General features: G+C 55.4%; 101 protein-coding genes, 1 other RNA gene and 3 pseudogenes (2 of these 105 only partly in view). 68 read left to right on the top strand and 37 right to left on the bottom strand.

Annotated features, from left to right (window positions below; all coding sequences use genetic code 11):
• Positions 1-1,448 carry the 3' end of an AsmA-like C-terminal region-containing protein gene (locus AGR1_RS02995; RefSeq protein ID WP_149146139.1) on the top strand. Its footprint begins 2,278 nt before the window's first position, so 1,448 of the gene's 3,726 nt are visible here — the last part of the coding sequence; its start codon lies beyond the left edge, outside the window; its stop codon occupies positions 1,446-1,448.
• Positions 1,449-2,054: 606 nt separating this feature from the next.
• On the opposite strand, the gene AGR1_RS03005 is transcribed toward AGR1_RS02995, so the two are convergent.
• From AGR1_RS03005 to ssrA, 4 genes are all read right to left on the bottom strand, one after another.
• Positions 2,055-2,264, bottom strand: coding sequence for a ribbon-helix-helix domain-containing protein (locus AGR1_RS03005; RefSeq protein ID WP_149146140.1), 210 nt, complete (start codon positions 2,262-2,264; stop codon positions 2,055-2,057).
• A gap of 113 nt (positions 2,265-2,377) precedes the next feature.
• Positions 2,378-2,581, bottom strand: coding sequence for a DUF4169 family protein (locus AGR1_RS03010; protein WP_080790350.1), 204 nt, complete (start codon positions 2,579-2,581; stop codon positions 2,378-2,380).
• Positions 2,582-2,625: 44 nt separating this feature from the next.
• A complete protein-coding gene (locus AGR1_RS03015) occupies positions 2,626-3,138 on the bottom strand; it encodes an SspB family protein (RefSeq protein ID WP_080790351.1) in 513 nt (170 codons plus the stop codon).
• Positions 3,139-3,367: 229 nt separating this feature from the next.
• Positions 3,368-3,742, bottom strand: a transfer-messenger RNA (tmRNA) gene (ssrA, locus tag AGR1_RS03020).
• A gap of 142 nt (positions 3,743-3,884) precedes the next feature.
• On the opposite strand from ssrA, the gene AGR1_RS03025 reads away from it, so the two are divergent.
• The 11 genes and pseudogenes from AGR1_RS03025 to AGR1_RS03075 all read left to right on the top strand — a co-directional run bounded on the left by AGR1_RS03025 (position 3,885) and on the right by AGR1_RS03075 (position 19,451).
• Positions 3,885-4,193, top strand: coding sequence for a DUF2853 family protein (locus tag AGR1_RS03025; protein WP_003522365.1), 309 nt, complete (start codon positions 3,885-3,887; stop codon positions 4,191-4,193).
• Positions 4,194-4,292: 99 nt separating this feature from the next.
• A pseudogene (locus AGR1_RS03030) lies at positions 4,293-4,820 on the top strand (thymidylate synthase); the annotation flags it as partial.
• Between the two features lie 183 nt (positions 4,821-5,003).
• A complete protein-coding gene (gene thyA / locus AGR1_RS03035; RefSeq protein WP_149146141.1) occupies positions 5,004-5,963 on the top strand; it encodes a thymidylate synthase in 960 nt (319 codons plus the stop codon).
• A gap of 236 nt (positions 5,964-6,199) precedes the next feature.
• Positions 6,200-9,553 carry a hypothetical protein gene (locus AGR1_RS03040; protein WP_149146142.1) on the top strand — a complete coding sequence of 1,118 codons (3,354 nt, stop codon included), beginning with the start codon at positions 6,200-6,202 and terminating at the stop codon, positions 9,551-9,553.
• Positions 9,553-11,583: a hypothetical protein gene (locus AGR1_RS03045; protein ID WP_149146143.1), complete on the top strand. Its 2,031-nt coding sequence runs from the start codon at positions 9,553-9,555 to the stop codon at positions 11,581-11,583. The genes AGR1_RS03040 and AGR1_RS03045 overlap by 1 nt, the downstream gene beginning before the upstream one ends.
• Positions 11,584-11,625: 42 nt before the next feature.
• Complete coding sequence (locus AGR1_RS03050) at positions 11,626-12,183, top strand: hypothetical protein (RefSeq protein WP_108081451.1); 558 nt, start codon at positions 11,626-11,628, stop codon at positions 12,181-12,183.
• 3 nt (positions 12,184-12,186) lie between these two features.
• Positions 12,187-13,935, top strand: coding sequence for a tyrosine-type recombinase/integrase (locus AGR1_RS03055; RefSeq protein WP_149146144.1), 1,749 nt, complete (start codon positions 12,187-12,189; stop codon positions 13,933-13,935).
• 225 nt (positions 13,936-14,160) lie between these two features.
• Positions 14,161-14,883 (top strand): hypothetical protein, encoded by a 723-nt coding sequence (locus AGR1_RS03060; protein WP_149146145.1) that lies wholly within the window; start codon positions 14,161-14,163, stop codon positions 14,881-14,883.
• A gap of 520 nt (positions 14,884-15,403) precedes the next feature.
• The gene (locus AGR1_RS03065) at positions 15,404-16,603 is read left to right on the top strand and encodes a metallophosphoesterase (protein WP_149146146.1); all 1,200 of its coding nucleotides are present in this window, start codon (positions 15,404-15,406) and stop codon (positions 16,601-16,603) included.
• The gene (locus tag AGR1_RS03070; RefSeq protein ID WP_149146147.1) at positions 16,600-18,447 is read left to right on the top strand and encodes a hypothetical protein; all 1,848 of its coding nucleotides are present in this window, start codon (positions 16,600-16,602) and stop codon (positions 18,445-18,447) included. The genes AGR1_RS03065 and AGR1_RS03070 overlap by 4 nt, the downstream gene beginning before the upstream one ends.
• Positions 18,444-19,451, top strand: coding sequence for a hypothetical protein (locus tag AGR1_RS03075; RefSeq protein ID WP_108081456.1), 1,008 nt, complete (start codon positions 18,444-18,446; stop codon positions 19,449-19,451). Before AGR1_RS03070 ends, AGR1_RS03075 begins: the two co-directional genes overlap by 4 nt.
• Before the next feature lie 24 nt (positions 19,452-19,475).
• On the opposite strand, the gene AGR1_RS29835 is transcribed toward AGR1_RS03075, so the two are convergent.
• From AGR1_RS29835 to AGR1_RS03100, 5 genes are all read right to left on the bottom strand, one after another.
• The gene (locus AGR1_RS29835; RefSeq protein WP_246669622.1) at positions 19,476-19,979 is read right to left on the bottom strand and encodes a hypothetical protein; all 504 of its coding nucleotides are present in this window, start codon (positions 19,977-19,979) and stop codon (positions 19,476-19,478) included.
• 497 nt (positions 19,980-20,476) lie between these two features.
• On the bottom strand, positions 20,477-20,854 hold the full coding sequence (locus tag AGR1_RS03085; RefSeq protein ID WP_108081457.1) for a hypothetical protein: 378 nt from the start codon (positions 20,852-20,854) through the stop codon (positions 20,477-20,479).
• Positions 20,855-21,116: 262 nt separating this feature from the next.
• Positions 21,117-21,806, bottom strand: a complete 690-nt coding sequence (locus AGR1_RS03090; protein WP_158273744.1) for a LuxR C-terminal-related transcriptional regulator — start codon at positions 21,804-21,806, stop codon at positions 21,117-21,119.
• 453 nt (positions 21,807-22,259) lie between these two features.
• Positions 22,260-22,511 (bottom strand): hypothetical protein, encoded by a 252-nt coding sequence (locus AGR1_RS03095; protein ID WP_146175665.1) that lies wholly within the window; start codon positions 22,509-22,511, stop codon positions 22,260-22,262.
• Positions 22,512-22,882: 371 nt separating this feature from the next.
• Complete coding sequence (locus tag AGR1_RS03100) at positions 22,883-23,455, bottom strand: TetR/AcrR family transcriptional regulator (RefSeq protein WP_210248731.1); 573 nt, start codon at positions 23,453-23,455, stop codon at positions 22,883-22,885.
• A 136-nt stretch (positions 23,456-23,591) separates the two neighbouring features.
• Between AGR1_RS03100 and AGR1_RS03105 the strand changes: the two genes are divergently transcribed.
• The 4 genes from AGR1_RS03105 (at position 23,592) to AGR1_RS03120 (ending at position 28,135) form a co-directional block, all read left to right on the top strand.
• The gene (locus AGR1_RS03105; protein ID WP_187772029.1) at positions 23,592-25,706 is read left to right on the top strand and encodes a molybdopterin cofactor-binding domain-containing protein; all 2,115 of its coding nucleotides are present in this window, start codon (positions 23,592-23,594) and stop codon (positions 25,704-25,706) included.
• Positions 25,703-27,007: an FAD binding domain-containing protein gene (locus AGR1_RS03110; protein ID WP_108082174.1), complete on the top strand. Its 1,305-nt coding sequence runs from the start codon at positions 25,703-25,705 to the stop codon at positions 27,005-27,007. The genes AGR1_RS03105 and AGR1_RS03110 overlap by 4 nt, the downstream gene beginning before the upstream one ends.
• A gap of 11 nt (positions 27,008-27,018) precedes the next feature.
• Positions 27,019-27,591 (top strand): TIGR00730 family Rossman fold protein, encoded by a 573-nt coding sequence (locus AGR1_RS03115; protein WP_108082175.1) that lies wholly within the window; start codon positions 27,019-27,021, stop codon positions 27,589-27,591.
• Between the two features lie 250 nt (positions 27,592-27,841).
• On the top strand, positions 27,842-28,135 hold the full coding sequence (locus tag AGR1_RS03120; RefSeq protein ID WP_149146150.1) for a hypothetical protein: 294 nt from the start codon (positions 27,842-27,844) through the stop codon (positions 28,133-28,135).
• 445 nt (positions 28,136-28,580) lie between these two features.
• Here the strand turns inward: AGR1_RS03120 and AGR1_RS03125 are convergent.
• Positions 28,581-29,359 (bottom strand): IS5 family transposase gene (locus tag AGR1_RS03125; RefSeq protein WP_246666603.1). Its coding sequence is split into 2 segments (ribosomal slippage): positions 28,581-29,030 and positions 29,033-29,359, totalling 777 coding nucleotides; the frame shifts between segments, so codons are not numbered across the junction.
• A gap of 193 nt (positions 29,360-29,552) precedes the next feature.
• Here AGR1_RS03125 and AGR1_RS03130 point away from each other — a divergent pair.
• The gene (locus AGR1_RS03130) at positions 29,553-29,951 is read left to right on the top strand and encodes an EF-hand domain-containing protein (protein WP_149146151.1); all 399 of its coding nucleotides are present in this window, start codon (positions 29,553-29,555) and stop codon (positions 29,949-29,951) included.
• Positions 29,952-30,111: 160 nt separating this feature from the next.
• Here AGR1_RS03130 and AGR1_RS03135 read toward each other — a convergent pair whose 3' ends face one another.
• On the bottom strand, positions 30,112-30,567 hold the full coding sequence (locus tag AGR1_RS03135) for a hypothetical protein (protein WP_146175696.1): 456 nt from the start codon (positions 30,565-30,567) through the stop codon (positions 30,112-30,114).
• Between the two features lie 345 nt (positions 30,568-30,912).
• On the bottom strand, positions 30,913-31,377 hold the full coding sequence (locus tag AGR1_RS03140; protein ID WP_108082178.1) for an Rrf2 family transcriptional regulator: 465 nt from the start codon (positions 31,375-31,377) through the stop codon (positions 30,913-30,915).
• A gap of 103 nt (positions 31,378-31,480) precedes the next feature.
• Between AGR1_RS03140 and AGR1_RS29465 the strand changes: the two genes are divergently transcribed.
• Together AGR1_RS29465 and hmpA are read left to right on the top strand one after the other, a co-directional pair.
• Positions 31,481-32,170 (top strand): DUF1971 domain-containing protein, encoded by a 690-nt coding sequence (locus AGR1_RS29465; protein WP_158273762.1) that lies wholly within the window; start codon positions 31,481-31,483, stop codon positions 32,168-32,170.
• The gene (gene hmpA / locus AGR1_RS03150; protein WP_149146152.1) at positions 32,163-33,380 is read left to right on the top strand and encodes an NO-inducible flavohemoprotein; all 1,218 of its coding nucleotides are present in this window, start codon (positions 32,163-32,165) and stop codon (positions 33,378-33,380) included. Before AGR1_RS29465 ends, hmpA begins: the two co-directional genes overlap by 8 nt.
• A 196-nt stretch (positions 33,381-33,576) precedes the next feature.
• Here the strand turns inward: hmpA and AGR1_RS03155 are convergent, their stop codons facing one another.
• Positions 33,577-34,494 (bottom strand): AraC family transcriptional regulator, encoded by a 918-nt coding sequence (locus tag AGR1_RS03155; RefSeq protein ID WP_187772030.1) that lies wholly within the window; start codon positions 34,492-34,494, stop codon positions 33,577-33,579.
• A 97-nt stretch (positions 34,495-34,591) separates the two neighbouring features.
• Here AGR1_RS03155 and AGR1_RS03160 point away from each other — a divergent pair, with 97 nt between their 5' ends.
• A complete protein-coding gene (locus AGR1_RS03160; RefSeq protein WP_108082181.1) occupies positions 34,592-35,563 on the top strand; it encodes an oxidoreductase in 972 nt (323 codons plus the stop codon).
• Positions 35,564-36,366: 803 nt separating this feature from the next.
• Here the strand turns inward: AGR1_RS03160 and AGR1_RS03170 are convergent.
• The 4 genes from AGR1_RS03170 to AGR1_RS03185 form a co-directional block, all read right to left on the bottom strand.
• Entirely contained in the window at positions 36,367-36,612 is a 246-nt protein-coding gene (locus tag AGR1_RS03170) for a hypothetical protein (protein WP_108082183.1), read from the bottom strand.
• Positions 36,613-36,903: 291 nt separating this feature from the next.
• Positions 36,904-37,104, bottom strand: a complete 201-nt coding sequence (locus AGR1_RS30085) for an SH3 domain-containing protein (protein ID WP_272939412.1) — start codon at positions 37,102-37,104, stop codon at positions 36,904-36,906.
• A 186-nt stretch (positions 37,105-37,290) separates the two neighbouring features.
• Positions 37,291-37,476, bottom strand: coding sequence for a hypothetical protein (locus AGR1_RS03180; RefSeq protein ID WP_149146154.1), 186 nt, complete (start codon positions 37,474-37,476; stop codon positions 37,291-37,293).
• A gap of 883 nt (positions 37,477-38,359) precedes the next feature.
• Complete coding sequence (locus tag AGR1_RS03185; protein ID WP_108082186.1) at positions 38,360-38,998, bottom strand: TetR/AcrR family transcriptional regulator; 639 nt, start codon at positions 38,996-38,998, stop codon at positions 38,360-38,362.
• A 90-nt stretch (positions 38,999-39,088) separates the two neighbouring features.
• On the opposite strand from AGR1_RS03185, the gene AGR1_RS03190 reads away from it, so the two are divergent.
• Together AGR1_RS03190 and AGR1_RS03195 are read left to right on the top strand one after the other, a co-directional pair.
• Positions 39,089-40,135 (top strand): HlyD family secretion protein, encoded by a 1,047-nt coding sequence (locus AGR1_RS03190; RefSeq protein ID WP_149146155.1) that lies wholly within the window; start codon positions 39,089-39,091, stop codon positions 40,133-40,135.
• Positions 40,132-41,898 (top strand): DHA2 family efflux MFS transporter permease subunit, encoded by a 1,767-nt coding sequence (locus AGR1_RS03195; protein ID WP_246669623.1) that lies wholly within the window; start codon positions 40,132-40,134, stop codon positions 41,896-41,898. The genes AGR1_RS03190 and AGR1_RS03195 overlap by 4 nt, the downstream gene beginning before the upstream one ends.
• Positions 41,899-42,324: 426 nt before the next feature.
• Here AGR1_RS03195 and AGR1_RS03200 read toward each other — a convergent pair whose 3' ends face one another.
• Positions 42,325-45,123, bottom strand: a complete 2,799-nt coding sequence (locus AGR1_RS03200) for a winged helix-turn-helix domain-containing protein (protein ID WP_187772031.1) — start codon at positions 45,121-45,123, stop codon at positions 42,325-42,327.
• Between the two features lie 230 nt (positions 45,124-45,353).
• Here AGR1_RS03200 and AGR1_RS03205 point away from each other — a divergent pair.
• The 8 genes from AGR1_RS03205 (at position 45,354) to AGR1_RS03240 (ending at position 54,844) form a co-directional block, all read left to right on the top strand.
• A protein-coding gene (locus AGR1_RS03205; RefSeq protein WP_149146157.1) for an IS3 family transposase occupies positions 45,354-46,567 on the top strand; the annotation gives its coding sequence in 2 pieces (ribosomal slippage) (positions 45,354-45,690 and positions 45,690-46,567; 1,215 coding nt in all).
• Positions 46,568-46,971: 404 nt separating this feature from the next.
• The gene (locus AGR1_RS03210; protein ID WP_149146158.1) at positions 46,972-47,415 is read left to right on the top strand and encodes a hypothetical protein; all 444 of its coding nucleotides are present in this window, start codon (positions 46,972-46,974) and stop codon (positions 47,413-47,415) included.
• Positions 47,416-48,013: 598 nt separating this feature from the next.
• Positions 48,014-48,784 (top strand): hypothetical protein, encoded by a 771-nt coding sequence (locus AGR1_RS03215; RefSeq protein WP_246669624.1) that lies wholly within the window; start codon positions 48,014-48,016, stop codon positions 48,782-48,784.
• Between the two features lie 256 nt (positions 48,785-49,040).
• Positions 49,041-49,709 (top strand): response regulator, encoded by a 669-nt coding sequence (locus tag AGR1_RS03220; protein WP_149146159.1) that lies wholly within the window; start codon positions 49,041-49,043, stop codon positions 49,707-49,709.
• 200 nt (positions 49,710-49,909) lie between these two features.
• Positions 49,910-50,689 (top strand): hypothetical protein, encoded by a 780-nt coding sequence (locus tag AGR1_RS03225; RefSeq protein WP_149146160.1) that lies wholly within the window; start codon positions 49,910-49,912, stop codon positions 50,687-50,689.
• Positions 50,690-51,310: 621 nt separating this feature from the next.
• Positions 51,311-51,790, top strand: a complete 480-nt coding sequence (locus tag AGR1_RS03230) for a carboxymuconolactone decarboxylase family protein (protein WP_149146161.1) — start codon at positions 51,311-51,313, stop codon at positions 51,788-51,790.
• A gap of 60 nt (positions 51,791-51,850) precedes the next feature.
• Positions 51,851-52,612, top strand: coding sequence for an SDR family oxidoreductase (locus AGR1_RS03235; protein ID WP_149146162.1), 762 nt, complete (start codon positions 51,851-51,853; stop codon positions 52,610-52,612).
• A gap of 912 nt (positions 52,613-53,524) precedes the next feature.
• Positions 53,525-54,844, top strand: coding sequence for a DUF4365 domain-containing protein (locus AGR1_RS03240; protein ID WP_149146163.1), 1,320 nt, complete (start codon positions 53,525-53,527; stop codon positions 54,842-54,844).
• On the opposite strand, the gene AGR1_RS03245 is transcribed toward AGR1_RS03240, so the two are convergent.
• Positions 54,841-55,619, bottom strand: a protein-coding gene (locus tag AGR1_RS03245) for an IS5 family transposase (RefSeq protein ID WP_246666603.1) whose coding sequence is annotated in 2 segments (ribosomal slippage) — positions 54,841-55,290 and positions 55,293-55,619 — 777 coding nt in all. Because the reading frame shifts where the segments join, the coding sequence is not laid out codon by codon here. The genes AGR1_RS03240 and AGR1_RS03245 overlap by 4 nt on opposite strands.
• Before the next feature lie 156 nt (positions 55,620-55,775).
• Here AGR1_RS03245 and AGR1_RS03250 point away from each other — a divergent pair.
• The gene (locus AGR1_RS03250) at positions 55,776-57,131 is read left to right on the top strand and encodes a hypothetical protein (protein WP_246669625.1); all 1,356 of its coding nucleotides are present in this window, start codon (positions 55,776-55,778) and stop codon (positions 57,129-57,131) included.
• 524 nt (positions 57,132-57,655) lie between these two features.
• Here AGR1_RS03250 and AGR1_RS03255 read toward each other — a convergent pair.
• On the bottom strand, positions 57,656-58,621 hold the full coding sequence (locus AGR1_RS03255) for an alpha/beta hydrolase (protein ID WP_149146165.1): 966 nt from the start codon (positions 58,619-58,621) through the stop codon (positions 57,656-57,658).
• A gap of 518 nt (positions 58,622-59,139) precedes the next feature.
• Between AGR1_RS03255 and AGR1_RS03260 the strand changes: the two genes are divergently transcribed.
• The 3 genes from AGR1_RS03260 to AGR1_RS03270 all read left to right on the top strand — a co-directional run bounded on the left by AGR1_RS03260 (position 59,140) and on the right by AGR1_RS03270 (position 61,604).
• Entirely contained in the window at positions 59,140-60,432 is a 1,293-nt protein-coding gene (locus tag AGR1_RS03260) for an epoxide hydrolase family protein (protein WP_149146166.1), read from the top strand.
• A gap of 236 nt (positions 60,433-60,668) precedes the next feature.
• Positions 60,669-60,917 (top strand): hypothetical protein, encoded by a 249-nt coding sequence (locus tag AGR1_RS03265; RefSeq protein WP_149146167.1) that lies wholly within the window; start codon positions 60,669-60,671, stop codon positions 60,915-60,917.
• Positions 60,918-60,941: 24 nt separating this feature from the next.
• On the top strand, positions 60,942-61,604 hold the full coding sequence (locus AGR1_RS03270; RefSeq protein WP_149146168.1) for a DUF2971 domain-containing protein: 663 nt from the start codon (positions 60,942-60,944) through the stop codon (positions 61,602-61,604).
• A 212-nt stretch (positions 61,605-61,816) separates the two neighbouring features.
• Here the strand turns inward: AGR1_RS03270 and AGR1_RS03275 are convergent, their stop codons facing one another.
• The 4 genes from AGR1_RS03275 to AGR1_RS03290 all read right to left on the bottom strand — a co-directional run bounded on the left by AGR1_RS03275 (position 61,817) and on the right by AGR1_RS03290 (position 65,629).
• Positions 61,817-62,188 (bottom strand): response regulator, encoded by a 372-nt coding sequence (locus AGR1_RS03275; protein WP_108082201.1) that lies wholly within the window; start codon positions 62,186-62,188, stop codon positions 61,817-61,819.
• A 68-nt stretch (positions 62,189-62,256) separates the two neighbouring features.
• Positions 62,257-62,910, bottom strand: coding sequence for a response regulator (locus AGR1_RS03280; RefSeq protein WP_149146169.1), 654 nt, complete (start codon positions 62,908-62,910; stop codon positions 62,257-62,259).
• A 104-nt stretch (positions 62,911-63,014) separates the two neighbouring features.
• On the bottom strand, positions 63,015-65,033 hold the full coding sequence (locus AGR1_RS03285) for an ATP-binding protein (RefSeq protein WP_149146170.1): 2,019 nt from the start codon (positions 65,031-65,033) through the stop codon (positions 63,015-63,017).
• A gap of 167 nt (positions 65,034-65,200) precedes the next feature.
• A complete protein-coding gene (locus tag AGR1_RS03290; protein WP_210248732.1) occupies positions 65,201-65,629 on the bottom strand; it encodes a hypothetical protein in 429 nt (142 codons plus the stop codon).
• A gap of 291 nt (positions 65,630-65,920) precedes the next feature.
• On the opposite strand from AGR1_RS03290, the gene AGR1_RS03295 reads away from it, so the two are divergent.
• The 3 genes from AGR1_RS03295 (at position 65,921) to AGR1_RS03310 (ending at position 71,768) form a co-directional block, all read left to right on the top strand.
• A protein-coding gene (locus AGR1_RS03295; RefSeq protein WP_246666603.1) for an IS5 family transposase occupies positions 65,921-66,699 on the top strand; the annotation gives its coding sequence in 2 pieces (ribosomal slippage) (positions 65,921-66,247 and positions 66,250-66,699; 777 coding nt in all).
• Positions 66,700-67,281: 582 nt separating this feature from the next.
• On the top strand, positions 67,282-68,475 hold the full coding sequence (locus tag AGR1_RS03305) for a mechanosensitive ion channel family protein (RefSeq protein ID WP_187772032.1): 1,194 nt from the start codon (positions 67,282-67,284) through the stop codon (positions 68,473-68,475).
• Between the two features lie 401 nt (positions 68,476-68,876).
• Positions 68,877-71,768 (top strand): PAS domain-containing protein, encoded by a 2,892-nt coding sequence (locus AGR1_RS03310; protein ID WP_149146174.1) that lies wholly within the window; start codon positions 68,877-68,879, stop codon positions 71,766-71,768.
• A 10-nt stretch (positions 71,769-71,778) separates the two neighbouring features.
• Here the strand turns inward: AGR1_RS03310 and AGR1_RS03315 are convergent, their stop codons facing one another.
• Complete coding sequence (locus AGR1_RS03315; protein WP_149146175.1) at positions 71,779-72,138, bottom strand: response regulator; 360 nt, start codon at positions 72,136-72,138, stop codon at positions 71,779-71,781.
• Positions 72,139-72,728: 590 nt separating this feature from the next.
• Here AGR1_RS03315 and AGR1_RS03320 point away from each other — a divergent pair.
• Positions 72,729-73,208, top strand: coding sequence for a carboxymuconolactone decarboxylase family protein (locus tag AGR1_RS03320; RefSeq protein WP_108081846.1), 480 nt, complete (start codon positions 72,729-72,731; stop codon positions 73,206-73,208).
• Between the two features lie 257 nt (positions 73,209-73,465).
• On the opposite strand, the pseudogene AGR1_RS03325 reads toward AGR1_RS03320, so the two are convergent.
• A pseudogene (locus tag AGR1_RS03325) lies at positions 73,466-73,699 on the bottom strand (transposase); the annotation flags it as partial.
• Between the two features lie 978 nt (positions 73,700-74,677).
• Between AGR1_RS03325 and AGR1_RS03330 the strand changes: the two are divergent.
• The 12 genes from AGR1_RS03330 (at position 74,678) to AGR1_RS03385 (ending at position 87,289) form a co-directional block, all read left to right on the top strand.
• Positions 74,678-75,646: an MBL fold metallo-hydrolase gene (locus tag AGR1_RS03330; protein ID WP_108081890.1), complete on the top strand. Its 969-nt coding sequence runs from the start codon at positions 74,678-74,680 to the stop codon at positions 75,644-75,646.
• Positions 75,647-75,947: 301 nt separating this feature from the next.
• Positions 75,948-76,652 (top strand): hypothetical protein, encoded by a 705-nt coding sequence (locus tag AGR1_RS03335; protein WP_108081848.1) that lies wholly within the window; start codon positions 75,948-75,950, stop codon positions 76,650-76,652.
• A 467-nt stretch (positions 76,653-77,119) separates the two neighbouring features.
• On the top strand, positions 77,120-77,755 hold the full coding sequence (gene wrbA, locus AGR1_RS03340) for an NAD(P)H:quinone oxidoreductase (protein WP_210248733.1): 636 nt from the start codon (positions 77,120-77,122) through the stop codon (positions 77,753-77,755).
• A 27-nt stretch (positions 77,756-77,782) separates the two neighbouring features.
• Positions 77,783-78,946 (top strand): VOC family protein, encoded by a 1,164-nt coding sequence (locus AGR1_RS03345; protein WP_149146177.1) that lies wholly within the window; start codon positions 77,783-77,785, stop codon positions 78,944-78,946.
• 38 nt (positions 78,947-78,984) lie between these two features.
• Positions 78,985-80,103, top strand: a complete 1,119-nt coding sequence (locus AGR1_RS03350; protein ID WP_149146178.1) for an iron-containing alcohol dehydrogenase — start codon at positions 78,985-78,987, stop codon at positions 80,101-80,103.
• Positions 80,100-81,482, top strand: a complete 1,383-nt coding sequence (locus AGR1_RS03355) for an amidase (RefSeq protein WP_149146179.1) — start codon at positions 80,100-80,102, stop codon at positions 81,480-81,482. The genes AGR1_RS03350 and AGR1_RS03355 overlap by 4 nt, the downstream gene beginning before the upstream one ends.
• A gap of 11 nt (positions 81,483-81,493) precedes the next feature.
• The gene (locus tag AGR1_RS03360; RefSeq protein ID WP_108081853.1) at positions 81,494-82,381 is read left to right on the top strand and encodes a tryptophan 2,3-dioxygenase family protein; all 888 of its coding nucleotides are present in this window, start codon (positions 81,494-81,496) and stop codon (positions 82,379-82,381) included.
• A 105-nt stretch (positions 82,382-82,486) separates the two neighbouring features.
• Entirely contained in the window at positions 82,487-83,098 is a 612-nt protein-coding gene (locus AGR1_RS03365) for a glutathione S-transferase family protein (RefSeq protein ID WP_149146180.1), read from the top strand.
• Between the two features lie 123 nt (positions 83,099-83,221).
• Complete coding sequence (locus AGR1_RS03370) at positions 83,222-83,938, top strand: nitroreductase (RefSeq protein WP_108081891.1); 717 nt, start codon at positions 83,222-83,224, stop codon at positions 83,936-83,938.
• Positions 83,939-84,028: 90 nt separating this feature from the next.
• On the top strand, positions 84,029-84,952 hold the full coding sequence (locus AGR1_RS03375) for a LysR substrate-binding domain-containing protein (protein ID WP_149146181.1): 924 nt from the start codon (positions 84,029-84,031) through the stop codon (positions 84,950-84,952).
• A 461-nt stretch (positions 84,953-85,413) separates the two neighbouring features.
• Complete coding sequence (locus AGR1_RS03380; RefSeq protein WP_149146182.1) at positions 85,414-86,193, top strand: alpha/beta hydrolase; 780 nt, start codon at positions 85,414-85,416, stop codon at positions 86,191-86,193.
• 184 nt (positions 86,194-86,377) lie between these two features.
• Positions 86,378-87,289, top strand: coding sequence for an alpha/beta hydrolase (locus AGR1_RS03385; protein ID WP_202048407.1), 912 nt, complete (start codon positions 86,378-86,380; stop codon positions 87,287-87,289).
• Between the two features lie 113 nt (positions 87,290-87,402).
• Here the strand turns inward: AGR1_RS03385 and AGR1_RS03390 are convergent, their stop codons facing one another.
• Together AGR1_RS03390 and AGR1_RS03395 are read right to left on the bottom strand one after the other, a co-directional pair.
• Complete coding sequence (locus tag AGR1_RS03390; RefSeq protein WP_108081858.1) at positions 87,403-87,828, bottom strand: nuclear transport factor 2 family protein; 426 nt, start codon at positions 87,826-87,828, stop codon at positions 87,403-87,405.
• Positions 87,829-87,840: 12 nt separating this feature from the next.
• Positions 87,841-88,590 carry a glucose 1-dehydrogenase gene (locus AGR1_RS03395; protein WP_149146184.1) on the bottom strand — a complete coding sequence of 250 codons (750 nt, stop codon included), beginning with the start codon at positions 88,588-88,590 and terminating at the stop codon, positions 87,841-87,843.
• A gap of 97 nt (positions 88,591-88,687) precedes the next feature.
• Between AGR1_RS03395 and AGR1_RS03400 the strand changes: the two genes are divergently transcribed.
• The 3 genes from AGR1_RS03400 (at position 88,688) to AGR1_RS03410 (ending at position 91,667) form a co-directional block, all read left to right on the top strand.
• Complete coding sequence (locus tag AGR1_RS03400) at positions 88,688-89,584, top strand: LysR family transcriptional regulator (RefSeq protein WP_149146185.1); 897 nt, start codon at positions 88,688-88,690, stop codon at positions 89,582-89,584.
• A gap of 162 nt (positions 89,585-89,746) precedes the next feature.
• Positions 89,747-90,178, top strand: coding sequence for an organic hydroperoxide resistance protein (locus tag AGR1_RS03405; RefSeq protein ID WP_149146186.1), 432 nt, complete (start codon positions 89,747-89,749; stop codon positions 90,176-90,178).
• 190 nt (positions 90,179-90,368) lie between these two features.
• A complete protein-coding gene (locus AGR1_RS03410) occupies positions 90,369-91,667 on the top strand; it encodes an MFS transporter (RefSeq protein WP_108081861.1) in 1,299 nt (432 codons plus the stop codon).
• Positions 91,668-91,741: 74 nt separating this feature from the next.
• Here the strand turns inward: AGR1_RS03410 and AGR1_RS03415 are convergent, their stop codons facing one another.
• A complete protein-coding gene (locus tag AGR1_RS03415; protein ID WP_149146187.1) occupies positions 91,742-93,208 on the bottom strand; it encodes a type I restriction-modification system subunit M in 1,467 nt (488 codons plus the stop codon).
• A gap of 655 nt (positions 93,209-93,863) precedes the next feature.
• Between AGR1_RS03415 and AGR1_RS03420 the strand changes: the two genes are divergently transcribed.
• Both AGR1_RS03420 and AGR1_RS03425 read left to right on the top strand, forming a co-directional pair.
• On the top strand, positions 93,864-94,649 hold the full coding sequence (locus AGR1_RS03420; protein ID WP_149146188.1) for a hypothetical protein: 786 nt from the start codon (positions 93,864-93,866) through the stop codon (positions 94,647-94,649).
• A gap of 133 nt (positions 94,650-94,782) precedes the next feature.
• Entirely contained in the window at positions 94,783-95,130 is a 348-nt protein-coding gene (locus tag AGR1_RS03425) for a hypothetical protein (RefSeq protein ID WP_108081863.1), read from the top strand.
• Between the two features lie 364 nt (positions 95,131-95,494).
• Here AGR1_RS03425 and AGR1_RS03430 read toward each other — a convergent pair whose 3' ends face one another.
• The 5 genes from AGR1_RS03430 to AGR1_RS03450 all read right to left on the bottom strand — a co-directional run bounded on the left by AGR1_RS03430 (position 95,495) and on the right by AGR1_RS03450 (position 101,560).
• Positions 95,495-97,339 (bottom strand): ATP-binding protein, encoded by a 1,845-nt coding sequence (locus AGR1_RS03430; protein WP_108081864.1) that lies wholly within the window; start codon positions 97,337-97,339, stop codon positions 95,495-95,497.
• A complete protein-coding gene (locus tag AGR1_RS03435) occupies positions 97,336-98,556 on the bottom strand; it encodes an SIR2 family protein (RefSeq protein WP_149146189.1) in 1,221 nt (406 codons plus the stop codon). The genes AGR1_RS03430 and AGR1_RS03435 overlap by 4 nt, the downstream gene beginning before the upstream one ends.
• Before the next feature lie 313 nt (positions 98,557-98,869).
• Complete coding sequence (locus AGR1_RS03440; RefSeq protein WP_149146190.1) at positions 98,870-99,247, bottom strand: hypothetical protein; 378 nt, start codon at positions 99,245-99,247, stop codon at positions 98,870-98,872.
• The gene (locus AGR1_RS03445; RefSeq protein ID WP_149146191.1) at positions 99,222-101,246 is read right to left on the bottom strand and encodes an AAA family ATPase; all 2,025 of its coding nucleotides are present in this window, start codon (positions 101,244-101,246) and stop codon (positions 99,222-99,224) included. Before AGR1_RS03445 ends, AGR1_RS03440 begins: the two co-directional genes overlap by 26 nt.
• Positions 101,243-101,560, bottom strand: a complete 318-nt coding sequence (locus AGR1_RS03450) for a hypothetical protein (RefSeq protein ID WP_149146192.1) — start codon at positions 101,558-101,560, stop codon at positions 101,243-101,245. The genes AGR1_RS03445 and AGR1_RS03450 overlap by 4 nt, the downstream gene beginning before the upstream one ends.
• 104 nt (positions 101,561-101,664) lie before the next feature.
• On the opposite strand from AGR1_RS03450, the gene AGR1_RS03455 reads away from it, so the two are divergent.
• From AGR1_RS03455 to AGR1_RS03465, 3 genes are all read left to right on the top strand, one after another.
• Complete coding sequence (locus tag AGR1_RS03455; protein WP_108081869.1) at positions 101,665-101,997, top strand: helix-turn-helix transcriptional regulator; 333 nt, start codon at positions 101,665-101,667, stop codon at positions 101,995-101,997.
• A gap of 100 nt (positions 101,998-102,097) precedes the next feature.
• A complete protein-coding gene (locus AGR1_RS03460) occupies positions 102,098-103,381 on the top strand; it encodes an MBL fold metallo-hydrolase (RefSeq protein WP_149146193.1) in 1,284 nt (427 codons plus the stop codon).
• Positions 103,382-103,500: 119 nt separating this feature from the next.
• Complete coding sequence (locus AGR1_RS03465) at positions 103,501-103,767, top strand: hypothetical protein (RefSeq protein ID WP_149146194.1); 267 nt, start codon at positions 103,501-103,503, stop codon at positions 103,765-103,767.
• 230 nt (positions 103,768-103,997) lie between these two features.
• Here the strand turns inward: AGR1_RS03465 and AGR1_RS03470 are convergent, their stop codons facing one another.
• Positions 103,998-104,486 (bottom strand): hypothetical protein, encoded by a 489-nt coding sequence (locus AGR1_RS03470; RefSeq protein ID WP_149146195.1) that lies wholly within the window; start codon positions 104,484-104,486, stop codon positions 103,998-104,000.
• Positions 104,487-105,372: 886 nt separating this feature from the next.
• Between AGR1_RS03470 and AGR1_RS03475 the strand changes: the two genes are divergently transcribed.
• Positions 105,373-106,131 (top strand): hypothetical protein, encoded by a 759-nt coding sequence (locus AGR1_RS03475; RefSeq protein ID WP_149146196.1) that lies wholly within the window; start codon positions 105,373-105,375, stop codon positions 106,129-106,131.
• Positions 106,132-106,296: 165 nt separating this feature from the next.
• On the opposite strand, the gene AGR1_RS03480 is transcribed toward AGR1_RS03475, so the two are convergent.
• Both AGR1_RS03480 and AGR1_RS03485 read right to left on the bottom strand, forming a co-directional pair.
• On the bottom strand, positions 106,297-106,749 hold the full coding sequence (locus tag AGR1_RS03480) for a hypothetical protein (RefSeq protein WP_149146197.1): 453 nt from the start codon (positions 106,747-106,749) through the stop codon (positions 106,297-106,299).
• Positions 106,750-107,094: 345 nt separating this feature from the next.
• Positions 107,095-107,457, bottom strand: coding sequence for a hypothetical protein (locus tag AGR1_RS03485; protein ID WP_149146198.1), 363 nt, complete (start codon positions 107,455-107,457; stop codon positions 107,095-107,097).
• 456 nt (positions 107,458-107,913) lie between these two features.
• Here AGR1_RS03485 and AGR1_RS03490 point away from each other — a divergent pair, with 456 nt between their 5' ends.
• The 9 genes and pseudogenes from AGR1_RS03490 to AGR1_RS03530 form a co-directional block, all read left to right on the top strand.
• Positions 107,914-108,207: a hypothetical protein gene (locus tag AGR1_RS03490; RefSeq protein ID WP_149146199.1), complete on the top strand. Its 294-nt coding sequence runs from the start codon at positions 107,914-107,916 to the stop codon at positions 108,205-108,207.
• Positions 108,207-108,437 carry a hypothetical protein gene (locus tag AGR1_RS29470; RefSeq protein ID WP_173989562.1) on the top strand — a complete coding sequence of 77 codons (231 nt, stop codon included), beginning with the start codon at positions 108,207-108,209 and terminating at the stop codon, positions 108,435-108,437. Before AGR1_RS03490 ends, AGR1_RS29470 begins: the two co-directional genes overlap by 1 nt.
• A gap of 787 nt (positions 108,438-109,224) precedes the next feature.
• Complete coding sequence (locus tag AGR1_RS03500; RefSeq protein ID WP_149146200.1) at positions 109,225-109,845, top strand: hypothetical protein; 621 nt, start codon at positions 109,225-109,227, stop codon at positions 109,843-109,845.
• 621 nt (positions 109,846-110,466) lie between these two features.
• Positions 110,467-110,772 (top strand): annotated as a pseudogene (thyA, locus tag AGR1_RS03505) (thymidylate synthase); the annotation flags it as partial.
• Positions 110,769-111,296: a dihydrofolate reductase gene (locus AGR1_RS03510; protein ID WP_149146201.1), complete on the top strand. Its 528-nt coding sequence runs from the start codon at positions 110,769-110,771 to the stop codon at positions 111,294-111,296. The pseudogene thyA (AGR1_RS03505) and the gene AGR1_RS03510, both read left to right, overlap by 4 nt.
• Positions 111,297-111,439: 143 nt before the next feature.
• The gene (gene hflK, locus AGR1_RS03515) at positions 111,440-112,558 is read left to right on the top strand and encodes an FtsH protease activity modulator HflK (RefSeq protein WP_149146202.1); all 1,119 of its coding nucleotides are present in this window, start codon (positions 111,440-111,442) and stop codon (positions 112,556-112,558) included.
• A 1-nt stretch (position 112,559) separates the two neighbouring features.
• On the top strand, positions 112,560-113,483 hold the full coding sequence (locus tag AGR1_RS03520; RefSeq protein ID WP_149146203.1) for a protease modulator HflC: 924 nt from the start codon (positions 112,560-112,562) through the stop codon (positions 113,481-113,483).
• Between the two features lie 132 nt (positions 113,484-113,615).
• Positions 113,616-114,503 (top strand): DMT family transporter, encoded by an 888-nt coding sequence (locus tag AGR1_RS03525; RefSeq protein ID WP_149146204.1) that lies wholly within the window; start codon positions 113,616-113,618, stop codon positions 114,501-114,503.
• 210 nt (positions 114,504-114,713) lie between these two features.
• Positions 114,714-115,343, top strand: partial view of a Do family serine endopeptidase gene (locus AGR1_RS03530; protein ID WP_149146205.1) — the beginning only. The gene runs 915 nt beyond the window's last position; 630 of the gene's 1,545 nt are visible here — the first part of the coding sequence; the start codon lies at positions 114,714-114,716; its stop codon lies beyond the right edge, outside the window.

The following is a 115,343-nucleotide window of genomic DNA, read 5'->3' on the forward strand; positions in this document are numbered from 1 at the left end:
ACATAGAGCCCTATCTCATCATGAACGCCGTCGGTCTGCCGCAGCTTGGCGGCGGCATGGCGTTGAAGGCAAATGCCAAAGTGGCGGTGGATGGGCAAAAGATCGCGCTTTCCTCTATAGGCGGGCAGGCAGGCGGAAATCCTTTCTCGGGCAATCTTACCTTCCAGCGCGCCGCACCCTATCCCGTCACCGGCGATCTTGCGGTCAGAACGGCCGATCTCGCCTGGCTGGGTGACGCGATCTATGGGCCGGTGATCGATCCGGAAACCGGGGCGCTCAACGCCAAGCCGCTGGCCATGGCCGCTTTCCCGCAGCTCAAGGCTTCGCTTGCCTTGAAAGCGGAAAGCTTCGAGGCCGGCGCCTTCGGCACGATCACAGGTGTTTCGGCCAAGGTAACGCATGATGCGGGCAGTCTCTCGCTCGATGATGTTGCCGGCACCTTCATGGGCGGCAAGCTGACGGGACGGCTCGCCATGTCGACGGGCGAGGGGGCGGGCATTTTCCGCACCAAGATCGCCGTTACCGACGCCAATCCGGAGCCGATCCTGTGGGCCAATGCCAACGGGCCGGTTGCGACAGGCCGGGTGGCCATTGACCTGACGGCCGAATCGACCGGCAAAAGCGTCGGTGAAATGCTGAAATCGGCGGGTGGCTCGGGTGAAATCAGGGCCAGCGGGCTCGTGGTGAAGGGGCTTAATCCCGGAGCCTTGCCGCCGATCCTGCAGGCAGCCGATGGTTTGCAGCAACCGATCGACGCGCCCAAAGTGCGGCCGCTGGTGGACCAGAACCTGTGGCAGGGTGAAATCGGGCTTGGCGATGTGGCCTTGCCGTTCTCGCTGAATGGCGGCGCGCTTCATTTCAAGAATTTGCGTGCGGGGATCGATCCGGTAACGCTGACGGCCGATGCTACGGTCGATCTTGCGGCTTCCACCGTGAATGGCGACCTCGATCTCCTGTTCAATCCCGGCACAGAAACGGTTGCGGGGGCCGAGCCTTCGGTGCGCTTGAATTATAACGGTCCGCTTGCGGCTCCTGCTTTGACGACCGATGTTGCGGCGCTCAGCAATTATCTTTCTCTCCGGGCTTTCGAAAAGGAGCGCCGCCGGGTGGAGGCCATGCAGGCCAGCGTTCTCGAAAAGCAGCGCCTGCGCCGCGAAGTGGCGCTTTATCGCTCTCAGGCGGCCGAGCGGCAGGCCGAGAAAGAACGGGCCGAGGCGGAGGCCAAGGCCAAGGCCGAAGAAGAGGCACGTTTGAAGGCTGCGGCCGAAGAACGTCTGCGCCAGGAAAAGGAACAGCAGGAGCGGTTGCAACAGCAGCAGCAGGAACAGGAACAGGAACAGGAGCCACAGCCGACGCCCGAGCGGCAATCCGCGCCGGTTCTGGTGGTGCCTCCGACGGAAAACGCAATCCGGCAACTGGCGCCTGAAAACGCTCCCGCCACGCCGTAAGCTTGTGGGCAGGGGAAGCGGATTTTCCTTTGAGTTAGTTGACGGACGGCGCGGAGGCTTGCATCCGTATACCCGGTCGCGGTCTGGCCTGTTTGTTGGCGTCTTCAGTTTTTCGACGCCGATCCTGGCGCTTTCACCGGAAAGGCTCGGCTTTTCTGCATTCTCGCCCGACGATGCCAGTTTTTCGGCGCTGTTTTCGAGAGCTTCCAGTTGAGCCTTGAGTGACGAGAGTGCGCTCCTCAGCTCGCCCTATGCTTTCGCTTCCGTGGCCTCGGCAATCTGGGCTTTCAGTTCGGAAACGCTTGGAGACGATGTGGATGAAGACGAAAGCGGGGAAATGGCGGTGTTAGTTCCCGAGACGGCAGAAACCATGGTCGCCTCGTGGTGGATGTGTGGAATGGACGAATCTGAAACAAAATCTTGAAGCAAGGCTACGCAATACGGGGATGCCTTGGAGCAGCAGATTATGCCGCTAATGTTTAATGAATACTTTCACGGCGTTACGAGTTTTCGGCGGAATTTCTCGTAGTGGCTGGACGGTCAAATCCGGAGGGCGACATGCCAGCTCATGGCCGGAGCGTCTTTGACAGGACCAATTGTCGAAGGTCAGTGAGTTTTCAGCCAGTTCAGCACATAAACCCGCAGTGACGATGACAGATTGCTGTCGGCGGAGCGGTTGTCGTCTATTTCGGCGAGCAGCGCCGCGAAACTGATCTTGCGTCTTTCCGCAATGGTTTTCAGCTCGTCCCAGAAGGCGTCCTCGAGTGAAATGCTGGTGCGGTGGCCGTGCAACGTCGCGGAGTGCTTGCGGATCATCAGATCGGTCTCCGGTGAAACCGGTTGGAGGTCTCAATCATGTTTCCCCCGCAAGCCCCTGTTTTGCGATTCTTGTCCGACAGTCCCGAAAATCACGGCGGTCGGCCAGTCTGTCAGTCTTTGCCGGCCTCGTCACCGTTTTTTTCGAGTCGCCCCTGATCGAGCGCCCTTTCGGCCTTTTCGTTCAGGGCCGCTGTGAGATTTTTTTCGGTCTTGGTGCGGCCGAAGGACAGGCGGTTCTGTTCCGCCTGCTTTTCTTTTTCGCTACGGGCTTTCTGTTTCCGAAACTGTCGCAGATTGACGATATCGGCCGCCATGGGGATATGTCTCCTCGGGTTTCGTAAGCTCGGCGTAAAAGCCGTTATTGCTTCTTGCGGAAGGCATCCAGCGAAACGACCGAGCCTTCCTTCTTTTCCTCGCCGGATTTGGGCGTCTCGGAAGCGGCAGCGGGCTTTGCTTCATGGGAAACGGGATAAGCGGTGATCTCCGCGTCTTCGATTTCCACCTCTTCGGCCAGAGGCACGTCGAATTCGAGTTCGAAATTGACGGAAGGATCGTAGAAACCGCGAATGGCGTTATAGGGAACGACCAGTTTTTCCGGCGTATCCGAGAAGGACAGGCCGATTTCGAAGCCGGTTTCGGTTACTTTCAGGTCCCAGAACTGATGCTGGATAACGATGGTCATCTGCTCGGCATATTTCGCCTTGAGGTGCTGGGAAATCCGCACGCCCGGCGCGCCGGTCAGGAAGGTGATGAAGAAGTGATGGTCGCCGGGCAGACGGCCGGTTGCGGCCACTTCACCCAAAACCTTACGAATAACGCCGCGAAGGGCATCCTGTGCGAGAATGTCGTAACGGATATGATCCTGCCCCATGCGGTCCTGTCTTTCCCTTATTCGAACGTCTTTTCATGTGCGGCGCGGCCTGCGCGCCAAGGACGCTGTAACACTTTGAATCTTCGCGTAATCATTGAGTCGGGACCATTTCCGATCCTGACGCTTACGCGTTGCCCAAGTATACGCAATGTCCCGAACGGCAGCAACGGAAAAGCCGACGCCGTTCGCAAGTCAGCTATCATATAACCAATTCAGGCAAAATGGAGAAGGTGGAGGTTTCTGTTGCCAGGTACCTCCGAACCCCGCCTTACGGGGCTAACCGTAAGGACTTTAGAGCGGAATTCCCGCACCGCCATTAGGCAGCGAGAGCGTATTCCTTAGCGTTGTTGTCGTTTGCAACTACACTTGTGACCCGATAACGGCGGTATCATGCCGAGCAAAAGTTCGATCTTTACGCCCTTGTCGATCCTATTTCGCCCCCATCAAAAGCCGGCCTTCATTTCATGAAAGTCCGCCGGTTTTTGGTGGAGGCGCCGGGTACCGCCCCCGGGTCCAATAGGTTTATTACACCGACCGTTTATCGCCATAGCCGGGTTGCCCCGGCAAGGCTCATATAGGCGTTTCGACCGCCTGAGAAAAGGGGGGTGATGACAATTCCATGAAAAGGTTTCGTGATTGCCGCCCGCACTTTAGACAATTCTTGACGACGAGAGATTGCTGTCCCATTCTCCATGCAACCGGTCAGCAGAAGTAACGTGGCGCCGGGGACACACGAAGGAGTGGACATGACTGACTATCTCGCAGATGTGAAGAAATACGACGCAGCAGCCGACGAAGCCGTGGTCGGCAAGATCGTCAAGCATCTCGGCATTGCCCTGCGCAACCGGGATTCCTCCCTGGTGTCCGCTTCCGATCCGGAAGAGCTTGCACGGGTGAAGGCGAGCTGGTGCGGCAAGAAGCTCGGCGTGACCGACGGTACGGCCGATCAGGCAATCGATGCTGTCGCCAAGGCCATGGCTGCGGACCGCTCCAAATCGCGCGTGACCTTTTATTATCTGGTCGCCAAGGAACTCGGGAAACTGCAATCCCTCTGATTTTTCCTGAAAGGCGGGGATAAGCGTTTCCCCGATGATTGGTTCTGCCGCCCTGTGCTATTATATTCCCTCGATATCAGGGAATCGGCGGCAGAACGCATGAAACAATATCTCGATCTTCTCCGGCACGTCATGGAAACGGGCTCCGACCGTGGAGACCGCACCGGCACGGGCACGCGCTCGGTGTTCGGTTACCAGATGCGTTTTGACCTTGCGGAAGGTTTTCCGGTTCTCACCACCAAGAAACTGCATCTGCGCTCCATCATCCATGAACTGCTGTGGTTCCTGAAGGGCGACACCAATATCGCCTATCTCAAGGAAAACGGCGTTTCCATCTGGGATGAGTGGGCCGACGAAAACGGCGATCTCGGTCCGGTCTATGGCGCGCAATGGCGCTCCTGGCCGGCGCCTGACGGCCGCCATATCGACCAGATCGCGCTTCTGATCGAGGCTCTGAAAACCAATCCGAACTCCCGTCGTCACATCGTTTCGGCCTGGAACCCGGCGCTGGTGGACGAAATGGCGCTGCCGCCCTGTCATTGCCTGTTCCAGTTCTATGTTTCCGATGGAAAGCTGTCCTGTCAGCTCTATCAGCGCTCGGCCGACATTTTCCTCGGCGTGCCATTTTTTTCCGACATCAAGTCTGTATCTTCGGGACTAACTAGTTGGTTCCGAAAGATTATCCCGTCTTCCTCTCCGGTATCGGTACTCGCTCCAATTTGATCCCGTCAAGGCGAGAATACATTTAATGACTTGCGCGCTTTTCCGGCCGTCGTCAGACTGTTTCTAACGCCATAGGAATTGCAGAACATGCCTCGCCACCCCGAGTATCAATATCTGGACCTTATTGAGCATCTCCTTGAAAAAGGTGATCGCCGGATCGACCGAACAGGCGTCGGAACGCTCTCCACTTTCGGAGCGATGATGCGGTTTGATCTGTCTGACGGGACCTTCCCGGTCTACACGACGAAGCGCGTATATTGGAAAACAGCTGTGAAGGAGATGCTCTGGTTCCTGACGGGGCAAACCAACATCCAGTCCTTGCTTCGTGAGAACGTGAATATTTGGACGGATTGGCCGCTAGACAAATATCGAAAGGCGACGGGCGAAGACATTTCGCAGAAAGACTTCGAAGCGAAGATTCTTGCTGACGATGACTTTGCCGCCAAATGGGGTGACCTGGGTCCGGTCTATGGTAAGCAATGGCGACGTTGGCTTGCGAACGGGGTCGAATATGATCAGGTCGCGACCTTGATTGAGACATTGCGGACGAACCCGGCCAGCCGCAGGATGTTGTTCCACGCCTGGAACGTCGCCGAACTCGATCAGATGGCGTTGGCACCGTGTCATATGACCTACCAGTTTTACGTCAGTGAGATGGGGGAAGGCGCAATTGGCAATACGGACCCGAGCGCGTTGACCGATGCGAACGCTGGAAAGCGAGGCAAGCTCAGCCTTCTCGTTGGGCAGAGATCTTGCGACGTTGGCTTAGGGAATCCATTCAATGTGACTCAGGAAGCGGCCCTTCTGCATATGATTGCGCAGCAGGTCGACATGGTCCCAGGCGAGCTCATTTGGGTCGGTGGCGATGTCCATCTGTATCTGAACCACCTTGACTTGGCACGGACAATCCTAAGCCGCGAACCCAGACCGTTCCCCAAGCTTCGTCTCAAGAGACGACCAGCATCGATCGACGACTACACAATCGATGACTTCGAGGTCACGGGTTATGATCCACATCCGGCAATCGAGGCACCGGTGGCCGTTTGATACAGCACCGTCTCCGACGAGGGTGCCACACGTCAAAAGGCGATTCAGGTTCTGGTGAGCTGAAACGGTGACTTCGTTAGGAGTCTGGAAAGCATACCGAAAAATTAGCAAAAGCTAATCGACCCGTCCTGGTACTGGTCGCTTGCTTGCGCGCGGAATGCAACCGGCAATTTGATACCAATTGTAAACAACTGAAATTTAGGTCTGGATGTGTGGATCCGGGACAGGGCGAACGTATGCGCAAAAAAGGTCAGGATATCAAAGGAAGAAGCCGCCCCGCGGACAACGCGCAGCTGGAGTTCTCGGACGTTGTCAACGAACAGATGTCGTCGGAAGTTCTCGTAGAAGATGCACCGATTTTTGGGAGGGAGGTTCAGTCTGTTCCCTCTGATCGGAACGACATTGGTTCAGCCGACCTCGCTCCGACGCGAACACTCACCCGGGCTTCGCTCGATCTCCAGCCTGGGCTTCCCAGCCTCGTGCCGGAGACGGGCGACATGCATGAACCCTTCGCCAGAGAAGCGTCACGATGCGACATCACTGCCTCTCTGGACAACAATGAAGAACGAGCTTCATCGGGGCACGGCGTGGAACCGTATGGCGACCTGCTCATACGTTTTCCTTCACTTGCCCCTCATCAGAACTATCGGCCAACAACGACGAAAGGTAAGTTGGTTGCTTACCTCAACGAGTGTCTGCGTGTGGGGCGGATCCCTCGCTCCAAACGTGACACGACGCAAATCAGTCGCGTCTTCTTCGCTCAGAAGGTGGGTGTAACCCACGGAATGCTCACCCAATCGAAAGACATCCTCAAAGCCTACGAGGCTGTATTGGAGCATGTCGAGCCGGTGTCGTCATTGCCGGACGCGCCAAAGTTCGGAGCGGATCCCGAGCACGGCGAGCCGATGGACGACGCGGCACGCTATGTCGTTTCACTGTACCCTGAGCTTCTGAAGCACCAGCATTACGCAGTCGACAGTACCGCGAGAGCGATTGTTCGGATCCTGAACCTGCAGATTGTGAGCGGTGGGCTGGAGCGGAGCAGGGGCGGAAAAATCAGTCGTCGGGCAATTACGAGTCAGCTTGGGCTGAGCAGCACAGCAACTGTGCCTTATTTGCCTATTCTGGTTGACTACGAAGATGCCGTTGGCGGCAAAGAGTCTGTTCACGAAGCCAATATTCCCGCCATGCGCTCTTGGCTGGAAGAGCAGTTCAATGCTGGAACACTCGAAATACGAGATGGCAAAGTCAGCCGTAAGCAATTTACCGATCACTTTGGTCTGCCGCAAAACACGACGATCTTTCTTCGATACCCGAGAATTGCGGCCGTTATGGAGGAGGTGGACGACCGCATTAAGTCCACGGGATACGTTCCCGGCCCGACACGAGAGAGGCTTGGGGCCCTCGAAGCGATACTTGCTGACGATCCTCCGGTCAGCAAAGATGGCCGTTCGATACACCGAAAAGAAGTCGCGAAACTCATTGGAATTCCCGAAGGAAACCTCAGACGCTTCCCTTTTGCAGAGCGCCTGCGTGACGCCGACCTTGGTATAGTCAAGAGCCTGGAGGAGGATCCACTAACTGCCTTTGCGGGCGGCCGGATATTCAAGTTCCGATGCCTCGTTGAGCAAGGTTGGCCGGAAACGTATGCTATCCGGGCCAAAACCTGCTTCGAACGCTTGTACCGGACTAAGAAGAAAGAGGAGGCCAAAACCTGTTTTGCGGGCTTGATCGAACTGTTTGCGTTCTTGGCTGGCAACGGCTCGCAATACTGCCGGTCTCTGTTCCACGGTCTGGGTAACGGAGTTCGTCCAAATTCCTTGCGCCGCGAGTTCACGATGGCCGCACAGGAGTATCGAGAACACCTCAGAGCAGCGAACGAAAACACGGACACATGTAATGCCAAGATTAGCGTCACGAACGGCATTATCCGTAAGCTGAGCGCCGACTCCATTCTCCCATCGCTTACGCTGTACCTGATCCAATATAGAAGCGATAAGAAAAACCACGGCAAGACTGTTGCCGAAGCAGTCGAAAGCGAAGACGGAAAGCGCTCGAAGCCTCACGTAGACGACTATCTGATGTTTGCGACGTCAATGCTCAAGCAGGCGGCCGAGCTTCGACAAATCGAATTGAGTAGCCTTGACCAAAGCGATTTTAACAAGGTTCTTCGCGAGGAGCTTGAGAGGGAGCAATTTACGGCGGCTGATAATCCGGCCACGTTGATCCTGCGTATATTGGATCGCCGTCTTACCCTTATTAGGAACGCCGCATGGGCAATGGTGCAGGAGGGCCAGCGGCTTCTGGAGCACGGGCAGGAATTGCTCGAGCGGGGGAGAGACCCTGGGGAATTGTTCGATGTCATCGTTCGAAAGGGAAAGATTAGCGAACCCGTTCGGGTGAGGCTGTTGCATGAGCATTTCCCCGACGGGCATGACTGTGACCAAGGCATTGCAAACCTCTTGAGGGTCGTGGCCGACCGGTATAACTGGATTTATCCGTCCAACAAGGATGGACGTTCCGAGGGGCAATTTTTCCAGAAGAGGGCCCTGAAGTATGGCGGAGCGAAAACGTTACAGGCCTACCTGATCCCTTCGCAGGATACGATGGCCGCGGTTCTCACACTGTACCTCCTGGAATCCGGCAGCAACGTCTCCGTCGGTCGTACGCTTTATTTCGATTGCATTGAAACGACCGAGGAGCCGCATCATTCCAAAGTGACGGGCTACAAGGCTCGTGCAGGCGGCAAACCGATTTTCGCTGTCATGGAGGATCAGTGCGAGGCGGTGAAGGCCATGAAGTGGCTCCAAGAGGCCGTGGGCCGAATCCCTGAATTGGATCCAGAGACCAGAAAGCAGCTTTTCATCTCCCGTGGCGTTGGTGAAGAGATCAAGCTCATCGAAGAGTTTACGTATCGCGCGGCGTTCAAGCGGCTGATCGAGACGATCCCGGAGCTGGCAAACCTAACGCTTACCCCGAACATGATCAGACCGTCCGTCCTGCTGAAGGCAGCCTTGGAGGCTGGCGGTCTTACGAGGCTATCGAGGGCGATGGGGCAGCAGAGCTCGCATGTGCACGAGGGCTACGTCAACAAGTATCCGATGAGGTTTTTGCGCGATACCGAGATCCACCATTTCCTGCATGCGCTTGAGACCGCCGTCGTCAGCGGTATTGAGAACGCCCACGAGATACTGGGTGTTGACGTCGAAGGCATGGCTCGCCGTATCGAATCCGTCATGAAGACGGGTCTGGGCACGCTGTGCAAGAACCAGAAAGGTCGCCCGGGCAACGATGGCGCAGTGTGCACTTCGATTGACTGCTGGAATGATTGTCCGCAGTTGATTGTCATCGCCAAGAAGGAAGAGATCGCAATTCTGCAAATCTGGCAGCATTCCCTGCGATTGGTCGAAGGAGATTGGATCCGTGATCAACCGGAGCGGTGGGAGAGTGTATGGCTTCCTTGGTTGTGCTTCGTTGACGCCGTTGAGGTGAAGATGCGCAGCACGTTTGGCCCTGTATGGAAAGCGGCTACGGCTATCTCCGAAAAAATTATTGCGAACCCGAATTTCCAACCGATGAGGCTTTTCTGATGCCGGTACAACTGATAGCGAAACCTCTTGGCAAACGTCACCAGGCAGTGGACCCGAAAGACCGCCGACGCGCCTGGCTGAGCGCTTACGAGGACACAAAGTGGGTGCTAAGCGACACACCGGGTTGTGGAAGCGACGAAAAAACAGTCGATTTCGACGTCCGGATGGCGGATGGACGGTCGCTCATCTATCACACTGAACTCTACAATAGTACGAAAGAGCTGCTCTTCTGGATTCGCGCTGGAAATTACACGCGCTTTGACGATGCTTCCCGACATAAGCAGTACGCTGAATCGATGCTGAGGCTTTGCTACGGTCTCACGTCGAGAGGTTTCTATTCCTTCGCGGCCCTGACCTCTATCGACATCGATATCATTTGTGAAGAAGCCGCATTTGGCGTCGACGGGCTTACCGGCGCATCGGCATTGGTTAGGAAAATGCTGGGGCAGTATCACAGCTGGGAAGACGTGCCTCGCGAGCTGCGAACGCAGGACGCTTTTCACGAGGCGGATGTCATTCTCAATCTCAACCTGCCCCCGAAATGGGCCCTGCCGGAGGTCCGCTCCGAAATCGAAGCAGCAACCGCGCGTATCAACGGAAAGACCATCGTTTCGCTCGCTGCGCTTAAAGACGAGCCGATCACAAACCAGAACGTTCAGCTTGTCACAATGCTGTTCGAGGGGCTCTTCGCTTTGCGCGATTTCATCGAAGCGACGTCAATTTCGTTTCGACCGTTTCCGGAAGGAGCGGCGCAGCGTGCATTCAACTTGGGCCGGGGCACTACCAGAACACCTGTTCCGCCCCCGGAACTTGCCATGCGCCTCCTGGAAAACACTACACGCTACCTGGTGGATCATGTTGACCACGTCGTTAAGTCCTATCATGACGCTCTTAGTTCGCGGGGAACTGAGGGATGGTATGCGCGAGCGTTGGAGGTCGGCACACAGGTGCGAAGCATCGTCACTGCAGCCTACATCCTGATCGCAGCCTTCACCGCTCGTCGCGCAGAAGAGATAAAAATGCTTCGACGCGATTGCATCGCTGGCAATGACAGCGACGGCTGGTGGATGAAAGTCTACATCGAAAAGACCGAACGCCAGTGGACCTGGATCCCGGTGCCAGGCCTCGTGGCTCGCGCGTTCAACGCGGTTCGTTCTCTCACTCCTGATGGTGAGGTCGATCCGGATGCTGACTTGTTTCAGTTCCACGACATCGCGCAAAACAAGGTTGTCAATCTGTATCCCGAGAACCTTTTGGATACTTTCGCGGAATCGATTGGTGCGCGCGAGTATGCTAACGACAACACGAAGAAAACCCAGACGTGGACTTGGGTCACCAGACAATTCCGCCGCTTGTTCGCTGTCATCTTCTTCTATCGCTACAGGGGCAAGATCAAGACGCTCGCCCATCATCTTCGCCATTTCGATTCTAGGATGACGAACGACTACGTCACGTTGGATCCCGACATTCACAAGCTCTGGGACCAGGAGGTCTGGCACCATCAGATCGAGATCGCCAGGGAAATTGTTGATGGCCGCGTCACCTATAAGGGTCCAATGGGCAAGCGTCTGACCACGTTGGTCAAGCGTCTGCGTGAAAAGTTCTCTTCTCAGGTCAAGGTTGTCAGCGAGGCTGCGGGGGCAGCCTTAATGCGCCATCTTCAAATATCTGAAGGGGCTGTGGTCCGGCAGATCAGGAAAAACCAGCTCGTTTTGACCCCGAAGCTCTGGGTGACTTGCTCGTGCCCGCGTAACCGTAAGGGCTGCGAAAAGGCGGCCTGTCGGAAGGCGGCTGGGTACAATGACAATGATGTCGGACCGGACTTCGCCGCGGCCGGGCCGACCGTTTGCCCAGAATGCCCGTTCGCCCTTATCGGCCCCGAGAACATTGCCTATATCGAAGAACAAGCGCAGGCGATGTCCGCCAGTGCCCAGGCATCCGCAGAGTACGGCAATTCGATCTTCGCGTCGTTGCAGGCCGCGAATGTCGTCAAAATCACGGGGTTCTTGGAGGACCTCAAGGCCGCGTGACAGGCGCGGCCTGCAAGGCGTGGAGGGTAGGGAGCAATATAGATGTCCAAGATGCCGGAATTCGAGAAGATCAAGGCTCTTTTCACGACCTGGGTCGAGACGGGTGTACCGAACGGAATCGAGTACCCGAAGACGCAGAGTGCTGCCGTTGGATGGAAGTGCGAGCAGTTCGGCATCAGTGGTGTCGGGACGAAGACGTATTTCAACACGCGAAGCCCTGAATACGGGAAAATTGTTCAGGAGATCAAAGCTCTGATCGCCCAGCTCAAACCCCAGGCGGAGGTCCGGAAGCTTTCCCGAAAGCAAGCGAATGTTCCCGCACCAGTCCCGGCCCCGGAAAACAAGCGTGTATATGTTCCTCAGGCGACCCGGACCTACAGAGCGCAAAGCCAAGCCAAGGAGTTTGAAGCTGAACTAATAGCTACCGTCACCCAGCTTCAACAAACCCGGGAAGCGCTTGTGTCCTTGGAGCTGAGTTTGAAAATAGAGCGGCAAACCACTGAAAGGCTGAGAGCCGAGAAGGCGAAGCTTGAGCAGGATAACGCGCAGCTCACCCGCTTGCTCGCGGCGAAAACCGGCGTCCTTCACGTGGTCGAATGATCGATGGATATCGAGTTGAACCCATTCGACATCGCTCGCGACGCGCCCACGCCTACCAAGGACAAAGGGTTCGACGAGAAGCTCCCTGCGTCCAATCAGGCGCGGAGTAAGACACTACTCGGCCGTCTGAATGAGCTCCTCCGCACGTGCGATCCGGCCAATGTTCCCTCCTATAAAGGCCGATTTTCACGCATTTGGTTTGCGGAAAGGATCCATTGCTCCGCATCGACGCTAACGACCAGTGTTCGGCTCCGAAAGGCCCTGAATGTCTGGGAAGAGAAGCATCGTAAGAAGATGGTTCCGACGGAACGTCGGACGTACGATGATACGAACGTCGTCCTACTCGGCCGAAAGTCGACAGGGCGTATCGTGCGCGTTCCCGTGACGATTTCCCAAGCCCTCAGCGCACAGACGAAAACTGTTCCGACGCTCGTTTGGGAAGACGGGATGGATGAGTGGGTTGCGGATTATGCACGACATCTCACCTTTCGCGTAAAGAATGGCACCTCCAGCGTCGAAGAAACCGTCAAGAAGCTCCGGCAATTCCGCCGGTTTCAACGTACTCACGGCGTTCAATACCATCAAGTCGATGATGACTTTCTGCTTGCCTTTCAGGGTGCATTGGAGAGCGACGGTCGATCCACGACGAAGCGCCGTGACGAGGTTCTCTCCGCGGTCCACGACTTTTTCAAATGGGCCGATGGCAGGGGCCTGCTGACAAATCATGTCCAGACAGCGCCCAAGGGCGAATATAGTGATCTGCCGGATGATTATGTGTTCCCTATATCCAGTGAGCAGGTATCGGTATCCGGGCGGCACGGTCAAGCGTACCTGAAGTGGGTGTCGACGCTCGCGGGCGGAGCCGAGCACAGCACCTATGGTGCTCGACATACTCCGACTTCCTCCGAAGTGCTTGAGCTGGGGGAGATTGTCGAAACCCACGGGCGTCACAAGGTTCGCAACAGGCTGATCATGGACTGGGCGCTACTCACCGGCGCTCGCGTAAGCGAAATCGTCCAGATCCGCGAGAGCGATCTGCCGCCATTCGATGATATCAGCGCTTTCTTCTCGGATGACGGCAGTCCCAAGATGTTCGAAGTCTGGGTCGAGCGTAAGAACCGTGGCCGAAGCATGTTGCGTGTTCCCGACGATCTCGCGCTCCGTACGGCGGAGTACATTGCTTGTGATCCGGAGCGGCTCGCCATCGTCAACAGTGGTCTGGGTGGGACCCGTCGCAACGACAACTTCGTGTTTCTCTCCGAACGGACAGGCGAAGCGCTAGTCACGGATAGCATTACCCGCATTTTTAGAACATTTTTCAAGAAGGCTGGCATCAAGAAGGCCAACATCCATCGCTTGCGGGCAAAATTCATCACCGAGAAGATCGAGATGCAACTGGACAGGTTGCAGGAAGGTGGAGTTTACGTCGATCCGACTTCGAATTGGGAAGAGACTGTCCTTGTGATGGCTGCGAAGGATATGGGCCACTTACATCCGGTTTCGCTCATGCCCTATCTGCACGACATTCTGCAGAAGCGCCAAACCAAGGACGGGGAACTCGAAGTCCGCTCGGCCGAGTCTCGGGCCCAATCGCTTAAAAGCTTCGTCAATCAGATGCAGTCTCGCCTTGAGACCCATGCGGGGTTGGCCGAGGTTGCCAGGTTGCTGGAAGGGGAAAAAGTCTCGGAGGCCATAGACCTATTGGGAGATGTGCAGGACCAACTGCGTGAACTCATTGGTATTCGAACGTAGTTTCTGCCGGTTCCAGTTGACGGTATCTGGCCATGTGCCTGCTGTGAATACGATGTTCCTAATACCCTGGTTCCCGCTGGCCACCGCCCTGGTATTACGGCTGGTGACGGGCCGTGGAGGGCAGGGGGCGATTCATAAATGTACTAGGCAACGTCTTTTTTTGCTTGCCGATGCCGCCTATTTACCTGAGCATTATACCCAGTGAAGTCCATATGAACGCTCCTCATGCCGCGTAAGGTTTTCGAAGCCAGCCTATTTCATCTTTCACCCTTTGCCGTCGAGTGGTTACTCCGGAGCGATAAGTTCAAAATGGACTTTGCGTGTGCTCCATTCGAAGGCGGTCTGTTAATCCAGTGCGAGACACGATCATCTTCGAAAGTGCCTGATAACGGGACGCCCGAAGTCGACCTCGTGCTTGGTCAATCGTTATCTGGAGCAACACACTTGTTTTTCCATGAGGGCGGTGCCGTGCTTCACTTACCTACGCACGACAAGCAAACCGTGCTTTCAACCTATAAGACGCCACCATTTTCTAAGAATTGCGATGACAGCGACTTCGCAAGAAGTGGGTACGAGGCCCTTTTGGACGAGTCTGAGTTCACTGCGGCGACACCAGAAGAATTCACGACAATGATCATGGATTGCGATCAGCGGCTCCGCCAGCGATCCATATACAGCGCAGACCTCGAAATCGAGGATGACATCGAGTTCGCGTACAATCTCGCGTGTGGCGTGGAGTATGTGAAGCTGGAGTCAAACCAGAACTGGGTCCGATGCGACATTGCGATGAAAGAGCTCGCCCAGGCGGTTGATGTCTACATTCGGGCGTTTGACCGGCTATACAGCCAAGAAAATAGGTACCTGGACGGTCTAATACTTGCCGCGAAGTCAAGGATTTTCCGTAGCTTGAGAGTAGAGGACGATTGGCGAAGGAGGCCTGTGATGTGACGGGCAAATCGGCCATATCGCGGGACTTGCGCGCCGCGATCTCGACGCTCCTCGTGAACTGTGATCGCCTGCGGCAGCAACTGCAAATCGCAATAGCGTACGTGAGCGGAGGCTTCACGCGTGGCTGGAGGCCAGATGGCGAACGGCAAGATTTGACGCCAGCGCAGACTGTCCGGGGAGGGGAACAGGAACCTTACCGCATACTTTTTAAAGCACTATGCCTGCGGTCGGTGGATGTCTCGCTTGGTGCGGGGTCGCAGTTTTCTGCGCATTAGACAGCTAAGGGCAGGGTTTGGGTCAGAGCTATGGTGGCGACAGTAGCGGATGCTATCGACTAGATGCGGCACGGCCCGAGGCGGTTGGGAGACCGTGAGTCTTGTAGCGGTGTACTCTTGGTGCTCGCCACGGCTGGTGCAGTTGGCACTGCTCAAAGGTGCCGGGCTCGCTGGAGCGAACGGAAATTGACCCTACCAAAACGCCCTGATAGGTTGAGCCGAAAAACGGGGCTAGGGCTGGATGTATGCCGACTTGTAGTATTTTGCAGATTGGCGATATCCATTACCCGGTCTACAAAAATGAAGCCGATGTCGACAATAAGCTCGACACTGGATCGATGGTGCTGAACGGGGTCGGTGTAAATCGCATCGCGAGCGCAATCAAATATATCGGCAACCTTTCGAAGTCAGTCCATATCGATTTTGCGGCATTTGTCGGCGACTTCACGGATGCGGGCAATCAGGAGGAATTCGTCAACTCACTTGAATATTTCTCGACGGCGTTCAAGTCGCTGGGGATACCGGCATACGGCGTGCCAGGTAATCACGACCTGGAATGGCCGCAAATCCTCAACAAGGAGCATAACAAGTTCGCTGCTTTCCAAGCGATAGCTGGCAAATACTCGGGATCGATCGAGCTCTCTTTTGACAATCATAAGGCTTATGAATGCGCCGCGGGGGCCGGAGCGGTCGCTCTCTATGCTTTCAATTCATGTCTTGGCTGCTCTGATATTTGGAAGATGAGCCGCATGTACGAGGTGGATCTCGAAAGCCACCTCAACTCGCTGAACGGGCCTGACCTCTTTTCGCGGTTTGACGCCCCATACATCGATCAAGACTCTATTTCGTCGGTGTGTCACGACATCAGATCCAATCCGCATGTGACACCGATTATTCTTGCCCATCACAACATATTTCCGCAGCGGACACCCCGGATAGCCATCTTCCCGGAAATGCTCAACGCCGGATACGTCAGGAACGAGTTGAAGCAGCTCGGGCGGCCGATCGTCTACCTTCATGGACATATCCACGACTCTCTCGTGGAATCGCTTCTCGCGGACGACAGCGACGATGGACAGATCAGCATTGTTGCTATTTCTGCCCCGCTTCTCCGCGACGGTTTCAACCACGTCCAGCTGTTCACGTCCGATGATAATGTCCCGCTGGGAGTCCAGATTGACGAATACCGGTTCGAAACCGTGGGAATTACCGGGCCGAAGCGTCGGAAGATTCGCTTTTACGGTCCGGAAAAGCGCGACCGCCTCATCGATGAGACTGGGAAAGACATTATCTCTCTGGTCAAATCTCAGAGCAGTAGTCGGTTCTCAGAACTTTCAGATAAATTTTCCGCTCACAAGATCTTGGAGCTGGAATTCGCCGGGCATCTGATGATCGATCGGACGCTGGAGTTCAACGACAAAACCTGGCGGGTAAGTTGCCGATGATTTCCAATTTCCTAAATCCGTTTCGACCCGTCAAATTCGAGGATGAGGGCTCCCCCCTCATATACGTCTCTGATCAGGCGATGCAGCAATTTACTGCGGGTAATTACTTTTTCACGGGCAAAAGGGGCTGCGGGAAAACCTCAATCCTAAAAATCTCGGATACGCTCTTTCAAAACGAGAATAAACATCTTCGTCAGTCATCGAATATTGATAAATATCAAACAACATTCGGCGTCTATATAAATCTGAATAATCGTTCAAAGCCCAATTTTTTTACGATGAGGGATAATAAGGCAAACAGAAAATACCTTGTAACTAAAGAATCCAAACAGGAGCTTACGACCTATTACCTTGAGCTGATCATTCTCCATAAGGTTGTCGAACACTGCGTGGCATTACGAGACGCAGTGGTTTTCGAAGTCGATGACGACTGTGAGCGGGGGATCGCTAGTAGCGTGTGCCGGGAATACGGGGTAGGGCAGGCCAAAAACCTCGATCATCTTGTGTACGAGATAGAGCACGTTCTGGTCGAGATGCTGGAATTCGCAAGGTGCATCCGCGACGACTTGCCGTCGTTCAAGACGCGGCATGAGAACAAATTCCATTCGGTCATGGGTCAAGTTCTCCGCGCGCTGAGGGGCCACAATGAGCACTTGAACCAGATCCGCATTTTGATTGATGACTGCGAAACCTTCTCGCCGGAGTTCCAAGCCGCTCTTAACACCCTGATCCGCACGCCACGCGGAGAGCCCGTGGCCTGGTCAATCGCATATGTCGATGGCCGTTACCGGGCAGCGGAAACGACCATTGACGGCCAGGCGCTAGCCCGAGAGGAGCGGACGATTGTGTATCTCGACGGCCTTGATGCCGCGGATTACGAGAAGTTTTGCACTGAGGTCACGCGACTACGCGTCAAGCGCGCTTTTCCGGATGTCGCCGATTTCAGCATCAAAGACAAGCTTTCGGCTTTTGAGATCGATGAACTCTGTACCGAGAGCTTTTCTGATACCACCAACAAGCGCGCTGTCACCTTCCTCAAGGACTTTCAAAACCGTCAGAACCCGTCGCGTAAGATGTGGGAATTTTTTCTTGAACGGTCCGGCATTGATGACGTTCGCTCCAACGACGCGCTCCGCAAGAAGGCCTTGGCCTCCTACATTTGCATCTGCGCGAAGTACCGAGTTCCCATGTATTACGCGGGTTTCAAAACCGTCGTCGGTCTAAGTGACGGATGCATTCGAGATTTCCTGGAGGTATTGGGATCGCTGTACGAGCAGGTGACGCACAGCTATTCCGATCCGCAACGTTTTCTGCAGCGTGATGTCTACGACATCCGCGAGCAAGATCGCGGTTGCCGGGAAGCTGCGACAAGGAAGCTTCAATCCATCAGCGATTATGCCGAAAAGAACGGGTACTACCTGGCTAAGCTAATTCCGTTTCTAGGTCACTTAGTCAAAGAGTTTCAGCACGATTACAAATACCTGTCGGCCCTCAAGAGCCCGGATCGTGCAGTTTTCAGCATCGAGATGGGACGAAACGACCGGTACATTGAACTCATCAGGGATGCTGAGGTTGACGGATATGTGCGAAGAGTTGATCTCGGGGCGAAACAGGGGGTCTACTGTTTTCGTCTGCACAGGCAGTTTGCCCCAAACTTCGATATCGCTTATCGCGAGCCGTCAGACGGCTTGATCCCGATCCCTACCTTTTTCCTTCATCAGATTAATGATCGTGAGGTGGACAATCCCTCAGCGTGGGCCAGGCACGTCTTCGAAAGCTGGCTTCGAAAGCGCCAAAACCCTGCGCAGGCAGATCTGCTGGAAGACGAGGAGGACGAGCGTTGAAATACCGTTTCGAGACCTTCAGCGATAAGTCCCCGTCGGAGTTGGCACAACTCGTCACGGCGGATGTTGCGATCGTAGCAGCCAGTTGGGAGAACCGCAGTAAGACGGCACTGTCTGTGCTCGAAAACGTCGATCTGAAGCGTCTCATCGTCGTGCGATTCAGCAATGCCGGAAAGACAGGCGTTTCTGGCAATATCCGGCACCAGTACAAAGCGTTCTGCAAAGAGCGGAAAATCGAACATAGAGAAATTGTCTTCAACTCGGTCACGGATGACTATGGCTCTCTAGTCGAGGTGTCGAAAGAGATCGATGCTGCCATAGGAAATGCCAAACGCCTGATTCTTGACATTACATCAGCGCCCCGTCTCCTGTGGTGCTCCCTGGTCGCCCTGTGGGATAAAAAGAACTTCGTCAGGACAATAACATTTCTGTACGCGAGGCCGAACTATGCCTTCAAGGAGACACCCGACCGCAAGCTCGTTTTTGATTACACAGACGGCGACTGGCAGCTAACGGAGCCCGCTTTCCTTCCGCCCGTGTTCAAGGGCGGATTGGCGAAGACGAACTTCATATCGATCGGGTATGAATACGATCAGATCAAAAAGTTCCTGTACAGGTTCGAAGCCGACAACAACGTGTTTGTCTACTCAAGTCCAGGTTTTCGCGAAAAATACACCGAACTCGCGTTGGAGACGGTCGGCAAGATCAAGAACGTATTTGAGGTCCCAGAATCCAAGTTCATGCCTTATCCGGTGCAAGACTTTATTGGTTTGCAGCGCGCACTCAGTTCGCGGATCTCCGCAGTAAGCGATCTGCCCGGGGCGAGCGTGCTGCTGGTATGCGCGGGCAGCAAAATTCATAGTCTCGCGTTCCTGTTCTGCGCCTTGGAGAACCCCGCAGTTGGCCTGAGAGTCCGTGTACCTCAGCGCTACAACGAAGTATCCACTGAATGGACAGCAGGGATCGAGGCTATCACCGCCGAGAACATTTTCTCTCCCCTTTGACGGTGGGCGTCACGTTCTGTTTGGCTAGATATTGACGACAAAACCCACCTGGAAACCATTTTTCTCTCGCTCGTATGGATATCCGCGCGGGTTGCAGACGATCCGGGTACAGCCCTCGTAATAGTCGACGAAGCGATGGATATGGCCATGGACCCATAGGTCGGGCTTTCCATTCTGGATCGTCGGCGTGAGGTCCGACGCGAATGCCGCGTTGGTCTCTTGCGCATGAAACTTCGGATCCAGTGACCTTGGCGATGGCGCATGGTGCGTGAGCACGACTGTCGTGCCGTGAAATGGCTTCGCGAGTTGCGCCTCTATGAATGCTCGGCAGGTAACGGGGCGAGTGATCAGCTCTCGGGGCATCAGCAATCCCGGCATACCGGTTTCGTGCCAGTCGGCACGGAATATCTCGCGGAAGTCCACCATGTATCGTTTGCAGACATCAATCGCCATCTCTCGACGATCCAACAACGAAACTTCTTTGATGCCCCATTCGATCTCGATCTGTCCATAGCGTTGCACCGACAACGCGCACGTCTCCGAAGACTTTCGTTTCGCTTTCCAGGACCGAAATCCGTGTTCCTTCGGTAAGGTTCCTAGCAGTAGCAAGGGCGTTGTCGATAGTGTTACCGTAGCAATCATGATTGCCCAATACCATGACCAAGGGCATGATCGGCTCGACCCGCGTCACGAGGAAGTCGAGTTACATCTGGATGAAACCAGCGACGTCGCCAGCACATAGGCAAATATCGGCATCTGGGATTTCAATCGAGTTCGCAGGCAAACGCTCCGCGTGGGCGACGTGCAGGTCACTGACGATCCAAGCTTTAAAAAAAAGCACCTATTGTCATGGGATAGGAATCAGAGAGAGTCGGGAACGAAACACGGCATGGCGACTGCGTCACGCCGTGCTCCCCATCGTCGGAGACGCCGCAGACGGACGTCATCGGAATAGACCTGGCCAATGCTAAATGTAGCACAGTGCGATGTCGCCGGTGAGAACTTCAGCGAGGATGGTCCGGCGGTCAAGCAGCCACGGTCTCTTCAACTGGCTCGAAAGCCCACAGCGTGGACTCGTAGAAAATGAAATCGTTTGGATACCGGATCGATTTGTGCCCCTTACGCCGGATCTCGATGTTGACGACTTCACCATCCGGTCTGATCTCGACGCTGACCTGATCTTCCTCCTCAACTTGATTTTCTCTAACGAACTCGTGGATCCGTCCGAAAAACTGCAGCGCGCTCCCCTGGTCACTATCGAAATGCTTCTCCAGCGTTGCGGCTATCCATGCGAGACCCCATCCTTCTTCGACACGACCATCAGCGTAGGTGCAGTAGTGATGCACGTCCTCGAACAGACGTGCCGATTGAATGTTCACCGTCGACCGAACTAACTCGCTCATTCTTTCTGTTCCTCAATTCCGGCATGTAAGTGTTTGATAGATATTCAAAAAAGCACTGCGTGGTCGGCTCGCCGTAGGAGCACCGAGCCGTCGGGCCCAGGCCAACTTAGTGAGCGGCGTCTGACGCTTCAAGTCGGGCCCCGATCATAGCCTGAGATGTCAGGGCCCGCAAAGAACGGCTCAACGTGATATCGTTTTTTCCGTATTCGATAGGCCGCGATCGGGCGAATGTACGCCACGATCGAGCCAAGCATACTGTCGTTCAATGAACGATTCTGAACGACTGCCGCTCCTGTGCGCGACCTCCATCGCGTGTGATTTCGTGCATTCGAACGAGTTCGGCGACGGAGCGGGCTTTCATCTTCCGGACCATTTTGCCGCGGTGCACCTTCACCATAATTTCGCTGACTCCGAGATTGTAGGCAATCTGCTTATTCATCAGCCCGCTGGTCACGGCTTCAAAAACCTCCGTTTCCCTTGGTGTGAGGGTCGCGAGCCTCGAAAGAATTGCTCGGCGCGCCGACACGGCCGCAAACCGCTCCGCGTCTTTCTTAAGCGCGTAATTCACTGCGTTGAGAATTTCGCCGCGATCGAGTGGCTGGAGGAGGAAGTCAACTGCGCCAGCCTTCATGGCCCTGACGCTTTTCTGAACATCGTTGTCCTGGCTGATGAAGATCACTGGCAGATTGATGTCCAGCTGGCAGAGCCGATCATGGAAGTCGAGGCCACACCCGGTAGGAAGGCTGCTTCCAAGGACGATGCACCCGCGAGCGTCCTCGGCGACCGATGCCAGAAAATCACGCGGATCGTCAAAAGCCTGTGCCTCCAGTCCGTAGTCGGTAAAGAGACGCAAAAGTGAGAGCCGGGTTTGGGGGGTGCCGTCGATGATGAACGCGGTCGCCTCGCCGAAGATGTCGAACCCTTCGGTTGTCGTCGCGATTTGCAGTTCCATGGCGTTATTCTCCGAGTTGTGAATGTGTTTCGGTAGCCTCTGAACTTTGGTAGACATCGGCGCGCCGAGCGAGTTCAGATGTGTTCTGATTTGCGAAGTAATGTTGGTGTTCGGTCGTGCTGGAAGTGCCGATGGTTGACCTGTGGCTCGCTAAAAGTTGCCGATTGTTGGTGGTGCGGGACGAGGAGGGCGGGGGTGACAGAGCGCTACTGACACGATGGCGTCCCCGACACCGGGATCGCGCGGCTGATACGAAAAGGCGGTAACGGCGCGTCTTTGTATGTTTCCGAGCCAACGTCCCGTAGGTTGTAACCGCATCGACCTTGATTTTACCCGGAAACGCCAAGCGGCGAGCAGGTGGATATCTCTGCTCGCCGCTCAGGTACTCACGAGAGTGGTTAAGCCCTACGCTTACATCATCGTAGGCTTACAATCACTTGCGGATGACTATTCTCACAGAGCCTTGCGCAATATGATCAACTGGTCGATCTGCTCGTTGTGAAGGGTAACGTAGAACAGCAGGACGAGTGGCTCGGGAAGGCCGTATCCTTCGAAACTTCCCTTAACCTCGGCTGTGAGAATTACACCAGTGGGCCGTTGCCGGACATCCGACACCGAGATGTTCATGTTCATTCCGATGACGTCTCGCCTGCTCCAGTCCTCGATGGAACATTTTCCTTCAAACTCTTCGAATTGGTCGTTCACGACCGCGCTTTCCGCGAATTGCTCCAACATTAAGACGACGTCGCTGTTGTTCACAGCCTGAAGGAATACTACGACCGCCGGGGGCAGTGAGCAAGAAGTGGCTGGTTCACACCGCACTTCGGAAAGTTGCGAATTCATTGATCGTGGCTCCTCGGAAACAATTTGCCTGGATCATACCCGGGGAAGGGGCGGCTGGCATGTTAAGAACCGTTGGTTTCCGTTAAGAGCTGAATGAACCGGATGCCATGATCACGTCTGTGCACCCTTTCTGTCTTCCGTCGGTGTCAGAAGATAGCGATGGCATAGGCACAAGCTGCCGCCATACGGGCATTTATGGAGACCGAAAACACTGAAAGGTCCGCTGAACCCGTTTATTTCTCTGGGATTTCGTTCGGAAAAACATGACTCACAATGGCTTTGATCCATTCTGCGTCGATCGGAGCATAGGGTATCAACATCCTGTAGTAGAATGCGCCGAACAGCAAATCGAGGATGACTTCCCCCCTTTCGCGGCCCAGACCCGCCGCCATCATTGCTTTCAAACCCTCTTCCCGACGGGGGCGTATCCAGCTCTCCCAGAAAGCTTGACGTAGCTCGGTATTGGACTGAGCCGCTCCTATCAGATGGCACAGGAGCTCCCTACGCTTGCTATCGAGAGCAGAGGCGAGATCTATCAGCGCGTAGACCAGGGTCTGGCGCAGCGTTTCGCCGTGCCGATAGGCGATCAGAGGATGGAGGTCCGCAAGAAAAGCGTCCATGACAAGATGTGGGGCGCTGGGCCAGCGCCGATACAGGGTTGTCTTTGCGACCCCTGACTGTAAAGCGACGCCTTCCATCGTGACTTTTTCCGCGCCTAGTTCCCGCGCCAGGCGTAATGCCGCGTCGCGTGCTTTTTCGCTGATTTCCTCCCTGCGCGGTCGGCCTGCTTGTTTAGTCTCTCCCACAGCTACCCTCGTCAGATACATCTGAACCCACTTTATAGGTATTCAACGGTTTCGCAACGGGGCGTATCGATTTCATATTGCACCGCTACGTATCGTATCGTATTATATCAACATATCATGCATGGAGACCATGAGTATGATCGGACAATCCGTCGTCAAATGGGATGCCTATGACAAAGCGCGTGGCGCATTTCGCTATCCCTCAGATTTATCTCTGCCGGGCATGCTTCACGTCAAGGTTCTACGAAGTCCTCGGCCGCACGCGCGGTTGGCTGCAATCGAAGTGAAGGATGCGCTTTCTTCGACAGGAGTGGCTTGTGTCCTTACCGGACGCGACATTCCGGGCATCAACAGGTTTGGTCTCGTGACGCCTGATCAGCCGGTGCTGTGTGAAGAAATTGTTCGTTTCTGTGGAGACGCAATTGCGATCGTTGCGGCCGAGACTGAAGCACAGGCGCGGTCAGCACTTTCTAAGATCGAGGTGAAATATGTCGATCTCCCACCACTATTCGATCCTCGCAGGGCGCTCGATGATGATGCGCCTCATATTCATGAAGGCGGAAATCTCTGTTCGGAGCTGCGCCTTGGATTCGGGGATGCTCCAACAATACTGGCCGCTTCGGCGAATGTGGTGAAAATTGCCTACGCTACTGGCCGCCAGGAACATGCCTATCTGGAAACAGAGGCAGGCATCGCATTCTACGACGAACAGGGCCGGGTCTGTATCATATGCGGGGGACAGAACCCTTTTGCGGACAGGTCACAGTTGGCAATGATCCTAGATCTGCCGGAGGATCGGATTTGGGTGAAGCACCCGCCCATGGGCGGTGCGTTCGGAGGAAAGGAGGATCTCAATGTCCAAGCAGTTCTCGCGCTTGTCTTGACGCACACAGGTCGTCCGGCTCGCATGGCCTACGATAGGAGCGAAAGTATCGCGTTTTCGGTGAAGCGCCATCGATTCGAAGTTGAAGTGGAGGTTGGGGCCGACGCTGCTGGCAATCTCACCGCTTTCCGGGCTGATATCCTGGTGGACACCGGAGCATACCGTACTCTCGGACCCAGCGTTCTGACACTTGCTGCTGAACATGCGTCGGGCCCCTATAGGTTCGCCGCCTCGGAGATAAGCGGACGGGTCGTGCATACGAATAATGGGAACGCATCCGCTTTTCGCGGATTCGGTAATCCGCAGGTCATCCTCGGCATAGAGCAGGCGATGGACGAGTTGGCCGGAAAACTTGAGTGGGACCCGCTCGAGTTTCGTTGCCACAATCTCTTGAAGAAGGGTGACCGTGCAGGCGCAGGCCATATCGTCACCGCGGACGTGAGCCTACATGCGTTGGCCAAACGAGCACGCGAAAGCGTTCTTCGTACCCCGCCAAAGACCAACGGAAGTGTCTGGCGCGCAACCGGATTTGCATTTGTATGGCAGGGTTTTGGTCTTGGGCCGGGTGTCGAGCTAGGTTCAACGGTTTCCATCCGGCGGGACAAGAACGGCGGCTTTACTCTCGACTGCTCCGCCCCCGATCTGGGTGAAGGCAATTTAACGGCGTTCATGCAGATCGCCGCCGACACGCTCGGATGCTCGTTGAAGGCGGTGCGGTTGAAAAATGGTTCGACCGACGAGATGAACGCTTGGTCTACCAACGCCTCGAGATCCGTTGCGGTGACTGGAAGTGCGGTGTTGCTGGCTGCACGTGCCGTGCGGAAACGGATCGACGCGGGCGAGAACGGGGAGATCGAAGAAACGGCCCATTACTCGCCTGACTTGCGTCAGCGTCTTGTTATCGGAGCGCCGCACATCGACTACGCCTATGGCGTCCAGTTGGTGCGCATTGCACTCGATACGGTCACAGGAGCAGTAACGGTTGAGGAGGCGGAGACATATCTCGATCCCGGCCGGGTGGTCAATCCCGATGGTGTCAGCGGGCAGGTCGAGGGTGGCTTCGCACAAGGTCTGGGCTTCGCGCTATTCGAAGAACTTACGCTTCAGGACGGAATGGTGCTGAACGACCGGCTTTCAAGTTACATCATTCCAACGATCCGAGACGTGTCCCCGAAATTGCGCACGTTTCTACACAGTACGCCGAGCCACTCTAATCCGCTTGGAGTACGTGGTATCGCCGAGGTTGGTTTGACACCCGTAGCTGCGGCCATTGCGAACGCTTTGGCCTCTCTAACCGGTCGGCGTTTCGATGTGTTTCCCATCCGTGCCGAAACTCTCCTTCCTTTCGCGAAAGGAGAGCGGCCATGACAATGTTTACTGTTAATGGCGTCGTTCATGAAACGCGCGAAGGCAATCAAACTTTATTGGAGGTGCTACGAAACGAGCTTGGTCTTAGCGGTGCCAAACTTGGCTGCGGCGAAGGAGAGTGCGGGGCTTGCACGGTACTGCTCGATGGAAAGCCTATATGCGCCTGTCTTCAGTTGGCATCGTCGACCAAAGGACGCGATGTCCGAACAGTGGAGTTTGTGGCTGAAACCGAAATTGGCCGAGAGGTGGTACGTGCGATGGTCACAGCTGGCGCGGTCCAGTGCGGATTTTGCACGCCCGGAATCGTTGTCGCCGCGTCAGGGCAGGTGGCACTCGGTTTGCCTGACAGTTTGGATGCCGCTCTTGAAGGTAATCTCTGTCGCTGCACCGGCTATGCCAAGATTCGCCAAGCGCTTGAGACGGTCGCGATCGAACGGAAGACGCCCCCCCAGGTGGTTACCGCCAGGCGCGACTTGCAGCTTAGTTACGCACTTTCCCGATTAGCCGCCGATTCCGGCATTATACCTATTGCCGGTGGAACCGACCTCTTGGTTCGGCACGAGCATGATCTTGTTGATAAAAGGTTTCTCGACCTTACTAGACTTGATGACCCCGGTCTGGCCGTCATTCGGTGTTCCGATCAGGGATTGGATATCGGTCCGCTCGTCACGTGGACCGATATCCTTTGCAACGAAGACGTGATGCGGGAAGCGCCGTTGCTCGTCGAAGTCGCGCGCACTGTCGCCAGCGCCCAAGTTCGCAACGTGGGTACACTAGCTGGGAATATCGCGACGGCCTCTCCCGCAGGTGATGGTCTGGTCGCGCTGAGTGCGCTGGGCGCAGAATTGGAAATTTCCCATCAAGCGTATCAGCGCCGCGAGTCCCTTGCTGACTTTGTCACCGGGCCCGGCCGCACGTCGCTTCGCCGAGGGGAGTTGATCACGGGAATCATGATTTCGCGTCAGCCTCGTGGTGCGGACGTTCGCCAGTTCTTCCGGAAGGTTGGACCCAGACGTGCTCAGGCCATCTCCAAAGTCTCTTTGGGAATGGTGATAAAAATACAAAATGGCGTCATCCAGTACCTGCGACTGTCCTTCGGTGCTGTTGGACCGACACCGAGGATGTGTCCGACAACCACGAGCTTTCTTTTGGGCAAGGCCATTAACCAAGCCAACCTCGAACGCGCGAGCGAATTTCTCGTCAAAGAGATTTCTCCGATCAACGATCACCGCTCGACTGAAATCTATAGACGCGAAGTGGCAGTCCGGCTGCTTTCAGACGCTTTGCTGCAATTTGCGTGAAGGAACTTCTCATGCGTATCTGTGTGTTCACCGGGTCAAGTTTTGGTCGGTCGGAAACCTACCTGAACGCTGCCGTGAGCTTGGGCCGGACAATTGCTCAAAAAGGTCTCGGGTTAGTTTACGGCGGTGCTTCTGTCGGCTTGATGGGAGCCGTCGCCGATGCTGCGCTCAACGAAGGCGGTGAAGTCATCGGCGTCTTGCCCCGAAAGCTTGCAAGTCAAGAAGTGGCACATCGCGGTTTGACCCGGCTGCATCTGGTTGACTCAATGCACGAGAGGAAGGCCATGATGGCTGAGCTGTCTGATGCTTTTGCAGTATTGCCCGGCGGAATAGGGACGCTGGAGGAAGCCTTTGAAGTTTGGACATGGTCACAACTAGGGTTCCACAGCAAATCGGTCGGGCTGCTAAATGTAGACGGATTTTTCGACCAACTAAACGGTTTCTTGGACGGTCTGGTGACAGAGCAATTCGTGAAACCGGTTCATCGTGGTATCCTGCTTTGCGAGGCTTCTGCCGAGATGCTGATTGACAGGCTGATGACAACAGATGTGCCAGTCACTCCGAAATGGATTGGTAGGCCGTAACCTAATCCGGGCAACAGCGAAGCAAGCCCTGTTGTGAGAGTGCGATTGCACGCGACCCGACCTTGGTCGATAACGGACTCGGACGTGCGATGTCGTATCAGATCGACAGGCGTGCTTGACAGTTGAGTTTCTGCCCCACGTTTCGCGCTTGCCGAGCCTCTCACATAGTCGACAGCGAACGTACCTATTTTGTGGCTTGCGGCCGACAGGCTCACAGTTAACGCTATAAGCAACACTGTGGAAGCTCGAAATGTGGGTTAGACTCGAAAGCAATGAAATCAAGCGGATCCTGGAAATACTGCCTGAGGGACGCCTAGCCGATAAGCTGCGAGAGCCAGCGGATCCTGATGCCGATGCCTTTCTCAATGCGGTCGAAACTGCCGACGAACTTGAGGTGGATCCGGACGCTGTGGTTTCGCGCGGCGAAGATGGCGCATTTGTGATGAGCTGGGTTTGGGTCTCCAATGAGAAGGCGGGTTTGGAGCAGGACCCGGATGACGACGGTTCAGACGAACTGTATAACGGAACTCGGGTCGCAATCTAATGGCATACTGGGATACACTTGCCCAGTTAGATGGGTGGTTTACGTCGCGACACATTCTTGACGCGCATTGAAACGTTGGACCTCGATGTAGCGTCTTTGAAGGAATGGAGAGCTTTCCACCGGCTCGCAAATCATGCGAACGGAGCCTAGGAGAACGCTGGCCGGGGTTCATCTGGGTGAATTCCACCATTCGGCGCACGAAACGGCCTGACGCAGCGGCTCGACAAATTCTTTGATCGTGGGAACGGCAAGCTTTGTGCCGGATCGAACGAATACACCCCGGGGCATGCCTGGGTACGCGATCTGGCGGTCATCCAGCCGAAACGGCTTTTCCACCGGCCCGATGGCTCAATTAGAAATCGCCTTCGAACGGGACCGCACTCGTCGGTGTTGGGGGAGAGCGAAGCGGGTGCTTGAGCGAGCCGCAGGGAAGGGGGCCGGGCTATTAGGGCGCGGACTCGTTAAATGATGCAATCCATATCCTTATTGCTGCGAGCTTGAGTGCTGCCAGATAGTTGTCGGCCCGGCGGTCATATCTTGTGGCAAGTCCGCGCATCTGTTTGATACGATTGAAAAAACGCTCGACGTGGTTGCGCTGACGATAGACCCAGCGGCTGAAGCTGAAGGTCTGTTTGCGGTTGGCCTTGGCGGGAATGTTTGCCCAGCATTTCCGTTGCTTGGCAAAGCGACGGATCGCGTCGGTGTCATAAGCCTTGTCCGCAAGAAGCGTCGCACCGGGCCGCAATCCGCTCAGCAACTTTTCCGCCATGGGAGCGTCGGCAGCCTGACCTGCGGTCAGCTCCATACGAACAGGCCGCCCATCGGCATCCACGAGCGCATGGATTTTGGTGGTCAGGCCGCCACGGGAACGTCCCATGCAAGGATCGGCAGAGCCCCCTTTTTAGCGTTGGCACCGTGCTGGTGAACGCGAACGCACGAGCTGTCGATCATCACGATGTCACCCGCATAACGCTTTGACACGGCATCAAGAAGTTGATCCCAGACACCTGCCTTTCGCCAGCGAGAGAAGCGATTGTAGAGCGTCGTTCGCGGGCCATAGCGCTCGGGCACATCGCGCCAGGACGAACCCGTCCTAAACCGCCAAAGGATACCATTGATCACCCGGCGGTCATCAACGCGTTTCACTCCACGGCTCTTGGTGGGAAGCAGCGGCTCGATGACGGCCCATTCTTCGTCGCTCAGTTCGTGACGGCGCATGACGATCTCCCTTCAAGGGGAGTGAATCATAATCCGCTCGCCACATGAACCCCGTTTATGGGGACGCGTCCTAGGATGAAAGCAACCAAAGGTTGCGCGCGGAGATAATGACGTATCTCGATGGATGCGTAGCCTCGATCGTACAGCCTCACACAAGATTTCTGTCGTACTGGTACAATGCTAGTAAAGAGGAGATTCCATGCGCGTCGGATCAGCTTCCGAAATTCACCAGCTTTTTATGCCCCGAACCAAATCCAAAGACGCCTCCCCCGAAGAGCAGGCGAGTTCGATGCCTCGGGTCAGTAGCGGAACCCCGGTTAACGATGAGGTAGCAGCCGCTTTCCTCGCAAAGTTGGCGGAGAGCAACTTCAACCGCGACGACACCAATGGTGATGGAATGGTCTCGCGGCAGGAGTACATCGACAACAAGATGGAGCGCCGACCGAACGGCTACCAGCCGCAGATCGAAGATGTCCAAAAGACGTGGAACGAGCTCGACAAGGACGGCAAGGGCAAACTGAACGAGCGGGAGTATACTCAAGCCTTTGCTTCGGTCTTCCGCGTGGCGCGTGGAACGGTCGAGAAACCGATTGGCTGAACAAACCAGCTCCAGCGTCACCAGTCGAGCGATGCGACGTTGGACTGAACCGTGATTTCGCTTTCAGAGGGCGGCCAGTTTTGCTCCGAATCTCGCCCGCTTCGACAATGATGGCGTCCGACGTTCTGATCAAGGCGACTTCGATCAAGGACGCCATCAGTCAACTGAAGTTCGAGCTTTCGACGCCACAGCGCTCGATCTGCTTTCGTTGTACGCGCCCGGCAAAAACTCTCGCGGCGCTTCGCATCAACTGGGCGTAAGAGTGCCAGGTGACGCAGTCTGCTCTATTTACCATTGCGATAAGTGGGTCTTTCAGGATCTCGTCAAGTGTAAGCTCACCGGAGGGAAGCACTTCATTGCGAAATGCGGATGGTTCATTTCTCGTCAGCTGGGCTGGGAGGGGAAGTGCATCTGACGAATTTTCGATGTGACCTTCTTCGCCGAGACGATCGATACCTGAGGTTCGGCTGAGAGTGGTAACGTTCAACTGTTCAAGATCGTTCGATTTCGCGAAGGGAGCCGCCATTTCTGACAGGTCGTATCTTCTGTTCTTGCGAGCCTCGGCATGCATCTGAGAGATTTTAGTGGCGTGTTGGTGTGTGGCGGGCGAAGACATGGGCATCCTCTTGTGGGCGAAATGAAGGTTGGAGGCGGGGCGTCAGCCCTGCGGTCTGTCAGCCCTAATGTTTAACGCCTAGACTAAAGCGCACCAGCATACTTGCGTACACCTATAAAGGTTCTGAGCCTCTCTCAGATCAGGTAATCTGCTTGGCGCGCAAGTATCGCTGCGGCGTCATCAGATTGGGCGGGTCTGGTGAAGTTGAGGTAGAGTTTTAGAAGCCGCATCAATCGAAATCGGCTCTTGGACGGCCTCTTTCACACGTTGACGCGCCGGACGCGTCTGGATCGAACCAAAACAGGTGTTTGATCGGACCTCCTCCCTCGTAAGCGAAGCCTGATGCTACAGTCCAGCTACATCCACGTCGACGCGACGGCGTTCTGCACCAGAATCCGAATAGCCGAAAATTTGTCTAAGGTCGCGTCTACGCTTGATCAGGTCTCCGACCGTGTATTTGTCAAAGACCGACACGAAGGCTAGAGTAGCTTCGTTTAAGACGAGCGGAAGTCCGCAAACAGGCGCGATCAGACATCCATTGCAATCGATTAGGTCTGAAAGGCCCTCAGTGTGCCGTAGGAGTGTACCAAGGTTGATTGCTTCGGCAGGGCGGGCCAGTTTGATGCCGCCATTCCTTCCCCTAACAGCCTGGATGAAGCCCGCGGACGCTAGATCCTGAACGACTTTCATCAAGTGATTCTGCGAGATTTGAAACGCTTCCGAAATCTCGCGGATGTGGCAGAGGCCGTCGCGCGAGGCAAGGAAGATCATCACGCGCATAGCGTAGTCGGTATATCTCGTCAGCTTCATTTCCTGCCTGCGTCAAAATGTCCTGAACATAAACATGCATGTCAATAGCATCTTCTGAGTTAGTATTATAGATGCATATAAGATGCATGTTTGGAGCGAAAAGATGCCTACCGATAAAATTAAGGAGGAACAGATTCGAGCAGTGCTCGAACGCTTCTACGATTCAGTAAGACGTGATGCTTCGCTGGGGCCACCATTCTCGGTGGTGACGGACTGGGACGAGCACCTGGATCGTCTGTCTGATTTCTGGTCCGCGCTCATGCTTACCTCAGGACGCTACAAAGGAAATCCGGTCGCACTTCATTTGGTTCATGCAGAGAGCATCAGGCCCGAGATGTTCCCGCGCTGGCTCGACCTTTGGGCCGAAGCGACCAACAATCTGTTGCCGCCAACCCTTGCCATCGAGATGCAGACGAAGGCGCGAAAGGTAGCCGCACGCCTCTCCCTTGCGCTACATGGTCGTCCGGAAGAAGCGTGTTCCAAGCCGTCGCAGCCGACTCGACCTTACCGCATTACGCCGAACTTCAACGAAAAGAGCGTTCCTGCGCCGCTTCTCTCTGAGCACAGTCTAAAGTCCGGAACTTGGGGGGTCATTCGCGTCCATGATGGTTTGATCCGCTTCATCGAGGATGGCGGCGTGCCGCGTCAAAGCCTCCACGGTCCACAAACCCCCGCCTTCATCAAGCCGGAGACGCCCCATCATCTGGAGCTTCTTGGCTCCGTCAGTTTTCAAATCGAATTTTACAACGTTCCGCCACAGGAAAGCTTATCGGAAAGGGAAGTCAATGCCTGACGCACTGTCTCGAAATACTATCCAACTTGTTAAACTCAGCGTCCCGGCACTTGTCGCCCACGGGACTGAAATAACCCGAAACATGTACCAGCGACTCTTTCAGGACGATCACATTCGGGAGCTATTCAACCATTCCAATCAGGGGGAGGGCGGAGCGCAGGTTCACGCTTTGGCGAAGGCGATCCTTGCCTATGCAAGTAACATCGACAATCTGGAAGCCCTTGTGCCGATGGTCGAGCGGATCGCCTATAAACACATAGGCTATCATATCCTGCCGGAGCATTACCCGTACGTGGCCCGGGCGCTGTTGGCAGCGATTGAGGATGTCCTCGGAGATGCGGCTACCGACGACGTGATGGCGGCCTGGGGTGAGGCGTATTGGTTCCTGGCGGAGATACTCAAGGGGAGAGAGCAGCAGATCCGGACGGAGCTGGAGGTACGGACAGGTGGTTGGACAGGGTGGCGTTCGTTCTTCGTCGCCGAAAGAATCAAGGAAAGCAACGTCGTCACTTCCTTCATTTTGAAGCCGGAAGATGGAAGGCCCGTCGCCAGGCATCTGCCGGGACAATATCTCACTGTCCGCCTGAGGTTGCCGAGTGGCTACGCCATCAAACGAAACTACTCTATTTCGAGCGGCCCTAATGATGAATACTACCGTATATCCGTGAAGCGCGAATCCAACGGGCAGGGCGGATCAATTTACCTGCACGATCATGCGCACGTAGGAACTCGTATAGAGGTGACCCCTCCGACGGGCGACTTCTACCTTGAGAACGAAGCGGCCGAGCCTGTAGTGCTGCTTTCGGGAGGAGTGGGTCTGACACCGATGGTAAGCATGCTCGAAGCCATCGTGTCCGAACGTCGCGCGGTCGACGTCCATTTTCTCCACGGCGCTTTGAACAGCTCCACCCATGCGATGGACGCGCACGTCAGATCTATTGCTCAGGAACACGGCCGTACCACAGTACGCACGTTTTACAGCGAGCCGGATATCCGGGACGCCAAAGGCTATTCACACGACTTCGACGGGTTCATCACAATAGACTGGCTGAGGGCGAACACTCCATTTGATACGGCTCGCTTCTATCTCTGTGGCCCTAAACCATTTTTGCGGTCGATGGTCTCAGGCTTGACACGGGAGGGCGTCACTGAGAGCCGGATAAATTACGAGTTCTTCGGCCCTACAGACGAGAAGCTCGAAGCTGCCTAACATCAATGTCTCGATCCGAACATGGCCGGGCCAAATGCCCCGGCCATGGCGGTCATTCGGTACCGCTGGATAGGAGTCTTGTTCTTGGCCACTGTCTTCTTGGAAGTGGCTGACCCTCGAAAGGGTACCAGGGCAACAAGATCACGCTACGCTCCGAAGCCTGCAATGGGATCACGTACACGGCGAGCCAAGCCCATTAAAGCAAAGAATTCGCCTTTCTGTGCATGCGAGGCGAGTGGCCGTAATACTGTTTGAACCTCGCGCTGAATGCGCTTTCGGAACTAAACCCGAGGACATTCGCGATGTTGCCGATCGCCTGGCCGCCTCGCCGCAGAGCTCGGCTCGCAAGCTGCATCCGCAGCTCCGAGAGGTACTCCATCGGAGATGTGCCGATGAGAGTCTTGAATCGTAGGGCGAAGTTCGCTCGCGACATGCCCGCAATGTTGGCAAGCTGAACAAGCGTCCATTGCTTGCCTGGTTCAGAATGAAGCGCGGCCATGGCCCTGTCGATTCGAGGATCGCGCAGCGCTGCGGCCCAGCCGGATCCGATGGGCTGGTTAGCAGTCAAAAATGCTCGAAAGCCTTCCACTATTAGCACGTGCAACAGATGGGAGCGAATAGAAGTCGACCCAGCCAAGGGGTGTTCAATCTCTCCAGCGAGCTTATCGATCAACCACGCGATAGAATTGGAGCCAGGTGTGTCTGCCGGAATGTGAACGAGCGTCGGAAGATCCTGCAAAAGCGGCCGCGCTAAGCTCTCGTCTATGGTCATTTTGCCTCCGATGACGAGAAAATCCTCAGATAGTCCGTACTTGGCAACACCCTGTGACACGTTCGCAAAAACTGCAGAAGCAAGGTCGGGCTCGCGATCCAAGTCGCTGGCCATGACAAAAGAGACGGACCGGGTAAGGATAAAGCAGTCACCCTGCTGCAGCAGGAGCCCTTCCTGCATATCGGCAGTCTTAAGCCATGCCTCTCCTTTGACAATGGCGTTGAACTTGAGACCATCGAATGATGGGGTCAGAACCGACCAGTTCTCGCCTGCGCTCAGTCCGACAGAAACATAGCTCTTCGCTTCAAGCAAATCCAGGATGTTGGATAGGGAGTCACTCATTAGACGTGTGCGATAGTTTTTGAGACGATACTGCGTTGATCGTCTCATGGTCGCTATGTAATGTCCAGTCGAGAGTATAGATAAAGCGAGGACAGCAATGGCGAACTTAAAACAGGCACCAATAAACAGCGGTTTTGGAGCTGCGACGACTGCCCGAGAGGTAGCCAAGGGTATCAATCTTTCCGGCAAGACGGCAATCGTGACCGGTGGTTACTCCGGATTGGGCCTGGTAACGGCCCGTGTATTAGCAGAAGCGGGAGCCAACGTCGTCATTCCCGCGCGAGATACCGCGAGAGCGAGAGCTTCGGTGGCAAACACAGAAAACACCGAAGTAGATGAGCTTGACCTGATGAACGCGGCCTCGATCGAGGCATTTGCTGAGCGGTTTCTGGCGTCGGAAAGGCCGCTCCATATCCTGATCAACAGCGCAGGCATCATGGCGACTCCGCTGATGCGCGATAGTCGCGGGTACGAAGCGCAGTTCTCGACTAATCACCTTGGTCATTTCCATCTGACCAAAAAACTATGGCCAGCCCTAGCAGAGGCCCAGGGCTCCAGGGTTGTAAGTGTTTCGTCCGGGGGGCACCAAATTGCGCCCGTCGATTTCGACGACATTAACTTTGAACGGCGACCCTATAACAAGTGGGTAGCGTATGGCCAATCGAAGACGGCGAACGTGCTTTTTGCCGTCGCTCTAGATAAACGGGGCGAAAGCCAAGGAATACGAGCTTTCGCGCTTCACCCCGGTACGGTCCTCGGCCCCCTGGCTCGCCATCTCACTGAGGACGAGATCAAGGAGTTCGATGTCTACGATGACCAAGGCAGGGCGATCGTAGCTCCGGAGCGGGATCTTAAGAACGCAGAGCAGGGAGCCGCCACCGCCGTTTGGTGCGCGACAAGTCCACGCCTTGCTGGTCTAGGAGGTGTTTATTGCGAGAACTGCGATGTCGCCTCGGTGACGCCCGAGGACGGCTCGTCACGCTTTGGCGTAAATAAATGGGCTGTCGACGACACCGCTGCAGAAAGGCTTTGGACTGTCAGTGAAAGGATGATCGCTACAAATGGTTGAACGCGAATGGGATTCCCATAGGTCAGACACTCACGGAACCCTGTGATTGTGCCTGTACCGAAGTACATCGCGACGAAGCCGACTTTACCTTGTCACTCCGCCTCAACGGGGGCGGAGGTGGCGGCGGACATTCATCTGCAGTTCGTGACGCGACGCATATCGGCCGAGCAGTTGTACCAACCGCTTTTGCTGGGTTTCGTCGATTCCTACCCGAATGCAATATTCGGTCACTTCCCACATATCCTGAACTTGTGATTTATCGGAGTCTTTATCTGACATCGGAAGCAAATAGCTGTAAAAAAGGGCCCCAGATCGCGAAAATCCATGATCTTGGCTTCTGCTAGGACGGCCCGCCGCAAGTTGCGAACTTGCGAGCGAGCCATAGTTCATTGTGTCGAAGGCCGCTCAGTTTGGACGCACCACTCCCTCGTAGTAGCCCCCGAGTCGGTGAGGCTGCGGTTCATGACATGGGTGGGGCCCACGACGCGTAAAATCGATCCGGAATAGCCGAAACTATGCGTTGCCGCTTTGTCGGCCGCCGAGTTGCGATCGATTCCTTCGTAGTAATCGCCGCTGTCAATCGGGAGAGCAGCTACGGTTGTGGTAACCACAAACAGTACGCCGAATGCCGCTGCTGTTACGCTCAGATGTTCATAACGACTTCCTTTGATAGGAGAGCAAACATCTGTCTGCTCGTGGAGTTGCAGAGATCGATGGGATTCGGCTCTCGATGAGCCTGGTTCAGAGGGATCGCTCTCGCGACGCTCGTCTCGGCCAACCACCATCGGCGACTGACATCTTCTTTAGTGATCGCTAGACTGCGATCGGTCGGTCAGTTTCAGAGAACGATCGGGTTGAATGAGGTAGATCTCGCGGTAACGATTGCCGCCGCTGAAGAAGTCATGGGTAACGAGGCTTCCGACCGGTGCTTTTTGAAGCCTGGAGTGCGGTTGGCCACCGTAGGTGATGCTGCCCGGGATGGGCTCAAGTGCGGAAGCAGAGGTTGCCGACAACCCGGCGAGGGTGAGTACGCTGATGAAGATTTTCATTTTCGTGTCTCCTGGTTGGCAAGAAGCATTTCCTGCATTGACGAGAAGACTATCGTACGGGGAGCGGCCTTTTCCGAGTTATACAAGGGCTTAGCTATACGAAAGCACAGGCCGACGTGCGTGCCACTAAGCTAAAAAGGCGCGGGAGCAAAGAACAAAGCTCGCGAAGCAGCGGTGTTCTTGTTTTCAGTCACAAAAAGCGCGTAGCAGTCGTCCCGCTAGAACTGCTCCAGATTTTATGCGGCCACAAGATCCCTGGCGCTATTATGGCCGTGGTCGAACTACCTAACTTCAATCCACGCGTGCGACGAGCTTCGAGAACACCCAGCCGACAGTCACCATATTGGTAAGCGGGTCGGCGACCTCCACTCTCGTCCATCCGTCAGCGGTATCCAGGAGTACAGCCATGTCGCCAGACATTAGAGTGCGAACCTTGGGTGAATACTTGGAGGGGCCTTGGCGCAGTATGGCGTTACGTCTAACAACCACCATCGCCACTTCCGAGTTTTCCTCCTGAAGCTGGCTAGCGATTCGGGTCAAGATTTCGGCCTGCTTGGCCACTTGGTCTAAGACTGCTGGATCGGTTTTGACGACTGCTGCTGCGTCCTGTTCGTGATATATCGCTGCCTGATAAATCGGTATGAATGCCACCAGAAGGGCAAGAACAGCGATAATGGTTCATTCTCGAAGGCTTTGCATGATTGCAGACAACTGAGGCATCTGCAATTCAGCGAGAAATGGCTTGCTTAACGGTCTGATGTTGCTGGTCGCATGCTTTACGCTGTCGAAGATCTCCAACCACTTTTTGCCTGCTTGTTGGAACTGGCTACGAAGGTTTTCGAATTCCTTCATACGGTCGACCATTATCTCTCGAAGCTGAGCTCCTCCCTGGAAAGCCGCTATACTACTTCCAAGTGGTGCAAGCGACTCTTGAAACTTTCGGAGTTCATTCGCGAGGCCCGTCGACTTCAGAATGATGGCCGATGGCGCGGTCGATCTCGCGGAAAGCACTTCTGGAGCCCCAGGGTTTCGCTCAAATCTTCATCATCACTCATCGTCAGTTTTCTGGCCCTGATCGCGTTCACGTTTCCCAATGCGCTTATACATACGAGGCGCGTGTATTCTCAGCGTTACCGCGCGGAATCGCAAGGTACTTGAGCCGCATCGATCAAATAGATCGGCTTTGAAATCCCCGCGTCCGTTTCCCGTAGGAAGCTCGCATTAGAAACATGATGCCTATAATAATCAACACCAACGTATAGCTTCCTGCATCGCATGGGCTGAACTAGATTTACAACAGTAATCAGAATGGATTTCCGGTCTTCCGGGACGTGATCCTCTATTGGTAAATCTGCAGAGAGCGAGTCTACAGTAAAAGTGCTGCCAAGACGACGACGCTACCTGAAAAGAATGGGAAGAAGTATGCGCTTCATAATTGCGGTAATGGTGGCATCGATCCTAAGCATCTTGGTGTTCAAGTATATCGATCGCTCAATAGGCGCAGATATATTTCTTGACGAGCCCCGTTATTCTGAGGCGAACGTCCGTGGGTAGGGGGCCTAAATGGAAAAAGCACTCTCGTAGACGACGCTCAAGCGATTCTCGCCATGTACTGGAAAATGCAGATAAGAAACCGGGCGATTTCGCAAATCTGCCTGCCAGAAGTCTTGGCTGAACCGAAGGCACCTACACCAGATGCCCGGGCCCACGACGCATTAAAGGTAACCTCACGACGGTGGCATATGGGTCAGTCAGGCCTTCCCGCCCGGCTTTGAAGTCCGTCGAGAAATATACTCACTATCGACCGTGCCATTCTCTCGGTTTCGCTGGGACTCAGAGGTGGGCGCAAGCCGAGAACAACTTGAAGGTGGATATTATCGCGCAGCATTCCCGCGAACTGATCGGCAACCATCCTGCAATCGTCAACGTCAATTTCACCGCGCTTCTTTGCCTCCTCCAGCACCTCGGCGAGGCGGATGGCGGCGCGACCTGGGCCACGATCATAGAAGGCTTTCGCAAGCTCCGGGAACCGCAAGGCCTCGGCCATGATCGCTCGGTACACGCCGATCATCGTAGGCGACATATAGACCTCGACAAGTCTTCGAGCGAATTCCAGCATAGTCTCCCGCAAATTACGGCCACCGATTTCTTCGACAGCCAGTGCGGCGAGTGCTTTATCGGCTCCCTCAGAAACAAGGGCGGTGAACAGTCCCTCCTTATTTCCAAACTCGCTATAGATGGTTCGTTTCGAGCCCCCAACTCTTTCGATAATGGCGTCCATACTCGTAGCCGCATAGCCTTGCTCGAAGAAGACCGTGGCAGCGGCCTGTAGGATTGCCGTCCTCCGTTCTGCGGCAGACAATCTCTTGCCTCGGTACGCATCCATTCTGTTCATCCTCTTGAGAACCTCTTGACTGGTACGGTACGTTACCGTATTTGTCAATGGTAATGATCAGTACCAAATGGAATCCTCACAATGCGAAGCGTTATAAAAGTTGGAATTCTATCGGCTTTAGCTGCCCTCGTCGTAGCGCTTGCCTGGTCATGGGGATGGCACTGGCTGACGACGGGCCGCTTTGAAGAGGCAACTGACAATGCGTACGTACGTACCGAGATAACGTCGGTGGCCGCCAAAGTTACAGGGTACGTGCTCAAGGTGAGTGTGGCGGATAACGCGACGGTCGAGGCAGGGGACGTTCTTTTTCAGATCGACGACAAGGATTACAAGGCTCGACTTGCGCAAGCAGAGGCCAATATCGCTTCTGCCCGTGCCGCCCTGCTGAATCTTGAAGCAGAGGCACGCCTCCAGAAAGCAGTTATCGCGCAAGGTGAAGCGCAACTCAGGTCTGCGATCGCCACCCAGACGCTGGCAATGCAAAACTTCGACCGCAACCAGTCGCTAGTACGCACCAGCACCGTCAGCCAGGCAAAATTCGAGGAGAGCGAAGCAGGAATAGCACAGGCTGAAGCCTCCGTTAGCGCGGCGAAAGCCGCCATTCAGGCTCAGCAAAGGAAACTAGACGTTCTGGCTGCTCAAGAAGACGCTGCCCGAGCAGCGCTGTCTCAAGCTGAGGCTGCACGTACTTTGGCGCAGATTGATCTAGACAATACCACCGTGCGCGCGCCAGTAAACGGTGTCGTTGGCAACCGTCAAATCCGGGTCGGTCGGCTAGTGAACACGGGTGCCCCCGTGCTCGATATTGTCCCTGTCCACAACGTCTGGATCGTCGCCAATTACAAAGAGACTCAGCTTGAGGATATTCGCGTTGGGCAGCCGGTACGTGTTTCTGTTGACGGTTATCCCCATGCGGAAGTGCTTGGCGTCGTTGATAGTCTTGCACCGGGCAGCGGCGCGGCCTTCAGTCTGATCCCAGCTGACAATGCGACGGGCAATTTCGTTCGTGTCGTACAGCGAGTGCCGGTAAAGATCACACTCACTGAGATTCCTTCTCACGTTCATCTCGTCCCTGGTTTGTCTGCTCGAGTAGCGATCAAAACCTCCGGAGGGGAGGGCGCATTGTGACCGTGCAGGTAATCAATCCGCGCCTTGTCGCTACCTTACAAGACTCCCGCAACACTGCGCCTGCCATACTCTTTGTTGCTGGTGTTGTGCTTGCCGCGCTGATGGAAGCAGTTGCTGGTACTGTTTTGTCTACAGCCCGCCTCGACATCATCGGCGATACGTATGCGACATCCGATGAGTTGGCCCGTTTGGACGTCGGATACACGGCCGCCAAGCTTGTAGCCTATATTCTCGCGCCTTGGTTCATGTCACGTTTTTCGCCACTAGGCTGCCTTCGCGCCGCGACAGGTACCATGACCGTCGTCTGTGGTGCGGCTGCCATAACTTCAGATCTGAACGTTCTCACTGTACTACGCCTGCTTCAAGGCGCAGCGGGAGGGATGTTGCTAGTGAGCGGACAGACAATGCTCTTCCTGATGTTTCCCCGTTCACATCAACCTATTGTACAGTGCATTTTTGCTATCGGCGCAGTTGTCGCGCCTGCTACCCTTACTCCGTACATGCAAGGATGGTTGGTCGACAGCTTGTCCTGGTCGTGGATCTTCCTATGCATCGTGCCGATCGGCATGGGAGCCCTGATCCTCCTTGCCTTTACCAAGGAAAGCCTGGATGAACGGACTAGCGTAGGGAAGTTTGACTGGCTTGGAGCGGTCTTGTTTACCGGAGCTGCATTTTGCCTCACGTACGTTTTAAATCAGGGAAGTCGATGGGATTGGTTTGAAGAGCCGATGATCGCGCATCTGCTGATTGCTGGTAGCTTCGCGTTGCTCCTGTTCCTGGCCTACCAGTTCAATACGAAGAAGTTTGACACGGTTCTTGATCTCACAATTTTTCGGAATAGCGGATTTGCGTTCGGGTTCATCGCAAGCTTCGCAGCAGGGTTCGCGCTCTTTGGCAGCGCCTATCTTATACCGACCTTTGCCGTCTCAATCATCGGGATGACGCCCACGGAAGCGGGGATCCTTCTGCTTCCAAGCACACTCATGTTTATTGCAACGCTGCTTTTGACCACGTTTCTGGTGCAGCGGCGTGGGCTTCCTCCAATCGTAACCGTACCGTTCGGCATCCTTTGCTTCATCGCAGCTATGTGTATGCTTTCGGGGGTTAACGGTGACAGCGGCTTTCCCGACTTGATGCCAGCTATCCTCCTGCGGGGCCTAGCACTTGGTTTCCTGTTCTTGTCAATCACGCTGATCACACTCCCTGATCTTGAGGAGCAGCAAATGGCGTACGGCGTGGGTTTCTTCAATGTCGGTCGCCAAACGGGCGGCCTCTTGGGCGTCGCTGCCTTGCAGACTCTGCTTGATCATCAAACGGCCTTGAATAAGATCGTTCTCGTAACCTACATCGTCCCAGGCCGCGTTGCCGTCTCAGATCGTATCGCGCTTTTGACGAACAGCTTCACCTCGCGCGGATTGGACGCGAGTGCGGCCGCTGAAGCTGCCGTTCAAACTCTTGGGAGAGAGGTTACAAGACAGGCGAGCATAGTTGCCTTCGACACGGCGTTCCTTGCTGTCGCACTGTTCTTCGTTGTTGCAGCTCCAGTTCTGATTACGTCCAAGATCGTCATAGGCAAAGTTCTCAATCCTGGTTCGCGTAAATTCTCCGATCATGTCGAAGAAGGCACCTGCCTGAGCCTCGAAAAACTACAGACACGACCCGCGTCCAGCGGTCGCTCCGTTTCAGTTCGAGGTCGCTCTGAAATCTCGACGGATCATTCCGTACGAGACCTTACCACTGCAAGTCGAACTGGGGATCGCTAGCGGCGAATTATGGAAGGAGTCTAATATGACTAGAGTAACTGCAGCTGTCATCGCCACCGTCGTTGCAACGCCGCTATTCTCCGCCGTGTCGTTTGCAGAAGGCGACTACTACGAAGGTACCTCCTAGCAGCGGATGGAAACAGCAATCAGCCGCGATAGCACCGGATCTGTGTCGAGCTTCCAAGTCGCCGAAGGTGATCAAGCTACGGTCGATCACAGAGACTACTACGAAGGTGTAACCCGTCCGAACTGAGAGCAGTTTATTCAAGAAATCGAACTTCGTCTGCGGCTCAAGGTCGCAAATCAGAGCCGCGGACTTGCTGAGGAGCCTCGACGCGTTTGCCGACGCCACAGCAGATCGCCCCGGGGTGGCCAAACACTCGAGATATTATGTGCTGCTGCGGACTTCGGCGCAGCATGGCGGCTCTACGTTTTCGCCAATCGGATATCGTGGCTGTCTTCGTCGGATGCGAAACGCGCCAAAACCTGTTCGACATTCGGGATGCTGTCCCCCAAGAGTTGCGGGTAGTGTCGCGCCGTAAGCGCAACCCTCAGTTGGAACGCCAGGGCTCCGTGTTCACAAGCGAGATCCCATGCCCTGTCCAAATGCTTCCGTGCTTCTTCAACTGACTGGCCCTCACTTTGGAGAGTTAGCACTGCCTGTAGCCGACACATCTCTGCGAGCTGGAATTTTTCGCCGCTAGCCTCAGCCACGCGAAATGCCTTCATAAGTGTGTCTCTGCCCCGATCATATCGATCCGTTCGCGCCAAACCTTCGGCGAGCGCGGCAAGGAAGCTGACGATCATGTGGTGGTGGTTTTCGGACGTCATGATATCGAGCGCCTCTTCAAGCAATGGAACACCGACGTCGGCCCCCCCTTTTCGAACGGCCAGTTCTCCCTCCAAGCCTTTGCTAACAGCGCTGAAGGCCGCTAAGGAATTTTCTCCAGCGATGGTGCGTAATCTCATCACCAAGTTCGCCGCATCATTCCAGTCCCCAAGCCAGATGAGGGTGGAGGCAGCGTACGCAAGGGCAATGCAATGAGGAATGGGGTGGCCGTACGCCGACGCATCTTCAACCGCCTTCAAAGCGTAGCGTCTAGCCGCTCTTCCTTGGCCCTGCAGGCAAAGCACGCGGCCGAACTGGACGTAAGCCCGAATGCGCTGGGTGAAGACGCAGAGATTGAATCTCACTGGCTCAGACCGCAAGTCGGAACAACTCGCGTCGAGATGCTCTGAGGCCCGTTCCAGATGACCGGAATAGGAGAAAGCTACCCCAAGCATCCATTGGACAAGATCACGGGCCTCCGGGTCCTTGACGCTCGCGATCCGCTGGCTCTCTAGCGCGATATCAAGGCCTTTGTAGCAATTCCCGGCGCGCATCTCGTAGATGTTGAGACCAGCAAGGATGTCAAGCCGCATCCGTTCGTTCGCTATCCGCTCCGCTATAGCAATGGCCTTGGAGAATGCTCCGGAAACGTTGCTATTGCCGTTTCGGACGATGATTCCGGAGACGGCAAGCGCTTGCTGGAGGCGGGCCTCTTCAACGGACCCCGCCATTTCTGCCGGGAGTCGGTCCAGTGCGAGTGCGGTCCATCTATGACACTCATCGAGAAGGGAGAGCTCCAGGAGAACAGGTGCACTCGCTGCGGCGAGGCGAGCTCCAGTCTGGACGCTCGCCTCGTCGTCGTAGCACCAACGCAGCGCTAGTCTTATGTTTGGAAGAGCTTTCCGATGTGAAGCCAGGGTTCCGGTTAGACGAAACGTATCGGCGTTGCCGATGGCATCCTCCAACAGGCGCAAGTAATACCTCGCGTGCCCGAGAGCTGTTTCTCGCAATTCATTTGCCTGTGACCGCTGCAGCTTCTCTAGGGCATATGCCCTGGCGGTTTCCGACATCCTGTAAGTACGGCCCCCATCTTGGCTAAAGAACCGTGAGAGTAGGAACCTATCGGCGAGTCCTTCAATCACAAGTGAGGCTTCCGCGATATCGTCGAAGCCGCAGATGGCCATGGCGGCGTCAATACTGAACTCGCCGATTATCCAGCCAAGTCTTCTGAAACCTAGCTTTTCCCGGTCGCTTAAAAGATTGTAACTCCAGTCGTGGAGGGCCGCCATGGTCTGATGACGCGGTAACGCCGTGCGGCGGCCTTGCCAGTAGAGTCCGAATCGATAGTCAAGCAGGTCCGGCATTTGTAGTAGACCGTGGACGCCTGCGCGTCCCGCGACAAGCTCGATGGCTAAAGCAACTCCTTCTAGGCGACGGCAGATACTGGCTGCCACAGAAATTTCCTCTGCGGTCAGTTCGAGGCTCCCGCCGCTGGCGTAAGTTCGGTCTACGAACAGCCGAACTGCTGGAAAGGTCAGCATTTCTTCCGGGCTTAAAGGATGTCCTTCGGGTGGTGCTTCGAGCGGCGGAACGACGAACACATGCTCCCCTTCTACTCTCAAAGTCTCCCGGCTAGTTGTCAGGAGATAGACGTCCGGGCATTTGAGGAAAACGTGTTCAGCGAAACGGGCGACTGCATCAATGATGTGCTCGCAGTTATCGAGGACCAACAGAAGACGTTTCTGCCGAACGGCAGAGGTGATATCTGCGGTTGGGTCACGGGAAGCTACGGGAACTCCCAGAAGATTGGCGATAGCGGATGCGACCAAGTCACCATCCACGATCGTAGTAAGATCCGCAAAGACCACACCGTGGGAGAATTCGGCTTGGGCCGCGTGAGCTGTCGCCACCGCAACGGTCGTCTTCCCAATGCCGCCCGGTCCAATGAGGCTTAAGAAGCGGCACCGTAGCAGCCGCTCCGAGATGTCCTGTACTAGATGCTCGCGTCCCACCATACGCGAAAGGAGAGGAGGAAGAACGGATGTCGCGCCGTCGGGTGAGATGCTTGGGGGAATCGCATCACTAGGTGCTCGACGGACGGGAACTGAGAAAGCGTAGCCCCGTCCGGAAACATTCGTAATGTACTGCTTTCCGCCACTCGCTTCTCCAAGCAGTTTCCGTAGACCGGATACGTGAACGCGCAGACTGACCTCGTCCACAACCATATCCGGCCAAACCCGCGCGTGCAGGTCTTTCTTGCTGACAACAGCGCCGCCGTTCTCGACAAGAGCAGTGAGCAAATCAAACGCTCTGCTACCAATAGCTACGGAGCAACCGTCCCTCTCCAGGGTTCGCTCGGTGGGTACCAAACGAAAGGGTCCGAACTCGTAAGACATAGCATCTCCGAAACGATTTCGGCCTCTCACGACGCGAGGAGTGTCGGCATAAGTGTGATCAGGCCATTGGTGCCGCCGCCATCCGTCGGGTAGGCAACGTGCCGCAAAGTTAGCCCTTCGATGCGGAAGGGACGACGCAAACTTTCGTTTTAGTGGCTGAACTGCACCCCATTTCGACCGGACAGTCGGCATAAGCAGAAAGGCTCAAGCACAGGCTTGAGGACAGGCTTATGTCTAACGAGTATCGACATGTTGAATTGCTGACGGGTGATGTGCGCCGCAGGCGGTGGACAACCGAGCAAAAGCTGACGATCATTGAGCAGAGTTTCGAACCAGGCGAGACGGTATCGTCCACCGCTCGCCGCCATGGCGTCGCGCCCAATCTGCTTTACCGGTGGCGCAGGCTCTTGAGCGAGGGAGGTGCTGCAGCTGTGGATTCTGACGAGCCGGTGGTCGGCAATTCGGAAGTGAAGAAGCTGGAAGATCGCGTCCGCGAGCTGGAGCGCATGCTTGGCCGCAAGACGATGGAGTTCGAAATCCTCCGCGAAGCCCTTTCCAAAGCGGACTCAAAAAAACGGATATCGCGGCCGATCTTGTTGCCGAAGGACGGTTCGCGATGAAGGCCGTCGCAGATACGCTGGGCGTATCCCGTTCCAACCTCATCGAGCGGCTGAAAGGCAGATCGAAGCCGCGCGGCTCCTATCATAAGGCCGAGGATGCAGAGCTTTTACCCATCATCCGCAGACTGGTAGATCAAAGGCCAACCTATGGCTATCGGCGGATCGCCGCGCTCCTCAATCGCGAAAGGCGAGCCGCCGATAAGCCCGTCGTTAACGCCAAGCGGGTTCACCGCATCATGGGCAACCACGCCATGTTGCTGGAGAAGCATACGGCCGTTCGCAAGGGCCGCATCCATGACGGCAAGGTCATGGTCATGCGCTCCAATCTGCGCTGGTGCTCCGACGGTCTGGAGTTCACTTGCTGGAACGGCGAGGTGATCCGTCTCGCCTTCATCATCGACGCTTTCGACCGGGAGATCATCGCCTGGACGGCGGTTGCCAATGCAGGCATTTCCGGCTCGGACGTGCGTGACATGATGCTGGAGGCGGTCGAGAAACGCTTCCATGCAACCCGAGCCCCGCACGCTATCGAGCATCTCTCCGACAATGGCTCTGCTTACACCGCGAGGGACACGAGGCTGTTTGCACAAGCACTCAATCTCACACCTTGCTTCACGCCGGTCGCCAGCCCTCAGTCGAACGGCATGTCGGAGGCATTCGTCAAAACCCTGAAACGGGATTACGTGCGCATATCACCTCTGCCGGACGCCGAAACAGCGCTCCGGCTCATCGACGGATGGATCGAGGATTATAATGAAATCCATCCCCATTCTGCCCTCAAGATGGCTTCCCCTCGGCAGTTCATCAGGGCTAAATCAACCTAGCCGACTTGTCCGGTCAAACGGGGTGCACTCCAGTGGCCTGCCGAAATTCTATGCGTTTCGTCTCGGTCCATCGTCGAAGGCGAAACAGCAGTTCTGGGTTTGAAGATTTCGTATGTCACAAGGTGAGTGATAGAGCGGGCGTTCAATTTGCCGACTATAAACCTCCAGGGATTCGGAATATAAACCCGCTGTTTTCCCATCTAAAATGTTTCGGTTGAGTATCACCCGCCCCCATCTGCGCTCCAGACGGGAGGTCCGGGCATCCCCGCCGCTCGCATTTTCTCGATCAGGTCCTTGGTTTGCACGATGACAGGGAAACCTCCCGGGGTACTAAACCATGGTTTGGGAGGTGTCGCTTGAACCTCGGTGTTACGTTTCCATCATTCAACGGCAGGAGATAGACTATGAGAGCGGTGAAAATCAGCGTGTACGCCATGGTATGGTTCAATATCCTTTTGGCAGGATGGCTCTGCATTCACATGCTTTACGATCCGGAGAGCTGGTACTTTTTCGTACCGGGAGTAACCGATACCGGAATGTTTAACCAGCATTTCATCCGGGACATTGGCATCATCCAGGGTTTCGTCGCGGCGGCCTTCGCCGTGGGATTGTTCAAGCCTAACCGGCGCACAGAGCTCTGGGCCGCCGCCACTCTCTGGCTCATTGCGCATGGATGTTTCCATCTGTGGGAAGTGGCCGTCGGTATTTGCTCGTCGTCGGTCATAATACGCGACTTTCCGGCAGTCAGCTTGCCTGCGTTGTTCGGAATTGCAGCAACGTGGTGGGCGTTCGCTCAGGCTAAACGCTCGAGCTCCAATGCGGACATGGCGATAGCAGGCGTTTCATAAGATCGCAGAGGGGGAGGGCGTGTCCCTCTGCCTTCTAGTCGACACTCAGTTCCGATGATCGCGGCGAGCACCCGCTCGCCCGGGTCATCGGCCATGCGGTTACTAATTGACCTACCCACCAATCCATTCCATCGGCAGCCAAACACAACGTCGTTGCGGTCAGGATGTTCGGCGGGAACAGACAACGCGTGGTCCTAGCCAAAAGAAAGCAGAGTCGTGTTCAAGACATCGCGATGCCTTGTGATCACGATGCCGTTCGCGGCTGTTATCGTTTTGCTCCCGAGTTCGGTCTCCGCTCATGTGAAATGGTTCGCCCCCTTCATTGTGGGAGCTCCGCCCGAACCCGTTACGCACACCTTGGAAGACCTTTGGTTTTGGGTTGGCGTCAGCCTTGTATTGTTATTCTTCATACTAGCGTGAGTGATCGAACGCAGTTCAATTCATAGGGAGCCAGCATTATTCAGGCCCTCAACTATGCCACCGGCCCGCTTTGGAGGCGGCAAGACGACTACATCAGGTCGATCATTGCCGCATTCTTTGTTGCAATTTTCGCCGTTGGCGGCGTCTATCTCACACCCGATCTGAAGACTCCCGCGGAATGGGTTTCCTGGTTGCAGCTCGTGATCGCCGCTGCATCTTCTTTCGCCCAACCATGCCGATAGCTGGGGCCGGTATTGTTGCCCTCTGGATCTTCGCGCTAGGTGATTACGAACTCTTTCATTTGTTTGACTACCTTGCGTTAGGGCTTGGCGTAGCCGGATACCTGATCCTCGAACCAATGAGCAATGAAAAGCTTCGGTCGCGCCGCTTTGAAGCGCTTCGTTGGGGGCTGGCAATAGCTTTGATGTGGTCCAGTCTGGAGAAGTTTGCCTTCCCAAGCTGGTTCTATCCGCTGGTTGTCGAGAAGCCATTCCTCACTTTCGGGATGCCGCGTGATGTGTTCATCCCAATGGCGGGAGTGACGGAGTTCACTCTGGGATTTGGTCTGCTTTGGACGCCATTGATCCGCAGACTTTCTGCTATCGCGCTCCTCGTAATCTTTACAGCCGCGGTCTGGCCATTCGGCCGGGTGGACCTCATCGGTCACGGGCTCATCATGGCAATCTTAATTGCAGTGTCGGCTGATCAGCGTTCAGGCGTGGATCTCATGACATCCTTCAAGCGCAGGCTGGTGAATATTCCGATCGGTCTCACCACTGCGCTGGTTGTTTTCTGCGCTTCGTACTGGGGCCTTCATTTCGCGTTTTATGGAATGGACGGAGACCAAGCCATCGGTGACATTCAAAAAACAACGCACTCGTACAGTTCGGAACATCCGCACGGACCCGGTGGTCCCAGCAACGCGTTGGAAAATCAGATGCACCCCTGACCGGCAAGTGCCGAGCTGCTGTCCGGGCAGCGAGTTAGCAGTGAGCCAATTCTCAATCGCCTCAAACTTTCGGGGGGCGCATTAGCGAACGCTGGGAACCTAAACCAAGGTTTGGTCCCATATGGCTTGAATTTGTGATACAGAACGCTGGTCGTGAGAAGATCCGTGATGTGAAGCGGACGCGACTGGATAGAAATATGAACGTGGGAAAGGGACCCGAAAACGTGAGTTCTTTTTCAGATATTGAGGGGACACGATGCAAAGCGCTCAGGCCGGAATAGAAATGTCCGCCGAACCTATCGTATACGTTGTTGACGACGACCTGGAAATGCGGGAGGCGTTGCTTGACCTATTCATGGTGACGAAAAAACGCGCATCTGGATTCGCGAGCGGGACTGAATTCATCAAACTAGCCGACACCACAGTACCAGGCTGCGTGGTAGTCGATCTGCGAATGCCGGGCGGTAGTGGCCTAGACCTTCAAAGTCAGCTTATCTCCATGGGCAGCAGGCTCCCAGTTATTTTTCTCACCGCCTATGCGGATGTACCCACGAGCGTCAAGGCGATGAAGGCGGGAGCTAGTGACTTCATCACCAAACCATTCGCCAACCAGGAGCTTCTGACAGCGGTCGAGCATGCCATTCAGCTGGACTCAGAGCGGCGCAAAGCAGATGAAGAACTCGATAAGATCCGCCTCTTGGCTGACTCGCTGACGCCGAGAGAGAAAGAAGTTATGCACGCTGTCGTAAGCGGCTTAATGAACAAACAGGTCGCATTCGAGCTCGGTATCAGCGAAATGACGGTCAAGCTGCATCGGATGAGCGTAATGAGGAAGATGCAATGCCGCTCTCTGGCCGCACTGGTACGGTGTGTCGAGCAGTTGCAGCGGGTCGCGGGGGAGCCTCCCCGCATTCGGGCGGCGTAGCTCCAACCGACGCTTTTGTGGCAGCCAGCCAACGCAAAGTAGCCCCTATGTCAGCTACCTTGAAAGGGACAGAACGGGTGAGCTGTGCTACGGCTTCTCGACGGCCCAGATTCCGTGTGCCAGTTAGGGTTCATCCAACGAACTTAAAAATAAGATTACTAATATACAAAAACCACAACGCGGCTGACTAAGAACAATTGATGTTAAAGACACGTATAGAAGAATTGCCAGATCAATTGCGTGAGCCATTGATGAAATCGGGTGTCATCATAAACTCATACCTCATGGGGCTTGGCTTCATTCACATGGATACCTCCAGAGACCCGTCCTACAAGGAGAACCACCTACTATCGTATCTTGTTCAGGATTTCCTTCAATCGTCAATTTCGCTACTGACTTTGGGTGCCGAAGGACTGCTAAACGTCGCAAAGCGCGAAATTCGCTTTATTTTGGAAGCGAGCATCAAGCTTTGCTACGTACAGCAAAAAGAGTACCAGCTTCCAATTAAGAAAAAAATTGAAAAGTTCGATGCAGAATTGAAATCACAAAGGATTTCCGTAAATCGTGAGTTAAATCTATACCTTCTGCCCGAAGCTGAAAGAATGCCATTCATTGAAGAGTGCGGGCGCATTTACGGCCTCACATCTAGCTACGTGCACCTGACGCCTGCCCAACTGAATCAGCGAATTGCGGCAATCGATTTGGGGCGAACCTCCGGCAAGGAAAGTCCCGAGGAAATCGACGAATTGAACGCTATTGTGGCGAGAGGGTTGGCGGCATCGCTGGTGCTTTTATTCCATAGCGTGCCCCAGTACGTCGCCGGAGACCTTTTGGTTGGCGCCAACGGGGATGGGCCAAACTGGTATTTCCAAGGGTCACGTTTCGTCGCCGCGATCGATAGTGAGTACGATTACAAACACGAGCGGCAAGCTCGATTACAAGAAATCAAAGAGCTAAGGCAGCGTAAGGTTTTCTTTTAAGTTCTCGGTAAAATCGTAACATGGCGAAATTCGAAGTTCCGTTGGACACCGTAGGGAAGCCTATTTCTGCAACGATTGCAGCTCTCTCTGGAAGAGCACTTCCGGTATCAGAGGGTGAAACAAAAGTGCATCCTTATCGATCAATACCTGCTGCGGGCAGCCGATTTGCGAGGGCTTCTCGTTAACGAAGACGCTCAAGTCAGGACGAGATTTACAGCGGATGGTTATACCACAACTTTTCCTTACGCCTGAAGACGTGAGGAGTCGGCATCAGCTCTTGCGCGTTTCGCGCTCGCTTTGTTGTTCGCCAAGCCAGCAAACGCGTGTTCATCGCGTTTGAAGCCAAGTGTTCGATTGGTGTCAGGCAATAGGGCTAGGGGCGATCGATCTCGTCGAGTGCGTGACCCTTGTCCCCGCTAGTATGCGGGCGAACGCATGTGCGCCGTCACCATTGAACAGGATTCCCGGATTACCGCACGCCATTCCACCTGATCGTAGCTGTCGCCCACCTGAACACTTAAACCTACGTTTATCTATCGCCCAATGGGTGATCGCTTAGAGTTGCTCAAGGTAGCCCGATGCAGGCGACCGGTTCTTCACTTCCAACTCAGGAATAACGCAATGACACAGCGCGTCAACTTCGCGAAAGAATCTCCGGATATCATGAAGAAGTTCATGGAATTCGTGACTGCCACAAAGGACAACGTCGTTGAGGAATCCATTCGGGATCTGGTGAACGTACGCGTCGCGCAGCTTAACAACTGCACCTTTTGCCTGGATATGCATATTAAGCAGGCCAAGCTCCACGGCGAGCGGGAGCTCCGGCTCTACCACCTCGCATCGTGGCGCGAGTCGATGCTTTTCTCTCCGCGCGAACGCGCTTCGCTGGCCTGGGCAGAAATCCTAACGAAGCTTCCTGACCTTGGGGTGCCGGACGACATCTACGAGCGCGTTCGCTCCCAGCTTAGTGAAAAGGAGCTGTCTGACCTGACCTTCGTCGTCATGTCTGCCAACGCCTGGACCCGCGTCAACGCTGGCTTCATGACCGTACCAGGATCATTCGACACAGCCCTCGGTCTCGACAAGGCTGAGTTGAACTAAGGAATGTGCTGCATCGGCGTCGGTGCGGCACCCGTCATAATCATCTAAAGGAGAGCAAAAATGAAGATTGTCGTCATTGGTGGTACGGGCCTAATCGGGTCAAAGCTTGTCCAGCGCCTGGAGGCAAAAGGGCATGATGTCATCGCCGCTTCGCCTGCTTCAGGCGTCAATACCGTCACAGGTGAGGGGCTGGCAGAAGTTCTTGCTGGCGCTCAGATTGTGGTGGACGTGGCCAATTCTCCATCCTTCGAAGACAAGGCAGTCATGGAGTTTTTCGAGTCTTCCGGTCGTAATCTTCTGGCGGCAGAGGCTACCGCTGGCGTTACGCACCACGTGGCACTTTCCGTCGTCGGAACTGATCGCTTGCAGGGTAGCGGATATTTTCGTGCGAAGCTCGCCCAGGAAAAGCTCATCAAGGAAGCTAGCATTCCTTACACTATTGTCCATTCCACGCAGTTTTTTGAGTTCATGTTCGGCATCGCTCAATCTGGTGCTCAGGGCGATAAAGTGCATCTCTCCCCTGCTATGATGCAGCCGATCTACTCGGATGACGTCGCCGACGCGCTTGTTGACTTCGTTCTCGGTAAGCCTCTCGATGGGACGGCCGAAATAGCTGGTCCTGAGCCGATCCGTATCTCCGATGCGGTTGAAAAGTACATGCGTCAGATCGGCGACAACCGCGAGATCGTTGTCGACAGCCAAACTCCCTATTTCGGCGTCCGTCTTGACGACAAGACTCTCATGCCATCGGAAGGTGCACGGCTCGGGAAGACGTTGTTCTCCGAATGGGTTAAAACGGCAACGCCACCCCCGGCGCGCTAAGTCAAACTTCTATATAACGCCCTGCTTCGGCAGCACGTGGAATCGGATAGGCGGCAGCCCGAATACAGGGTTGCCGCTTTCGATTCACAGTGCGCTGAAGCAGCGTAGCCCCATTGCTTGCAGGACGCGGAGCTTTGTATGGGTTGTCGTCTCGAGCATCAAAGATCGCCACCCCCACAAACTCGCCAGGTTTCAAAGAGCCCCTGTATCCCTAATGGGATGCCTCTCGAGCGGTCACGGATTTAGACTCGGGACCAGCGCGGACATCACGGTACGCAGCAGGGAGGTGACCATCGAGGGTTCGTTCCGAAACCTTGCGAACCGGCCGAGATCGTAGGCCACATCTCGCAAACCCCGAGCATTTATTGCCGCTGGGCCGCGCTCAGATTGTTGAGGCTTTCATAGTAGTCCTCGCCCTGTCCGAGAGAGAAATAAGTTTCGGGAAGCTCGTTGAACTCAGGTAGGAATTCGGGAGCACGAAAGCCTGGGAGCAGGTTTCGGGAGGGTTGCAGTCCCATCCGGCGGATCTTCACAGACCCTATCTGATGTCTGACACCCAGCTCATCTATGACCGGGACTGTGAACATCGTTCTAAACGAGAACCAATCGTCCCAACCGTCCACGATGAGGTAAGCGCAATCGGTTGGGTTGTCGGGAATAGGACCTTGAAGAATTCTGAAAAACATCTCGGATGAAGTATTCTCGGGGTGAGCGTGCCGCTAAGCTATTGAGAACCACTATAGGCTGCAACTGTTCGTTTTTTTGGCATTACGCCAGCGCTGGGCCATGCACTTTAAAGCCCGTGTTAGTGGCCTGTAAAACTTGTGGAGGAAAAGCGAATTGTTGTCGGTATGATTGCATTGTCATTCGATATCCGTTGGCAGGTTGGGAGCTGCATCGTACTCATAGACGATGGCCAAGACTATTACGCAGAATCAGATCAGCGGTGAGATCGGGGAGACAGCCACAAGGTTGTGCTTCCTCAAAATGGGCTTCCAGTTTGATGGCCGCTCCCGCTTGGAAGCAGGCATAGACGGGATCGCCGAAGTAATGCTCGAAGGCAGGCCAACTGCTGGAATGATCGCTGTCCAGGTAAAGACGACCGAGTCCGGAATGTACTCCGGTGAGGACGACCATGGCTTTAGTTATCTTCTGCGGGCCGAAGACCTCGAGTACTGGCGTCCCAGCAATCTGCCGGTCATCATCGTCCTGCATCGAATTTCTGACGGCAGCCTCTACTGGAAGGAAGTACCGACGGGTGATGCCTTCCAGGACAGGCGTTTGAAATTCAACAAGGCGGAGGACAGGCTCGGACCCTCCGCAGTGGATCGACTGGCGTCGTTGACGGTTCCGAAGACCGGTTTCGGCTATTACATACCCCCGCTGGGCGGCGGCGAAGAGGCTTTGGTCAATATCCTTCCGGTCACGCTGCCCCGAGAGATGTACGTTGCCACTACCAAGTATGATCGAAAGCAGGCGAGCGCCATCATCCTCGGTGACGACGAACCGGCGCGGTTCGACTGGGCTACCAAGGGAGGCGTGTTCTGGTCGTTCCACGATCCACGGATGAGCGTCTGCCGGAAGTTCGTAGACCTTGATCAGGTCGAAGCCATTGAGGTCGAGCACCTGGCCTTTCACGAGGACGAAAACGAACGGAACAACTTCGCGTTCCTATTGCGTCAGACCCTTAGTCATCAGGTGCGCGGCAACCTCTCTTGGAGCAAGGAGAAGGGACTTCACTATTTTACAGCACGAGCCAAGAACACCGGTCGCGTATTCAAGTATCGGGCCTCGAAGAAGAATACCGAGGCGGAGGTTGTCAACGTCGTCATGGATAGAGACAAGCCGGAGCGGGTATCGTTTGTCCGTCACCACGCGTTCATTCCTCGGTTTGAGAGCCTTTTCGACGAGTGGTATCTTGTGATCGAGCCAACGTACTTCTTTACCTATGACGGCGTAACCCCCCACACCGCGCCCGATGCCTTGCTGTCTGGAAAGAAGCGCTTGGACAATAGCAGCGCCATCCGCGGCCAGGTCATCATGTGGCACCGCTTCCTGCAGAGTATCGAATCCAAAGCTACGGACCTCTTTGCCGCTCCATCCGGCGAACCGTGGTTGACCTTCGGAGAGCCCCCAATGGTTCAGCTCCCGACACGTGTCCCCGAAGATGTATGGCGTACTAAAGCCAAATCGGCCGGAGAGGAGGGGCTGCAAGGTGTCTTCGAAATTTAGGGCGCGGACTCGTTAAATGATGCAATCCATATCCTTATTGCTGCGAGCTTGAGTGCTGCCAGATAGTTGTCGGCCCGGCGGTCATATCTTGTGGCAAGTCCGCGCATCTGTTTGATACGATTGAAAAAACGCTCGACGTGGTTGCGCTGACGATAGACCCAGCGGCTGAAGCTGAAGGTCTGTTTGCGGTTGGCCTTGGCGGGAATGTTTGCCCAGCATTTCCGTTGCTTGGCAAAGCGACGGATCGCGTCGGTGTCATAAGCCTTGTCCGCAAGAAGCGTCGCACCGGGCCGCAATCCGCTCAGCAACTTTTCCGCCATGGGAGCGTCGGCAGCCTGACCTGCGGTCAGCTCCATACGAACAGGCCGCCCATCGGCATCCACGAGCGCATGGATTTTGGTGGTCAGGCCGCCACGGGAACGTCCCATGCAAGGATCGGCAGAGCCCCCTTTTTAGCGTTGGCACCGTGCTGGTGAACGCGAACGCACGAGCTGTCGATCATCACGATGTCACCCGCATAACGCTTTGACACGGCATCAAGAAGTTGATCCCAGACACCTGCCTTTCGCCAGCGAGAGAAGCGATTGTAGAGCGTCGTTCGCGGGCCATAGCGCTCGGGCACATCGCGCCAGGACGAACCCGTCCTAAACCGCCAAAGGATACCATTGATCACCCGGCGGTCATCAACGCGTTTCACTCCACGGCTCTTGGTGGGAAGCAGCGGCTCGATGACGGCCCATTCTTCGTCGCTCAGTTCGTGACGGCGCATGACGATCTCCCTTCAAGGGGAGTGAATCATAATCCGCTCGCCACATGAACCCCGTTTATGGGGACGCGTCCTAGAACCACGATATTTCAAGAGCCGCACCTCGAGTTTGGCGATAACCACCACAACACCGATCCGAGGCGCGGTCTCGTTGTTGGCGGACCGTTGCAGACCCCTGTCGGAGACACCATCAAGATCGCCGTGGTCGGCAGCGCCAAGACCGTCGAAGACGCCAAACGCTTCATGGGCACTGTCGCCGGGGGCGTCGCTGGAAACGGTGAGAAGCATCCGAATATGCACCCTGATTTCCCCGGCTTGGGCAATCAGAATCCTTATAGATGCAAGTTCGAAGTGGATGAGCGCGCGACCGCTGCCATCCCTCAGTCGAAAATCGACAAAATCAAGAGGGAGCCATACACCGATAAGGCCATCGAAATGGCCGTCGACGAGATATTCAAGGAGCTCCAAGCAATCGACGAGAGTGGAAATCGCCCGGACGTTGCTGTCATAGCCCTCCCTGTTTCCCTGATCGAAAGGGTGTGGAACGCCCGGCCCGACGCAAGCGATGGCAGTGAAACAGATGCCGTCGAGCGGGCAGACGTCCTGAATTTCCGCGGGCTCCTCAAGGCAAAGTCGATGCATCTGAGCTTTCCGACCCAGATCGTGTGGGAGGATGTCTTTGATGGGAAGGCCTCAATCCCGAAAAAGATCAAGGAAGACAGCGAACGCAACACTCAAGACGACGCCGATGTCATCTGGAACCTGATGACATCGCTGTACTACAAGGGGACTGGGCGCATACCGTGGCGGCGGATGCCTCATCTAGGTGAGTTCACCGCCTGCTACATCGGCGTGAGCTTCTATCGGGAGGCTGGCGGGAAGGACCTGTTCACGAGCGCGGCGCAGATGTTCGACGAGCGTGGCCGCGGCTTTATCCTGAAGGGTAAGCGCGCAGAAACTGAGAGTAGGGGGCGGCATCCCTACATGACCAGGGATGATGCCCGTGATTTGATCCTAGAAGTGCTTGCTGCCTATAAGGCCCACCACCGGAACTACCCCGCCCGTGTCGCTGTCTACAAGACGTCGCGCTTCCGTGAGGAGGAGGCGGAAGGGATCACCGAGGCGCTTGCCGAATCCGCGATCGAGATGAAGGACCTGGTCTGGATTCAGGAGCGGACGGCTATGAAGGTGCTCCGCGACGGCAACTATCCTGTAATGCGCGGCACATTCGTCGAGCTCGACGGAAAGGGTCTGCTGTATACGAACGGTAGCATTCCGTACTACGGTACCTATCCGGGCACCTACGATCCCCGACCGCTACTCATTTGCCCCCACGAATCCAGTGACAACACGGTCGAACAGATTGCTAAGGAGGCCCTCTCCTTGACCAAGATCAACTGGAACTCGACCCAGATGAACCAAAAGCTGCCGGTGCCGATCAGGGCAGCCAGGAAGGTCGGCGAGGTGTTGAAATACGTAGGTGACGACAAGGTGAGCTCGGACTACTCGCGCTATATGTGACCGCGAGTAGTCCGGCGAAGCGGCTGATCTCAATTTTGCTCCTATCGACGCCCATGCGAGCTCTAGTCGAGGGCCATCGGCAGATGAAATCCTGCGAGCACCGTACCATCGCTTTCGTACTTCGCTTGAAGGCGGTGGCGGGACTGCGCCGCCTGCTGCTCGCTGCGGCTGCCACCGCCTTCAGCCTAGGCGGTCCATGGTTTTCGACTAGCTGGATTGTTTGTGGTTTGCCATCGCGCTTCATCCGGCCGATCCGCTGAAGCGAGGAGCAAGAGGTCCGATATTAGTTCAGCCACGGTGATCTCTATAGTACGCGCGCAGGGAGTTGAGCGTCAGGCGGGAAGCTTAGGCCGTTAATCGGCGATTACGTTCCCAGTGCGTGTGGTCGCTCTTGCGAAGTCGCTCGCGCCCGCCACCTGAATAGACGATGGATGCTCCGAATATAAGTCTTTCGGCAGGTAAGTCACATTTCTAGGCCGCTATCGACAGTGGGGGTGCTCGCACGAGCACCCCCACTAGCCTTCTTATGTCTTCAGAAAATCCAGGATGTCGGCATTGATGATATCGGCATGAGTTGTAGCCATTCCGTGTGGCAAGCCCTTGTAGATCTTGAGCGTAGCCTTTTTGAGGAGCTTCGCGGACAATTCAGCTGAGTCAGCCACGGGTACAACCTGGTCGTCGTCACCATGCAACACGAGCGTCGGAACCGAGATAACCTTGAGGTCTTCCGTAAAATCAGTTTCGGAGAAAGCTTTGATGCCGAGATAATGGGCATTAGCCGCTCCAGTCATGCCCTGTCTCCACCAGTTTTGGATCATGGCGTCAGATGCGGTCACGCCTTCGCGATTGAAACCGTAGAAGGGACCGCTCGCGACATCAAAGTAGAACTGCGACCGATTGGCGGCGAGCGCCTGACGGAAGCCATCAAATACCGAGATTGGAAGGCCGCCGGGGTTGCCGGAAGTCTTCACCATAAGCGGGGGGACAGCACCAATGAGTACGAGTTTGGCAACGCGGTTTTTGCCGTGCTTGGCGGTGTAACGAGTGGCTTCGCCGCCGCCGGTCGAATGGCCAACATGAATGGTTTGCCGGAGATCGAGATGTTCGACAACGGCTGCTACGTCCGCGGCATAATGGTCCATGTCGTGCCCGTACCTAACTTGGCTCGATCTGCCATGTCCTCTGCGGTCGTGCGCGATTACCCGATAGCCCTTGTTCATGAAGAAGAGCATCTGGTTGTCCCAATCGTCGCTGCTTAGAGGCCACCCGTGATGGAAAACGATGGGCTGACCGTCCCGTGGTCCCCAATCCTTGTAGAAAATATCCACGCCATCCTTGGTGGTGACATAGCCAGCCTCGCCCACTACGCTCTGCGATCCTTTTGCCGGTTCAGCAGCTGCAGCCTTTGATCCGACCGCCGCTGCGGCGGCGAGCGAAACGCTTCCCGTCATGACCTTGCGACGGCTTGTAATCAGTTCTTCCTTCGTCATTTCAGCTTCTCCGTTCGATAGCCAATACGCCACGATCATGCCCAGGGTTCAGGGGCATCGTGACAGCTTAGGCTAGCGGCTGGGGTTGGCTCGAGGAACTATACGTGCGTTTGGTGGATACCCAAGGTTTATACGACATAGAATAATTTCAGTTGATCTACAGGTTTGCAGATCTTCTTGAAGAGTTATTAAGCGGCTAAGGGCTGGGGCTGCCGCAAATTGATTGGGAAAGGAGGGATTGGACCCATTTCTCCAGTCAATGCCCAAGAGGCTTTCGACAGCGCCGCGTCCAACGCCAATTTCACGGCCTCCAGTACAAATCAACGCCGAGCCGTCGACGGAGGCGGAGGGCAGGGTACGCCCGGTAGGCACAAGTCTTGTGTCCGTGATCCGTCTAATGATTTCCCTCCGACGTCACTAAATTCCAGCTGCTGAGAGGGTACGTTGCCAAGGTCGATAAACCAGACCGCCTGTCATGCCCCATTTCAGCATGTGTCATATCTCGGAGATTAAATTCGATGCACCATCAGCTCGTTACCGATCGGAATGCCTTGAACTCACAGAGCCGAAGGAGGTTTCTCGGCGGCATCGCAGCTGTAGGCGCGACGTTAACAGCGCCCAATACGATGTTAGCGAGCTCCGACGGCCTCACTCTGCCGAGAGCCTCATCCCAAATCACGCCCTTCACCGTTGAGATTCCGCAGGCGGCTATTGATGATCTAAAGAGCAGGTTGGCTGGCACGCGGTGGCCCGACCAGGAGACGGTTGGTGATCGAAGCCAAGGTGCCACGCTTCATGATGCCAAAGCATTGGTGGATTATTGGGCTAGACATTATGACTGGCGAATATTCGAATCCCGCATCAACAAGTATCCGCAATTCCGTACTGAAATAGATGGTTTGGGCATTCACTTCATCCACGTGAAGTCCAAACATCAGAACGCCCTCCCAATCATTATGACGCACGGGTGGCCCGGATCGGTGGTTGAGTTTCTTGACACGATCGAAATTCTCACGGATCCGACGTCGCATAATGGCCGGGCGGAAGATGCATTTCATGTTGTAATACCATCAATTCCCGGTTTTGGATTCTCAGACAGACCTTCCGGCTCCGGCTGGAATGCCGAGCGCACTGCTGACGCCTGGGGCTTATTGATGCAACGGCTTGGTTATACCCGTTGGGTCGCCCAGGGCGGAGATTGGGGTTCGCTGATTACGCATCGTCTGGCGCAGCGCAAACCGAGCGGGCTTATCGCCGCGCATGTGAACCTCCCCCTCGTGTTCCCCATGGAACCGCCAGTCGAACCAAGTGCGGAAGAGCAAAAGGCGCTGGAGGACATGTCAATTCTCAGCCGCGAAGGTTCCGCCTACGCGTTCCAGCAGGGAACCCGGCCCCAAACCCTTTCATACGGATTGGCTGACTCACCTGTAGCCCAAGCCATGTGGATCTATGAAAAATTGCAAGCTTGGTCTGATAATAATGGAAACATCCAGGATGCGCTGTCGATCGATGCGGTGCTCGACGATATTTCCCTTTACTGGTTCACCAACACAGCTGGTTCATCAGCGCGGTTTTATTGGGAGGTCTTCAGAACCGGTTTTTCCAACTACTCGGCGGGTCGAATTGATCTCCCTATGGCAGCAACGATCTTTCCGAGAGAGTTCTATCGTACGCCACGTTCATGGGCTGAAGCGGCCTGGCCAAACCTCTATTACTGGAGCACGGCACCACGCGGTGGCCACTTCGCTGCGTGGGAACAGCCGGAGACCTTCGCCACTGAACTCAGAAAGGCGTTCTCAGCCATGAGATGACGGATAGGTACCCGTACGGTTCGGGGCTGAGCATTGCCTCCAACGCATCGATCGCTGACCAGGGTCTGACAGTCGCTGGGTGGCGCTAGCGTTTAGCGGTTTAAGGTTTACGAAATCGGAGGTTAGGGGCTTTTTGCAGCAGGAGCTCCTCTAGATTATCGAACTTCGCAAAGCCATTGCGTCATCAAAGGCGACCTTGAAATACTGGATTAAGAAGCTGTTTCGTGAGAGCGATAATGTCTGATCCCAGTGCCGCCATTCCAGATCTCTTCGATCCCGAAGACCCCAAGCTTTCCGAACCACCGCCGCCAACTCTTTATAAGTATATGGTGGCGGAGCGTATCGATGGGGTTCTTGAACAGGGCATGGTTCGATTTACGCATCTCCTCGACACGAATGACAGCTTTGAGGTCCAGAAAACGTTTCGGCGCTTTGCAGGTCCGAAGCTTATCAAGATCATGCAGGGCGCAATCAGTGCCATGTAGACGCCAGAATACATAGAGAAAAAGTTGCAATCAAAACTCGCCGGACACGGCATTCAGGTGCCTTACGCTCAGGCTAAGGAGATGTTTCGGCAACAGTTCGGCATGTCTCTCGAAGATGTCATGCGCAGCCAGATGAGCGAGTTTGTCGACAAGTTCTTGGGTGGTATTGGCATGATCAAGACACCAGAAGAGTTCCTGACCGAAATTGGCTCGATCCTTATGTGCTTCTCATCCGAACGCTACGACATCGCTGCCATGTGGGCTCACTACGGCGGAAATCACACTGGTGTAGTCGTTGCCTTCGACACTGCCCACCCTTGGTTTATGGAAGAAAAGGGAAAGTCGAAGCTGCAGAAGAGCAAGCATCTGGATGAGCAGAATGACGAGCTATTTGATGATCTACAAGCGGCGTTGTCATCAAAAGGCACGGATTGGGCGTACGAACGGGAATGGCGCATTAACTGCGCGATGAAACAGATCGCGAAGACCATCGACATTGGCCAAGACAAGACTCATCTACGGTCGTTCCCGACCGAAGCAGTCACCGCAGTTATAGTTGGTGCGAAGGCTTCGAGCGCTACCATCGAAGATACTCGCGACATCCTGACGCGAAAGTACCCGCATGCTGGGCTGCAGCGTGCGACCCCTCAAAGAATGGCCTCAACCTTCGATATACACGACATTTGAGGCCGCCAGCTCCGCGCGCCTCCCGGTTTGACAACGTTCATAAGATGGCAACGAGCCACTGAATGAAAGGTTACAGTTGGCAGCCATAAGTTGTCGTGAGACTATTGGTCGATTTGGCATCCTTTGTCTCTTCATCGTAAGGCCAAGTAAGGACCGTCTTGTGGGTTGAGGTCGAGAACCGGCAAATGACTAACTTGCTGCGAACTCATTTCCTATTGTCCTCCGGACGATGAAATCAATGCGAGAAGTGCTGCTGGGCTAATCGGCTTTTCGAGAAACCCAATGGCACCGCCCCTCTCAGCCGCTCGCTTGGTCCGATCATCCGCAAACGAGGTCATCAAGCAGACCGGAGGCCCGTTCTGCTTCCCAAGTTGTTCCAGTAGCTGAAGCCCGCTAGTGCCCGGCATCTTTACGTCGGCGAGCACACAGTGTACGCGCGGAATATCACCGGAGTTTAGAAATTCATCCGCAGAATTGTAGGTCCAGCTTTCGATTCCCATCGCATCGAAGAAGTCGTGCAATGACTCCAGCAGGAACTGATCGTCATCCACGATAGCCACCGTTTTGCTTGTTGTGTGCTGCATTAAACTAAAATCCCAGTATAGACCATGAGGTCCTGTCCCCGCGGTGATCTGTTTATGGAGGAGCGATGTTATTCAGTCGAATCCAGAAGAATGACTGAGTGCCGAACGAGTTCGGCGAGGGAGGTTACCTGCATTTTCCGCATCATGCTGCCGCGATGCAGTTTGACCATGATTTCACTAATCCCTAGTTCGAAGGCTATTTGCTTGTTCATCAGACCCGACACTACAAGGCGCATTACCTGGTTCTCCCGCCGCGTCAGGTTCGCAGCGCGCGCCCTGACCGTATGGTGAAACAGACGTTTTGGGTGATTTTCCAGGTCGATGGCGAAAGCAGCGTTTACTGCATCAAGAAGTTCGCGGGTCAGGAGCGGCTTCTGGAGGAAATCGACAGCGCCCGTTTTCATCGCGACGACACTGGTGGCCACGTCGCCGTAGGCTGTCATGAATACCACGGGGAGATCGTAACCTGATGTTTTGAGCTGCTTTCGGAAGTCGATTCCGCCGACACCTGGCAAGCGGATGTCAACCAAAAGACAACCGCTCGTGTCGCGAGACACTCGGGAAAGGAACGCTGCCGCGTCTGCGAAGGCCTCGGCCTCTATCCCATTAGCTTGGAAAAGGTCCAACAGGGACGATCGAAACAACTCATCGTCTTCGATGATGTGCACGACCTGATGGGTCGAACAAGCAGCGTTAGGGTCGCGGGCAGCAGCGTATGCCATAAGCGGTCCTCCAACCGAAATAGACTACAGGTCCAAGCTTCATTCTATCGTCACCGCTTCATTGGGCAAGTAAACGAACGTTTGCTATGTGGCCCGAGTCACGGTTAACCCGGCTCGCTTTCCACTTGTGCGGGCAGGGGCAGAGCTACAGTAAACTGCGCGCCGGTGCCGTTGTTCCGAGCAGTGATCGTGCCTCCGTGATTTGCGATGATGGAGCGGCATATTGCTAGACCCATTCCCATCCCTTCGGCCTTGCGAGAGAAGAATCCGTCGAAGATCTCGTCGATGTCGTCGGGTGCGATGCCTCCACCTGTATCTTGTACAGATATTTGAACGCCTTCATCACGATCTCCAGTTGTCTCGACAACAATGTCTTGTAGGGAGTTCCCATTTGTCGCGATCGCCTGGATACTGTTGATGAGCAGATTTATTATGACTTGTTGTAGCTGCACCCGGTCACCCACAATTTGTGGAAGTTCACCCTGCAGCCGCATGGTAATCGAAATTCGATGCGCCATGCTCTCAGGTTGCACTAGAAGCACCGCTTCCCGAATAATATCATTCACATTCACAAGCGCGCGTGAGGGTTCTGTTTTGACCGCCATGTCCTTTATTCGGCTGATAACTTGGTTCGCGCGGTGCGCATTTTTCTGGATACGCCCAATAATTGCCCGCAGCTTCGGAAGATTTGAGTCATCTCTCATCAACCATTGAAGTGCCGTCTCGGCATCCGTAGCTACAACAGAGAGCGGTTGCCTGACTTCATGTGCTATGGATGTTACGAGCTCGCCGAGAACGGAGATGCGTGCAGCGTGGGCGAGGTCCGCCTCGATTTTTCGAAATTGCCGTTCAAGCCGACGTTGCTCCGTCACATCGATCATTATGATCAGCGTCTTGTCGAGCTTCTCCGGAAACTGTGGAAAGGTGACGTAAAACAGGACGTCTCTAAGTTCTCCATCGAATGTGCGGATTTTCATTTCCTCGCTGTAGTTGCGGCCGCCTTCGAAATGGGCCATGACGACCCGCGCTCCGGCTTCGGGAGTGCCAGCGAAAAGATATCTCACATCGCTTATAAAGTCCTCTCTACAAGAACCCTTAAAGAGTTTGATCGCGCTCTCGTTCACGTCCGTGACAACGACCGCCTCGCTCGCGAATGCAACCAGATTGGGGTGGTCTCGGAGGTGGACGCTTATATCGGTCACACCTGAAGCCTTCAGCCGCTCAATGACGCCCGTCATTACCCGGGCGTCTACCTGCCAAACCGGAAGTGGCACATTGTCTATTAGAGTCCGATACCGCTGCTCACTGGCAGCCAGGTCCCAGTAGGGTTCTAAATCGCGTAAGGAGCCTTGAATGCATGCCAAGATGGTATTTGCATACCTCGAGCCGTCACGCCAAACTGCGAGAACGTCTTTATCTACCGCTTCCCTAATAATCATCTGATCAGCACCTTGGCCCGAAAGCATCTTGATTGTCATCTGAAGCAATCTATCCTGATGCTTCTTCGGCCAAGAGGCATACGCACTTCCGCCTACGGTCGCTTTGGCCATCTCGTCTCCGGCGAACAATTTCGCGGCGGTCGCGTTCAGATCAATGACGTGAAGATGCTCGGCGATGAGTGCGATATCCTCGTCTGTCAGTTTAGTAAGCTCTGGTCCCACTCGTCTTGCAATCTGATCAAGCGCTGTCGCAGCGAACGAGGCATCGATGCGCCAAACGGCGAGCCAATCCTTTTGAAGACCAACGGGTTGCCGTTCGACATTGTTGGTGTCGGCGATCGAACCGCACTCAATATATCTATCGGTGTTGCCGTTGCGATCCCGACCCGTCCGCACACTAATGTGCACAAGCACTGGCATACCATCACGGTCGGTACGGTGGACCACTCCTTCCCAAAAGCCAACCCTCTTCAGCTCCGTCCAATTAATATTAGCACCTGTGTCCATGAAGACATCTCGAATGCTCTTGCCAATTACCTCGGGCTGAGACCGCCCGTAAAGCAGACCAGCCGCCCGGTTCCAGTAGACGATGTGTCCAAATTGATCATAGACGACTACGCACTCGCTGACCGCCTCCGCGATCTGCGAGTCAAAAAGGTCGTTTTGTTGGATTGCCGATAGCATAAAATTTCTGATCAACCTCAACGATAAACTTCGACCAAACAGCTCGCCTTTCTGAAACCTGCGGTATCTTTTGTGCCCCTGAGCATGGCGTCCGCTAGAACGGCCGCAAAGTATTTTCCGAGTGAGGGTCACCAGCAGATTTAGAAGCTTGTGCTCTCTTTTCTCCTTCAGCGGATCGGCGACGCCTTTGTTATCGTCGGCTCGAGCGCCCTGCGAGGATCGAATAGTGGTGGGAGATCGACATATTTCACCTCGATCTTAGAAAGTGCTGACCGCGCCTGTGCTTCAGTCTCGGCCGCAACGATCGCAATTGCGTCTCCACAGAAACGAACAATTTCTTCACACAGCACCGGCTGATCAGGCGTCACGAGACCAAACCTGTTGATGCCCGGAATGTCGCGTCCGGTAAGGACACAAGCCACTCCTGTCGAAGAAAGCGCATCCTTCACTTCGATTGCAGCCAACCGCGCGTGCGGCCGAGGACTTCGTAGAACCTTGACGTGAAGCATGCCCGGCAGAGATAAATCTGAGGGATAGCGAAATGCGCCACGCGCTTTGTCATAGGCATCCCATTTGACGACGGATTGTCCGATCATACTCATGGTCTCCATGCATGATATGTTGATATAATACGATACGATACGTAGCGGTGCAATATGAAATCGATACGCCCCGTTGCGAAACCGTTGAATACCTATAAAGTGGGTTCAGATGTATCTGACGAGGGTAGCTGTGGGAGAGACTAAACAAGCAGGCCGACCGCGCAGGGAGGAAATCAGCGAAAAAGCACGCGACGCGGCATTACGCCTGGCGCGGGAACTAGGACGCGTCCCCATAAACGGGGTTCATGTGGCGAGCGGATTATGATTCACTCCCCTTGAAGGGAGATCGTCATGCGCCGTCACGAACTGAGCGACGAAGAATGGGCCGTCATCGAGCCGCTGCTTCCCACCAAGAGCCGTGGAGTGAAACGCGTTGATGACCGCCGGGTGATCAATGGTATCCTTTGGCGGTTTAGGACGGGTTCGTCCTGGCGCGATGTGCCCGAGCGCTATGGCCCGCGAACGACGCTCTACAATCGCTTCTCTCGCTGGCGAAAGGCAGGTGTCTGGGATCAACTTCTTGATGCCGTGTCAAAGCGTTATGCGGGTGACATCGTGATGATCGACAGCTCGTGCGTTCGCGTTCACCAGCACGGTGCCAACGCTAAAAAGGGGGCTCTGCCGATCCTTGCATGGGACGTTCCCGTGGCGGCCTGACCACCAAAATCCATGCGCTCGTGGATGCCGATGGGCGGCCTGTTCGTATGGAGCTGACCGCAGGTCAGGCTGCCGACGCTCCCATGGCGGAAAAGTTGCTGAGCGGATTGCGGCCCGGTGCGACGCTTCTTGCGGACAAGGCTTATGACACCGACGCGATCCGTCGCTTTGCCAAGCAACGGAAATGCTGGGCAAACATTCCCGCCAAGGCCAACCGCAAACAGACCTTCAGCTTCAGCCGCTGGGTCTATCGTCAGCGCAACCACGTCGAGCGTTTTTTCAATCGTATCAAACAGATGCGCGGACTTGCCACAAGATATGACCGCCGGGCCGACAACTATCTGGCAGCACTCAAGCTCGCAGCAATAAGGATATGGATTGCATCATTTAACGAGTCCGCGCCCTAGGCGCGGAAAAAGTCACGATGGAAGGCGTCGCTTTACAGTCAGGGGTCGCAAAGACAACCCTGTATCGGCGCTGGCCCAGGGCGAACCCAGATTCGATCTACCGGCAGATCTAGGATCATCGCCAACTGCATCCTGTTGGCGAATGCGCATGTGATACGTACCCTGCCCAAGTCGTCGTGACAAAGCGATGTCAGCCTCCGTTTCACGATAGGCGCGCTCCTGACGGTTGGGGAGAGAAACGATTAAGCATTCCTAGCGAATGAAGTTGTTGTGAGATGCATCGCTTCGTGAGGTGGGTTTGATCCGGGTTTTTGACCGCAGCACCCTACCAAATGGATAGCTGCCCCCGCTAAAATTTTCCCTATAGCCTCCTCGGAAACTCTACGCGATACCTCAGGGTAGGTAAATTTGCCTGCCAAGTGGCGCGATTATCTGATAGGTGCCGCCGCAATGCCGCAACATGTGTACCTCTTAGTCATAACTACTGTTGTCCTTGGTGCAGCGGGAATAATCCTATGGCACCTCCAAGGCCGAAATCGGCCGACAGAGCGGCTGATAATGCAGATAATATGCTTTATCGGCATGTCGCTGACAATTCATCTCGCTAATGTGGTTCCCTTCCGGTTCGAAGCGCCTCATTTTGACGAAAATAGCGCGCTGCTGGTGTCCGCCAAGGTCTTGTGGTGGATACACCTTTCTTGGGCCACGATCGGATTTGTCCGGATTTATATCGTGCTCGAACACAGACCACGGGAAGCGAGACTTGTACAAGATCTCCTAGTTGCCATGGTCTACCTCGGTGTCCTCCTTTCGATACTAGCATTTGTGTTCGGGGTGCCAATCGCGACGCTGCTCGCAACTTCGGGGGTGGTCGCGATCATCCTCGGCTTAGCGTTGCAAAATACGCTAGGGGACGTGTTTTCAGGCGTGGCGCTTACGCTGGGTCGGACGTACGCTATCGGCGACTGGATTTTGCTCGGAGACGGAAGCGAAGGAAGGGTTATCGCAAGCAACTGGCGATCAACTTATCTATTGACGAGCGCAAATAACGTCGTTGTTCTCCCGAACAGCGTACTCGCCAAGCAGAGCCTGACCAATGTCAGCAAGCCGGACGAAACCCATCAGATTGTACTGCCCATCAACATCGTGCCAAACCGATTACCGCACCTCGTCCTTGCGGTCATGCAAGAGGTAGTAAAAGGCTGCAATACTATCGTGCAGAATCCCCCGCCGATAGTCTCGCTCGTTGGCATCAATGGTGCCGCAATCGAAATTCAACTTCTATTTCAAGTAAGGAGTCCGTCCCAGCGGGTTTCGGCGCGTAACGAAGTTGTCGATCTTGTCTACCGACATTGTATCGCGAACAATATCTCCCTCTCGCTTCCCCCCGCGACACAGGCCGTGCAAGACATATCGCCAAAGAAAGATATACAACCCGTTGACTCACTACTCGAAGCGAGCACCGAATTTTCCCACTTGAAGCCGGAAGAGCGGGACAGGTTACTTGCTTCAGCTGTGTGGAAATCATATGAGGCCGGTGAAAAGTTAGCCAACCGCTTTGCTTTAATTGGGACGGGTGTCGTTGAGGTTCGCGGATCTGACGATGAGAGCATTCGACTTGCCGCAGGAGATTCTATTGGCACTTTGGAGCCGCAAGATCAGCTCGCGCGGAATACCGAAGCCCAGGCGATCACGCGGGTTACGGTATACGAAATCGACCGAACTTCGATTTTCGTCGAGTCCTCCACAGGTTCAGGCTTCTCTGTGGCCTCTTAAAGGCTCCACAGACTAGCCGGTGGAGAGGCAGCATGCGCAAACCTCGGTATCGCTCCGCTTCTAGGCTACATTTGCCGAGAGGAGAACAGGGAGGGGAGACACCCCCAGACACTGCCGGGCTCGATCGCCGCCGACGCTCGGATGAGCGCGCTCATGTCTTACAGAGATGGCCTGCTGCCAGCGGTTTGTTCATTTGTTGATTTTCTCGCCGCCGCGCTACCAAGGGTGGCCGCTTTAGAGCCTATTGGTGTGCCACTCCACAATTGACGATAAAGTGATACTCGGTGAAGTGACAGCGGCGGTAGCGCTTGCGGTCGCTGCTTTGACAGTTTTAGGTAGTTTTCAATCAAAGATACGCTTCCGCGCCCGGTCGGCTTGTGTTGCGCGCCATAGAGGCTGGAATGATCATTCGAAAAGTACAGTACATCTTCCTTCTCGTAGTGGCCCTGGCGATCGGGATCATCACGTCATGGTTTGGTTCGTCGATCCTGGGGTTCCTACCGCTTTTCACAATTGTTCTACTTCTTGCTCGCGGGGGTGACTTAAAGGTCGCGAATGTACTGCTCTTCGCTGGCTTGATCGTGTTCGCTACGACGGCAGTTCTGTTTCATGGAGTAATAAGGCAGCAGGCAATATCGTTCACGATACTTTGCGCGGCCACCCTCTGTGTCGCTAGGGCTATTGCTTTCGCGGCGGGAGAAACGGTCACACCGCACGCACGCCCCCTGACAGCACCGGGGAAGTCGAGACAAGATGCGAGCGAGATTGGTACTGGCGTCATGATCCATGAAGCCGATCGGGAGGCTGCTGCGTTCGCCTCTTCGCGCGCGTTCTGGACCGATGTTACACAGGTCATCAGCCTGCGCGTGCGCAAACCTGACGGGAACGTTCGGTGGAGTAAAATCAGGTCAGAACCAAGAGGCAAGTCTGCGGTCGAAGTTGATGAACTTGATACCTCGGGAGATCGGATTGCGTGGTCCGACAGCGCGCCTCCTGAGGTCACCGAACCCGTCGCTGCGGCGAAAAACATCGAGAACCTTTTCGGGAACGGCTGGGCCTTTGACGCCGAAGGAAGGTGGATATACCTGCCCATGTTCGCGCAGACGACGCTCGGCGTCACGCCGGAGCAGCTAAATGAATCGATTGCCGACGGCGTATCTGCCTGGGCAAAACTCCTCCATCCCGATGAACGCGACGAAGTGACTGAGAACTGGCTGCGATCTCTCGGCACTGGGGACCCTTTCAACGCCGAGTTTCGCATTCGGCGAAAAACCGGGTTTGCTTGGGCGCGTAGCGCGGCTCGTTGTGTTCGGGACAGAAGCGGCAACATTGTCGGTTGGTATGGGACATCGATAGACATCGACGTACAGCGTAAAACCATGGAGGTGCTCAACGACCGTGAGCGCGAACTCCTGCAACTGATCAACATGGTGCCGAGCAACATCTGGCGACTCGGACCGGATGGTGAGCCGAACTTCTTCAACACGCGAATGGTTGAGTATCTCGGGACCGACGTCGTGCAAATCGAGAAGGCTGGCCTAAGTCGTCTAGACGCAATGATAAATCTGGCCATCCATCCCGATGATCAAGCCTTTTTCGAGCATCTTTTGAAACAATCGCTACTCACGGGCGATAGCTTCGAATCGAGGTACAGACTGCGGCGTTCAGACGGAACATTCCGATGGATGTCGAGTCGAGCCGTGGCGATGCGTGACCGAGAGGGCCGGATCACACAATGGTACGGGTTGTGTCACGACATTGATGATCAGGTGCACGCGGAGGAAGCACTGCAGCGTAGCGAATGGCATCTCCAGCGGCTGATCGGCGCGTTCCCGGTACACGTATGTAGCTGGACACCAGATGGCAGGCTCTCCTACATCAATCAGCGGTATCTCGAGGACCTAGGCCGTCCGATCACGACCCGCGATGAATTGGCGGCGGCCGTATTGTCGCGCGTTCATCCCGATGAAGTCGCTCAAGTCGCAGAACATATGCAACGGGGCACAAGGGGCGGTGAGCCCTTCTCCGTACGCTACCGTAGACTGGATAAGGACGGGTCCTATCGCTGGACCGACGGTCGGTTCGAGCCTCTTCGCGCCCGAGACGGTGAGATTTCCGAATGGTTCGGCATGACGATCGACGTGGACGACGAGATGAAAGTGCAGCAGTCGCTGCGAGAAAGGGAAAGATCTCTTCAACGCCTCGTCGAGACCCTTCCTGCTTTGATTTATTGCAGCACTCCTGAAGGGAAGCCAATCTACCGAAGCCAGAGGCTTCGTGAGTTCCTGGGTTTCAATATCGAGGACAAGGACAACATCGGCCCTACGAGACTGGAGGGTACGCTCGCGGCCATCATTCATCCTGACGATCTTCCGGCGGTAAGGGAGCGCTATGCTCGGTCGCTCTCCACGGGCATTCCTTACGTAATGAAACACCGCCTGAGACGTTTTGACGGCACCTACCGCTGGGTTGAAACTCGATCGGCGGCGATGCTCGACGAGGAGGGCAAAATCGTACAATGGAATGGTGTCTGCTTGGATATCGACGATTTGATCCGTGCCCAGGAGGAACTGGGCCTCGCACAAAGAAATCTTGCTCGTGCGAGCCAGGCTGCCAGCATGGCGGAACTCACGGCTTCGATCGCGCACGAAGTGGGGCAACCGCTCGCGGCTCTGCTATCGAGTTCTGATGCTTGCCAGCAATGGTTGTCCGCGGACCCGCCGAACCTGGAGCGCGCCCAGAGGGCACTAGACCGAGTTATCAGAAGTGCTAACACCGCGACTGCTGTCGTGACTAGAATACGTGCTCTGTTCAGGCACTCTAACGAGGCCAAATCGACAACGTCACTCGCCGCGGTCGTCGCGGATGCAAGGGAACTTATGGCCGAGGAGGCGGCACGGCGAAGCGTCCGGGTGCAAGCGTCCGTTAGCGAGCATCTTCCCGAGGCGGTACTCGACAGGGTCCAGATCCAGCAGGTATTGGTAAATCTTGTTCGGAACGCAATGGAGGCAATGGACCCGCGCCAAGACGATCGCTTGATCGAGGTCACGGCCGAAGAGGTGGAAGGATGGCTACAGGTTGCGATCAAAGACAGCGGACCGGGTATCCAGAATCCTGAGCGAATTTTCGAACCCTTCTTCACGACCAAAGGGGAGGGAATGGGCATGGGCCTGGCGATTTGCCGGTCTATAGTCGAGGCACACGGAGGACGTTTGTGGGCCGAAAACAATCCGGAGCGAGGGGCCACTTTCTTCTTCACATTGCCGACGGTCGAGGTCGCAGATGCCGCCTGAGTTCGTTCCGTTAGGAGTTGACCGCAGTTTCTAAGGCCGACCGAAGGTCGTTGCTGGTGAATGGCTTGAACAAGCATGTGCCAGCGCGTTTTGCTTCATTGATAACCGTGTGCTGCGCATGTCCGGTCATGAACACGGCGGGTATTTGATTTTTCCGCCGTCTCAATTCGTTGTAGAGCTCGACGCCGTTCATTTCTGGCATTGAAATATCAAGGAGGAGGCAGTCGGCGTCGGTAAGACGAGGAGACACAAGATATTCGCGGGCCGACGAGAAAGTGACTGCCGAGTAGCGGAATACTTCCAGTAGATCGAGGAGAGACTCCCGAACGGACTTGTCATCGATAACAGCGATCAGTGGCGAGTGCTGCATGTTAGGTCGTTCCCGCGAAATATCTGGTGTCGGTCTGGGCAGTTGAGGCATGTTTGCTTCAAGGTGGTGCAGGCGGGAGGGTGAAGCGCCCCCATAGGCCCCTTGGAAGGAACCCTTTGTTGTGATGGAAGCGTTTGGAGCTTTCGGCGGCGAATGCTCAAATCCAATCCAAGTTGTCGATGCGTGAGGTGACGTACGTGTTGCCTGATCGCAGATTATCGGTTGTATGGCCGCGCCTCGCTTGTCGCTGCTTGTCGGCCGTGGACTCTCTTCCAAACCTCGAAGGCAACCCGCCCAGCTGGGGCAGAAGCTATTTCGGTGATCCCCTGGCCTTGTAGCTTTTCCGATATCTTTCGCATCACGGCGTCAGCACTTTGGTGCGCCCATTGTTGTTGCTGGGTTCGGAATTTTGCTTTTTATCGCGTGGTAATTCGGTGGACTGCGGCAACCGGAACTCAGATCGCCGTCGCGCATCCCCAACAGACGTATAGCTACAACAGGGTTTTAATGTGCACCATCATCCCTACGCCTAAAACGCATACAATGTTGGGCTCCCCTGCAAACAAATATTTTGAGATGGACGACAGAACATGACACAGCGGCTTAACTACGCTCAACTTTCACCTGAGCCCTTCAAGGGTCTGATGGCGTTCAGCAATGAAATCAAAAAAGGCTCTATCGAGCAGTCAATCTTGGACCTGGTCGACATCAGGGCGTCGCAAATCAACGGGTGCACTTTCTGCCTGGACATGCACTCCAAAGAAGCGCGGATGCACGAGGAACGGCCGCTACGCCTTCACCACGTCGCCGCTTGGCGGGGTTCGACATTGTTTAGCCCTCGCGAGCGCGCAGCTCTCGCCTGGACTGAAGCGCTTACGAAGCTGCCAGACGGAGGCGTTCCGGAAGACCTCTATAAGAAGGTTCGCGGGCAATTCTCGGAGAAGGAACTCTCCGACCTGACGTTCCAGGTCATGGCGATCAATGCGTGGAACCGCGTTAGCATCGCGGTGAAAGCCGTACCTGGGTCTGCCGATAAGGCCTTTGGTCTCGACAAGGCCGGGCTTGAATAAGGCGTTCTCGACTACAGACAGCCGCTTTCTCCCGCGGTTGTCTGTTCGCGTTTTTGTAGTTACCCGCCCTTTGGTGCCAAAGATGCCGCGTGTGACTGGCCCCGAGACCGACGGCTATTCCTTGCTGCTATGCAGTTATCAAAGGGCCTTCTACTTGGTCCTGGAACGGCTGATCGTGGAGGGAACCGGGCGACGAGTGCCGATCAGCGGAGTATGATGCAAACCAGGCCTGTGGCGTCGGCTCGAAGGTTGGCCCGTATCTGAACCGGAACGAACGTAGATACCGCAGGTAAAGCACGAGCTTCTTTGGCTCTCTTTACCCACTTGCGAACGAGATTGGCGTTGACGCCGTGCTCCAGAGCTAGACGCGAAACCGAAACGCCGGGCTCTAAACACGCTGCGACAAGCCGATCTCGGGAGGCAGGGTCATATCGACGGCGGCCGTCGCGGCCAACAAGCCGCACCTGCAGTTTAGGAGTATCGTCCATGATTTGGTGTCCACCTGTTTTGGTGGACACTTCATGCATCAGAGCACTGTGCTTCAGAAGGTGCACAGAAATTCGCGCTTACCGTTGAACTTCGACGCGTGCCATCAGGAAAATTCAGCTCCGTGAGCACGAAGTCCGGTCTTAGCCGCGTCGAAGCTGCTGTGGTGCGCGCGAGCGTTCGGCATATCGATAGTTGCGACGCAGCGACTTGAAGCCTGGTGACAAGCGGAGCGAGCGTGTCGACATAGGGATCCGCCACGAGCACGCTTCCTCTCATAGCGTTCATACCTTAAGGAAGCTCTAGGGAATCCAAGGCTGAGCCCTTCAGTACAGGCAACAGCGTACTCGTTTCCGGCATTTGCGACCACTATACCATGTTTCTAGTCCTACCCTTTGGCCGGTTCAGGTCCGAAGAAAGTATCCTATAGATCAGCCGGGTAATGGCGCGTAATCGCATTCGCCAGTTGCGCCAGCAGGCAAACGCTCGAAAAGAAGGCCGCCCCGGCTTAAGGGACGGCCTGAGCGGAAAGAGATCCGCTACTCCGGCCGGGGAGGCGGCGGGACCGGAGCTTGCCGCCGATAGTGAGGGGGATCAGAGCGGCGACGATCACAAGATACTCCCGTGCCTGCCTCGGCAATAGTTATACGTTGGTTTGTCGTTTTGGGTCGGCATAGCTCTGCGCGACTGAGTGGAAGCGTTTCGACGCAACAAGGGTTAGTCGTGCGTGGCTTCAACGGCATCCGGCCTGCTTGAGGAATGAAGGCGAAGGTGCTGTGCAATTAGGCGCAACTACATAAACCTAAGTTTGGATTATCGGCGCTTGAAGGCGACCATAAATTGATGACAGCCGTCACCGTGAAGCGCTCGGTTCGGTAACGTCAGAACATAGGTTCGAGCGCGGAAACACCTCACGTATGCGAGTCAGCGTCCTACCGGATGGAAGGTGGCAGGCTAGTGTCCACGCAAGAAAGGAGTGCGTCATGTCGCAGTCAGAAGTCAACACCCTTACCTCGGGTCCGCAGCAGGTAAAAATTCCGTCGGACAACACATTTCATCCCGGCAAACCGGGTACCGAGGAGCTCGTTCCGTCGCGCTACGCGCTGCGGATTGGCGAAATTGACGTTATGGTAGTCAGCGATGGAGTGCTACCGCTCCCCACCCAGATGTTGGGGCACAACGCCGATCCTGCTGTGCGGGCGACATGGATGGAGAACATGTTTCTTCCGCCAGATGCATTTGACTGGCCGCTGAATGCGGTGGTGGTGCGTAGCGGCGCGCAGACTATTCTCGTCGATGCAGGACTTGGGCTGGACCCGGACTTGCACTTACCGAGGGCTGGGCAATTGGTAAAGCGGCTGGAAGCTGCGGATATCGATCTTGGATCCGTAACCGACGTGGTGCTTACCCACTTGCACATGGACCACATCGGCGGGCTTCTCGTCGAAGGAGTTAAGGAGCGGCTACGCCCCGACCTGAAGATCCACGTGGCGGCCTCTGAGGTCAAATTCTGGGAAGCGCCAGATTTCTCCCAAACGAATATGCCGCAGGGTTTTCCGGACGCGCTTAGGGCGACCTCAAAGCGGTTTCTGAACGAATACCACAATCAGCTTCGGATGTTTGATGAGGAGTACGAGGTAGCACCAGGGGTAGTTGCCCGTCGCACTGGCGGACACACACCAGGACACTGCGTCATCCGCTTGGCGTCCGGTGGTGAAGCGTTAACATTCGCCGGAGACGCTGTGTTTCCGGTCGGATTCGATCAACCAGAGTGGCATAACGGTTTCGAGCACGACCCTGAAGAGGCAGCCCGCGTCCGCGTTGATCTTTTGCGGGAACTAGCGGCGACGGGCGAGCTGCTGGTGGCAACCCATCTGCCGTTCCCCTCTATCGGCCGAGTGGCGGTCTCCGGCAAAGCTTTTCGTTGGGTACCGGTCTTCTGGGACTATTAACCTCTAGCGGTCGACGCCAAAATACGGGCCGCCTGCATTAAAACGGCTGACGGTACTCCACGATGCACGCACCGTCCTGCCCATGCATCCGACTGATCCAGCGAGGTTCGGGGAAGCCCGGACCTCGCATCATTTTGGTCGCTGTTCGTCACCACGTGTCGGGGAATTTAAGCAAACGGATGTATAGCTTGGACGTGCACGCCGTCCGCTTATGATCGTGATGACCCCGACGGGAGCGGCGGAACCTGTCCATCGCACTCGGGCCGTCGGTCCCTAACATCACCTAGCGAAGGGCAGCACCATGACCACCACTTCTTACCGCGAGTACGCCATGGATCTGCGAGAGCGGATGCAGAAACTTCGTAGTTCGGACAACGTAAGGGGTACCATGGAGGTTGTTATATTCCGCAATGCCTTTTGCTACAGAAGCTTTGAGGTGGTTGGGAAGGCCTATCGTCGCGACTATCACAGCGGTTCCATCAACACCGAAAGTAAACTGGTGCGGGAGGATGGCCAGGATACCTGCCGGGAAATCGACAGCTTCTTTCTCCTGCCTGAGGTGTACGCCTATTCGGACCGAGCACTTCAGGCGGATAGAAACCCTCTGAAGCACTCACATTGGGATGGCACCCTAGCGCTTATTGAAGTCAAGTACAGCACCGCTGTCACGACCTGGCATCAAAGGATGCTTTTCATCGGCTTCTGCGATCCGATCCATGCAGACTTCGCCATGGCCCTTGACAAGGATATATTCAAAGACGGCAGCTCAGGTGGGACGCGGCTTTTTGAGTGGCGACCTGTAGGCATCCCGCAGATAAACAGATCCGCGGATGCTCAACCAGCTCAACCGAAATGCCCCGCTTCTGGATTCTCTGCACAATCCCTTCCGCCGGGGTGCCGGGAATGCTTGAGCTCGTCCGGTGGATCGCGTTCTCAGACCAAGTGCGCGGGTAGGTTCGCAGTCGACGTTGGCGCTGGCGTGATGGATCTCCCGCTCTCGTCGTAGTCGAATAGGTTCCTCAATGGACAAGGAGTGTCAAGCAGCAACAATTGACACCCCTTTGCCTACTTTGCCGTCACGCTTCCCTCACGCCTGAACGGGCCGACTCCTCTATTTCATAAAATTCAGCTTGCTTCCGCCGGTCGGAGGAATTCCACGCCGCAATATGATGCGGCTGCGCTGGCTAGGTCTGCGCTAACGATTTTCAATTCCTGAGAAAAATCGCCGGGTGTCGGTGATGCGAATGACACGACGGTTTGCTGGGTTTGCAATGCCTTTTCGCATTCTTCCGTCGCGGGATCGTTCAATCGGTTGGACGGTGGGTCTTGTTGGACGGGCTTCCGCCTTTCTCCCATTTGCGTAAACTCGGCGACATGCAGGCCCTGGTGGCCGCGTCAACCTAGAACCGAAACGGGCAACCGACGGCAGCATCGCGCTGCCGATCGTACCCGCATGCTTAGTCAGGAGTGAAGATGCCCAAGGTGTTGATCGTATTCCATTCACGCAATGGATCAACGGAAAGCCTCGCCAATGCGATAGCGGAAGGGGCGCGTTCAAATGGAGCAGAAGTCAGGCTGAGGCGCGCCCGGGAGTTGGTGTCGCGGGAGATCATGGAGTCCGTGCCGGGGTGGGGCGTGGCCGCTGATGCGATGAACGAGAAGTACGAAGCTCCTACGGAGCAGGATGCCGACTGGGCGGACGCGATCGTTTTCGGAACGCCTACCCGATTCGGATCCGTCTCTTCGGAACTGAAAGCTTACATCGACGGGCTAGGGGGCCTCTGGATGCAGGGCAAGCTTAACGGAAAGGCTGGTTCGGTGTTCGGGTCTACTTCCTCCAAGCATGGAGGAAACGAAGCGACGCTGCTGTCGCTGTATGGACCGATGGCCCATCTCGGCCTGATCATCGTCCCTCTCGGCTACTCTGATCCATCCATGTTTGCGGCCGGTACTCCCTACGGCGCGACGCACGTTTCGGCTCGGGACACGGTGGCTCCAGGCGAGGCTGACCTCGCGGTAGCCCGCTACCAAGGCCACCGTGTCGCCCACGTGGCCAGCGCCCTGCTCGAGGCCAGAGCTTCGGCGGAAGACGAACGGCTTTCGGCCTAAACCAGACAACTAAAAAGAGGTGGAGCAATGAATGAGATGATCATCAAAGGCGTTAACAGCCAGACCTTCGTGTCCGCGAATATCCGCCGTACCGAGCACTTCTTTTCCCAACTGCTCGGTCTGCCAGTCGTCAAGAGGACGGTCCACAATCTTGACAGCCGCTTGCCCGTGATCACGTTCGGCTTCGCTGAACATCCTGGCGAAAAAAAGCGGCACGAGACGATCAACTACATTGAATGGAACCCCATCTTCTACATGATGCCTGAAGCCGGTTTCGTCGATCCTCAGCAAGCTGCTGATGGCGTGTCCTCTCCCCGGGCCGGGGATCCGAGGGGTCGCTGGGGCGCTGGTACCAACCACCATCTAGCGCTGCATGTCCCCGACCGAAACGGACTTCTCAAGTGGAAGCGCCGCCTCACTGATCACGGGGTTCACGTAACTGGCCCCTACAACCGCCACTATTTCCACGCCATCTACCTCCGCGACCCGGACGGAGCGATCATCGAAATCGCTACCAGTGAGCCTGGCTTTGGCCACGACGAGGCCGTTTTGGGCTCGGGATTTCGCCCGCAACCGAAGGAGAACCTCATCGGGGGACGCGACGAACTCTCTGTGGCGTCAGAAACCTGGCCCGAGCCTGTGGAGACGATCACTCCGCACTTCGCGCTCCGTGGCTTCCATCACATCACCTCAGTTTCCAGCAACGCTGAGCGGACCGAGAAGTTCTTCGTTGAGACGGTCGGGCTGCACTTGATCAAGAAGACAGATTATCTCGACGAGAAGGGTGGCACCCACTTCTACTATGGCTGCGACGATGACCTCTCGCCGGGCTCAGTGCTGACTTTCTTTGGCCTACCGGGCTATAAGCCGGGGAGACTGGGTACCGGATTGGCTCACCACTTCTCGCTAAATGTCGAAAATGACGCTGCGCTTGCGGACCAGCACGAAAGACTGTCCCGTCTCGGCGTAAACGTCTCCCTAATTCAGGCAACTCCCTACGCGAAGCAATTTTACTTCCGTGATCCTGATGGCCACATTTGCGCGCTGTCGACCCCGAGCGAGTTCGCCATTGATGAGGAGCCGGGCCAGTTGGGCAGGAAGTTGTGCCTGCCCGAAGACCAGGAGGCCGATCGCACCGCTATCGAACGCCATATAGCGTTCCGCCCAGCTCCAGTGCCAGTCCAAGCCTAAGCCAAGCGATTTGGTTCACTAAGCAGGGGAGAGCCCAGATGAGCGAGATTCGTTTCCTTCCCCAGTCCTCGGTGATCTGGGGAAAGGATGTAGTTGCGCCCGCGTTGCGTCAGGTTAGGGACCAATTCACGCAGAAACCGATGCTATTCAGCATCCCGGAATTGGTAGACGTATTGGAGGAAACTGTCGCGCCTGGCCTTGGGGAGACATGTTCAAGGTATCTGGATTTCCCTCCGCATGTTCCCGATTTCGCCGTTGAGGCGGCGTTGGACGCTGCAAAATCTGCAGGAGCGGGTCTGATAGTCGCTTGCGGCGGAGGGTCCGTGCTTGACGCCGCCAAGGCGGTCTCGCATGCACACCACCTGGAAACGGGAAGCTTCCTCCCGATCGTCGCGCTTCCCACCACTCTTTCAGGATCGGAATTCTCTCACTACTTCGGCATAACTGAGACGAGTGGAGGGACTAGGTTCAAGCGCAGTTACGCTGTGCGGGACACGACGCCTCGACACGTCATCATCGACCCCGAACTGATGCGGAGAACACCCAGACCACTCCTGCTCTCGTCCGCCATCAAAGGGCTGGACCACGCACTTGAGGGAATGAGGAAAGTGGGAACGGAGCATCCGCATGCGATCCTGGCGGCTCAAGGGGTTCGCACGTTCCTGTCTGTCCTCGGAAATTGGCCGGAGCAGCTGGAAACGGAAGACGCGTTAGCTAAGGGACTGGTGACGCTCGACGATATTCTCGCGCTCCAGCTCAGCGCGTGGCACTGCTATTTCTACCCCGCCTCGGTTGTTTACGGCCTTAGCCATCGCATCGGCCACATACTTGGCGGGACTTTCGAGTTGCCCCATAGCATGACCTCCTGTGTCACCCTTGCCCCGGTCATGTCCGCTACCTCAGCGTTCTATGGAAGCAAACTGCGCCCATTCGCACCGGAAGCGCACGCAGCTGCCCCGGGAGAGTATTTGGCCCGCATTATAGCCCAGACGGTGAAACATTTAGGCCTGCCTTCCACCCTCAGCGACCTTAGGCTAGCGAGAGAGGCACTGCCCGAGGTCGCGTCTCTTCTGCAGGAAAACTACCCTGACGAGGTCCGTGACCTCGGTCCCGGGGCAGAGGAGAAGCTGCCACCGCTCCTGGAGGCGATGTGGTGAGCGCTGTCGAAAACAACGGTTCGAATGGCCTTCTTACTGCGGATCAATCCGTTAGTGAACTGCTGCTTTCGTTAAGGGAAGGCTGGGTCACCGCACGTTACGCCGCAGAAATGGCGCTCGAGCGCATTCGATCATGCAACGAGAAGATCAATGCCTTCTCGTCCCTATCCAACACCGCACTCGATGAGGCCGACGCCTCGGATGTGCGGCTCCGCTCCGGACGGCAGAGACCCTTGGAGGGACTTCCGATAGCCGTGAAGGACATGATCGACACGCGAGAAATGGAAACGGGGTACGGCTCGGCTGCCTATCTTGGTCACGTCCCTTCTCGTGATGCGGCTGTCGTTGAGCGCCTCCGGCGCGAGGGCGCAGTCGTGATTGGAAAGACAACAACACATGAATTCGCGTGGGGCGTGACGACGGAGAGCGCGGCGCTGGGCGACACGCTTAATCCTTTTGACGGGTCTCGTACACCTGGCGGCTCAAGCGGAGGCGCTGCCGCCGCTATCGCAGCCGGAGCGGTTCGGGTAGGACTTGGAACGGATACGGGAGGCTCTGTTCGGATTCCAGCCTCGCTCTGCGGCACCGTCGGCTACAAGCCCAGTTACGGAGTCATCCCTGTGGAAGGTATCTTTCCGCTTTCCCCATCACTTGACCACGTCGGCATCCTTGGCGTTACGGTTGAGGACGTGAGCATCATCGCGGAGGCATGCGGTATTGACCTGTCCGGGCTTCTCGCAGGTGCTAGCCCTACCTTCGCTTCGGCTCACGAGGAGGCGGCCGTGCCAGCGGAGTATGCAGTTGGATTGGCCTTCCAAGCAGCCTTGGACAGGGTGAGTAGCCGCTACGAACTGCTTCCCGCTCGCGGCGGAGCGGTCACTTCGGAAGCCTATGAAATTTTTGCGTCAACGGTACGCTTCGAGGCTTCAGCAGTACATCTGATGCGACACGGGGTCGATTTTCTGCGGCGTTACTGCTCGAAGGAGACGGCTGATAGAGTAGTGGCCGCAGAAGGCTTAACACTCTCCTCGTATGCCGCGGTACAGGAGCGCCGGAGGATATTTAATGCTCGCTTGTTCGGTCTCTTTCAGGACGCAGAATTCCTTTTACTTCCAACTACACCCTGCATCGCTCCCAAAAGAGGCACAGCTAACTTGTCCATCAATGCCTGGAGTGGCTCCGTCCGGGAGGCGCTTATGGCATACACCTGCGCTTTCAATCTCTCCGGGTGTCCGGCCGTCAGCATCCCAATGCAGCATCCCGAGCTAGCGATGCCCGCAGGTCTACAGATCGTGGGGCGTCCGTGCTCCGATGCCCGCCTTCTACGGGCGGCCGCCGCGTTGGAAAAGCTACTCCGCCCAAGAGCATCAGACTACTAGGAGGACGAACGATGAAAAATCACATCGAGAACAGGACCTGGCCCGCAGGCACACCCGAAGGCCATACCCCCTATAGCGCGTGGTTAAAGGTAGACGAACTGCATTGTCTTCAGCAAACAGTGGGAGATCATCCGGGCGAATATGGGTTCATCGTCACGGTCCACATCTCCGAACTGTGCTGGATGTTGATCATCCGAGAGATGGAAATGGCACAGCAGCAGCTTCGGCAGAACGATATCCGTAAAGCTGTCCGAACCCTACGACGGGTCGTAGGGCATCATGCTCCGCTCAACGCGACGTGGAAGTCGATTTCCTGGATGACGCCAGCCGACCTCCTGTCAATGCTTTCGAAGGTTGTTGAGAAACACGGTCAGGACACGGCTCTTCAAGGCTGGACTTACCGGCATATGGTTTACCTGATGGGCATCAAGCAAGCGGAGCATCTGAGACATTTTGAGCCGCAGCCTCATCGTATGAGGCAGCTTGAGAAGGTTCTGGCGGAACCCAGTCTCTACGATGACGTTATCGCCTACCTTGCACGGCGTGGCTTCTCTATTCCCTCCGACGTCCTCACCAGGAACCCTGCTTCGCCACCGACCTGTTCTCCCGAAGTGGAGGAGGCATGGAAAGCAGTATATGCTTCGTGTGACCAGGACCTGAAGGATCTCGGTGAGGTCCTCGCGGATGTCGCAGAGGAGTTCACCAACTGGAAATACCATCACCTGATGGCTACGCGTCGGACATTCGGCAAGCGAATGGCGTATTTCGGAAGCGAAGGCATCGCGTGGCTGACACCAACGCTGGAAGAACTGCCGTTCCCCGAACTTTGGAGCGCAAGAACTTCGATTGGTGATCCTCAGTCCGGAGAAATTCCATTGGCATGTCCTCATCATAGATAATTGCATCAAGCGGCTCCGGGACTGCCGGTCTTCCGTCCTTACGAAGTGATAGCCAAAGGCGAAGGAAGACGTTATCAATGGATCTTCATATGACGGATCCATTCGATGCTACGACTATATGACAGCCGCCTGTCTGGTAATTCATGGAAGGTCAGGCTTCTTTTAAGCTACCTGGGGACGCCGTTCCAAAGGGTGACGCTCGATCTCGAACGCGGCGACACCAGGGAGCCTTCATTCGTCCAAAAGAGCCGATTCTCACGAATTCCGGTGCTGGAACTCGATGACGGGACCACCATCGTCGAGTCTGCAGCAATCTTGCTCTACCTAGCGGAAGGTTCTCCGTTGCTTCCCGACGATCGTCTGCAACGGGCTGACGTGCATAGCTGGATGTTTTTCGAACAGGCTGATCTCCAGAAGCCCCTTGCTCTTTCTCGGATGTACCGCATCAGGGGGCAGGCCGAAGCAAAAGTCGATGACATGGCGCGAATGCTGACGGAAGGCACCAGGGCTCTGGAAAAACTCGACCGCTGTCTAGACGGTCACCACTGGCTCGTCGGAGAAAACTACTCCTTAGCCGATTTGGCGGTTTTTCCCTATGTGTCGCTGGCCCATGAAGGTGGATTTGATATGCGGCCATTCCCGAATATTGCCCGCTGGCTCGCCTCCGTGAGGAACCAACCAAGATGGATTGACCTGCTGCAGGATGTGCAGACGTAGAGCCGACCTCCGATGATGTCGGCGTTCGCGATACTGAACGATGCGTGCAATCGTTGCGCCTTTTCATCAAGGCTGGTTCTCGTACTCTCGTAGTGCCGTAAGAGCATAAGAAGGGGAATGAGAATGAACGCAAAGATCCAGCATACAGAAACCGATCAGGCCTCCGCTGCGTACTTCGTGGACCGCGTGATGAAAGACCGCACGGCTAAACGAGGTTTCCTCGACAGGGGGGTATCGGTGGATGTCGTTCGGGAGATACTATCCATCGCCCGGTACGCTCCCAGCTCCAGTAACACGCAGCCTTGGCGCTGCTATGTTCTCATGGGCCCATCAAGGGATAGAATAACGGAGAAAGCGGTAGAGATATTTCGTGCTGGACCGGAGAAACTAGCGCCGGAGTACCCGTTTTTCCCCCAGCCGCTGCACGAACCATACTTGAGCAGGTTCAACACGTTCCGTGGGCAGCTGGGTGACGCCGTGGGGGTACCCCGTAGCGATCGATATGGGCGCGCAAAGGACGTCGAGCGCCAGTTTCGCTTCTTTAACGCTCCCGTCGGCCTAATCTTCACCATGGACCGTCGGCTGGAGTGGGCAAGCTTTATCTGCTATGGCTGTTTCCTGCAGAACATCATGCTGGCCGCCAAGGCACGAGGTCTCGACACGTGCGCGCAGCAGATTTGGTCTCTCCAGCATTCTTTGCTGAAGCAAGAACTTAGGATCCCAGACACTGACATGGTGGTCGCGGGTATGTCGCTCGGATACGCGGACAATAGCCGGGCCGAGAACAATATGGCCATAGAGAAGCTCTCGCTGGAAGAAGTCGCTGACTTCGTTCAATAATGGCGCGGTCAATCGCACCGTCCTGCAGACTGCCTTAAGGATTGCGAACGTTCGCGAGACCTGTAAAATTGGCGGCTGGCAGGAGTCTTGATGCTCGACTTACGTGACGTCTACTATTTTGTTCAAATCGTGGATCGAGGTGGGTTCACGGCGGCCGGAAACTCTCTCCGGTTGCCGAAGTCCACACTCAGCCATCGTATGCGTGAACTCGAAATGAATCTTGGTGTTCGCCTTCTTAACCGGACTTCCCGACAGTTCGGCATGACAGAAGTTGGCACCGAGTTCTATCGGTACGCAACACAGGTCCTGCGTGAAGCCGAACTTGCGGAGCAGGTCGTGCGCCAGCGGGTGTCTGAACCCAGCGGGACAATTCGCATAACTACCGCGGTCGAGATCGCGCAGTTTGCCCTAAAGCACCTCCTTCCAACCTTCCTCAACAAGTATCCTAAGGTGCGGATTGTAGAGATCACGACCGATCGGTTGATAGATATTGTCGGTGAAGGTTTCGATCTCGCGCTACGAGGGCATGTGACGCCACTACAGGATTCCGGATTGGTACAGCGCGCGATCGCGAAAGTGCCATGGTGTCTCTTCGCCAGTCCCGGGTATTTGAAAGAGAAGGGTACCCCGATCGCGCCCGAGGATCTGGTCCGACATGAGACGATCTCGATGGTCGGCCGAACCAGTGGTGTTTGGAAATTGCAGAACGGTGAGGGCACCATGCTTGAGATCGCCGTTGATCCGAGATTTCTCAGCAACAACATGGTGGCGCTGAAGGAAGCGGCCTGTGCCGATCTCGGGATCGCGGCGCTACCGGGCTATATATGTAAGGACGAACTGGCCGACCGTAGGCTAGTTCAGCTCATGCCGGGCTGGATCACAGCGGACGCCCGAATGTCCGCCGTGATGCCGCACAGAGAAGGACTTCCGCCTGCCGTGCGCGCTCTGGTGGACTTCCTAGCGGCCGAGATACCGAAGATCACGGAGTTCTCGGAAGACGCCGTCCGATGGTAGCAAGCTAGCGTCCCTGCGCGCTGAGCCGTTGTTGCGAAGTCTCTTGACGGCATTCAGGCAATCCAGGTTGGCAATTAATTGTTGTCGAAGCAAGGCCGCGCAGGTGTCGATACTGACGCCCCGATCCAGTGGAAACGTTCGGGACGGCCGGACGGAGACGCCTCTCTCCACCTTTGCTGGCAAGTCTGACAGAGGTTGTGATCGGGAACCCTTAGCATCACGCTCAACATTTTCGCATGCCTGCAACTAGCACGGACCAAACCACCGTATAGCTGTCCCGGCAGCAGCAGATGCTTAAATTGCAACGCGTGACCAGACGAATTGTCCGTGATCACAGAAGCTTGCACGAGCAGCAGCATGCTCAAATCCTGCTCCGCACGAAAGATCACACTGATGACCGCGAGGTTGTCCAGGCGTCGGCTGGAAAGTTGATAGCGCCCTGAAAATGGAAGGATGCGAAAATGATGAAGGTAATTAAGGCGAGTCTCTTTGCCGCTCTCCTTAACGCAACAGCAGGTTCTGTCCTCGCTGCTGACGCAAAGCCCACTGTCGTGCTTGTGCACGGGGCCTTCGCTGACGCTTCGAGCTGGAATGGTGTCATCAGCGAGCTAGAGAAGGACGGCTTTCCCGTGGTAGCCGTGGCAAACCCTCTCCGTAGCGTCAAATTCGACGCCGACTATGTCCGGCGGGTCGTCGCCGGGATTGAAGGTCCGGTTGTTCTGGTCGGGCACTCGTATGGTGGCTCCGTCATCAATGACGCGGCGGTTCCCAAGAGCAATGTCAAAGCTTTGGTTTTCGTGGCGGCTTTCGCTCCGGAACGCGGTGAAACGGCGGCTGAGCTGTCGGGCAAGTTTCCCGGCAGTACCTTAGGCTCGTCGTTGGCCAAGCCCGTCGTTCTGGAAGGAGGCCAAAAAGACCTATACATTGAACAGTCTAGGTTCCACGAGCAGTTCGCCGCTGATGTATCCACTGCCCAGGCCGACCTGATGGCTGCAACCCAGCGCCCTATAACTGAGGCGGCCCTTTCTGAACCGTCGGTGAGCGCGGCGTGGAAATCAATTCCTTCCTGGTTCGTGTACGGCGACGCCGACAAGAATATTCCCCCAAAGGCGTTAGGTTGGATGGCGGAACGAGCAGGTTCCAAGGGCACCGTCGTGGTGAAAGGCGGCTCGCATGTCGTAATGGTCTCCAACCCCACCACGGTTACCCGTCTGATCGAGGACGCGGCTCGCCGAGATTGAGTTCGCCGGTGCGTGGGCTCATGAGCTTAGCGTCGCACCTGAATGGCAATGTAAGGAGCAGAAAATGTTCAACGACAGCACGATAAGCCGCCGAAGCTTGGTGCTTGCTGGCGTGGCTGGTGCCGCAGCCGCCTCTCTGCCACTCCTCTTATCGAGAGCCGCTGTAGCGGCCGAAGGTAACGACATGAAGACAGACACCCTCGGGGCCCCGAAACAGGTGAGAGCAGGTGTCCTGGAAGTGGGATACTATGAAATCGGTCCTTCAGACGGACCAACAGCCATCCTCCTGCATGGCTTCCCATACGACATCCAGAGCTATCGCGAGGTTGCGCCACTTTTGGCATCCAAAGGCATCCGCGTTATCGTCCCGCACCTGAGGGGGCATGGTAACACTAGGTTCCTTGACGCAGATATTCCGCGCGCGGGGCAACAAGCCGCTATCGGACGAGACCTCTTGGACTTGGTGGATGCCCTGAAGATCAAGAAGGCAGTATTCGCCGGGTACGACTGGGGCGGAAGGGCAGCGTGCGTTGCCGCGGCTCTATGGCCTGACCGATGCTCAGGCCTCGTTTCCGTCAACGGCTATTTGATCCAGGACATCGCGAAGTCGGCGCAGCCCGCTCCTGCCGGGGTGGAGCGCGGATTCTGGTATCAGTTCTACTTCCAAACTGAGCGGGGCAGGGCGGGGCTGGAGGCGCATAGAAAAGAAATTGCCGAGATCATGTGGCATGACAATTCCCCTACCTGGCGCTTCGACAAGCCAACCTTTGAGCGAAGTGCGGCGTCCTTCGAGAACCCGGACTACGTTGATGTGGTGATCCATTCCTACCGTCATCGTCTGGGTGGCGCTTCGGGCTACCCTGAGTATGCGGAACTGGAACGGCGACTTGCCCAACAACCTGTCATCACCGTGCCGACTGTTACCCTCGACGGTGATTCCGACGGGGTCGTGGCCGCTACCGACGGAACCGCCTCCGCGAACAAGTTCTCTGCTAAAAGAGTTCATCGGGTCGTGAAAGGCGTTGGGCATAACCTGCCCCAGGAAGCGCCACTTGCCTTCGCAGACGCTGTGCTGGAAGTCGCCTCACTAACCTGACGCTGTGTGGATCCCTGGTTTTAGCTGCGGCTTCGGAATGGAGGTGCGCGTTCCGCAGGGTCGACGCAACAGCGGGCCCAGGGTGACCCTGCTGTCGCGCGACCTTGCACCGATCAACGTTGTGGTTGCGCTCTAGGCGGAAGGAAGCCTTTTGCTGAAGAAAGGTCGGGCCACGGGAGAACCGTTTCTCCCGCGACTTTCCATCCGTTGTCCTTCTTCACGAGACGCAATTCATAGAGGGCAGGATCTGCATGCTGGCTCATTCTCCTGTAGAGAAGCGCAGTTGCTTGGTTACCTTGCTCCTCAATGTGGAGGATACGTTTTTCTGTCGACAGTGGTTCCTCTCCAGCGTCTCGGCGGGAACGGAATTCGGCGAACATCTCGGACTTCGAGAAGCGCGCCACCTCACCCTCAGCGGTCAGAACGAGAAAGCCGAGATCATCGGTGTAAAGATCGTCCATCTCGTCCATTCGATAGTGGCTGCCCGTGTCCGCGAGCCGATCAATGAATTCTACTATTTCCTGGTTCAATTTGCTCATCTTCTCATCCTTTCACGTGATAGACATGCCGCCGTCGACGTTCAGCTCAATTCCGTTGACGAAACTTCCCGCGTCAGAAGCAAGGAAGAAGGCGGCGTTTGCTAGTTCTTCGGGCGTCCCAAGGCGACCTGCAGGAATGGTGCGTGCTAGCTCTGCCTCAAGGGAGGGCCGGTCCGCGTCGGAGATACCCAACTTGCTGAGGATTGCTGTGTCTGTTGGCCCCGGGCTCAGGATATTGACACGGATCTTCCGGTCTCTCAGCTCCAATGCCCAGTTGCGGGCGAATGCAGCTATCGCGGCTTTCGTCCCGGCATACAGAGTGTGATTGGGCAGAATTTTGGAGGCGGCAAGCGAACTCGTAATCACAATACTGCCGCCGTCCCTCATAACTGGAAGGATTTCTTGAACCCCGAAAAATACTCCGCGGGTATTCACCGCGAAATGCTTGTCGTATTCATCCGGTGTTACTTTATCGGCCGTCGTAAGGTTGATAATCCCCGCGTTCGCGATGTAGATGTCAACCGCTCCGAAAAGCTCTCGAACTTTCGAAGCCACCGCCGCATGATGTTCCAGATCAGCCACGTCACCTTGGATGCCAAGCGCGTCATGTCCAATCTCCTGAACCGCATTTTCCAGGACATCTTGCCTTCGTGCGGTGATGACAACCTGGGCTCCTTCTCTGGCGAACATGGCGGCGGTAGCCTTGCCTATGCCGCTGTTCCCGCCCGTGATGACAGCAACCTTGTTTTTCAGCTTCTGCATTGCCTTCTTACTCCGTTGTAATGCACGGTATGTAAGCTGCATGCCCGACCCTCATTAGAACTCCAATTGGCACAGGATCTCTTCCTTCCAGGCTCAAATGACTAACTTACTCACCGAAACAGCCAACCTGATTGCCTTCGTCAGGACAGTGGAAACTGGGTCTTTCAGTGCCGCGGCAAGGCATATGGCGACGACACCCTCGGCTATTTCAAAGAGCGTCGCACGCATTGAAAGGGTCCTCGGCGCGCGTCTATTCTTGCGTTCGACGCGTGCTCTCGTGCTTACCTACGACGGGCAAATGCTTTTCGATCGCATCGCACCGCTGCTGAGGGAGCTGCAATCCGCAGGTGATGTTGTTGGGGGGCAAACGGGGCTTTCCGGTAGGCTCAAAATCAGTCTTCCAAGCGAGATTGCACGCGTCGTCATGGACGCCTTGCTGAAAGACTTCGCCGCGAGTCATCCCGACCTGAACATGGTCGTCGGTGTCACAGATAGGTTCGTGGACGTTATTCGCGAAGACTACGATGTCGTGTTTCGCGTCGGCCGTGTCCCCGAGAGCGAACTGATCGCAAGGAAGTTATCCGAGATGGAGATGGTGCTTGTCGCGGCTCCATCGCTTCTGAAGCGTTACGGCAATCCGATGAACATCGAAGACCTAGCTAGGTTGCCCTTTGCAAAATACTACGTCCCGGGCGGACCATTTGAAGTCCTGTTCTCGAACGGTAGCAGGATTGCGCCGGGCGGTCCGATTGAGTGTGATTCCGGATTTGGCCTACAGGCTGCCGCCTTGCATGGTATAGGCGTCGCACATCTCATGAAGTTCGTTGTGGCGGACGATATTGAAGCTGGGCGTCTGGTGCAGCTGCTTCCCGAGCTGGAGCTGCCCTCCCTTCCGCTCAACGCGTTGCACGGGTTTCGTCGTTCTGTACCGCTAAGGGTGCGGGCAATGTGCGAGTTCATTGCCAACGAAATTAATAATATCTCGCGTCAATGATGCGTACCTGACGGGTGATCTCGGAGGCGGTCCTCTCCTCCATGGGAAGCTGAAAACCACCAATCCAGCCATTGACGTGGCACAGGTATACCTAGGTTTCCCTCGACAGCACCGGGCCAATGGATTGTTCTTCATCTTGTCTTGTCGGCGAAAGGAGAGAACATGTCAGTCCGGGCAAAATATAAGACCAGCGCGACAGCGACCGGAGGAGGGCGCGACGGTAAAACCGCGCTCGCCGACGGTACGCTCGAACTGCAGCTTGTCGTTCCGAGAGAGCTTGGCGGATCGGGCGGAGACGGCGCGAACCCAGAAAAGCTCTTCGCGCTCGGTTACTCCGCCTGCTTCCTTGGCGCATTGCGGGTTGGCGCATCGGAGCTGAAGTCAAAGGTTCCCGAGGGCTCGACGGTGTCCTCCACCATTGGAATTGGAACACGCTCTGAAGGAGGTTTCGGCATTACGGCAGCGCTTGACGTTTATCTACCCGGTTTGAGCGAACCAGACGCCAAGCATCTTGTCGAGGTCACGCATGGAATCTGCCCTTATTCGAACGCTATCAAAGCAAGTGTTGATGTCGACTTCACCATCCGGACCTGATCGTGTCCAGCAACGCTCCATTTTGGAGTCGCGGCCGTCCTCGGGACGGCCGTTTGGTCTAGGGGTGTCGCCGTAAAGAATTTGCATGGATAGGGAATTGGGCAAGTTCGCCAAATCAACCTAAACGAGGGTTTACCTTGAGACATCGCCAGGAATTCTGTTCATCGAGTCAACGAGAGCGGAGGCGGCGATGTCTGCGATAGAACCTGACAGGCACGGTTCAGCCATTTCTTTCCGAGGGGCAGTGGCGGCCATTGTTTGCAGTGGCATCGAGTTCTACGATGTAACGCTATTTGGGATTTACGCATTCGCGATCGGTCATACGTTTTTCCCGAACTCTAATCCCCAGCTAGAAGTGTTTGCCGCTGTTGCGGTTTTCGGTGCCGGGTTCATTACCAGACCCTTCGGAAGCCTGATAATTGGTACCTATGCCGACAGAAGGGGAAGGCGCTCGGCTCTCGTTCTGACTGCAACCTTGATGGCCGCCACCACCCTCATCATAGCTTTGATGCCGAGCTACGGACAGGTCGGCATTTTCGCTTCGGTCGCAGTGGTGATCGCCCGTCTAATACAGGGCTTTGCCTTTGGCGGGGAGGTCGGTCCTTCGACCGCGCTCGTCTACGAGCTCGCTCCCTTGAACCGGCGGGGCCTCTACGCCAGCTGGCAGCCAGCCATCCAAGGATTGGCGACGATGTTCGCGGGGGCATTCGGCCTAGCACTCAGCGTCTCGATGTCCCCGGTATCTCTTGTCGATTGGGGCTGGCGGCTTCCCTTTCTGATAGGTTCCGTTGTGTTGCTGATCGCTCTGGTCCTCCGTCGGAGGATTCCCGAAACACTGTTTACTGCTGACCGCCACGATGAACGGAGGGTTACCCAGGAGATGATTGGTTTGGTGGTCGGGTATCCGAAGGTTCTGATAGCTATCTTAACCCAGATCGCTTTCGGTACGATTGCCGTCTACGTATGCGCCTACATGAACACATACATTCTCACCACACTCAAAATGCCCGCGCAGATGTCCTTTCTGGCAACAGCCCTAGTCGGCCTCTTCATCTGCATCGGCTCGGTTGCGGGTGGAGTCCTCGCTGACGCCCATGGTTCGCGTTCGATCATCTACATATCTCGCGCCATTCTGTTGATAACCGTCTATCCACTTTTTTGGGCCGCGGAGGGATCTCTTTATGGTGTGATCCTCCTAAGCACCGCCCTCCCGTTTCTGTCGATGTTAAGTGGAGGAGCTAGCTTCGGTGCGATGATGGCTGCGTTACCCGTTGCGGCGAGAAGCACCGGGCTGTCCCTAAGCTATGCGGTGGTTGTCTGCGTATTCGGAGCGTCGCTGCAGTTCGTTCTGACACTGCTGATTTCGAAGACCGGAGATGCTTTCGTTCCTGCATACATCATGATGGTTACAACAGCCGTGGGAATGCTGGGGGTACCTTGGCTGGAGGCCAACAACACATCGCGCAATGGAGCGATATCTCCGGCGTGAACCGAGATTTTCGCTACCGCTGGAACCTTGCGATCCGCACTCTCAGCTGTTTGCGCCAGGATCTGGTCCAGAGGCTAGCTTTTCGTGTGACGCCACTCTCTTAGCGCTCGGACGGCTTCCTGAATAATACCGCGGTTCTCCGTGGAGTGATGAGTCGGAAAAACCACCCGCCGAGCCTCTCCTGGTTCGAGCTTGAGCATTCCTCCGCCAAGTGGATGGCCTTCCAGTTCGCAGCTCAGCTTTACGAAATCTGATCCCCAACTTGGCAACCTTAACGTCGCGGAAGCCGGATTGATGATGTTCACCGCGAGAATGCTGTTCGTACATACTGCCCCGGCCTCGTTGCGCGCGAGGCGGACCTCTGCACCCGACATATACTGTAGGAAATAATCCGGCCGAATGACACCTGGGACAGAATACCAAGCTGCCCGAGTCCGGCACTTATACCGAGCTCGAGCGATAAGACCGCGGTCACTGTCCAGATATTTCACAACGGAGTCCGGCACGGGTCCCGCTGAGAGACAAAGCAGGAGAAATTGCTCGTCGTTAATCATCCATTCCTTGATGGTGCTATCTTTTACTGCATCTGTCTGGAGATATTCGCCTCTCCGTACGGTCGGAAGCAGATACTCGCTGGGAATGCCAAACGAACGCGCGGAGGTTGGAGACAGGTGAAAAAAGTCGTTGTCCCCCGTGATGTAACCAATGCTGATTTTCGCGAAGTCACCGAAACGCTCCGTGCCTGAACGCAGGCTGTATTCCTGGTAGAGAGCCCGGCAGTCGCGCGAAATTAGAAACGGCCGCAAGCGACCCTGCCAATTGATTTCAAGGTCACGCCAACTTACCCGCTCGCCGGAAGGTGGCGGACGATCACATGGCTCAAAGCTGCTGACTTTGGTGAACTCGATGTGGGTTGTCCTCTCGCCAAAGCCGTCGCAGTGGAGTAGCCAGCAATCCTCCGACAATTTAGGGAAAAGCTTTCTTTGTACGGCGACAACGTTAACGGTCCTGAAGTGCTCGACGAGATACTGCAAAATTGGCTTAGCGTAGGGGGCGTGACCTATTTCGGCGGGAACAACGAAAGCCATTCGCCCTCCGACCTCAAGGAGACTGGCTGTTGCAACCAGGAAAGCAGCCCAGGTCGAACTTAGACTGCCAAGCTTTACGCCTTGCGCTGCGCAAATGTTCTCGGCGGCAATTTTGGTTTTTCCCTTGAACTTTTGGAACCGAATGAAGGGCGGGTTCCCGGCTGCGCAAGGAAACCGTTCCTTCGTGACCAGAGCCCACTGGAAGAAATCGGTGTTGTCGATTGTGGCGGTTGGTGCTCGCTCCCTAGCAAGCAATGCCGCGAACGGGTCGTGTTCAATGCCCCTCGAATTCGGATGATGTCGGACAATTGCACCGTCACCGCAAGACGGGTCGAGCAGACGGTCGCCAGGGTCGTAGACAACCCAGCGGACGAGGGATTGGGCTACATGCTCCGGGGTAAAGAATTGACCTAGAGGTTCGGCTTGAACGCCGTCCAGAGAGATAAATTTCATGGGGAATCAGGACAGCCCTACGAGCTTGTCGTAGCTGAAGTTGCCGATAATCAATTGTGGGCTGAATTGTTGGAGCGCGACAAGAGCCAATGAACGATTGGAGGAAAATTTTCCTTTTGCGCCCATGAACTGCTTATAGGGGATTTCGTTCCGCCCGCATCTATCTCAACATGTCGTGCGCAAATCTACAAACTGGCAAGCGGGGCAGGCATGTTTGCAAATGTTCCCAGATTAAGTCCATCATTCGAAATTGTGAGCGGAAATACTAGGGTCCGATAATGAAGATTATTGGACATTAGGTGGTGTAGATAGGGCTATATTTAAGTTTTGAACTTAGTCACATTTAGCTTCCATTGCCGATGTGCTCGTCCAGGATTAGACCGTGCTATGGGATAGACCGGATTCGCGTGACAGTCGCAAGCCCGCAGTGCGGGCGAGAGACATCTATATCCCCAGAGCTCTACAGTGATACTCTGAAGGTGAAATACGGAACTTCCATTGAGACGGGCGACGATGTCGCGGTTGTTCGCAGCTACAGAGCCTCTTGCGAAGGTTTTAAGCCACTTCGGCATCGACGCGCGGCGGACGGCGGATATAGGACCTCCTGGATTCAATAGATTCCCAAATTTCTAAACCTCGTTAACTGCATGATCTCATGGTGGAAACGCCGTGGCCGAACCCGGAAGTCCACCAATTTTTCACGGCGTGCGGCATCGAAAATAGTTCGAAATTCGAATTATTTAGATACGAAGAATGCTTCAATCCTCAACACCGTCATTCGTTCGACGATTGCGTCAAGGCTTGGCGTCTTTGTGCCGCCCTGCGACACGCAGCGCCGACGAGATTTCTTGTTATCTTTAAGGTAACGCATCTGGTTAACGATTATATGGTAGAGGCCCCGAAGACATCCCCAAGAGCCTTGAAGTCTGTTGAAATGGCAGGATTCGTTCCGGACCGTCATTTTGATGACTGGACCCCGAAGAACACGCCCGGTTCATACCTTGCTTGGCGCGAGCGCGATGGCTTCCACACGCGAATGGAAAAACTTGGCGATGGCGGCGTGGTATTTTGCAGCTACTATGCCGAGTTGCGGCAGGAGTGCGAGATCTGGCTTCTTGGTTCAGTCCAGTCGCCTGGCCAATATCCGCTAGTCCTCAGGTCGAGCCGCGGCGATGGGCTTGCTCCTTTCACGCTCGATTGGAACTCGGAGAGTGGGACCAACCCTGGATATCTGAACAAAGAGTTCGTGGCGGCCCGTGGTTCCGCAACAGGATTTCGAACATACGTTCACTATACCCTTCATGATTGTTGCGGGGTAACGCAGCATTGTGGCCCTTCGCCTTTTTCAAGCTTGTCGTGGATCAGGTCCAGTTTTTGCCGCGGATTGCTCAACCGACGACGGTCCGTTTTGGTGCGGCACATGCAACGCCCCGGTGATTAGGATTTCAGCTCATAGAGTCCGTGGCGATGATCTCAGACTTCGACGACACGTCCCGGCATTTTTCTGACTTGCAAAACATCAACAGCACGGGTGAGGGTGTCCAAACTCGGTTCGGGGTGCAGTTGAAATAATTATGCGGGAGGCGGATGCGGTAGAAGATCGCGTTGAGCCAGAATTCCGAGTCGTGGATGGCAATGTGACGTTTCGCAGCGATATCCCGATGGCCCTCGCAGGGAGGAGAGAACATGTGCGCCCGGACGAGACGCTCGGTCCAAGGCTCGGACGGATTATGAGAGAAGGGCATCTCGACAGCTATCTTAGGTCTGCGGTGGGATTGGCAAAGATCTGGAACGCCATCGATAGCGCGGAAAACAGAAATGAGCTCAGGCAACTGGTGCATCTAGCGGACAAAGATAACACGATCTCATGGTCGAATTTCTCGTTCTCGCCGCCTCGATATCTGAGCTACTCCGTGAAGTAAAGAAAGCGAACCGTCATTCTATGGCAGTTCTCGTCCCCGTGCAGGAACTGCACGAGTTGAAAGATGAATGGATTAAGGTCGAGTGTGCCGTCGCGCGGACAACCGACAAAAAACGAGATATCAGAGTCTCCCCGATATTGTTTGTAAGACCGCAAGTAGCTGGAAGATTGGCTCAAGATACGTAATACATCGCATTTGGGAACTGGCGACTTGGTAGGGAAAACACTTGGAAGTCGCAATCTGGTTAGGGAATCGTCTATCAGAAGGTGACTCTAAACGTCGAACGCCTGGCGCAGATTGCTCCTATCGCCGTTCCTGGCGAAGCGGGAAATGTGTGAGACGCCGACGCGGGACAGTGCTTATCCTAACCCGTCATTCGTTCGACGATTGCCGCAAGGCCTTGCGTCGTCGTGCCCTCTGACGACCAGCCTTTTGCAAACGAGATGTCGTTCGAGTCCGGCAGTTGATCTTTGGTCAATGTACGTAGCTTAATACGCGCGGGAATGGCGGCAGCTTCCCCGACAAACAGTGCCTCTTGTCGCGGCAGCGACGAAAGAACTTTTGTCATGCCAGCAAGGCTGTCGGGTAGGATGCGTGAAACGTGTTCCTGGTCGCTGCTATTAGCCAAGCGTAGGACAATCCATGAATTGCATTGAGAAATCACCGTGTCCTCGATATCGGACGGTCTTTGAGAGACGAGCATCAGGCCGAGACCGTACTTGCGGCCCTCACGGGCCAAGCGACGGACTGCTGACTGGGCAACCTCGTACTGGGCGTCGCCCCTGTTTGGCACATATCGATGCGCCTCTTCGCAAACGAAGAGCATGGGATCCTTCTCTCTATCCTCACGCGTCTGATGCAGCTTGTATTGGAAAAGGAGGCGTGCAATCGCACCGGCAAGGGGACCAGCCACTTCATTCGGAAGGCCAGAGATGTCGACGATCTTCAGGCAAGCGTCGGCGGCACCATCGATATTCAAAAATTGACCGAGAATATTGGCCAAGGTAGGAGAGTCGCCACTATGCTCTTCCATCAAAAACCGGACGCGTGGGTCAGTCGTAAGCACGCGAAACTTATTCAGGATCGAAACATAATCCTTTTGGAAGTCGGACGGTGTCACGTCGACCCATGCACCATTGTTCCACCGCTTCGCTTGTCTGCCCTTTATGTGAGCCAGAAATTCTGCCAGCCGGAATGGCCTCGGCTTATCGCGGTCGAATGCCAGCAGTTGTTCTTCCGTGATGCCTGGCATTGGCATCGGCTGCTCGGGATGCTGGCCCGCTGGTAGGTCGCCTGGGATGTCACCGATAGCACTTCGCGCGAGTCCTGCCGCGACCATACGGGCGTGGGCAAGCGCCTTGTAAACGGTATTGGCCTGAGACGTCGCTTCGAACTCCGTTTTTCCGATCACCAGGGATCGGAACTCATCGCTCGACATCAGCCAGTAGGGTAGCTTCAGTGTCGCTATGCCCGCCGGGTTCTGGCCCAATGCGTTATAGGCTCTGAATACCTGAGACTTGCCATTGAATGCTGCAGCATATTCGCCATGAGGGTCAATGAGAACTATGCACGGACGGGTCGGATGATCAGGTTGACCTTGATGCTCCAGAACGGAATGAAGTACAGCTGCGACCGCGCTGGACTTCCCCGAGCCGGTCGATCCGAGTATTGCGCAGTGATGACCAAAAAGTTTATCTACATTTGCCCGGCACGACACCCTCGTTGTGCCGACGTAACTTCCTATTGGAACAAGCCGGTCGACACCGTCCTCTGACGACTTTTCCGCACTCGCGAAAAGTCTATCGGTCTCTTCCTTGGTGATCAGGTGGACCGCCTGGAGAGGGAGAGGGTAGGTCGACACGCCTCGCTTAAAGGACAGCTTGTCCTCGGCGGCATTGAACCATGCTTCTCCTAAAAGGTCTGCCTCGATCACCCTGCGGTCCTGATCGACGGCTTTCCTTTGTGGAACCGAAAGGGCTGCGGCCTCTTCATCCGACTGGAGGCGCAGCAACCGCACGGTTGCGAAGAGTATCCGCCGTCCCGCGTGCATCTTCACGATGCTGCCGATCTGGCCAACGTCATAGACGCGACCACTGTGGCTTCTGGTTAGTTCTGTTATGTCGCGCTTCAGCGCGATCTTCACGGCGCTTCCGGCTACCTCAAAAACGATTCCGATTTCCAGATCAGGGTCTAGGGCAAACGCGCTCATGCCATCGCCTCCAGGATGTCCTTCGGTAATCCGCTTGAAAGAAGCTTGGAGACCCCCTCGAAAGTCCACCAGCTTCTCGTTCCGTCTGGGGCAGGGAAGAATGGCCCTTTCTGACCCTGGTAGAGGCCCTTAGGACTGGCGATGAAAAGCCGTTGTGCCCACGATTCCGATTGCCATTTGCGCAACGTCGGAGGAAGTTCGTCCTTCGGTTCATCGCTGAAAGCGACGACGGTAAGCTGGTTTTTGGCAGAAGCCATCGCGATCTCGAACTCGGCGTTTATGTGGTCGTCGCCGAACGAATAGCCACAGGCAAGAACCACATGATCATTGCCTTGAGACAGGCGCTGCCGAAACCTCTGAAAGATCTCCGCAAATGGGTCGCGTTGGGTGTTCACGTACTTTGTTGCCTGCGGATAGATCATCACCGACCCGCCTTCGCCAGGATATGTGTCGCCGTTGCGAACGCGCAGCATGTTCGGACTACCTGAACTCGGCTGATACCAGTCGATTGATCCATGTAGCTTCGAGACGATGGCTCTGGTCCCGGCGGTCGCGCTATAATTTCGGATATTCCAAAAGCCGACCCCACCTCCCACGAAGCCGTCTTGAAACTCGACTCCGGTCAGGGCAAGGGCGTCTTCGATCAGTGTGTCGTAGTTCGTTGTAAAGAACTCGACCGGGGTTCGAACAAAATCCAACCCGGCGCGGTTCGATCCGAAGACCGCCGAAATGAATTGCTTGTGGCCGACGATGTCGACGATCGACTTGCCGTTGGTGCCGACCACTTCCGGATCGGTTATGGCACCGTCCGCGTCCTTACGGGCGGCCTTGAAGCCCCACCGGACAGCGGCGGCGATTTCACCGATCAGACCGCGGTGGACCTCTATCAATTTATCCTTCGAAACATGCTCGCCACTGATCATGATGCCACCGGTCCGCGACCTAGCCGCAATCGAGATCAGATCGCCCAGGTGAGTTAGATGGTGCTCAATGTGGGAATTCGCACCGCAATCGTCCTGAATAAACGCGAGGATCCGCAAGGCGGCAGGATCCTCGTGAAACAGCTCGCTTCGGGCAACTGCGAGCACCCGTGCCGTCAGAGCGTACATGAGGGGAATATTAGCCGGGAAGCTGACGCCTGCACCCAGAAGCCATGTCTGCTTAGGACTGCTTAGATGCTTTTCGAATTGTTCAGCCACGTCGACGTCGATCGTCATTGCAGCATTCCCCCAGTTTTGCTCCCCGTTCGCGGCGCAACCATCGGTATTGCTGAGGGATTCGTCAAGAATGGATGTGTGGTCAAGGCAATCAAGCGTGCTGAGGCGTTGCGCCTCCGGTCGTCTCAGCGGCTATGGATTGCCACGTCCTCTGCGCCGGGTGTCGCGCGAGGGGATGATAAACATCCAATAGGCGAAACCGTGCGCCAAGGGCTAGGATTGAACGCGACCGGCGGCTGTTGCGGCACACAACAGTCTCCAGCGATCTACGCTTGACGGCGGTGAGCGGTGACGCGAACATTTTTGTATCGTGTCAGGAATAATTACGAAATGATGCTCGTGACGGGAGGGCGACGTTTCCTTCAGAACCATCATCGCTTGTCGGAATCGGCGGCCGCAGCGGCGCGAGCAATTCCGCAAGCCTAGGACCCGACAATCGGCGCTCGGTTTTTTGCGCTTGGGCTATCGCGAAGACGACGGCCTGATGAGATCGCAGGGGGTAAGTTGTGCGTTCATGCTCGGTCTTGAGGAGGAAATCGACCTCGTTATGAAGCCCAAGTATTCTTTCGATCAGCTGAGGTGCCAAGGGGTCGAGATGGCGGCCTGGAAGCACATATAGCCACCGGCTCATCCCGTAAGCGCCGATCATCTTGATCGCCAATTGTTTAGACCGCTTGCTGCCTATCGGCATCCTCCCACTCTTCGGAGCGACCTAACGGGCTTTTGTCGAGTGGGCGAAGAAGCTCATCCAGTTTCGGACCGGTCAGTTTCCCCTCCGTTTTCAAAGCATGGGCGAGCTGCAGAAGGATGGGTTTGTGAGCGTTCAGGGCGTCTTTGGCTTTGCGATATTCAGCCCTCAGAATAGTGCCGATCTCCCTGCGTAGATCCGGTCGTCGTTCCAGAAAGCTCGGATCAGACGAGTCCACGAGGTGGATGGGCATGAAGCTTATTACCGTGCCCATGCCGAAAGTCGCTACCATCCGGGCAGCTATCTCCGTTGCCGAGGCGAGATCGCTTTCAATCGAGCCACCGGCAGAAGTTGAGCGGTCTCCGCAGATGATCTCCTCCGCAGCAAGGCCCGCCAAGCCGACTGCTATTTCCGCCCGAAAGGCGGTCGCGGTCTTCAGCATCGTAGTGGGCTGATGGACCTTCGTGTTTCCATGCGAATAGCGGTTGTCATTCGCGATGTAGTCGAATGCGTAAACTTCAACCGAAACTATCTCGCCAACGTTCAACAGTTTCGCGATAATCGCATGGCCCGCTTCGTGGACACAAACCCGCCAAATCTCTTGCTCGGTAAGGCGAGGGCGCTTCGGCAACGCCCGCTCCAAGTCGGTGGGTTCAACCTGACGATTGTCTATGCGTGCGAATTGGCGCACTTGCCGAGCTAGGTACTCAAGATCGGCACCCGTGTATCCAGGTAGTTTTTCCGCTACGTCTAGAACCGACAAATCGCCGGATAGCTCGGGCAAATAGAATTCAAGGATGGCGATCCTGTCGTCGATGGATGGCGCACGGATTTCGACATGCCGTTCCAGTCGACCCGCGCGAGTGAGGGCGGGGTCCAGTCGATCCGGTAAGTTGGTTGCGGCCACGATAATCACACCCTCGCGGCTGATAGATCCATCAATCGCTTCGAGCAGGGCCGTCACGACCTCCGTGCAGTATTGAGAATTATCGCCTGAGAACCTGCGCCGGTCGCCGACCGCGTCGACTTCATCGATGAAAAGGATAGCGGGAGCCATCTCTCGGGCTTCGTTGAAGTCAGCATTCATGGCCTTCAGGAGATCTCCCAAATGTCCGCGGGACTGCCATTTGGCCAACGAGCAGGGGACAAAATGGGCGTTACATTCAACAGCGAGCGATGAGGCGAATGTTGTTTTGCCTACTCCTGGAGGACCGTAAAGGAGGATGCCCCTGTCTACGTCCGCCCAAGAGAGCTTGCCTTGACGCCAAGCAGAGAGGTCGTGTTTCAGCTGCGTGCCCCAACGACCGGTCTCTCCGAACGCCTGCATTGGGAGGACGTTTTTGTCAGACGCTACCTGAACTCGCTGACGCTGCAGGCGTTCGATAGAGAGCGAGGCACGTCGCCCGCTTCTGAAAATTCCGTCAAGCAAGGCGGGTTCTTGCTGGCGCAGAAATTCTTTCTGATCGGCTGAAAGTTTCCCGGCATTCATCAGACGAGCCAAGCCATCAAGATGGGCATCCTGCATCGGTTTCAGGTTCATGACCGCGTCCGCCATGGCCTCGATCACTGGGTGGAGATCCGAACCAATATTCGCAAAGATGATAATCTTGCTTGCTCTCAACATATCCTTAGGAACAGATTCCCATTTACCCTTCTTGTTTCTTTCGGGATGGGTGAACGCGGCAAACTGGGAAGGCCGGTTTTCTGTCGATCCGAGGCACAGGGCTGTAACGGTATCGAGATCGTCCAAAACCCAGTTTCGCGGCACTCTTACGATTAGGACGAAGGTGTGCGCGCTTAAGAAGGCTGGAACCCGCTTCAACAGTTGGATGAACGCGCAGCACTCCAGGAAGAGGCGGGGTCCTTTATCAAGAGCTTGGAAGGCAGCGTTCCGCCGAAAGGTCAGTGGCATCTTGGAGCGCACCTCATCGACTCTCTTCGCGGCTTGCATCATTGCGGCGATGGCTGCGTCGAGCAGCTCGCTGTCATATTTTTCGGTCACGACTGGAGCTCCTGTTGAACCAGGAGCGAGCCAAGGCTGTACCAGCGATTGGTCGTGCGGGCGATGCCGAGAGACTGATCAATATAGATCAGCTCCGATGTAACGCCGCCTTTGCCATCGTGGATTGATGGGTGAGAGTTCATCGTACCAAGCAGACAAGGAACTGCACGCCTCACGATGATCCAGTCGTCAATCGTAACCGCTGGATAGGGAAGGTGCCCTTTGGCCAAAGAAGTGAGATCTGCCGCTAGCCTGCTATACGTTGCGGCCATCTCCCGAAGACCGTCGGAGTAGAAAGTTGATGTGAAATCCATTTGCTGATTCTCCGGTTGGTTTCGAAAACAGAAAAAATTTCATACAGAAAGGCACGATTCGTTTCTGAAATGCAAATGTATTATTGCTTTATAGGTGTTTTGGTTTGGAAAATGCAAGCTATGTTGACATTTTTCCTGACGCGGATGTTTTTGGACGGATGGCATTGTCATTTGATCCCTCAACGCTCCGAGCTGCGCGCGTTCTTGCTGGCTTAACGCAGGAAGATTTGGCGCGTCTTTTGAAGATCTCGGTACCGTTTTTGCGCAAGGCGGAAACAACGCCTGAAAAGGTGACTATTGAGACGCTTGAGAAGATAAAGGTTGCGTTGGAAGAGCAAGGAATTGTCTTTATCCACGAAAACGCCGGGGAGGGCCCAGGCATTCGGCGTCGCAAGCCTAACGAGAATAAGCCGGACACGCGCTCAAAGGATGGCTGACAGCTGCTCGGCGGTCTAGCTTACAAGAGAGACTCATTCCCAATCTTCAAGGTGTCCGCTAAGACTGCCCAACGTTCGTTTGAGCAGGGGTATGGTTACATTGTTCATCGATATTCCGACGACAAGATATCTTAAAGAATTTCCTCGGCGGAGCTTATACGCTCGACTTTCCCGCATCGATTTCCTCAGTGATCGGCCATATCGTCGTGCATCCTTCGAGTTCGACGGCATTGATGCGCGCTCAGTTGACTTGGCGACCGACGTAAAAAAGGAACTTTTCGACGGCCGGGAGTTCTGGGCATTCGGTCTGGTGCGGATTGTAACGACGCCTCATCGTTTCTCCGAAGTGCTTGGATCACCCCCGGTCATTGGCGGATGGTATCACCTGGAACTTGAGCCGGGCGTCCTCCATAAAGGGTTGATGTCCTGGCATGCTCAGCTTGGGCCGACCGGCTACTATGATCAGTCACGAGGCTCGACGATATCCGGATCACCATTGGAGGATCCGCTAGACCCCTCCGACCGGCCAAGGCCTCGCAGCCTCGGTGCGGCGGCAAGCAGGCAAACGCTTCCCCAGAGCATCGCAGAGCTTTCCAAGGTTGCGACGGTATCATCTGACATTACGGTCCTCGAAGGGATTTTGGCGCAGATACAAGTGCCGGAAACCATTGTCGTTCGTGACGTGGGCCAAGCGTGCTTCACATCCTTCTTGACCAAGGATGGTGACGCCTACCTCCACTTTGACACCGGTCTCCCGATCTCCTTCAACGGACATACAGCACCGAAATCGATCAATGTACAACCGGCTAAACAGCAAACCGTTATTCTATCCCACTTCGATTGGGACCACTTGCATGCTCCCTATTCGATCCCAGCGTTGCTTGACGCGAAGTGGATTGTTCCTTCTCAGAAGCTGGGGCCGGGGGCCGCGCGGCTGGCCCTTATTATAGCGAGAAGGGGTGGTCTTCATGTTTGGCCAGCCAGGCACGCCTACAACTCCGCGGCAGTTTCGGTAGCTGAATGCTCCGGCACCGCAGGAAATGTGAATGACACCGGGCTGGCAGTTGTAGCAAAGCTGGCAAGTGGTAAGCGTGCACTACTCACCGGAGACGCTGCATATTCGACGCTGCCAGCTGGCGTCAACAAACCGGTCGAGTATCTCGTCGTAAGTCATCACGGCGCGAAATGTTCTGGTGGCTTAAAAGGACTTCCTACACCTTCAGGAAAGTTCGAGAAGTCGGTTGTCTCATTCGGCTCGCGCAACGTTTACCGCCATCCGGACCTAGCAACCAAAGCGTCACACGTATCTGCGGGCCTACGTCCTTGGATTTCTACGGCGGCTGATTACCCCCATTATGGCCGGGGTGATAGATATCTGAAATAAAGGCGAACCCGCGTAGGGCAACCTTCGCTCCATCGGAGCCCCCGGCATCATGGATAGCAAGTGCCAAGAGATACCGATGAGGGCTGATGCTATCTCCTCGTGTGTCAGGAGTAATGCGTATGGTGGAAATCGTACAAGAATTGAAAGCGCAACTGGGTGAGACGGGTGCCACGTTCGAGGCGCTGCGACCCGAGATCGTCGCCCTCGGCGACCAGAAGTCGGCATTCGAGAAGGTGATAGAGGTCTACGATCCTGGCTTTGAACTCGCTGCGCCTGCGAAGGCTCGCCGTGCTTCACGAGTGGCAGAAAGCCGGAGCGGCACTGAGCTTCTCAAGGGCAGACCTGTGGCAACTGCTAAGCATATACTGACAAACGTCAGCGTATGATGTAGGGTACTCCAATGGCAAAAGCAGTGATGAGTTGGGAAATCGACTGCTGAAGCTCAGGAAACCATCCTGGCCCGCATCCTCGGAAACAATGACCTGGCGCGATACTGCGGGCGCTCCATGCTGCTTTCGGATGCGGACGATCTTTTGGAGCAACTCAAAGAGTATGCACAGTGGGTCGAGAGCAAAAACCTTGGGGTTCTGGGCTTTTCTAACCATCAGGGGCAAAGTTAAGGAGCCGCACCAGCAAACGCCGACCGCGACCCTGGATCTGGGATGTCGAGCCCACCGGAAATCGACAGAAGCGTGCTTGCAATTGCATTGATGGCGCTCCGGCTCGCGATCACCGATGTTTCGCAGCCTTGTTTAAGATGATCCACCTCTGAAAGTTGCTGTAGCGTGTCCCGCGCGAGAGCGAGCGCCGCAAGCCAGGCTGAACGGTCCCACTGCCGTGCGATGGTACCGGCGGCTCGGCTATGGTCGTGATGAAGAACCGGCCCCGTGCGTACAAGTTCGTCCAAAGCGTTCAACAGCGCTTTTCGAACATTGTTGCCGCGCGGACGGAGTAACGTACTGTTGGGATCGATGCCGGTCTCAAAAGCGTGGATAAATTCGCATAACGTATGTCTATAAACGGTGGCATACGCAGGCCGTTCGAGGACACCTTTCGAGACGACGGGTCCGGCTGCTAATTCTCTAAGCTCTTCTATGATACGCATATGGCTACTCCCCGTTCTTCATGAATAGGGTCTTCTGCGGCGGCGAATGGTGCAAGCAGAAAAATGCGCGCTCAAATTTTTGGGCCGCCATCGCCATCGGCGAACCAAACGTGTCGCGTGTAGCGCCGGTCGGACTCAATAGATCCGGGAACGACCGCACCTCTCCTTCGCCTCTGCTATGTCTGCAGGCCTCGCGAAAGCCAGTAGTGAAAGGTCTCGGTGCCTGACGCGAACGGTCTCGCTGGCAAAAGGGCGTTGCCCCTCAGTGCAACCCCGAAATAAAAGAGCTGTTGGGCTGGAAACAATGGCACGGCTATCTTCATGTGTGCTTAGGAGCTCTCGGGCTAAATCGCAAAGTTGGCTGGCTTCTGGGCCTCCGAGATCAATAGTGCGATATTTTGCTTTCTGTTGGCCTGGTTCCATGAGCAGGTAAGGGACGCAAACATTTCGCTTGAACCGGGGAGTGCCAATGCGAACCCAATGCCTGATGCCGATTTTTGAAAGCGTGCCAATAACGAACGGAAATACTCGACTTCGCGACTCAAGGTGAAGGCCATCTCACCAAGTGCCGCGAAATGCACCGAACTACATAAGCGATCCATTCTCTGGAGATGGCGTAATTTGGCCTCCCGCCGAATATGGTGCACCCCCGATGCGAACATAGCGGTTTGCGGTGTGCCTTGCGCGACTTTCGACGTTGAACGGGCCCTGTTGGATCGTGGCCTTCAATGATTGGCTTCGCAATATTCTGAATCTAATATGTAATTTTATATAGCATGGCTTGAGGATCATGAGCGGGCGACTATTCCGTTCATCTTCATAAGCCTGTTGACAACAACGGAAATTCGCCTGACCGTATTTCACAGTTGAGTTTGGAATACCCGAAATGAGCATTTTTCAAATCGATATCCGCTTTTGCGCGACCGCCTACATTCAGGCGGAAAACATCGAATCCGCCAGAGGCAAACTGGGCGAGATTCTCGGCAAACAAATCGATGCCAACAACCGCGACTGGTTTTCGTTGGAAACTTTCGACAGTCCCTTCCTTCCCGAGGTCAGCCTCAGCACTGGTATGACCGCGTATGCCCACCCGGATAGTGTTCCGGTTGTGGTCAAACTGGACACCGTCAATTCGCTGTTCGCTAATCGGCCGGAACGAGCCGTAATTGCCCAACCCCGTAACAATTTCCCTCCAAAGGGCTTGCGGATCTGGGCCGATCCGGAAATTTGGGCGACGGTTTTTGTGAAAGCCGATAGCCCGGATGAAGCTATGGGGCTTGTGGCCACGGGCGACTGGGACTTGCATCTTGAGCAATATCCGAAAGGCTTCAGCGCCGCTGATCTCGATGATACAGATTTTTCGGTTGCGATTTCGCCTTACATGAAAATCGCTGGCCTGTTCGAAGGCGGAACCGAGCTTGAGTTGCATTGGTCACAACAGGAGACGAGGAACGCTGCTAAGCAGGATGCGAGACAGCCTGGCTACGCGCATCATCAAGATCGGATGACAGAGATATTGGCGGAACTGCTGAAGGATTCAACGGGAGCGGCCGAGGACATGACAGTTGAGGAGGTCAACTCGATCTTGTCGCAACTGACAAAGCGGTTGAAAAGCGAAGCATCCGCTCAGCGATTTTATCGCTGAGCGCCGCGCACTACGTTAAATTTTGACGTCCAACTCGTGATCTTAAGGTGCCAAAGTGTGCGTGGACAATAGATCAAGTGATCCTGCGCTCTCGCGATCTGGGGTTCTTTGATGCAATTGCTGCCGTTCCGAGCCCGGGCGTCTGTCGGAGATCGGCACGCTTGTTTATGACGCGGCGATATCGTTGGTGTCCACTAGCTCGAACAATACAGCGGCGATAAGGTCCAGTGCCTGATTTTGGGTTTCCGTCAGCTCTGGATCCATATTGTCATCGCAAACGGTGCGCATTCCGCTAAGAATAACGATGCCGGTCGATACCACATTCGCTCTTGCGCTTTGGTTCCAGGTGGATTTCTTCAGAAGAGCCAGCCAATCGCCATCGGTTTCGGGAAAAATATAGTGGCGTGCACAGCTTCGAAGAACGTTTCGAAGGTTGTCTAGAACCTGGCGACGAGCTCCTCGCTTACGAGCGCGATCGGCCTCAAATTGGCTTTCCACGCTTTCAATAAACGAATGGATCACCTGCCAGAATCCTCGTAGATGCTCAACATCCGACTTTATCGCTTCGAGTGGTGCAAGCCCCTTGGGCAACAATAAGATTTCAATATTTCGTGTCATGGGCTGAATTCAAGTTGTGATACAAATATGATCTATGAATTAAGCGTCGGCGCAATAGTATAGTTTCGGCAATAGGAGATTTTGAGATCGGTCGCTTTTGCGCGGAGCCATTGACCGTCCTGTATAACCAAATTGCTCCGCCAGATAGGCCAAGTTGGGATGGATTGAATCACTGACCTGGGTTGAACAGGGAATGGCTATTAAGCAGATAGCCAGTGATCTCGGCTTAAGGTCCATCCGTTTTTTTCGCCATGTTCAAAAAGACAGACCGGGACGAGCCCAACGCGGGCTATTTATTCCAACCCCGATCATTGAGCCTGGGGCCTGCGGTTGTTGACATCGCTGTTAATAGTTCGCGGAGACAACGATTTCGAATCCAGCCGCGATCTCATCGCGCGCCTTCGAGATGAAAAGCAAGTCGTCATCTCGTTCTGACCCGTCACTCTGACAGGGGAAACGGTTGAATTTTGGAAGGTTCCTTTTCCGAATTGCACGCTCCAGCTCGTCAATGTCATGCGCATCCAACCGGACTGTGGAACCCGCGAGTTCATCGAATTTTCCGCCTTTCTGGAAATATAGCGCTTCCAGCCAACCATACAGGTCAGGATGGCGGGGCCAATCATGGACAATAGGATTGACCTCCCATTCGATGTCAGTCTGCTTTTGCAATCGTGTTGATGTTTTAGTCGCGATGATGGTCAGCCCCACTCAAGCTCTCCTATGTTGCCTGCACACCAATGCTGTTGTTCATTTGCCGTCGGCGCAACCGATTCCGCAGCGTTTCAAAGGCTTTTCGGCCCTTGCAACTTCTCATCTGATTTGTCGATTATCGTGGACCCACGGAATGCGCGTGAGCGAAAACGCTATCCGTGCCCCACCGTCGGGAATGACTTCAGCATTTTCCAGCACAAGCTTCCACGCGTCGTACGCGGCCAGAACGGTGAGACGATGAAGGAAATGCAATAGGGTCTCGATCAAAACAGGCTGCGGCACCGGATTAGGGCTTGACGCGCAGGCGTCCCTAACAAGCGTCGTCTGTCCCCTAGGAGATTGACAATTTCGGTCGCGCCAATGCGCGTCAGAGGACTGGAGTGACAATTTTTCTGCCTTGCGGCCGACGGATTCGTGACCGACGCTGTTCGTAGCGTGGTACGGAATACTGAAATGTGGATCAATCTAAACGCTGAGGAGATCAGCCTAATTTTGACTTTTATGCCGGACAGCAGCGTTGCCAAGAAATTGCGCGCGCCAGTCGACCCAGACGACCAAGCGTTTTTGAATGCCGTTGAGACGAGTGACGACCTTGAGGTTGACCCCGATGCGGTGGTGTCCAGGAGTGAGGATGGCGCGTTCGTCATGAGTTGGATCTGGGTCTCGAATGTGGATGCGGGCGTTGATCCTGCGCCGGTTGACGAGGATTTAGACAAGTTCGTTTCGAACCCAGGCACATTGAGCTGATGGGATACTGGGATCAGCCGGGCGCTTCGGACGAGTGGTTCACGTCAAAACACGTCTTCGACGCGCTTGGAGCGGTGTTCGATACCGACGTGGCATCGCCGAAAGGCATCAAGACATTCGTGCCCGCCACGCGGTTTATTGATGAGCGAAGCCTTGAACAGGATTGGCATGGGTTCGTCTGGATGAACCCACCATTTGGTGGAAGGAACGGCCTTGTGCCCTGGCTATAGAAATTCTTCAATCACGGAAACGGCATTGCATTAGTGCCCGACCGCACAAGCGCGCCTTGGTTCAGAGAGGCGTGGAGCGTTGCTGATCTGGTGCTCTTCACGCCGAAGCTGCGTTTCCATCGCCCAGACGGTTCCGTCGAAAAATGTCCTTCAAATGGAACCGCATTGATTGGCGTCGGTGAGCACGCGAGGGGTGCGTTGGTGCGGGCGTCCGCAGCTGGGCTCGGCATCCTAGCCAAACCTCGGGAGGCTCCATTCGCTAACCATTCAAAACCTCAACCCATAACGCAATCGATGGCGATTAACACGTCTCAGTTGTGCGGCATCGAGGTCGAAGTTGCTGCCACAAAAATCAGAGAGCGTGCTTTGGGATGGGGAGGGCGGTTCGCGGAAATGACGGAACTGGATGCCATCTCCATCGCAGTGGTCGCAAAAAAATACCTAGATAGTAAGTCTCGTTCGATTTTATCGCGGTGATGTTCATTGCGGTTTTCCCGCGGAAAAATCGCCTGCCGTGAAGAGGTCAGGGCAAACCTCGCTGACCATCCGGCTGCCGAGGTATTGACCGGTGATGCCGCATCATAGGTTTGCCCTGTTGGGTATTCGCCAATGACGTGCGCGGAGCTTGCGAAAATTACCGAGTAGCACTTTGCACTGGATTACTCGCGGCCTTCATAGAAGGTGGATCGCGGAAAATCTGACGATATATGGCGGGTGGCGTTGACGACACGGGGAATGCGGTCAACCATTCCCCTATTTGAAGAAAACAGAAGTGATCGGAAATCGAATGACTAATCTTGTGGCGGATGAGATACAGGAGGTCGGACGCGAGAAGCTTGCCGGACTAAAGTGGAATGCCGCCGAACATTTCGAACTCGGCTATTGGAGCGACAAATCTGCCGCGGAGGCAGTCGAGTGGGCGGCGGAGCAGCTCTTCGGCATCGGGATCAACAGCACGGATCGCGGGCCAAAATTGATAGATTTGCTGGCACGATTGTGGATGTCGGATAAGCATAAATGGTCAATATTTCAGTCCGTATGGCCCACATGCGATCAGTTCAGCGTTTCGCTTTTCGAAGACTTTGAAGAGTGCTTTACAGAAGGAACGCGGGGATGGGCATATTTGAGCGGGAAAGATCTCGCGTTTTTTGAATCCCTGCCCAATGAGGTGCGAGTCTACCGTGGAGCCAGTCGTAGCACTCGGAACGGTTGGTCGTGGACGACTGAGTTGGTCGTTGCCAAGAGTTTCGCGACAGGGCATCGTGGCGTAGCCGTCGAGAACGCGGCGATTTATCAAGGTATCGTCAGCAAGCGCGACATCTGGACGGTATTCACAGAACGTGGCGAGAGCGAAATATTCGTTCCACCTCAGATGGTGAGGGTATTGCGTGCCCGGCGGAGAGCGTAGCGCGCATCCCCAGCATCGGACTTTCAATTGTCTTCAGGGATTTTGCCAGAAAGGCTAAGGTATCCCTACCGACACTACGCTATGCCGAAAGTGGGTAAAGAAAGGTGTCGCTCGACTCCATCGAACGCATACAAAAGGCCTACGATGACCTTGGCGTCGAATTCACTCTACCTGGACCAGTTTACGGGGCGGGAGTTAGGTGGAGTCTCCTCAAATGGCGAAGGCCGAAGAGTGATAGTTCTGCGCATTTCCGCGAAATAGCTCATGCGAAAATTAAACTGATTAGAGTTTAGTGAACCGACGTTTTTCAAGTTTGTCCGATTCAAGCGGACGGGCTTCGCCCGACTTTGTTTGTATTCGTACCGATCGATTGAGGGTGCCATGACAGCTGCGCTAGTCAACGCTAAAGCGTCCTCACATACGTTCGGCCCTACGGTCAAACGGAGTTTGGCCTCCGGGTGACAAGCGCATCCTTACATGGCTATGCCAAGGCATCGGGACGGGGAACATCAAAAAGTCCGATCCCTCTGCGGGATCGAACAGGGAACAAGCTGAGAGGGCCTTTCCGTTCGCGGCGTATGGCGTCATGATAGACGTGTGATTCCTTTGAGAGCCGAGTACCAAATGAATAAAAAAAATGATGATGTCGGAAAACCCTTCAACATCGCGTCCTATGCGCTTTTGACGCTGATGGTGGCGCAGGTCGTGGGCCTTAAACCCGGCGATTTCGTCCATACGCTCGGCGATGCGCATATCTATGCCAATCATTTCGAACAGGCGAAGCTGCAGATGACGCGTACGCCCAAGGCGCTGCCGACGATGCGCCTCAACCCGGGTGTAAAGGACCTTTTCGCCTTTAAGTTCGAAGACTTTACCCTGGAAAACTACGAGGCCGATTCAAGCATCAAGGCGCCGATCGCGGTATGAGCGAGCCGCGCGTCACCATCATCGTCGCGGTATCCGAAAACGGCGTCATTGGCCGCGACCTCGACATGCCGTGGAAACTCTCCACCGACCTCAAGCGCTTCAAGGCGATGACGATGGGCAAGCCGCTCATCATGGGGCGTAAGACGTTTTTGTCCGTTGGCGAGCGTCCATTGCCGGGCCGCCCGCATATCATTGTCAGCCGCAATCCCGATTACCGACCGCAAGGTGTCGATGTCGTTTCGTCTCTGGATGAGGCCGTCAGGCTTGCAAAGACGAAGGCTTCGGAACTGGGCGTGGACGAGGTTTTTGTCGCCGGCGGCGGTGAGATTTACCGTCAGGCCATGCCCTTTGCCGATCAACTTTCCGTCACCCATGTGGCGGTAAAACTCGATGGCGACACTTTTTTCCCGGAAATCGATCCCGCCGTTTTTGAGAAAACCGAGGAAATCCCCGCTCCTGCGGGGGAAAAGGACAATTATCCGGTTCTGTTTACCACTTATGTGCGAAGAGCCGCGGCAAAGTGAACTATTTACCCGGATCGGGTATTTAGTTACCACCTCTGCGTTGAAACGGACGCTTCTCCTTCCTATAACGGGTCCATATTCCCGCCGCACGCGAGCAATCGCTTTCGAACGGAACCGGGAGAGGCTTTTATAAAGAGGTATTGATGCCCTGGAGCAATCAGAATGGCGGCGGCGGCCCTTGGGGCGGCGGCGGTGGAGGAAACAACCAGGGCGGCGGCGGCGGCCCTTGGGGGCAGGGGCCTAACCGGCCTCGCGGCGGCGGCGGCGGTAATGGCGGCCCGCCCGATCTCGAAGAGATCATCCGGCGCAGCCAGGACCGTTTCAAGAATGTGTTGCCCGGCGGCTTCAACGGCGGCGCAATCGCCATTGTGGTTCTCGTCGTGCTGGTTTTTCTCGGCATCCAGTCCATCTATACCGTCCAGCCGGATGAGCGCGGTGTGGAACTGCGTTTCGGACGTCCGAAGGACGAAATCTCGATGCCCGGCCTGCATTTCCATCTGTGGCCGATCGAGACGGTGGAAATCGTCAAGGTCACGGAACAGCAGCAGAATATCGGCTCGCGCGCCTCGTCGTCTTCATCGAGCGGCGTGATGCTGACGGGCGACCAGAACATCGTCAACGTGCAGTTCTCGGTGCTCTATACGGTTTCGGATCCGAAATCCTATCTCTTCAACGTCGACAGCCCGGCCGAGACGCTGCAGCAGGTTTCCGAGAGCGCCATGCGCGAAGTCGTCGGTCGTCGTCCGGCACAGGACATTTTCCGCGACAACCGCCAGGCAATCGCTTCTGACGTGCGCAGCATCATCCAGTCCACCATGGACGGTTATGGCGCCGGCATCTCCATCAATGCCGTGGCCATTGAAGATGCGGCGCCGCCGCGCGAAGTGGCTGACGCCTTCGATGAAGTGCAGCGTGCCGAACAGGACGAAGACCGCTTCGTTCAGGAAGCCAATCAGTACGCCAACCAGAAGCTCGGTGCCGCTCGCGGTCAGGCCGCGCAGATCCTCGAAGAAGCGAACGCCTATAAGTCGCGCGTCGTTAACGAGGCACAGGGTGAGGCGCAGCGCTTCGTCTCCATCTATGACCAGTATCGCACGGCGCCCGATGTGACCCGCCAGCGCATGTTCCTGGAAACGATGGAGCAGGTTCTGAAGGGTTCCAACAAGATCATCATCGACGAGAAACAGGGCGTAGTGCCTTATCTGCCTTTGAACGAGATCATGCGCAACAATCCGGGCGCAGCACAGAAGGGAGGCAACTGATATGGGTAACCGTCTTACGGCCGTTCTCGTCGGTCTCGCCGTCCTGCTTTTCCTTGGTTATTCGTCGATCTTCGTGGTCAACGAGCGCCAGCAGGCCATTGTCGTTCGCTTCGGTCAAATCCAGGACGTGAAAACGTCACCTGGCCTGTATTTCAAGCTGCCCTTCGCCTTCATGGATGCCGACCGGGTGCAATATGTCGAGAACCGGGCTCTGCGCTTCGATCACGACAATATCCGTGTTCAGGTTTCCGGCGGCAAATTCTACGAGGTTGACGCCTTTGTGGTCTATCGCATCACGGATGCGCGCCGCTTCCGGCAGACGGTCTCGGGTGACCAGATGTCGGCGGAATCGCGCCTGCGCACCCGTCTCGATGCGTCGCTGCGCCGGGTCTACGGTCTGCGCGGCTTCGAATCGGCGCTTTCGGATGCGCGTGCATCGATGATGCAGGAAGTGCGTGACGATCTGCGTCCCGATGCGGAATCGCTCGGCATCAGCATCGTGGATGTCCGCATCCGCCGTACCGACCTCACGCAGGAAGTTTCGCAGCAGACCTTTGAGCGCATGAAGTCGGAACGTCTGGCTGAAGCCGAACTCATCCGCGCCCGTGGTAACGAAGAAGCGCAGCGCCGCCGCGCTATCGCCGACCGTCAGGTCGTCGAGTTCGAATCCGATGCACGCCGCCAGTCCGAAGTCCTGCGCGGTGAAGGAGATGCCGAGCGTAACAAGGTGTTCGGCGCGGCTTTCCAGCGCGATCCGGACTTCTTCGAGTTCTACCGCTCCATGTCGGCCTATGCCAACGCGCTGAACGGCACCGGCACGACGCTAGTCCTGTCGCCGGATTCGACCTTCTTCCGTTATTTCAACAACATCGACGGCGTGGCCCCTGCCGCTCCGGCTGCCCCTGCGCCAGCGCCGGCAAATTGATAACGGATCGATTGATTTTGAAGGGGCCGGTTTTTACCGGCCCTTTCTTTTTGAACCACGATCCGTCAGCATTCATAAATTTGTGGGAAATAGACAGTAATATTCAGTCTTTCATGGTATGGAAAACGGAAGATGCTGGGAATATCTTGGCACGCGAGCGATAACTATATAGCTGCGTTTACTTTTGGCATATTGGGATTTGCTGCCTTTTCATTTATGGACGCTGCTTCCAAAACTCTCAGCAGCTCACATTCTCTTCCTCAAGTCCTCTTTTTCACTGGAGTTTTCGCGATCATTTTTGGCTTGTTAATGGCCAAGCCATTAGGCGGATTCAAAATTCACTCGGCTAAGGGATGGGCGGTGGTTTGTGCGCGGGGCCTCCTGTCGGTCGCCATGATATGGCTGACACTATATGCCATCTCGCGGATGCCCATCGCTGATGTTTACTCGATCCGCTTCACCAGCCCGCTCATCACGATGTTCCTGGCGCTGGCGTTTTTGAACGAACGTCCCGTCAGGGGTCATTGGTTGTCTGCCTGTGTTGGTCTCGCAGGCGTGCTGCTTGTTCTTCAGCCGAGCGGCGTGATGGATAGGCTAGCTGTTTTTATGGCTTTTGCTGCGGCTTTTGCGCAGTCTGCATCTACGATCATGGTAAGACGATGGAGGACGCAGTCGACTCCATTGGCGGATACCATGCTGCCTGTCATTATCCTGGTTCTCATTACCGGAATTCTTCTCCCGGACCGCTACACGCCTCCGACACAGATCGAATGGCTGCTTTACATTGGAGCTGGTGCATTGCTCGCAATCGGTAGATTGTGCCTGACGCTTTCGATCCGTATGGCGCAGTCTTCCATCATCGCGCCACTTCAATATACCCAGCTCCTCTGGAGTTTATTATTCGGCTATCTGTTCTTCTCGGAGCAGCCCCTTCTCGTTTTGTGGGTGGGCTATTGCCTTATTCTAGTGAGCGGAGGACTTGGAATAATGGCTCGCCGGAAGACGTCGGCCGCGCGGTGATTGTCCATATCTTCAACGTTTTCTCTGTAAACGATTGCAATGGATAATTGGTGTTTGCGTCGCCGCCTCTTTTCTGTACGCCTCTAAGGCGTGCGAAGAGATGTGGGAATCAATTGCCTGTTCACGAAAAGGTATTTTTACACTTCATCATTCCGCCTTATGCTTTGACGATATATGCAGGGCAAGACTATTTGAAACGCGAGGACGCTTATGGCCGTGACCCTTCTTTCGCCTTTTCGCAGCAGCATCGCCGCAGTCGCGGGCATCGCGCTTGTGGCAGGCAGCCTGGCGGCGCCGGTTGTTGCGAGAGCGCAGAGCCACGGGCCGGAATCGGTGGCCGATCTCGCCGAGCCGCTGCTCGATGCGGTGGTGAATATTTCCACATCGCAGAACGTCAAGACCACGGGCAAAGGCCCGGTTCCGCCGCGTCTGCCGGAGGGCTCGCCCTTCCAGGAATTCTTCAAGGACTATTTCGACAGCCAGAAGCCCGAGGGCGGTGAAAAGGTGAGTTCGCTGGGTTCGGGTTTCGTCATCGATCCGGCGGGCTATGTTGTCACCAACAACCACGTCATCGAGGGCGCTGACGCCATCGAGGTGATTTTCCCGAATGGTTCGAAACTCAAGGCGACGCTGGTCGGCACCGACACCAAGACCGACCTTTCCGTCTTGAAAGTGGAGCCGAAAGCGCCTTTGAAAGCCGTCAAGTTCGGTGATTCGCGCAGCATGCGCATCGGCGACTGGGTGATGGCCGTCGGTAACCCCTTCGGGCTTGGCGGCTCATTGACCGTGGGCGTCATTTCCGCGCGCGGCCGCAACATCAATGCCGGCCCCTATGACAAT

The sequence above is a fragment of the Agrobacterium sp. B1(2019) genome (genome assembly GCF_008274755.1).
Taxonomy (GTDB): domain Bacteria; phylum Pseudomonadota; class Alphaproteobacteria; order Rhizobiales; family Rhizobiaceae; genus Agrobacterium; species Agrobacterium salinitolerans.

Bases quoted from the DNA above. Each gene is read 5' to 3' on its own strand.
- AGR1_RS03430 (WP_108081864.1), bottom strand. From the start codon at position 97,339: ATGAGCGCGTTTGCCCTAGACCCTGATCTGGAAATCGGAATCGTTTTT.
- wrbA (WP_210248733.1), top strand. From the start codon at position 77,120: ATGCCCAAGGTGTTGATCGTATTCCATTCACGCAATGGATCAACGGAA.
- AGR1_RS03420 (WP_149146188.1), top strand. From the start codon at position 93,864: ATGGTGGAAACGCCGTGGCCGAACCCGGAAGTCCACCAATTTTTCACG.
- AGR1_RS29470 (WP_173989562.1), top strand. From the start codon at position 108,207: ATGGGATACTGGGATCAGCCGGGCGCTTCGGACGAGTGGTTCACGTCA.
- AGR1_RS03405 (WP_149146186.1), top strand. From the start codon at position 89,747: ATGTCAGTCCGGGCAAAATATAAGACCAGCGCGACAGCGACCGGAGGA.
- AGR1_RS03290 (WP_210248732.1), bottom strand. From the start codon at position 65,629: ATGATCGGACAATCCGTCGTCAAATGGGATGCCTATGACAAAGCGCGT.
- AGR1_RS03500 (WP_149146200.1), top strand. From the start codon at position 109,225: ATGACTAATCTTGTGGCGGATGAGATACAGGAGGTCGGACGCGAGAAG.
- AGR1_RS03070 (WP_149146147.1), top strand. From the start codon at position 16,600: ATGATTTCCAATTTCCTAAATCCGTTTCGACCCGTCAAATTCGAGGAT.
- AGR1_RS03105 (WP_187772029.1), top strand. From the start codon at position 23,592: ATGATCGGACAATCCGTCGTCAAATGGGATGCCTATGACAAAGCGCGT.
- AGR1_RS03360 (WP_108081853.1), top strand. From the start codon at position 81,494: ATGAAAAATCACATCGAGAACAGGACCTGGCCCGCAGGCACACCCGAA.
- AGR1_RS03305 (WP_187772032.1), top strand. From the start codon at position 67,282: ATGTCGCTGACAATTCATCTCGCTAATGTGGTTCCCTTCCGGTTCGAA.
- AGR1_RS03520 (WP_149146203.1), top strand. From the start codon at position 112,560: ATGGGTAACCGTCTTACGGCCGTTCTCGTCGGTCTCGCCGTCCTGCTT.
- AGR1_RS29465 (WP_158273762.1), top strand. From the start codon at position 31,481: ATGCCTACCGATAAAATTAAGGAGGAACAGATTCGAGCAGTGCTCGAA.
- AGR1_RS03025 (WP_003522365.1), top strand. From the start codon at position 3,885: ATGACTGACTATCTCGCAGATGTGAAGAAATACGACGCAGCAGCCGAC.
- AGR1_RS03215 (WP_246669624.1), top strand. From the start codon at position 48,014: ATGGGTTTCCTGGTTGCAGCTCGTGATCGCCGCTGCATCTTCTTTCGC.
- AGR1_RS03185 (WP_108082186.1), bottom strand. From the start codon at position 38,998: ATGGATGCGTACCGAGGCAAGAGATTGTCTGCCGCAGAACGGAGGACG.
- AGR1_RS03230 (WP_149146161.1), top strand. From the start codon at position 51,311: ATGACACAGCGCGTCAACTTCGCGAAAGAATCTCCGGATATCATGAAG.
- AGR1_RS03240 (WP_149146163.1), top strand. From the start codon at position 53,525: ATGGCCAAGACTATTACGCAGAATCAGATCAGCGGTGAGATCGGGGAG.
- AGR1_RS03390 (WP_108081858.1), bottom strand. From the start codon at position 87,828: ATGAGCAAATTGAACCAGGAAATAGTAGAATTCATTGATCGGCTCGCG.
- AGR1_RS03395 (WP_149146184.1), bottom strand. From the start codon at position 88,590: ATGCAGAAGCTGAAAAACAAGGTTGCTGTCATCACGGGCGGGAACAGC.
- AGR1_RS03085 (WP_108081457.1), bottom strand. From the start codon at position 20,854: ATGAGCGAGTTAGTTCGGTCGACGGTGAACATTCAATCGGCACGTCTG.
- AGR1_RS03425 (WP_108081863.1), top strand. From the start codon at position 94,783: ATGCGGGAGGCGGATGCGGTAGAAGATCGCGTTGAGCCAGAATTCCGA.
- AGR1_RS03060 (WP_149146145.1), top strand. From the start codon at position 14,161: ATGCCGCGTAAGGTTTTCGAAGCCAGCCTATTTCATCTTTCACCCTTT.
- AGR1_RS03055 (WP_149146144.1), top strand. From the start codon at position 12,187: ATGGATATCGAGTTGAACCCATTCGACATCGCTCGCGACGCGCCCACG.
- AGR1_RS03275 (WP_108082201.1), bottom strand. From the start codon at position 62,188: ATGCAGCACACAACAAGCAAAACGGTGGCTATCGTGGATGACGATCAG.
- AGR1_RS03265 (WP_149146167.1), top strand. From the start codon at position 60,669: ATGTCTGATCCCAGTGCCGCCATTCCAGATCTCTTCGATCCCGAAGAC.
- AGR1_RS03375 (WP_149146181.1), top strand. From the start codon at position 84,029: ATGCTCGACTTACGTGACGTCTACTATTTTGTTCAAATCGTGGATCGA.
- AGR1_RS03015 (WP_080790351.1), bottom strand. From the start codon at position 3,138: ATGGGGCAGGATCATATCCGTTACGACATTCTCGCACAGGATGCCCTT.
- AGR1_RS03315 (WP_149146175.1), bottom strand. From the start codon at position 72,138: ATGCAGCACTCGCCACTGATCGCTGTTATCGATGACAAGTCCGTTCGG.
- AGR1_RS03330 (WP_108081890.1), top strand. From the start codon at position 74,678: ATGTCGCAGTCAGAAGTCAACACCCTTACCTCGGGTCCGCAGCAGGTA.
- AGR1_RS03210 (WP_149146158.1), top strand. From the start codon at position 46,972: ATGAGAGCGGTGAAAATCAGCGTGTACGCCATGGTATGGTTCAATATC.
- AGR1_RS03110 (WP_108082174.1), top strand. From the start codon at position 25,703: ATGACAATGTTTACTGTTAATGGCGTCGTTCATGAAACGCGCGAAGGC.
- hmpA (WP_149146152.1), top strand. From the start codon at position 32,163: ATGCCTGACGCACTGTCTCGAAATACTATCCAACTTGTTAAACTCAGC.
- AGR1_RS03040 (WP_149146142.1), top strand. From the start codon at position 6,200: ATGCGCAAAAAAGGTCAGGATATCAAAGGAAGAAGCCGCCCCGCGGAC.
- AGR1_RS03235 (WP_149146162.1), top strand. From the start codon at position 51,851: ATGAAGATTGTCGTCATTGGTGGTACGGGCCTAATCGGGTCAAAGCTT.
- AGR1_RS03260 (WP_149146166.1), top strand. From the start codon at position 59,140: ATGCACCATCAGCTCGTTACCGATCGGAATGCCTTGAACTCACAGAGC.
- AGR1_RS03440 (WP_149146190.1), bottom strand. From the start codon at position 99,247: ATGCCGATAGGCAGCAAGCGGTCTAAACAATTGGCGATCAAGATGATC.
- AGR1_RS03510 (WP_149146201.1), top strand. From the start codon at position 110,769: ATGAGCGAGCCGCGCGTCACCATCATCGTCGCGGTATCCGAAAACGGC.
- AGR1_RS03350 (WP_149146178.1), top strand. From the start codon at position 78,985: ATGAGCGAGATTCGTTTCCTTCCCCAGTCCTCGGTGATCTGGGGAAAG.
- AGR1_RS03465 (WP_149146194.1), top strand. From the start codon at position 103,501: ATGGTGGAAATCGTACAAGAATTGAAAGCGCAACTGGGTGAGACGGGT.
- AGR1_RS03435 (WP_149146189.1), bottom strand. From the start codon at position 98,556: ATGACGATCGACGTCGACGTGGCTGAACAATTCGAAAAGCATCTAAGC.
- AGR1_RS03320 (WP_108081846.1), top strand. From the start codon at position 72,729: ATGACACAGCGGCTTAACTACGCTCAACTTTCACCTGAGCCCTTCAAG.
- AGR1_RS03345 (WP_149146177.1), top strand. From the start codon at position 77,783: ATGAATGAGATGATCATCAAAGGCGTTAACAGCCAGACCTTCGTGTCC.
- thyA (WP_149146141.1), top strand. From the start codon at position 5,004: ATGCCTCGCCACCCCGAGTATCAATATCTGGACCTTATTGAGCATCTC.
- AGR1_RS03385 (WP_202048407.1), top strand. From the start codon at position 86,378: ATGAAGACAGACACCCTCGGGGCCCCGAAACAGGTGAGAGCAGGTGTC.
- AGR1_RS03220 (WP_149146159.1), top strand. From the start codon at position 49,041: ATGCAAAGCGCTCAGGCCGGAATAGAAATGTCCGCCGAACCTATCGTA.
- AGR1_RS03010 (WP_080790350.1), bottom strand. From the start codon at position 2,581: ATGGCGGCCGATATCGTCAATCTGCGACAGTTTCGGAAACAGAAAGCC.
- AGR1_RS03090 (WP_158273744.1), bottom strand. From the start codon at position 21,806: ATGGAACTGCAAATCGCGACGACAACCGAAGGGTTCGACATCTTCGGC.
- AGR1_RS03130 (WP_149146151.1), top strand. From the start codon at position 29,553: ATGCGCGTCGGATCAGCTTCCGAAATTCACCAGCTTTTTATGCCCCGA.
- AGR1_RS03310 (WP_149146174.1), top strand. From the start codon at position 68,877: ATGATCATTCGAAAAGTACAGTACATCTTCCTTCTCGTAGTGGCCCTG.
- AGR1_RS03370 (WP_108081891.1), top strand. From the start codon at position 83,222: ATGAACGCAAAGATCCAGCATACAGAAACCGATCAGGCCTCCGCTGCG.
- AGR1_RS03365 (WP_149146180.1), top strand. From the start codon at position 82,487: ATGCTACGACTATATGACAGCCGCCTGTCTGGTAATTCATGGAAGGTC.
- AGR1_RS03140 (WP_108082178.1), bottom strand. From the start codon at position 31,377: ATGAAGCTGACGAGATATACCGACTACGCTATGCGCGTGATGATCTTC.
- AGR1_RS03005 (WP_149146140.1), bottom strand. From the start codon at position 2,264: ATGATCCGCAAGCACTCCGCGACGTTGCACGGCCACCGCACCAGCATT.
- AGR1_RS03255 (WP_149146165.1), bottom strand. From the start codon at position 58,621: ATGACGAAGGAAGAACTGATTACAAGCCGTCGCAAGGTCATGACGGGA.
- hflK (WP_149146202.1), top strand. From the start codon at position 111,440: ATGCCCTGGAGCAATCAGAATGGCGGCGGCGGCCCTTGGGGCGGCGGC.
- AGR1_RS03380 (WP_149146182.1), top strand. From the start codon at position 85,414: ATGATGAAGGTAATTAAGGCGAGTCTCTTTGCCGCTCTCCTTAACGCA.
- AGR1_RS03335 (WP_108081848.1), top strand. From the start codon at position 75,948: ATGACCACCACTTCTTACCGCGAGTACGCCATGGATCTGCGAGAGCGG.
- AGR1_RS03280 (WP_149146169.1), bottom strand. From the start codon at position 62,910: ATGGCATACGCTGCTGCCCGCGACCCTAACGCTGCTTGTTCGACCCAT.
- AGR1_RS03475 (WP_149146196.1), top strand. From the start codon at position 105,373: ATGAGCATTTTTCAAATCGATATCCGCTTTTGCGCGACCGCCTACATT.
- AGR1_RS03450 (WP_149146192.1), bottom strand. From the start codon at position 101,560: ATGGATTTCACATCAACTTTCTACTCCGACGGTCTTCGGGAGATGGCC.
- AGR1_RS03160 (WP_108082181.1), top strand. From the start codon at position 34,592: ATGGCGAACTTAAAACAGGCACCAATAAACAGCGGTTTTGGAGCTGCG.
- AGR1_RS03115 (WP_108082175.1), top strand. From the start codon at position 27,019: ATGCGTATCTGTGTGTTCACCGGGTCAAGTTTTGGTCGGTCGGAAACC.
- AGR1_RS03180 (WP_149146154.1), bottom strand. From the start codon at position 37,476: ATGGTCGACCGTATGAAGGAATTCGAAAACCTTCGTAGCCAGTTCCAA.
- AGR1_RS03135 (WP_146175696.1), bottom strand. From the start codon at position 30,567: ATGTCTTCGCCCGCCACACACCAACACGCCACTAAAATCTCTCAGATG.
- AGR1_RS03065 (WP_149146146.1), top strand. From the start codon at position 15,404: ATGCCGACTTGTAGTATTTTGCAGATTGGCGATATCCATTACCCGGTC.
- AGR1_RS03480 (WP_149146197.1), bottom strand. From the start codon at position 106,749: ATGACACGAAATATTGAAATCTTATTGTTGCCCAAGGGGCTTGCACCA.
- AGR1_RS03225 (WP_149146160.1), top strand. From the start codon at position 49,910: ATGTTAAAGACACGTATAGAAGAATTGCCAGATCAATTGCGTGAGCCA.
- AGR1_RS03410 (WP_108081861.1), top strand. From the start codon at position 90,369: ATGTCTGCGATAGAACCTGACAGGCACGGTTCAGCCATTTCTTTCCGA.
- AGR1_RS03415 (WP_149146187.1), bottom strand. From the start codon at position 93,208: ATGAAATTTATCTCTCTGGACGGCGTTCAAGCCGAACCTCTAGGTCAA.
- AGR1_RS03285 (WP_149146170.1), bottom strand. From the start codon at position 65,033: ATGCTATCGGCAATCCAACAAAACGACCTTTTTGACTCGCAGATCGCG.
- AGR1_RS03525 (WP_149146204.1), top strand. From the start codon at position 113,616: ATGCTGGGAATATCTTGGCACGCGAGCGATAACTATATAGCTGCGTTT.
- AGR1_RS03400 (WP_149146185.1), top strand. From the start codon at position 88,688: ATGACTAACTTACTCACCGAAACAGCCAACCTGATTGCCTTCGTCAGG.
- AGR1_RS03170 (WP_108082183.1), bottom strand. From the start codon at position 36,612: ATGAAAATCTTCATCAGCGTACTCACCCTCGCCGGGTTGTCGGCAACC.
- AGR1_RS30085 (WP_272939412.1), bottom strand. From the start codon at position 37,104: ATGGTGGTTGTTAGACGTAACGCCATACTGCGCCAAGGCCCCTCCAAG.
- AGR1_RS03470 (WP_149146195.1), bottom strand. From the start codon at position 104,486: ATGCGTATCATAGAAGAGCTTAGAGAATTAGCAGCCGGACCCGTCGTC.
- AGR1_RS03190 (WP_149146155.1), top strand. From the start codon at position 39,089: ATGCGAAGCGTTATAAAAGTTGGAATTCTATCGGCTTTAGCTGCCCTC.
- AGR1_RS03200 (WP_187772031.1), bottom strand. From the start codon at position 45,123: ATGTCTTACGAGTTCGGACCCTTTCGTTTGGTACCCACCGAGCGAACC.
- AGR1_RS03155 (WP_187772030.1), bottom strand. From the start codon at position 34,494: ATGAGTGACTCCCTATCCAACATCCTGGATTTGCTTGAAGCGAAGAGC.
- AGR1_RS03120 (WP_149146150.1), top strand. From the start codon at position 27,842: ATGTGGGTTAGACTCGAAAGCAATGAAATCAAGCGGATCCTGGAAATA.
- AGR1_RS03050 (WP_108081451.1), top strand. From the start codon at position 11,626: ATGTCCAAGATGCCGGAATTCGAGAAGATCAAGGCTCTTTTCACGACC.
- AGR1_RS03490 (WP_149146199.1), top strand. From the start codon at position 107,914: ATGTGGATCAATCTAAACGCTGAGGAGATCAGCCTAATTTTGACTTTT.
- AGR1_RS03045 (WP_149146143.1), top strand. From the start codon at position 9,553: ATGCCGGTACAACTGATAGCGAAACCTCTTGGCAAACGTCACCAGGCA.